Source organism: Pedobacter sp. MC2016-24 (genome assembly GCF_015223055.1).
Taxonomy (GTDB): Bacteria; Bacteroidota; Bacteroidia; order Sphingobacteriales; family Sphingobacteriaceae; genus Pedobacter.
The window spans coordinates 288,357-403,699 of the sequence record NZ_JADFBX010000003.1 but is presented as its reverse complement, the minus strand read 5'-3'; the positions used below and the strand labels follow the sequence as shown (position 1 = coordinate 403,699).

Annotated in this window: 88 protein-coding genes (2 of these 88 cut by a window edge); 22 read left to right on the top strand and 66 right to left on the bottom strand. The window is 41.6% G+C overall.

Annotated features, from left to right (window positions below; translation table 11 throughout):
* The 12 genes from IM797_RS10100 to rsmA all read right to left on the bottom strand — a co-directional run.
* Positions 1–60, bottom strand: partial view of an ABC transporter permease gene (locus IM797_RS10100; protein WP_194126990.1) — the beginning only. Its footprint begins 2,310 nt before the window's first position; only the first 60 of its 2,370 coding nucleotides appear in the window; its start codon is at positions 58–60; its stop codon lies off the left edge, out of view.
* A gap of 138 nt (positions 61–198) precedes the next feature.
* Positions 199–528 (bottom strand): Dabb family protein, encoded by a 330-nt coding sequence (locus IM797_RS10095; protein ID WP_194126989.1) that lies wholly within the window; start codon positions 526–528, stop codon positions 199–201.
* Positions 529–609: 81 nt separating this feature from the next.
* A complete protein-coding gene (locus tag IM797_RS10090) occupies positions 610–1,002 on the bottom strand; it encodes an HIT family protein (protein ID WP_194126988.1) in 393 nt (130 codons plus the stop codon).
* 11 nt (positions 1,003–1,013) lie between these two features.
* Positions 1,014–1,487, bottom strand: coding sequence for a transcription elongation factor GreA (gene greA, locus IM797_RS10085; RefSeq protein WP_194126987.1), 474 nt, complete (start codon positions 1,485–1,487; stop codon positions 1,014–1,016).
* A gap of 136 nt (positions 1,488–1,623) precedes the next feature.
* A complete protein-coding gene (locus tag IM797_RS10080) occupies positions 1,624–2,523 on the bottom strand; it encodes an SMP-30/gluconolactonase/LRE family protein (protein WP_194126986.1) in 900 nt (299 codons plus the stop codon).
* 11 nt (positions 2,524–2,534) lie between these two features.
* On the bottom strand, positions 2,535–4,298 hold the full coding sequence (locus tag IM797_RS10075) for a cellulase family glycosylhydrolase (protein ID WP_194126985.1): 1,764 nt from the start codon (positions 4,296–4,298) through the stop codon (positions 2,535–2,537).
* Between the two features lie 14 nt (positions 4,299–4,312).
* The gene (locus tag IM797_RS10070; protein WP_194126984.1) at positions 4,313–5,728 is read right to left on the bottom strand and encodes a glycoside hydrolase family 30 beta sandwich domain-containing protein; all 1,416 of its coding nucleotides are present in this window, start codon (positions 5,726–5,728) and stop codon (positions 4,313–4,315) included.
* 7 nt (positions 5,729–5,735) lie between these two features.
* Entirely contained in the window at positions 5,736–6,905 is a 1,170-nt protein-coding gene (locus tag IM797_RS10065) for a glycoside hydrolase family 88 protein (RefSeq protein WP_194126983.1), read from the bottom strand.
* 134 nt (positions 6,906–7,039) lie between these two features.
* A complete protein-coding gene (locus IM797_RS10060) occupies positions 7,040–8,917 on the bottom strand; it encodes a RagB/SusD family nutrient uptake outer membrane protein (protein ID WP_194126982.1) in 1,878 nt (625 codons plus the stop codon).
* 14 nt (positions 8,918–8,931) lie between these two features.
* On the bottom strand, positions 8,932–12,009 hold the full coding sequence (locus tag IM797_RS10055) for a SusC/RagA family TonB-linked outer membrane protein (protein ID WP_194126981.1): 3,078 nt from the start codon (positions 12,007–12,009) through the stop codon (positions 8,932–8,934).
* Between the two features lie 394 nt (positions 12,010–12,403).
* Positions 12,404–13,333 (bottom strand): 2-hydroxyacid dehydrogenase, encoded by a 930-nt coding sequence (locus IM797_RS10050; RefSeq protein WP_194126980.1) that lies wholly within the window; start codon positions 13,331–13,333, stop codon positions 12,404–12,406.
* Position 13,334: 1 nt separating this feature from the next.
* Positions 13,335–14,117 (bottom strand): 16S rRNA (adenine(1518)-N(6)/adenine(1519)-N(6))-dimethyltransferase RsmA, encoded by a 783-nt coding sequence (rsmA, locus tag IM797_RS10045; protein WP_194126979.1) that lies wholly within the window; start codon positions 14,115–14,117, stop codon positions 13,335–13,337.
* 108 nt (positions 14,118–14,225) lie between these two features.
* On the opposite strand from rsmA, the gene pdxA reads away from it, so the two are divergent.
* The 12 genes from pdxA to IM797_RS09985 all read left to right on the top strand — a co-directional run bounded on the left by pdxA (position 14,226) and on the right by IM797_RS09985 (position 25,523).
* Positions 14,226–15,305, top strand: coding sequence for a 4-hydroxythreonine-4-phosphate dehydrogenase PdxA (pdxA, locus tag IM797_RS10040; protein WP_194126978.1), 1,080 nt, complete (start codon positions 14,226–14,228; stop codon positions 15,303–15,305).
* A 72-nt stretch (positions 15,306–15,377) separates the two neighbouring features.
* Complete coding sequence (locus IM797_RS10035; RefSeq protein WP_194126977.1) at positions 15,378–15,911, top strand: DUF177 domain-containing protein; 534 nt, start codon at positions 15,378–15,380, stop codon at positions 15,909–15,911.
* A gap of 18 nt (positions 15,912–15,929) precedes the next feature.
* Positions 15,930–16,121, top strand: coding sequence for a 50S ribosomal protein L32 (rpmF, locus tag IM797_RS10030; protein WP_048903635.1), 192 nt, complete (start codon positions 15,930–15,932; stop codon positions 16,119–16,121).
* A gap of 98 nt (positions 16,122–16,219) precedes the next feature.
* Positions 16,220–17,158: a phosphate acyltransferase PlsX gene (gene plsX, locus IM797_RS10025; protein ID WP_194126976.1), complete on the top strand. Its 939-nt coding sequence runs from the start codon at positions 16,220–16,222 to the stop codon at positions 17,156–17,158.
* A gap of 11 nt (positions 17,159–17,169) precedes the next feature.
* Complete coding sequence (locus IM797_RS10020) at positions 17,170–18,159, top strand: beta-ketoacyl-ACP synthase III (protein WP_194126975.1); 990 nt, start codon at positions 17,170–17,172, stop codon at positions 18,157–18,159.
* A gap of 69 nt (positions 18,160–18,228) precedes the next feature.
* The gene (gene accB / locus IM797_RS10015; RefSeq protein WP_194126974.1) at positions 18,229–18,705 is read left to right on the top strand and encodes an acetyl-CoA carboxylase biotin carboxyl carrier protein; all 477 of its coding nucleotides are present in this window, start codon (positions 18,229–18,231) and stop codon (positions 18,703–18,705) included.
* Positions 18,706–18,788: 83 nt separating this feature from the next.
* Positions 18,789–20,129 carry an acetyl-CoA carboxylase biotin carboxylase subunit gene (accC, locus tag IM797_RS10010; RefSeq protein WP_194126973.1) on the top strand — a complete coding sequence of 447 codons (1,341 nt, stop codon included), beginning with the start codon at positions 18,789–18,791 and terminating at the stop codon, positions 20,127–20,129.
* Between the two features lie 103 nt (positions 20,130–20,232).
* Positions 20,233–21,123, top strand: a complete 891-nt coding sequence (gene tatC / locus IM797_RS10005; protein ID WP_194126972.1) for a twin-arginine translocase subunit TatC — start codon at positions 20,233–20,235, stop codon at positions 21,121–21,123.
* A 24-nt stretch (positions 21,124–21,147) separates the two neighbouring features.
* The gene (rpiB, locus tag IM797_RS10000; RefSeq protein WP_194126971.1) at positions 21,148–21,588 is read left to right on the top strand and encodes a ribose 5-phosphate isomerase B; all 441 of its coding nucleotides are present in this window, start codon (positions 21,148–21,150) and stop codon (positions 21,586–21,588) included.
* A complete protein-coding gene (locus IM797_RS09995) occupies positions 21,588–23,180 on the top strand; it encodes a M28 family peptidase (protein ID WP_194126970.1) in 1,593 nt (530 codons plus the stop codon). The genes rpiB and IM797_RS09995 overlap by 1 nt, the downstream gene beginning before the upstream one ends.
* A 117-nt stretch (positions 23,181–23,297) precedes the next feature.
* Complete coding sequence (locus IM797_RS09990) at positions 23,298–24,680, top strand: LutB/LldF family L-lactate oxidation iron-sulfur protein (RefSeq protein ID WP_194126969.1); 1,383 nt, start codon at positions 23,298–23,300, stop codon at positions 24,678–24,680.
* A gap of 27 nt (positions 24,681–24,707) precedes the next feature.
* On the top strand, positions 24,708–25,523 hold the full coding sequence (locus IM797_RS09985) for a hypothetical protein (RefSeq protein ID WP_194126968.1): 816 nt from the start codon (positions 24,708–24,710) through the stop codon (positions 25,521–25,523).
* Here the strand turns inward: IM797_RS09985 and IM797_RS09980 are convergent.
* The 20 genes from IM797_RS09980 to IM797_RS09885 form a co-directional block, all read right to left on the bottom strand.
* Entirely contained in the window at positions 25,472–26,086 is a 615-nt protein-coding gene (locus IM797_RS09980; RefSeq protein WP_370583074.1) for a SprT-like domain-containing protein, read from the bottom strand. The genes IM797_RS09985 and IM797_RS09980 overlap by 52 nt on opposite strands.
* A gap of 19 nt (positions 26,087–26,105) precedes the next feature.
* Positions 26,106–28,223, bottom strand: coding sequence for a ferrous iron transport protein B (feoB, locus tag IM797_RS09975; RefSeq protein WP_194126967.1), 2,118 nt, complete (start codon positions 28,221–28,223; stop codon positions 26,106–26,108).
* 4 nt (positions 28,224–28,227) lie between these two features.
* The gene (locus tag IM797_RS09970) at positions 28,228–28,443 is read right to left on the bottom strand and encodes a FeoA family protein (protein WP_194126966.1); all 216 of its coding nucleotides are present in this window, start codon (positions 28,441–28,443) and stop codon (positions 28,228–28,230) included.
* A gap of 290 nt (positions 28,444–28,733) precedes the next feature.
* Positions 28,734–29,141 carry a VanZ family protein gene (locus IM797_RS09965; protein WP_194126965.1) on the bottom strand — a complete coding sequence of 136 codons (408 nt, stop codon included), beginning with the start codon at positions 29,139–29,141 and terminating at the stop codon, positions 28,734–28,736.
* 3 nt (positions 29,142–29,144) lie between these two features.
* Entirely contained in the window at positions 29,145–29,525 is a 381-nt protein-coding gene (gene gcvH / locus IM797_RS09960) for a glycine cleavage system protein GcvH (RefSeq protein ID WP_194126964.1), read from the bottom strand.
* Between the two features lie 93 nt (positions 29,526–29,618).
* Positions 29,619–36,821, bottom strand: coding sequence for a cell surface protein SprA (gene sprA, locus IM797_RS09955; RefSeq protein ID WP_194126963.1), 7,203 nt, complete (start codon positions 36,819–36,821; stop codon positions 29,619–29,621).
* 9 nt (positions 36,822–36,830) lie between these two features.
* Positions 36,831–37,415 (bottom strand): Holliday junction branch migration protein RuvA, encoded by a 585-nt coding sequence (gene ruvA, locus IM797_RS09950; RefSeq protein ID WP_194126962.1) that lies wholly within the window; start codon positions 37,413–37,415, stop codon positions 36,831–36,833.
* Positions 37,416–37,421: 6 nt separating this feature from the next.
* Positions 37,422–39,731 carry an NADP-dependent malic enzyme gene (locus IM797_RS09945; RefSeq protein ID WP_194126961.1) on the bottom strand — a complete coding sequence of 770 codons (2,310 nt, stop codon included), beginning with the start codon at positions 39,729–39,731 and terminating at the stop codon, positions 37,422–37,424.
* A 99-nt stretch (positions 39,732–39,830) separates the two neighbouring features.
* Positions 39,831–41,054 carry a lytic transglycosylase domain-containing protein gene (locus IM797_RS09940; RefSeq protein ID WP_194126960.1) on the bottom strand — a complete coding sequence of 408 codons (1,224 nt, stop codon included), beginning with the start codon at positions 41,052–41,054 and terminating at the stop codon, positions 39,831–39,833.
* Positions 41,055–41,102: 48 nt separating this feature from the next.
* Positions 41,103–42,542, bottom strand: a complete 1,440-nt coding sequence (gene gatA, locus IM797_RS09935; RefSeq protein ID WP_194126959.1) for an Asp-tRNA(Asn)/Glu-tRNA(Gln) amidotransferase subunit GatA — start codon at positions 42,540–42,542, stop codon at positions 41,103–41,105.
* Between the two features lie 42 nt (positions 42,543–42,584).
* The gene (tatA, locus tag IM797_RS09930) at positions 42,585–42,785 is read right to left on the bottom strand and encodes a twin-arginine translocase TatA/TatE family subunit (RefSeq protein ID WP_194126958.1); all 201 of its coding nucleotides are present in this window, start codon (positions 42,783–42,785) and stop codon (positions 42,585–42,587) included.
* 6 nt (positions 42,786–42,791) lie between these two features.
* Positions 42,792–43,175: a twin-arginine translocase TatA/TatE family subunit gene (locus tag IM797_RS28600; RefSeq protein ID WP_194126957.1), complete on the bottom strand. Its 384-nt coding sequence runs from the start codon at positions 43,173–43,175 to the stop codon at positions 42,792–42,794.
* Between the two features lie 52 nt (positions 43,176–43,227).
* Entirely contained in the window at positions 43,228–44,550 is a 1,323-nt protein-coding gene (locus tag IM797_RS09920) for a murein hydrolase activator EnvC (RefSeq protein ID WP_194126956.1), read from the bottom strand.
* A gap of 22 nt (positions 44,551–44,572) precedes the next feature.
* On the bottom strand, positions 44,573–45,358 hold the full coding sequence (locus tag IM797_RS09915; RefSeq protein WP_194126955.1) for a DUF4292 domain-containing protein: 786 nt from the start codon (positions 45,356–45,358) through the stop codon (positions 44,573–44,575).
* Positions 45,336–46,709: a lipopolysaccharide assembly protein LapB gene (locus IM797_RS09910; protein ID WP_194126954.1), complete on the bottom strand. Its 1,374-nt coding sequence runs from the start codon at positions 46,707–46,709 to the stop codon at positions 45,336–45,338. Before IM797_RS09910 ends, IM797_RS09915 begins: the two co-directional genes overlap by 23 nt.
* A gap of 7 nt (positions 46,710–46,716) precedes the next feature.
* A complete protein-coding gene (gene dut, locus IM797_RS09905) occupies positions 46,717–47,148 on the bottom strand; it encodes a dUTP diphosphatase (protein ID WP_194126953.1) in 432 nt (143 codons plus the stop codon).
* A gap of 40 nt (positions 47,149–47,188) precedes the next feature.
* Entirely contained in the window at positions 47,189–48,688 is a 1,500-nt protein-coding gene (locus IM797_RS09900; RefSeq protein WP_194126952.1) for an oligosaccharide flippase family protein, read from the bottom strand.
* Positions 48,689–48,961, bottom strand: coding sequence for an acylphosphatase (locus IM797_RS09895; RefSeq protein ID WP_194127142.1), 273 nt, complete (start codon positions 48,959–48,961; stop codon positions 48,689–48,691). It abuts the gene before it with no gap.
* Between the two features lie 29 nt (positions 48,962–48,990).
* The gene (locus IM797_RS09890; RefSeq protein ID WP_194126951.1) at positions 48,991–49,941 is read right to left on the bottom strand and encodes a nitronate monooxygenase family protein; all 951 of its coding nucleotides are present in this window, start codon (positions 49,939–49,941) and stop codon (positions 48,991–48,993) included.
* Between the two features lie 3 nt (positions 49,942–49,944).
* Positions 49,945–51,123, bottom strand: coding sequence for an amidohydrolase family protein (locus IM797_RS09885; RefSeq protein WP_194126950.1), 1,179 nt, complete (start codon positions 51,121–51,123; stop codon positions 49,945–49,947).
* Between the two features lie 33 nt (positions 51,124–51,156).
* Between IM797_RS09885 and IM797_RS09880 the strand changes: the two genes are divergently transcribed.
* Complete coding sequence (locus tag IM797_RS09880; RefSeq protein WP_228098786.1) at positions 51,157–51,885, top strand: YafY family protein; 729 nt, start codon at positions 51,157–51,159, stop codon at positions 51,883–51,885.
* A gap of 4 nt (positions 51,886–51,889) precedes the next feature.
* Here IM797_RS09880 and IM797_RS09875 read toward each other — a convergent pair whose 3' ends face one another.
* The gene (locus IM797_RS09875) at positions 51,890–54,961 is read right to left on the bottom strand and encodes an AsmA-like C-terminal region-containing protein (protein WP_194126949.1); all 3,072 of its coding nucleotides are present in this window, start codon (positions 54,959–54,961) and stop codon (positions 51,890–51,892) included.
* A 116-nt stretch (positions 54,962–55,077) separates the two neighbouring features.
* Here IM797_RS09875 and IM797_RS09870 point away from each other — a divergent pair, with 116 nt between their 5' ends.
* The 4 genes from IM797_RS09870 to IM797_RS09855 all read left to right on the top strand — a co-directional run bounded on the left by IM797_RS09870 (position 55,078) and on the right by IM797_RS09855 (position 58,611).
* The gene (locus IM797_RS09870) at positions 55,078–55,575 is read left to right on the top strand and encodes a DinB family protein (RefSeq protein ID WP_194126948.1); all 498 of its coding nucleotides are present in this window, start codon (positions 55,078–55,080) and stop codon (positions 55,573–55,575) included.
* 89 nt (positions 55,576–55,664) lie between these two features.
* A complete protein-coding gene (gene rluF, locus IM797_RS09865) occupies positions 55,665–56,741 on the top strand; it encodes a 23S rRNA pseudouridine(2604) synthase RluF (RefSeq protein ID WP_194126947.1) in 1,077 nt (358 codons plus the stop codon).
* 77 nt (positions 56,742–56,818) lie between these two features.
* Positions 56,819–57,868, top strand: a complete 1,050-nt coding sequence (rlmN, locus tag IM797_RS09860; protein WP_194126946.1) for a 23S rRNA (adenine(2503)-C(2))-methyltransferase RlmN — start codon at positions 56,819–56,821, stop codon at positions 57,866–57,868.
* Positions 57,869–57,912: 44 nt separating this feature from the next.
* Complete coding sequence (locus tag IM797_RS09855; protein ID WP_194126945.1) at positions 57,913–58,611, top strand: ComF family protein; 699 nt, start codon at positions 57,913–57,915, stop codon at positions 58,609–58,611.
* Positions 58,612–58,826: 215 nt separating this feature from the next.
* Here IM797_RS09855 and glyA read toward each other — a convergent pair whose 3' ends face one another.
* The gene (gene glyA, locus IM797_RS09850; RefSeq protein WP_194126944.1) at positions 58,827–60,098 is read right to left on the bottom strand and encodes a serine hydroxymethyltransferase; all 1,272 of its coding nucleotides are present in this window, start codon (positions 60,096–60,098) and stop codon (positions 58,827–58,829) included.
* A gap of 92 nt (positions 60,099–60,190) precedes the next feature.
* Here glyA and dxs point away from each other — a divergent pair, with 92 nt between their 5' ends.
* Positions 60,191–62,119 (top strand): 1-deoxy-D-xylulose-5-phosphate synthase, encoded by a 1,929-nt coding sequence (dxs, locus tag IM797_RS09845; protein ID WP_194126943.1) that lies wholly within the window; start codon positions 60,191–60,193, stop codon positions 62,117–62,119.
* 338 nt (positions 62,120–62,457) lie between these two features.
* Positions 62,458–63,156, top strand: coding sequence for a BT1926 family outer membrane beta-barrel protein (locus tag IM797_RS09840; protein ID WP_194126942.1), 699 nt, complete (start codon positions 62,458–62,460; stop codon positions 63,154–63,156).
* A gap of 68 nt (positions 63,157–63,224) precedes the next feature.
* Here IM797_RS09840 and IM797_RS09835 read toward each other — a convergent pair whose 3' ends face one another.
* Positions 63,225–63,974 carry a DeoR/GlpR family DNA-binding transcription regulator gene (locus IM797_RS09835; protein ID WP_194126941.1) on the bottom strand — a complete coding sequence of 250 codons (750 nt, stop codon included), beginning with the start codon at positions 63,972–63,974 and terminating at the stop codon, positions 63,225–63,227.
* Between the two features lie 92 nt (positions 63,975–64,066).
* Here IM797_RS09835 and IM797_RS09830 point away from each other — a divergent pair, with 92 nt between their 5' ends.
* Positions 64,067–64,624: a 5'(3')-deoxyribonucleotidase gene (locus tag IM797_RS09830; protein ID WP_194126940.1), complete on the top strand. Its 558-nt coding sequence runs from the start codon at positions 64,067–64,069 to the stop codon at positions 64,622–64,624.
* On the opposite strand, the gene IM797_RS09825 is transcribed toward IM797_RS09830, so the two are convergent.
* The 9 genes from IM797_RS09825 to IM797_RS09785 form a co-directional block, all read right to left on the bottom strand.
* On the bottom strand, positions 64,597–65,628 hold the full coding sequence (locus tag IM797_RS09825) for a GntR family transcriptional regulator (RefSeq protein WP_194126939.1): 1,032 nt from the start codon (positions 65,626–65,628) through the stop codon (positions 64,597–64,599). The genes IM797_RS09830 and IM797_RS09825 overlap by 28 nt on opposite strands.
* A 66-nt stretch (positions 65,629–65,694) precedes the next feature.
* Complete coding sequence (locus IM797_RS09820; protein ID WP_194126938.1) at positions 65,695–67,047, bottom strand: FGGY-family carbohydrate kinase; 1,353 nt, start codon at positions 67,045–67,047, stop codon at positions 65,695–65,697.
* A gap of 23 nt (positions 67,048–67,070) precedes the next feature.
* Positions 67,071–68,345, bottom strand: coding sequence for a TIM barrel protein (locus tag IM797_RS09815; protein WP_194126937.1), 1,275 nt, complete (start codon positions 68,343–68,345; stop codon positions 67,071–67,073).
* Positions 68,346–68,356: 11 nt separating this feature from the next.
* The gene (locus IM797_RS09810; RefSeq protein WP_194126936.1) at positions 68,357–70,477 is read right to left on the bottom strand and encodes a bifunctional aldolase/short-chain dehydrogenase; all 2,121 of its coding nucleotides are present in this window, start codon (positions 70,475–70,477) and stop codon (positions 68,357–68,359) included.
* A gap of 33 nt (positions 70,478–70,510) precedes the next feature.
* Positions 70,511–71,590, bottom strand: coding sequence for an L-rhamnose/proton symporter RhaT (gene rhaT, locus IM797_RS09805; RefSeq protein WP_194126935.1), 1,080 nt, complete (start codon positions 71,588–71,590; stop codon positions 70,511–70,513).
* A gap of 255 nt (positions 71,591–71,845) precedes the next feature.
* Positions 71,846–73,480: a hypothetical protein gene (locus IM797_RS09800; RefSeq protein ID WP_194126934.1), complete on the bottom strand. Its 1,635-nt coding sequence runs from the start codon at positions 73,478–73,480 to the stop codon at positions 71,846–71,848.
* A 28-nt stretch (positions 73,481–73,508) separates the two neighbouring features.
* Positions 73,509–74,216, bottom strand: coding sequence for a hypothetical protein (locus IM797_RS09795; protein ID WP_194126933.1), 708 nt, complete (start codon positions 74,214–74,216; stop codon positions 73,509–73,511).
* Between the two features lie 186 nt (positions 74,217–74,402).
* Positions 74,403–75,890 carry an undecaprenyl-phosphate glucose phosphotransferase gene (locus tag IM797_RS09790; protein ID WP_228098785.1) on the bottom strand — a complete coding sequence of 496 codons (1,488 nt, stop codon included), beginning with the start codon at positions 75,888–75,890 and terminating at the stop codon, positions 74,403–74,405.
* A 237-nt stretch (positions 75,891–76,127) separates the two neighbouring features.
* Positions 76,128–77,531, bottom strand: a complete 1,404-nt coding sequence (locus IM797_RS09785) for an undecaprenyl-phosphate glucose phosphotransferase (RefSeq protein WP_194126932.1) — start codon at positions 77,529–77,531, stop codon at positions 76,128–76,130.
* A 404-nt stretch (positions 77,532–77,935) separates the two neighbouring features.
* Between IM797_RS09785 and IM797_RS09780 the strand changes: the two genes are divergently transcribed.
* Positions 77,936–78,697 (top strand): PAS domain S-box protein, encoded by a 762-nt coding sequence (locus tag IM797_RS09780; RefSeq protein ID WP_194126931.1) that lies wholly within the window; start codon positions 77,936–77,938, stop codon positions 78,695–78,697.
* 2 nt (positions 78,698–78,699) lie between these two features.
* Here the strand turns inward: IM797_RS09780 and IM797_RS09775 are convergent, their stop codons facing one another.
* From IM797_RS09775 to IM797_RS09675, 21 genes are all read right to left on the bottom strand, one after another.
* Entirely contained in the window at positions 78,700–80,040 is a 1,341-nt protein-coding gene (locus tag IM797_RS09775) for an undecaprenyl-phosphate glucose phosphotransferase (RefSeq protein ID WP_228098784.1), read from the bottom strand.
* A 585-nt stretch (positions 80,041–80,625) separates the two neighbouring features.
* The gene (locus IM797_RS09770; protein WP_194126929.1) at positions 80,626–82,584 is read right to left on the bottom strand and encodes an OmpA family protein; all 1,959 of its coding nucleotides are present in this window, start codon (positions 82,582–82,584) and stop codon (positions 80,626–80,628) included.
* An 11-nt stretch (positions 82,585–82,595) separates the two neighbouring features.
* Positions 82,596–83,594, bottom strand: coding sequence for a PorP/SprF family type IX secretion system membrane protein (locus IM797_RS09765; RefSeq protein WP_194126928.1), 999 nt, complete (start codon positions 83,592–83,594; stop codon positions 82,596–82,598).
* Entirely contained in the window at positions 83,591–84,994 is a 1,404-nt protein-coding gene (locus IM797_RS09760; protein ID WP_194126927.1) for a gliding motility-associated C-terminal domain-containing protein, read from the bottom strand. The genes IM797_RS09765 and IM797_RS09760 overlap by 4 nt, the downstream gene beginning before the upstream one ends.
* 342 nt (positions 84,995–85,336) lie before the next feature.
* The gene (locus IM797_RS09755) at positions 85,337–85,873 is read right to left on the bottom strand and encodes an SRPBCC family protein (RefSeq protein ID WP_194126926.1); all 537 of its coding nucleotides are present in this window, start codon (positions 85,871–85,873) and stop codon (positions 85,337–85,339) included.
* Between the two features lie 14 nt (positions 85,874–85,887).
* Positions 85,888–87,048: a TlpA disulfide reductase family protein gene (locus IM797_RS09750; RefSeq protein ID WP_194126925.1), complete on the bottom strand. Its 1,161-nt coding sequence runs from the start codon at positions 87,046–87,048 to the stop codon at positions 85,888–85,890.
* A gap of 24 nt (positions 87,049–87,072) precedes the next feature.
* On the bottom strand, positions 87,073–88,272 hold the full coding sequence (locus IM797_RS09745; protein ID WP_194126924.1) for a thioredoxin family protein: 1,200 nt from the start codon (positions 88,270–88,272) through the stop codon (positions 87,073–87,075).
* Positions 88,273–88,285: 13 nt separating this feature from the next.
* Positions 88,286–89,806 (bottom strand): RagB/SusD family nutrient uptake outer membrane protein, encoded by a 1,521-nt coding sequence (locus IM797_RS09740; protein WP_194126923.1) that lies wholly within the window; start codon positions 89,804–89,806, stop codon positions 88,286–88,288.
* An 11-nt stretch (positions 89,807–89,817) separates the two neighbouring features.
* Positions 89,818–93,198: a SusC/RagA family TonB-linked outer membrane protein gene (locus IM797_RS09735; RefSeq protein ID WP_194126922.1), complete on the bottom strand. Its 3,381-nt coding sequence runs from the start codon at positions 93,196–93,198 to the stop codon at positions 89,818–89,820.
* Between the two features lie 187 nt (positions 93,199–93,385).
* A complete protein-coding gene (locus tag IM797_RS09730; RefSeq protein WP_194126921.1) occupies positions 93,386–94,573 on the bottom strand; it encodes a FecR family protein in 1,188 nt (395 codons plus the stop codon).
* Between the two features lie 81 nt (positions 94,574–94,654).
* Positions 94,655–95,269 (bottom strand): RNA polymerase sigma factor, encoded by a 615-nt coding sequence (locus IM797_RS09725; RefSeq protein ID WP_194126920.1) that lies wholly within the window; start codon positions 95,267–95,269, stop codon positions 94,655–94,657.
* Positions 95,270–95,443: 174 nt separating this feature from the next.
* A complete protein-coding gene (locus tag IM797_RS09720) occupies positions 95,444–97,780 on the bottom strand; it encodes a DPP IV N-terminal domain-containing protein (protein WP_194126919.1) in 2,337 nt (778 codons plus the stop codon).
* Positions 97,773–98,894: a DUF255 domain-containing protein gene (locus IM797_RS09715; RefSeq protein ID WP_194126918.1), complete on the bottom strand. Its 1,122-nt coding sequence runs from the start codon at positions 98,892–98,894 to the stop codon at positions 97,773–97,775. The genes IM797_RS09720 and IM797_RS09715 overlap by 8 nt, the downstream gene beginning before the upstream one ends.
* Before the next feature lie 5 nt (positions 98,895–98,899).
* A complete protein-coding gene (locus tag IM797_RS09710; RefSeq protein ID WP_194126917.1) occupies positions 98,900–101,329 on the bottom strand; it encodes a zinc-dependent metalloprotease in 2,430 nt (809 codons plus the stop codon).
* A gap of 8 nt (positions 101,330–101,337) precedes the next feature.
* Positions 101,338–103,785, bottom strand: a complete 2,448-nt coding sequence (locus tag IM797_RS09705; RefSeq protein ID WP_194126916.1) for a zinc-dependent metalloprotease — start codon at positions 103,783–103,785, stop codon at positions 101,338–101,340.
* 78 nt (positions 103,786–103,863) lie between these two features.
* Entirely contained in the window at positions 103,864–104,805 is a 942-nt protein-coding gene (locus IM797_RS09700) for a putative zinc-binding metallopeptidase (RefSeq protein WP_194126915.1), read from the bottom strand.
* A gap of 28 nt (positions 104,806–104,833) precedes the next feature.
* On the bottom strand, positions 104,834–106,345 hold the full coding sequence (locus IM797_RS09695; protein ID WP_194126914.1) for a RagB/SusD family nutrient uptake outer membrane protein: 1,512 nt from the start codon (positions 106,343–106,345) through the stop codon (positions 104,834–104,836).
* Positions 106,346–106,353: 8 nt separating this feature from the next.
* On the bottom strand, positions 106,354–109,890 hold the full coding sequence (locus tag IM797_RS09690; protein ID WP_228098783.1) for a SusC/RagA family TonB-linked outer membrane protein: 3,537 nt from the start codon (positions 109,888–109,890) through the stop codon (positions 106,354–106,356).
* A gap of 229 nt (positions 109,891–110,119) precedes the next feature.
* On the bottom strand, positions 110,120–111,259 hold the full coding sequence (locus IM797_RS28675; RefSeq protein WP_194126912.1) for a FecR family protein: 1,140 nt from the start codon (positions 111,257–111,259) through the stop codon (positions 110,120–110,122).
* A gap of 69 nt (positions 111,260–111,328) precedes the next feature.
* Entirely contained in the window at positions 111,329–111,916 is a 588-nt protein-coding gene (locus IM797_RS09680) for an RNA polymerase sigma-70 factor (RefSeq protein WP_194126911.1), read from the bottom strand.
* Between the two features lie 73 nt (positions 111,917–111,989).
* The gene (locus IM797_RS09675; protein ID WP_194126910.1) at positions 111,990–113,033 is read right to left on the bottom strand and encodes an AraC family transcriptional regulator; all 1,044 of its coding nucleotides are present in this window, start codon (positions 113,031–113,033) and stop codon (positions 111,990–111,992) included.
* A 135-nt stretch (positions 113,034–113,168) separates the two neighbouring features.
* Between IM797_RS09675 and IM797_RS09670 the strand changes: the two genes are divergently transcribed.
* Positions 113,169–114,089 (top strand): hypothetical protein, encoded by a 921-nt coding sequence (locus IM797_RS09670; protein ID WP_194126909.1) that lies wholly within the window; start codon positions 113,169–113,171, stop codon positions 114,087–114,089.
* A 13-nt stretch (positions 114,090–114,102) separates the two neighbouring features.
* Here IM797_RS09670 and IM797_RS09665 read toward each other — a convergent pair whose 3' ends face one another.
* Positions 114,103–115,343: the 3' portion of a HAMP domain-containing sensor histidine kinase gene (locus IM797_RS09665; protein ID WP_194126908.1), read on the bottom strand. Its footprint extends 682 nt past the window's final position; only the last 1,241 of its 1,923 coding nucleotides appear in the window; its start codon lies off the right edge, out of view; its stop codon occupies positions 114,103–114,105.

Below are 115,343 nucleotides of genomic sequence, written 5' to 3'. Positions count from 1 at the left end.
GAAGGAGCTTTTATATCTGGTAAAATTCCTGTAAATCAGTAAAAGGTGATGTTTCAACATGATAAAATGGTTTCTATGTTGGTAATATCCATACCAATGCCAAGTGTGATAAAGCCGTCTGAAAGCGTTTAAAATATAAATCACACATTTGGCTGCTCGAAAACGAACAGACATTGTCCGTTTTTGAACAGCATCATTTTAAACGCTTTGGATATCGTAAACCAGTACTTTTTCCCAAAGGTGGCTACAGTTTTCAATGAAGGCCAGATGTAATGGATGGCTCTGGTATAAGCCCTGCCCTTCCAGATCATTAAAAAACATCAGCTCAGAAACATGCCAGCTGTGGTCAATTACAGGTCGCCTTTCCGTATCAGCAACAATGCCGACCTGCAGGTCTTGAACTGTTTCAATTTTTTTTAAAGTTTTAATACCCACGATAAGCTGGTCGCGATCTGTTGTGGACTCTGGATTTTTAAGCCAGAAAAACACATGATGAACGATTGGATATACTGGATTATTCTGACTCATGAAAGATTTTTTAATCAACCTAAGTTAAATAAAAAAACGGGATCCAAATGATTGGATCCCGCCGTATTTTATCAGCTAATTTTAAAGTTGTGCTTTAATTTTTGTTGCAGCCTCCGTCAGCTCTTCCTGACTAGGGCTTAGTTTTTCTTTACTAAAATTCATGTCATTTACGGCATTCATTGGAATGAGGTGAATGTGTACATGTGGTACTTCGAGGCCAATCACGGCAATACCTACTTTTTTACAAGGAAAAGCTTCTTTTAACCCTTTAGCTACAATTTTAGCAAAAAGGGTTAGTCCGAAATAACTTTCCTCATCCATATCAAAGATATAGTCGATTTCCTTTTTGGGAATCACCAGAACATGCCCCATGACCAATGGATTCACATCTAAAAATGCGAGAAAGTCATTTGTCTCTGCAACCACATGTGCAGGAATTTCTCCGCTTACAATTTTTGAAAAGATACTCGACATGGTTTTCGTTTTTATCTGCTGATATCCAATATTTCGAATTCTATTTTTCCGGCCGGAACTTCGATTTCTGTAGTATCACCTACCGATTTGCCCAATAAACCTTTTGCAATTGGTGATTTTACTGAGATTTTTCCGGTTTTAAGATCGGCCTCTGATTCTGCAACCAATTGATAAGACATGGTTGCTCCATTCTTAACATTCTTTATTTTCACAATGGATAGCGCCAGCACCTTAGTCGTATCCATTTTAGACTCATCAATTAACCTTGCAGTTGAAAGCGTGGTTTCCAATTTAGAGATTTTAGCCTCATGTAAACCCTGAGCTTCTTTAGCCGCATCGTACTCTGCGTTCTCCGAAAGATCGCCTTTATCCCTGGCCTCAGCTATTGCTTTAGAAATCAATTGCCTACCAGTAGTTTTCATATGCTGCAATTCTTCTTTTAGCCTATCTAAACCATCCTGGGTATAATATGTTACCTCTGTCATAGCGTTTTATTTTTTTATACTTCCTCTAAAAAACAAACAAGACTACATCGGCTTCTAAGCCTACATAGTCTTGCTTCAATTAAAACGAAGATAATAGGGTGTGAGGACAAAAGCAAATTTTAAGGATTATTTTACTTTACTCTACACCTTTCACATTCATTGGCAGGATATATACCGATTTACGTGCAGTGATGAATAAAATATCCTTTGTTTTACCTGCAAAGCAAACATTGCTGGGGCCTTCGGGAACCTTGATCTGTCCTTGTAAGATTCCTTCCGGACTGTATATCAAAACCGAACCTCCACCAGTTAGGTAAATGTTCCCTTTTGCATCCAGGGTCATCCCATCTGATCCCTTGTCAACGATTAGTTTTTTGTCTTCCAGAACACCATTTTTTCCAATGGCATACCGGTAAGTTTTTCCCGCGCCAATATCTGCTACATACAGGTATTTACCATCGGGCGTGCCTACAATGCCATTTGGTCTGACCATACCACTGGCTACCATAAGGGCCTGCCTGGCTCCTTTTGGCAAAAAATACACATCATTATGCTGCAAATCAGGCGAAGTTCTTTGCCAGTAATCACGTTGATAATAAGGGTCTGTAAAGTAAATATCTCCACTGGCATTTATCCAAAGATCATTCGGACCATTAAATTGCTTTCCCTCATAATCTTTAAGCAGAATTTTCACTTTAGCATTCGGACGAATGGACCAGATTTCTCCGCGTTCGTCTGCACAGACAACCAGGTTCCCTTTGCGGTCAAAATAACTCCCATTGGCACGACCTGATTTTTCCATAAATAAAGAAATCTTCCCATCGGTACCATACTTCCAGATTTTATCATTTGGCTGGTCTGTAAAAAACACATTACCTGCAGCATCAACAGAACATCCTTCCGTAAAACTAAAACCAGATGCGACCTGTTTGAGGCTATCCTGAATAAACAAGGGGCTTATGCCCGCAACCTGCGCGCCTGACAAGAAAGGGCTAAACCATAAAACAAGAAAAAAAGCAAGTCTGTATCCGTGCATAATCAAGGTTACTATTCTTTAACCAATTGAATCTGGCTAAAATTAAAACCACCAATATCAGCTAAAATCTTTAAAGTTTGCTTGCCCTGGTTAAACACAATTCCTTTTACTTCCAGAAATTGAAAGTTTTGTTCTCCACCGGTAGTGGGAATAGCCTGCGCTTTCGAGACGACCTGGCCATTGACAAGGATGCTAACCTGGCCAGTGCTTTCTGCAGCGGCAATTTTTAGTTTAATGGTGTAAGTCCCTTTTTTAAGTACGTTCACTGTGTATTGCAACCATTCACCAGCTTCTATATGGCCAACATAAAACTGGTCGCCATCCTTAAAAATATCTACCCCATCGTTTCTGTATACACGTCCGCGATTACCCGGAGTACCTTTTCCGGTTGAAACGTGATAATCCGCCGTATCTGTATCAAAATAAGCAATGCCATTACGGCCCAGATCATAGTCTACCGCATGAATCAGCGTATGCTGACCAACATCATGTTTTTTGAACGGTTTGGTTTGTACAGAAAAGGGTTGGCGGATCATCGCATCAATCACATCGCGATGCAGGATTGTATTTTCCAAACGCGCAGCAGCGGCCAATTCCATTAAGCCCTGATGTGCATCAGCTTCCTTTGGTTTGTCGCCGCCCTGATTCAGGTAATTAACTACCTGGTTATAGTTTGCGTTGGATTTGATCTCCATTGGATTATTGGACCCAATCTTCTTCAATGGCCACCAGGCCCATCCGATATTATTGGTTTCCAGTAAGCGAATGGCTTCTGTGAACCATACATTGGAATTTTCTCCGGTTTCACCTAACCAAACCGGTATGTTAAATTCTTTTCTCGCTTTCAACATATGCGCTATAGACTCCTGTGTATTGTAATTCCAATATTTATGGTAGCTCAGCACCATGTTATCATCCCATTGTGGAAGGATGCCATTGTAATTGTTTCCCCATCCGTTTCCTTCAATGATCACCATGTGTTTTTGGTCAACGGCCCTGATCGCTTTGGTAATCTCGGTCATCAGTTTTTTCAGCGGGGCGTTGACTTTTTCCTTTGTTCCGTTTTTATCATTTTTAGGATCTTCAAATCCCCAGTTGGGTTCATTAAGAATGTCATATCCCCCTATCCAGGGCTCATTTGCATACCGATCTGCTAGTTTTTTCCATAAAGCAATTGTTTTTTGCTGATTTTCAGGGCTGTCCCACAAAGATGGCTTTGAAGGATCGCGGTCTGAAATGTTCAGGTCATTACCCTGGCCACCCGGCGCAGCATGCAAGTCAAGGATCAGGTACATCTTGTTGGCCTTACACCAGGCCAGCAAAGCATCTGTCATAGCGAAACCTTTTTCCAACCAGGTATTTTGCCCTTTTACCGATTCCTTTTCTATCGGTAACGTATATAAATTATAGTGCATGGGCAGTCTAACCGAATTGAAGCCCCATGCTTTCATCGAATCGATGTCTACTTTACGGGTATGGTTGGCCAGCCAGGCCTCATAAAACTCCTGAGTTTTACGCTGGCCCACCAATTCTTCCAGCCTTTCTTTAATGCGGTATTGCTGCCCTTCTTTATTAACTTTGAGCATATAACCTTCTTGCAGCATCCAGCCGCCGAGTCCAATACCCCGCAATAGAACATTTTCACCTTTTTCATTTACAATTTTTGTGCCTTCGGCTTTTAAAAAACCTTGGGCTTTTAACCGGGACGTACTGGAAAAGAACAGGATCAAAGTGCAGCATAGGCTGAGGGTGTGGATATTTATTTTTTTAAACATAATCTGCTGGGACGTTATGGGATCAAAAATGTAGAAATGGAATGTGGTAAACTCGTTGTCTCTGCGGCTTTACCTCCCATCCACAAATAATACGGAATACTTTGGTTGCTTCGGTTCATCACGATCACGGCAAGTTTACCATCAGGATTAACAAAGGCAGTGGTAAGGAGCTTGTCGCGATTGGAAGAACTGGCTATTCTGGATGCGCCCGGACGAACGAATTTAGAGAAATGACCCAGGTAATAATAGGAATTGGTATAAATCAGGTTACCGGTTTTACTGTCTGCATGTAGCGGTGCAAAGCAGAAGTTGCCTACATGATTTGGTCCACCTTTATCGTCAAGTAACATGTTCCAATCTGTCCACGCAGTAACGCCACTGTTGAAATCATTAATTAAGGAATAACCATATCGCTCGCCGAGGTCCCACCTGGATAAACTATCCACGTTGAACTTTTCTACGCAACCTTCCGTTAGCATCAATTGCTTATCGGGAAAAGCTTCGTGCACGAGTTTAACATTGTTAAAAAGCATGTCGCTGCCTGTCCAGGTTTCATACCAGTGGTAACCGATGCCCCAAACATATTTTGCAGCTTCAGGATCTTTGAGGATGGTACTGGCGCGTTGATAGATCTGGTCGCGGTTGTGGTCCCATGCAATTAATTTTTTATCTGCCAATCCATTCTTTTGAAGCGTTGGACCTAAATGTTCTTTAATAAAATCTCTTTCTTCTTCGGCAGTAAAGATACAGGACTCCCATTTTTGGGTGGCCATCGGCTCATTTTGAACGGTAAGGCCCCATACTGGAATACCTAAGGACTCGTAGGTTTTTATAAATTTCACAAAATAATTTGCCCAGGCATCCCGATATTGAGGCAACAGCTGACCACCTTTCAACATGTCTTTATTGCTTTTCATAAATGCAGGTGGGCTCCATGGACTCACAAACAGCGGTAATTTACCCCCTGCGGCCTTAATTGCCTGTTTAATCAATGGAATTCTGAATTGCTGATCGTGTGCAACGCTGAAAGATTGAAGTGCGGCATCCCCCTCCTTGATATAAGTATAACTTCCGCTAGAAAAATCGCTGCTGTGAATGGTGGTACGGGCCAGACTATAGCCGATCCCTTTACCCTGATCATAATAAGCGTTTAGAAATTCCTGCTGACTTGCTTTATTCAGTTTGGCATAGGTTTCAGCAGTAGCGTCGGTTATGGTACCGCCAATACCCGTAACCGACTGAAATTTTTTATCGGGATCAACGAAAATACAAACCTGGGTTTCCAGGGGTTGCTTCATTTCTTTAAAACTTAATGTACCGGCTTTGGAAAGTCGCAGTTCTGATTTCGCTGCCGTAGTGTAAACCGTAGCGGTTTGTGCAAAAAGTGTGCTGCTGGTAAGTGTAGCTAGGAGTATAAAAATATTGCGCATGTTCTTGTTATTTTTTTTCACTTCTTAATAAAGATTCCAGGTAATAATAATCAGCATAGTTAATGGGCACATCAATTTCTGATTTTGCAGGTCTGTGACCTGTGCTGTGCTCCAGTATGAAGCCCTTGTTACTTCCGGGTTTTGAGGTGTATTTTTTATTTAAAGTATACAGCAGCTTGTCGGCCGTTTTACGGTAACCTTTTCCTGTTGAATAGCCATCAAGTTCGTACAATGCCGATGCCGTAATGGCTGCAGCCGAAGCGTCTCTGGATGTATTTGGTATAGCCGGGTCGTTGTAATCCCAATAAGGGACGCCATCTTCCGGTGTAGATTTGTTTGTTAAAATCAGATTGGCAATACCGTTGGCCTGTGCCAGATAGGTTTTATTGCCGGTTTCCCGGTAACACATGGTGTAGCCATACAAGGCCCATGCTTGTCCTCTTGCCCAGGCAGACGCATCACTATAGCCCTGCGCGGTAACTTTCTGGATCACTTTACCTGTCTGCACATCATAATCTACCACATGCCAGGAACTAAAATCGGGTCTGAAATGATTTTTAAGCGTTACATCAGCGTGGCTGATGGCAATTTTATAGAAACTGGAATCTCCTGTTAACTTCGTTGCTTCAAACAACAGTTCGAGATTCATCATGTTGTCGATAATTACCGGATATTTCCATTTGGCGCCATTATGATCCCAGGAGCGGATTACGCCGGCAACCGGATTAAATCTTTTGACCAGGGATTTTGCAGATTGAATGATTACATTTCGATAAGCAGTATCTCCGGTCAGTCGATAACCATTACCAAAACTGCAATACATCATAAAGCCAAGGTCATGCGTTCCGGTATTAAATTGCTCTTTTTTGACTTTCTCTGTATAGGTTCTGGCCAGTTCTTTCCATTTTTCGTTTTTGCTTTGTTCATATAAGAACCAAAGTTCACCAGCAAAAAAACCGCTGGTCCAGTCTCTGGAGTTTACCATCACCAGTTTTCCATTTTCAACGGTTCTTGGTGAGACTAAGTTTTTCTTCGCTGCCAGCGTATCTTTTTTGATTTCCTGGAGCAATACTTCAGTTTGTCTGCCAGCATCGGCAAATGCTTTAGGCACATTTATTTTTTGCGCCTTAGCCATGCCTACGCTAAGCAAGGCTGTTAAAAATAGGATTGATTTCATTTCAATTGGGTTTTTATTTGGCTATGCTTTTCCATTCCTGTCCTAACCGACTTCATACTGGTAAGCGCTTGCTAAATACGAACATTCTGGCTGTGTGTACCAGAATGTTCGTAAAGAATTGTGATTGAATGCGATTAATCTGGAATTTTATCCAGCGCCGGAACGTTACTTTCGTAACCAGTATATCCTTTATTCTGGTTAATGCGGCCATTTACGTTGAAGCGTTGTGCACTTGCAGGCACAGGCCATAAGACGTGGTAAGGAGCAATCCTGTAATTTACACCTTGCAGTGTAGGTACGTTGTTTCTGTAGAAATCATTTTTCTCGATGATTCTATCATAGAAGAAATTGTTTTCTGAGAAATTTGCCAGGGTGTAAGTTTTCCCGTTATAAGCCGCTTTACCGGTTTGTGCAAAAATATAAGCGATCCTGGTGAGTTCGGTTTTACGCGGTTCTTCCCAGTACAACTCCCTTGCACGCTCATCCAGAATTGTACCAATGGTAATTTTTGACGCATCGGTAAACAATCTGGCGTTTGCCCGCGCCCTTAAGGTATTGATATCCTGCATTGCCAAACCCAGGTCTCCTTTCCAATAATAAGCCTCTGCCCTTAGTAAAAGTGTTTCTGCAAACCTGAACACATACCAATCTGTATTGGTTCCACGTGGTGGATTCCAGTTTGGATCGTTGGCCAGTGCATTGGTTGAGTTGATGAACACTTTGTAATGTGGCCAGCCAAACCAATGTCTGATCGTATCCAGAGATCCGTTAGTGAACATCTGTTTGATGTTGCTGGCATCGTATTGAACCAAAGGCTTACCGTACAAATCCCGTTCTTCCGCTATTTTAGAAGACTTCAATGCAGGGTTGTTGTATACCAGATCAGTCATATCCATCCACATTCCTTTGGCATGACGGTAATCTGTATTGTCTGTCCAGATCTGTTTGGTGCTGTAAGAGGTTCCGCGGTACCTTCCGATCCCACGCCCGTACATCCGCGTTAATGGAATTTCGGCAGTGGCCGCATCTGTGATTGCAGTACCTCCATAAGGCGTTTTTAAGTTGGCAAAATGCCAGGCAGGCACGGTATTACGCATCAGCTGAGAACCTAAATTGGTATTGCCTTGCAGCGTTTCTCTATCGATCACCAGGAACAAAGCTTCTTTATTATTTGGCAGGGCTTTATTATCCATGCGGTGCAAATCCCAGACTACATTTTTAGTGAGGTCTCCGGCAGTACTTCCAAAACGAGCAGTCATCAGTCCATACGGGCTCCCGTTAATTACACTGCTTGCTGAAGCAATGGCATCATCAAATTTACCTAGAGCCAGATTAATTTTTGTCAACAGGTGATTAACTGCGCCCTTGGTGACTTCTCCTTTATTTACATTATCTGAAACTGAATTGCGTGCAAACTCCAGATCAGTTTTCATTTTTGCCAGAATGACCTCACGTTTTGTAGAGTAATAATCATCCTTTGGTGCATCTATATCTTTTAAATTTAAAGGTACGTCACCGAACTGGTGTACCAATCTATAATAATGATAAGCACGATAGAAATAAGCAGATCCAAGAATTGCATTCTTTTCAGCTTCATTTACATAGGTCGGCCTGTCGATATTGGTAATGACTGTATTTGCAAGCCTCACGCCACGAAACTCCTGTTCCCAGTACCATCCGATTTTATTAAAGTCATCGCTGTTTAGGTTGGCATCAGGCGTAATCCTGGATACCAGATCCTGTGCTGGTGTACTTTTATCTGTGGTTCCTTCTACAGCAACATCAGAAAAAATGGATTCAGTCAGCATCGGAGCAGAATCTCCAAAATATTCTTGTCTGACATTTGCTCCAAGACCATTCAGCGCAGCTTTTAATGCAGCCACACTACCTAGGGAAGTTTCTGGAGAATATTGTGAGAGCTGATCTGAATCAAGAAAACTTTTTTTACATCCCACCGATCCGATCAGTGCCAAAGACGCAAATACTATGATTTTTTTGTTAAATGTATTCATATGGGTTAAGATCATTATAATGAGATGTTAAGACCAAGTGTGTAAAATGTTGGCGTAGGGCCGTCATCCGGATCATTTTGAGGATCCCAGTATTTCCAGCTGGAAAATACTGCCGCATTATTGGCATTGACGTAGATTTTAGCATTTTTCACCCTTACCTTCTCTAAAATACTTTGAGGCAGGGTATAAGCCAGGGCCACATTATTTAGCCGTACAAATGAACTTTTACGAAAAACGGTAAAGCTGGTTCCACTGGTTCCTGAATTTAAACGGGCATAATCGTTGATTGGATTTGAAGGTGTCCAATAAGGCTGTATGTATGATGTCATCCGGGCAAAGCCTACACTTCCAGGCTGATTTTTTGCCTGATTGTATTGACGTTGCTGTCCCCAGTTTGAGATGAGCTGGAATGAAAAATCAAAGCTTTTGAACAGATTGAACTCATTTCTCATTGCCCAGATAAACCGAGGAGTCTTATAGCCCAGGTATTGTTTATCATTGTCATCGTACAAATAGTTTCCGTCTACATCTTCCAGTTTAAAATCACCCGCTTTAATCGCTGATTTTGAATATTTAGCAGCCTCAGTCATTTCATTTTCCTGCCAAACGCCAAGAATCTTATAATCCCAGATTACATCGATATCTTTTCCGATAAACCATCCGTTTGCAGGCTCATTGGAAGTTGAAGCCAGCCTGATGATCTTGTTTCTATTCAGAGAGAAGTTAAAACTGGTATTCCAGGTTACTTTGCCTTCTGTAATGTTGCGACTGTTCAGACTAATCTCCAGACCTTTATTGTTTACTTCGGCCAGGTTAGAATAATAATTTGAATAACCGGTAACGGTAGACAATGCTGGTCTAACCAGCAAATCAGTTGTTTTTTTGTTATACACATCAATTGATCCGTTGAGTCTGTTGTTTAGCACACCGAAATCAAGTCCTGCGTTTAGTGAGGCGGTTTCTTCCCATCTAAGATCAGGATTGCTTAAGCGGGTATTGATGCTGGCGGTATTTACCTCAGAAGCCGCTCCTGAACCATTTACGGTTTGGTATTTTCCAATGTTTAGCTGAGATAAAGCCGCGTAAGGATCAACGGTGCCGTTATCAGGATTACGGAGATCACGGTTACCATTGATACCGTAAGACAGTCTCAACTTTCCGTAGTTTAACCATTTCAATTGTTTAACAAATGACTCTTCAGTAAAAGTCCAGGCAAAAGCTGCTGCCGGAAAGGTTGCTCGTTTTGCATTGACCCCAAAAACAGAATAACCATCGCGACGGACAGATAAAGTCAGGGCATAACGTTGCATCAGGCTATAGTTTAACCTCGCCATCAAGGCATCACCGGTATAAACTTTATCTTCACTATTTACGGAAGCTTTACTTCCGCTGGCGATGTTGTGATATCCCAGAAGGTCATCAGGAACCATTCCCTGATTTGCAGCCTCGGTCCACCAGGTTTGGTATTTTTCGGCATTGGCCAATAAAGTCACATCAAAGCTATGGATATCTGCAAAAGTTTTGTTCCACTTTAACAAATTGTCAATCTGCCAGTTGTATCGGGTTTCATCTGCCCTGGTTACGATTCCACCTATGGTAGTCACATTTGGGTTTTTTGATGAACTATAGTTGAAGGTACGGTAAGAATCAAGTCCGGGACTAAAGTTCAGCTGGTAAGTGATTCCGAATGGCAATTTTGCTTTGGCATACAGACTGGCGAATAAGGTATTCTGCTTATCCATGCGATCATTGTAAGTCATGTTAAGAAATGGATTTCTTGCGTTCAATCCGTTGTCATCCGTCGGGATTCTACGTAAAGTACCATCTGCCTGATACATATCACCGTAAGGCGAAAGGTTGGTAAGTTCTGTCCAGACAGCAGGAATAGAACCTTCATCACGCGCAGCAAACTGCAGGTTCATACCTACGGTTAGGAATTTTGCTGCGGCTCCTTCCAGGTTAACTCTTGATCTGAAGGTGCTAAACTCTCCTCCTTTGATGACATTTTCATTTTTTTGGTACCCCACAGACATGTAATAACTGATTTCGTCTTTTTTGCCACTCATACTCAGGGTATGATCCTGACGGAGACCGGTTCTGAAAATCTCATCATACCAGTTTACAGTTTTACCGGCCAGGTAATTGGCTTTTTCATTGGCCGTAAGTCCAAGCCTGTTTAACCAGAGATCTACAGGATCGCCGGATTGCCCATTCAACCATTGTGTTATAGTTACGCCTTCAGGCAGGCTTCTCGGATCGTTGTACAGATATGGAGCGGTAACTCCACCACTTCTCAACACATCTCCACGCCAGTTGATGAATCCGGGCCCATCATAAGGTCTCATGTTCTGCGCAAGTGTTGCAAGACCAAAATTGGTATTGACACTTATGGTCGGCTTATCGCCTTTTCCTTTTTTAGTTGTAATTGCCACGACGCCCGTGGCTGCTTTTGCACCGAATACAGCAAGTGAACTTGCATCCTTCAGCACATCTACAGTTTCGATATCATTGGGATTGATATCTGAAAGTTGTCCGTTATAAATAATGCCATCCAATACAATCAATGGAGATGTACCTGCACTTAAAGTGGTTTTTCCACGTACCAATAAGTTTCCACCACCCTTTGCACTGGTATTCATACTTACAGAAAGGCCAGCGATATTCCCTTTAAGGATATCGGATACACTTTGGGGGTTTTCATTTTCCAGTTGTGTGGCTTTAACACTGGAAATGGCACCGGTAGCATCTTTTTTTGTACTTGTTCCGTAGCCAATTACGACCACCTCCGACAGGCCTTGTTCCGACTCTGCGAGGTTGATGTCAATTTGGTTGCGACCGTTTACGGAAACCTCCTGTGAGGTATATCCGATTGCCGAATAAATAAGAACGGCATTGGCAGGAACGCTGATGGCGTATTGGCCATCCGCCGACGTAGACGTTCCGGTTTTTGAGTTTTTAACTTTCACGGATGCACCAGGTATTGGTACGCCGAGTTTGTCTTTCACGATCCCCCTTATGTTTCTATCCTGGGCGAAGGACATTACATAAGTAGATAGAAAGATCATAATGAGCAGGGTAATTCTTCTTTTCATTTTTTTTATCTTGGTTAGAAATATAAATGGAGGGTAAAACTATCTCATAAAAACCAAACGAGCAAGATAAAAATAACATAAAACACTGTAAAACAAATAGATAGACTAAAGACCAATACGCTTCAACAACAAAGTTAAAAATGGCTTTTCGCTGATCAAGATGGGGTTAGCAGTGATTCTGCTTTTAGCTGTGATACGCTAAACAAACATGAAAAAAAATTAAAAAACAGGAACAATAAAGCTCATTTCGCCAATTATTCAGGCATTTTTTGAACTAAAACCGGATCAGGCTTAAACCTGAAAAGATGATATAGGTGGGAATTTTAGATAAAAAAAATCTTGTAGCGGTTATAAGGCTACAAGATCTGGTTGAAAAGCTTAGTTTATAAGTACTTTAACTAGGCAGTGCGGCTAATTTAGCAGCCAATACCTCAGATATTTTACGGTAAGATTCAAATGTCCAGCCACCAACATGTGGGGTAAGGATCAATTTACCAGACGACTTAAGTTCTGCATACCAATCCTGCGTAGCCAACGCAGGGAATTTTTCAGCTTCCAGTACGTCTAGTCCGGCTCCTATAATTTTATGATTCTGGATGGCATTGAGTACAGCCTGGGTATTTACCACCTCACCCCTTGCTGTATTGATAAAAAATATTGGTTTTCGGAAATGAAAGAGATATTCCTCATTGACCATTTGTCTGGTCTCTGAAGTTAACGGAATGTGGAGACTCAATACGTCACTATGTTTTACAATTTCTTCCATGCTCACTTCTTTGGCATAAGCATCTGAAAAACCTGTTTTATATTTATCATAAGCGATTACGTTAACTTCAAAGCCAGATAGCTTTTTAGCAAAACTTTTCCCCATAAAACCATAGCCAATGATCCCCACCGTTTTACCTTTAAGTTCATAGCCGCGGTTTCCTTCACGGTCCCAGATACCATTACGAATCTGAATATCCGCATTCCGAAAATTATTCATCAGACTGAGCAATAAACCAGTGGCATGTTCGCCAACAGCATCCATATTACCTTCGGGTGCATTAAGTAAAGCGATGTTACGTTCCCGGGCAAAATTTTCATCAATGTTATCGAGTCCGGCGCCGGCACGTGCGATGAATTTCAAGGCAGGTGCGGCTTCCATCAATTCCCGGTCAATTTTAAACTTTGTCCGCACCGCTATACCAATATACTGATCTATAACAGCCATGGTTTCAGCGCGGGTAATTAGCGGTTTATCATCCACTTCGTAACCCAGTTCAATCGCTTTATCCTTAAAAGCAGGGTGTAAATCGTCGACAATCAGAATTCTTCTGCTCATATTATTGAGTAAGTTGTGTTAAATGTTGTGTTAAAGCAATGAATTCGGCTACGCTAAGCTGTTCGGCACGTTTATCAAAAAAAGTATGATCGTCCATTTTGTCCTTAGGTACTACGCCCGACAAAGCATTTCGCAGTGTTTTTCTACGTTGGTTAAACCCGGCTTTTACTGTTCGCCAGAATAACTTTTCATCGCATGGCAAGGTTTCAACCGCATTCCGGCTTAACCTGATCACTCCGGAGTTTACTTTAGGTGGGGGGTTAAAAGTACCTGGTTTTACTGTAAACAAATACTCGATATCATAGTAGGCCTGGATCAACACACTAAGAATGCCATAATCTTTGGTACCGGACTTGGAAGCACATCGTTCTGCAACCTCCTTTTGAAACATGCCAACCATCTCCACCACGTTTTGCCTGTTTTCTAATATTTTGAAGAGGATCTGCGATGAAATGTTATAGGGAAAATTTCCAATGATGGCATATTTCTCTTTAAATATTTCTGAAAGGTTCAAGGCCAGAAAATCGCCGTTAATCAGCCGATTGCCTAACTGGGGATACTTTTCCTGCAAAAAATGATACGATTCCACATCAATATCGATCAGAAAGGTTTCCAGATCTTCACGTTCCAGTAAAAGATCTGATAAAATCCCCATACCCGGTCCGACCTCCAGCACTTGTTTATACTGGTCGGTATGTACCAAACCATTTACAATTTTGGCCGCAATCTTTTTATCTGTTAAAAAGTGCTGCCCTAAATGTTTTTTTGCCCTCACCAAACTCATATGATCTCTTTATAAGGCCGCAAAATATTAAAGATTTATGAGTATCAGACTAAGATTATGATGAATTAAGGTGAAAAACTGTAATTTGCGCTAAATTTCTAATTGGGTATGAGTAATAAAATTAAAATCGGAATCAGCATAGGAGACACAAATGGAATTGGTCTGGAAGTCATTCTTAAGACTTTGGCACACAACAGTATTTTTGAATACTGTACACCAATTGTATATGGCCATACTAAAGTAGCTTCTTATCATCGTAAAGCATTAGGCCTGGGCGATTTCGCTTTTAATGTGATTAACGATACCAATTCGGCAAATCCGAAGAAAGCGAACCTGATCAATTGCTGGGAAGAAGACGTTAAAATAGAACTGGGAGTTTCGAATGAAACCGGTGGAAAATACGCCTTGCTTTCTTTGGAAAAAGCAACCGATGCCTTGTTAAAAGGGGAAATTGATGCATTGGTAACTGCACCGATCAACAAACATAACATACAGTCTGACACCTTTAAGTTTCCCGGGCATACCGAATACTTGCAGGAGCGCAGCAGCAGTTCGGATGTATTAATGTTCATGATCAGCGAGGACATCCGCGTTGGCGTGGTGACCGGACATATTCCGGTAAAGGAAATCTCGCAGAGCATCACTAAAGAAAAGATCGTTAAAAAACTCTTGCTGATGAATGAGAGTTTGAAAAAGGATTTCTGGAAGGAAAAACCGAAAATTGCGGTATTGGGTTTAAATCCGCATGCGGGTGATAACGGGTTGCTTGGCAAAGAAGAAGAGGAGATCATTATTCCGGCCATACAGGAAGCCTTTGATAAGGGTGTGATCTGTTTTGGCCCCTACCCTGCCGATGGCTTTTTTGGCAAAGGCACGCACAAACAATTTGATGCTGTACTGGCGATGTATCACGACCAGGGTTTGATTCCTTTTAAAACCATTGCATTTGGAACCGGGGTAAATTACTCTGCAGGTCTAAAAATTGTAAGAACCTCACCGGATCATGGGACGGGATATGATATTGCAGGTAAAAACCTGGCAGACCCATCATCTTTTATCGAAGCTGTTTTTGCGGCCATACACATTGTGAAGAACAGAAGAGAGCAGGAAGAACTGTTGAGGAGCCAATTGAAAGGTGGTGGAAAAATCACTGAAACACAATTTGACATCAAAGACGATGCGTCTTAAAAAGAGGTAATTAAATAAATTTGCAGTCAATAAAAATAATCCCTACATTTGCGGGCTAAAATTTTGTTACAATTGAAACCACTAAAACAATTTTCGATCCCTTTTACCGGCTTAAAAATTGGCAAACATTTGTTTGACTTTGAGATTGATAACAGCTTTTTTGACGCTTTTGAGTATTCTTTAGTAAAAAAAGGAAATTTAACTGCGGAGGTTGAGCTAGATAAACAAGAAACAATGCTAATTTTGCATTTCCGTATCAAAGGAAACATTGTATTAGATTGTGACAAATGTTTGGCTGAATTTGAGGCTCCAATTGAAATACAGGAAAGACAAATTGTAAAATTTGCCGAAGATGAATTAGAGAGCGATGATCTGGAGATCATGGTAATCAACAAAAAAGAAAGTGAGATCGATGTATCGGAACTGATTTATGAATTCATTACTGTAGCGGTACCTTATATTAAAATATGTGAGGAAAACGGCAACGGACAGAAATGTGATCAGGAGATGATTGCAAGACTGGAAAGACTGGCTGTAGGATCACAACAAGAAGAAGAAAAACAAGATGCAGACCCAAGGTGGGCAGCATTAAAAAAATTAAAATAATAATTAAATAAATTAGCAATGGCACATCCAAAACGCAAGATTTCTAAGAGCAGAAGAGATAAGAGAAGAACTCACTATAAAGCAGAAGCTCCTTCTTTAGCTACTTGTCAGACAACAGGTGCAATACATACTCCTCACCGTGCTTACAACGTTGATGGTAACCTGTACTACAACGGTAAATTGGTTATTGAAAACACCTCAATAGGTTAATTTTCTTGAAAAATAGTTTGTGTTTTAAGTTGGCGAACGTTTAACTTAGGAACTTAGAAAAACGGCAATTTTGCCTGAAACACAAACTGATTTTTACTATGAAAATAGGTCTCGATATAATGGGCGGAGACTATGCTCCTAAAGCTAATGTTTTAGGAGCAATAGCAGCCCATCAATTGTTATCTCCAAAGGAGCACATAGTGCTTATAGGGGATACGCAGCAGATTAAGCCTTTACTCTCTGAAAACGGATTCAATCCGGATCACTTTGAATATGTTCATACCGAAGAAGTGATTGGTATGGGCGAACATGCCACTAAGGCTATTGTTCAAAAACCAAACTCAAGTATTTCTGTAGGATTCAAAATGCTCAAAGATGGGCAGCTGGATTCATTTGCAAGCGCTGGAAACTCTGGTGCAATGCTTGTTGGTGCCGTATTTAGTGTTAAAACTATCCCGGGCATTATCAGGCCTTGTATTACGACTTTTCTTCCAAAACTTAGCGGAGGCCTTGGCCTGATGCTGGACGTTGGTGCAAATGCAGATTGCAAGCCAGATGTATTGCTTCAGTTTGGTGTATTGGGCAGTCTTTATGCAGAATATGTCATGCAGATTGACAATCCGAAAGTAGCCTTAATGAACATTGGAGAAGAAGATGAAAAAGGGAACATGCTCAGTATGGCTACATTCCCCTTGATGAAGGATACCCAGTTGTTTAACTTTGTGGGAAATGTGGAAGGAAGGGATTTGTTTAATGACAAAGCGGATGTGATTGTTACAGACGGCTTTACCGGAAATGTAATGCTTAAACTTGCAGAATCATTTTATGTTCTGACCCTGAAAAGGAAAATGAAAGATGAGTTTTTTGACCGCTTTAACTATGAAAACTATGGTGGAAGTCCCGTTCTTGGTGTAAACGCACCAGTCGTGATTGGCCATGGCATCTCTAGTCCTACGGCAGTAAAGAATATGATTCTTCAGTCCAGAGACATGATTACAACTGGCTTGGTTGCGAAAATACAAGCTGCTTTTAAATAATTAAAGATAAAATGAGTAAAATTCACGCTGCGATTACAGCTGTTCATGGTTACGTTCCAGATTACGTGCTTACCAACAAGGAGCTGGAATCAATTGTCGATACTACGGACGAATGGATTACGTCCAGAACAGGAATCAAGGAGCGAAGAATATTAAAAGGTGAAGGTTTAGGAACTTCGGACATGGCAGTACATGCGGTGAACGGCCTGCTTAAAAAACGTGGTATCGGGGCTGCAGAAATTGACCTGATCATTTTCTGCACCACTACGCCAGACCTTCCTTTTCCGGCATCAGCAAATATATTAGCCGATAAGATCGGTGCAAAAAATGCCTGGGGTTACGATCTTCAGGCAGCATGTTCGGGATTTATTTTCGGACTATCTACAGGTTCACAATTCATTGAATCTGGAAAACACAAAAAAGTTTTAGTAGTTGGCGGAGATAAGATGTCTTCTATCATTAATTATGAAGACCGTACAACCTGCATCATCTTTGGCGATGGTTGCGGTGCGGTGCTTTTAGAGCCTAATGAAGAAGGTCTTGGCATTATGGATTCTGTACTGAAAAGTGACGGAGCAGGCAGGCAATATCTGCATCAAAAAGCAGGTGGTTCGGCCAGACCTGCAAGTCATGAAACGGTAGACAATAACGAGCACGTGGTGTATCAGGAAGGTCAGGCAGTGTTCAAATTTGCAGTAACCAATATGGCAGAAGTTGCCGCCCAAATCATGGATCGCAATAACCTGACTTCTGATGACGTGACCTGGTTGGTTCCGCATCAGGCCAATAAGCGCATTATCGACGCAACAGCATCACGTATGGGTGTCGGTTCTGAGAAAGTTATGATCAACATACAGCGTTATGGCAATACGACGAATGGTACAATTCCGTTATGTTTGTGGGAATGGGAAAGTAAATTGAAAAAAGGCGACAACATTATTCTTGCTGCTTTTGGAGGTGGATTTACCTGGGGTTCTGTTTACATCAAGTGGGCGTACTAATTTTATAAAATAAATAATCTTAACTTAGATAGTTCTAAAGAAGTACTATTTTTCTAAATAACCTAAAAAATGGATATTAAACAAATTCAGGAACTTATTAAATTTGTTTCTCGTTCGGGCGTAAATGAAGTTGCTATTGAGCAGGAAAACTTCAAAATAACAATCAAAACCAATCAGGCCCCTACAATTGTTCAGGCAACTGTACCTGCGGTTCAGGTTGCGGCACCAGTAGCTACAGCTGCTGCACCACTTCCGGTTGCTCCGACAGAAACTCAGGCTGCTGCAGCCGTAGAAGATACTTCAAAATACATTACTGTTAAGTCTCCGATGATCGGTACTTTCTACCGCTCTTCGAGCCCGGATAAACCTTCATTTGTAAACGTAGGTGATGAAGTATCTGTGGGTAAAGTAGTTTGTATCATTGAGGCGATGAAACTTTTCAATGAAATTGAAAGTGAAGTTTCAGGTAAGATTGTAAAAGTCCTTGTAGACAATGCATCACCAGTAGAGTACGACCAACCTTTATTCTTAGTAGAACCGATTTAATCCGTCGTGCTGGCTCATACCAGCATCTTCATATTCAATACAGGCCCTGAAATACATTCAGGGTGACGAAAAGGAAAAAATATATGTTTAAAAAAATACTAATTGCCAACAGAGGCGAGATTGCGTTGCGCATTATTCGTACCTGTAAAGAAATGGGCATCAAAACCGTAGCTGTTTATTCTACTGCTGATCGCGAGAGTTTACATGTGCGTTTTGCGGATGAAGCCGTTTGTATTGGACCTCCTCCAAGTAAGGATTCTTACCTGAGCATTCCAAACATTATTTCGGCTGCCGAACTGACCAATGCCGACGCCATACACCCGGGATACGGATTCTTATCTGAAAATGCTAAGTTTTCATCTGTATGCCGCGATTATGGAATTAAATTTATTGGTGCAACTCCTGAGCAGATCAATTCCATGGGTGATAAAGCCTCAGCTAAAGAAACCATGAAAAAGGCAGGCGTTCCGACGATACCAGGTTCAGAAGGTTTGTTGGAAAGCGTAAAAGAAGGAATTACCATAGCCAATGAAATGGGTTATCCGGTAATTCTGAAAGCTACTGCCGGTGGTGGTGGCCGTGGAATGCGTGTGGTATGGAAAGATGAGGATTTTGAAAATGCCTGGGATAGCGCAAGACAAGAATCAGGTGCTGCCTTTGGTAATGACGGATTGTACCTTGAAAAATACATTGAAGACCCACGTCACATCGAGATCCAGATTATTGGTGATCAGTACGGTAAAGCTTGTCACCTTTCAGAACGTGATTGTTCGATCCAGCGCAGACACCAGAAACTGGTGGAGGAAGCGCCATCTCCGTTCATGACTCCTGAATTGCGGGAAAGAATGGGTGAGGCTGCGATCAAAGGTGCAATTGCTGTACAATATGAAGGCGCAGGAACAATTGAATTTTTGGTTGACAAACACCGCAACTTCTATTTCATGGAAATGAATACCAGGATCCAGGTAGAGCATCCGGTAACCGAAGAGGTAATCAATTATGATTTGATCAAAGAACAAATTAAAGTTGCTTCAGGCGTTCCGATTTCCGGAAAGAACTATTTGCCGGATATGCACGCGATTGAGTGCAGGATCAATGCTGAAGATCCTTTCAACAACTTCAGACCTTGTCCTGGAAAGATCACTAACTTCCACTCTCCGGGTGGACATGGTGTCCGTGTTGACACACACGTTTATGCCGGTTATCAGATTCCTTCCAATTACGATTCCATGATTGCAAAACTAATTTGCGTGGCACAAACCCGCGAAGAAGCCATCAGTACTATGGAGCGTGCATTGAGCGAGTTTGTGATAGAAGGTGTAAAAACTACGATACCTTTTCACTTAAAACTAATGAAAGATCCTAACTTTAGGGCTGGTAATTTTACAACTAAGTTTATGGAAACTTTTGAGTTCTCTGAGTAGTGAAAAAAAATTATATACTGGTGAAAAAACTATTTCATAGATTTTAAACGTAAATACCATTCTGACAAAATAGAATGGTATTTTTGTTTTACAAATAACATACATGAGTGAGCCTACAAAACGCGACCTGATCGGCGCGATAAAAGAAAAAGGAAAAAGCCTGGAAGCAGAAATGTCTTTCTTTGACCATATTGATGTATTGAGAAAACATTTATTGCGGGCATTACTGGTCATCGTATTGTTTACAATTGGTGCTTTCTGGTTCTCGGACTTTATTTTCAATGAGTTGATAATGGGACCTAAAAATCCCAACTTCTGGACCTATAGGATGATGTGTAAAATGGCCGCAGCATTTCCAAACCTGATCGGCTCAGATTTTTGTATCACGCATATCGATGCCAAAATTATCAATACAGAAATGGCAGGACAGTTTACGCTCCAGATCAATTCATGTATTATGGTTGGTGTTGTGCTTGGGATCCCCTATTTATTGTTTGAACTTTGGTTATTTATTAAACCGGCTTTACATGACAATGAGCGCAAGTCAGCAAGTAGTTTTGTAACTTTTGCCTCTGTACTGTTCTTTCTCGGGATTTTATTTGGCTACTATATCGTTTGTCCTTTGTCGGTTAACTTCCTGACTGGATTTACTGTGAGTAAGGAAATTGAGAATACATTTACCATATCGTCCTACCTATCGTCGATATCTACGTTAACTATAGGCTCGGGTATCATTTTTCAGCTGCCTGTAATCATCTACATTTTATCTAAATTCGGCATCATGACCCCAGCGTTTATGCGCGCGAGCAGAAGATATGCAGTAGTATGTATTTTGGTTATTGCAGCAATAGTAACGCCAACGCCGGATATTATTACGATGCTTGTTGTTGCTTTGCCGCTCTTTATTTTGTATGAAGTAAGTATCTTTATCTCTGCAAATATTGAACGCAAAAGAAACAAAGAACTTTATGGCGTAGCCAAAATAAAAAAATAACATTTAAACAATAAGATCGCAAAGATGTCAACGCAAACAAAACCAACCATTGCACTAGGTGCCGACCACGCCGGATTTGAATACAAAGAAATGCTGAAAGCGTTTTTAACTGACTACGAGGTTAAAGATTTCGGAACATATGCACCAGATTCTGTTGACTATCCGGATTTTGCACATCCCGTTGCTGATGCGGTAGAAAGCGGAGCTTATCAATTTGGAATATTGGTTTGTGGAAGTGCCAATGGCGTAGCCATTACAGCGAATAAACATCAGCAAATCAGAGCAGCCATTTGCTGGTTAACTGAAATTGCATCACTTGCAAGACAACACAACAATGCCAACATCATTTGTATACCAGCCAGGTTTGTATCTCAAGATCTGGCCAAAGAAATGGTAAGCACCTTTTTGACCACAGCTTTTGAAGGTGGAAGACACGGAACCCGCGTAAATAAAATATCCTGCTAATGAGAAAGCAACTGCTATATACAAGCCTGGTCTTGTTTTTAGGATGCACTGCTGCAGCCCAGAACAAAGATGCCATTAAATTTAGCCAGAGCATCAACAAAGATAATGCTTACAAACATTTGTCTGTATTGGCTTCTGATGCTTATGAAGGCAGGGAAACTGGTAAAAAAGGTGGCTGGATGGCAGCAGATTACATCAGGGATTTTTTTAAAAGTCTGGGATTGAAAGGCCCAGTGAATGGGGAGTACTTTCAACCGATAGACATGGCCAGCTATACCTTATCACAAATTTTAACAGTTGATGGGCAACCGGAAGAAGCTTTAAAAGATTATTATGTCATGCCTTATCAGGTATCGGCGGATGGCTTTGCTTTTAATGCAGGCAAAATTTTGTTTGTAGGTTATGGCTTGACCAGAGATGGTTATAATGATTATGAAGGACTGGATGTTACAGGGAAGGTTGTGATGCTGATCAAGGATGGAGATCCTTCTGGAACGCCTACAGGCCGCAATGCGGCCTCAGCCCTGAATGCGAAGTTAAAATACCTCAATGACCATAGAGCTGCCGCTGTATTGGTCATAGATACGGAGGTAGATCATATTCCTGACCAGCTTAAAGCCTATCTGCAAAAGGAGGAAGTGATGATGAAAACGAAGGAAAACCTGGAGCGTTTAAGTACGACCAAAGGTATTCCAGTAATCAACATCAGCACTACCCTGGCCAATAAATTATTAAAGGCAGCCAATACCAATTTAGAGGCTGTTAAAAAGAAAATAACTGAAAGCGGCAAACCTGCTTCTCAGGAACTGGGCATTACGGTGACCGCGAGCGCGAAAAAATCAGCAGAAAAAGTCCGGGCAGAAAACGTTCTGGGATATCTGGAAGGTTCTGATCCCAAATTGAAAAACGAACTGTTGGTTTTGACTGCGCACTATGATCATATCGGAATTACTCCGGAGGCAAAAGGTGAAGACAAGATCAACAATGGTGCGGATGACGATGGCTCGGGAACAACAGGTATACTGATGCTTGCCGAAGCATTTTCAAAGGCAAAAAAAGCAGGGAAAGGTCCTAAAAGAAGTATTCTTTTTATGACCGTAACCGGTGAGGAGAAAGGTTTGCTGGGCTCGGAATGGTATTCGGAACATCCGGTTTTTCCTTTGGAAAAAACCATCACCAATCTGAACATTGATATGATTGGTCGTGGCGATAAGGCCCATGCAGACGATAACAATTTCGTATACATCATTGGCTCGGACATGTTAAGTACGGATCTGGACCGCATAGGTAAAAAGGCCAACAAAGATTATGTTGGACTTAAACTGGATGAGCAATACAATAACCGTACAGATCCCAATCGTTTTTACTACCGTTCAGATCATTACAATTTTGCCAAACATGGCATACCCGTCATCTTCTATTTCAATGGCGTACATGATGATTACCATCAACCCGGAGATGAGGTTAGTAAAATTGATTTCCCAATGTTAGCTAAAAGAGCTAAGTTGGTTTATTTTACGGCATGGGAACTTGCAAACGGAGCTAAAAGACCCGTAGTTGATAAAAACGAAGACGGCACAAAGAAAAATTAATCACATATCCTATCGTGAAAAGACTATATTACCAGGGTAATATGGTCTTTTTTGTTTAAAACCTATATTTAAAAGTCGCTGCGTCATGCTTAAGCTTATTTATTTTTATATTTGGAAATGATGAAGGTATCTGAAGAATTTTTAGTTAAAGCAGATGAGAAGGCCTTTGATTTAGGGCATCGCAAAACAATTAATCACAATATCGGTAAATATAATACTGCAGTTGAGCGCGGGCTGTCTAGATTTGAAAATCTGGAGAACTCTAAAAAGAAGGCTCATGTGATTAAATGGAGAGTGATGGAGAACCTGGATAAATTTTTACCAGAGTTCGAATCTAATTTTCAGCGCCGTGGAGGAAAGGTAATCTGGGCCAATGATGCAGAAGAGGCTCAGAAAGAAATTCTAAATATCATCCATAAAAACGGGGGCAAGACAGTCATCAAATCCAAATCTATGACTACAGAAGAGATTCATTTGAATGATTTTCTGGAAAAACACGATATAGAATCTTTGGAAAGTGATTTGGGGGAATACATTGTCCAGTTACTGGGACAAGCGCCCTATCACATTGTAACTCCTGCAATGCACCTGAGTAAGGAGGAAATTGCCAAATTATTTCATGAAAAATTTGGTACTCCGCTGGACTATAGTCCGGAGCAACTCGTTCAAAAAGCAAGAGAACTTTTGCGGGAAAAATATCTGAGCGCGGATATTGGAATCACAGGTGGCAATTTTTTAATTGCCGACACCGGTAGCATTGCGCTGACAGAGAACGAAGGTAATGCAAGGCTTTGTACCACCTTTCCCAAAATTCATATTGCCATCGTTGGCATTGAAAAAGTTATCCCTTCCATGGCAGATCTGGACCTTTTCTGGCCCTTATTGTCCAGCCATGGAACAGGTCAGAACCTGACGGTCTACAATACCATATTGAGTGGCCCGAGAAGTGCAGAAGAAACAGATGGCCCCGAGGAAATGTATGTCATTTTACTGGACAACGGCCGGACTAATTTACTGGCACAAAAGGAACAAAGGCAGGGCTTATACTGTATTCGCTGCGGGGCTTGCTTAAACGCCTGCCCTATTTATAAAAATATTGGTGGCCATACTTACAATACAACGTATAGCGGACCAATCGGATCGATCATTACACCGCATTTAAAGGGAATGAAAGATTTTAAACACCTCAGCTATGCCTCTAGTCTCTGCGGGAAATGTTCTGAGGTATGTCCGGTTAAAATAGACATCCACAAAATGTTATTGCTCAACAGAAGAGATGCAGCTGCCACACATGAAAATACGAAAACCGAAGATATTGGGTGGAAGATATGGAAAGTGGGCATGCTTAAGCGCTCAAGGATGGACAGCGTGGGGGGTAAAATCAAAAACTTCTTCTTAAAATTCCTGTTCAAAAAAATCTGGGGAAAATACCGTACAATGCCAGAAGTAGCACCTAAATCCTTTGCTAAATTATGGGAAGAAAAAAAGAAGGCACGATAATGGTCTGTTAAAGTTTAAAGCGCAAATATGAAAGCATTACTATGGTCAGCAATGGGTCTTCTTTTTTTCAGCGGCTGCAATCCCGGCCCCAAACATCCGCAAGCCGATTTGGTGAAACATAATGATGTGATGAACATGTCAGCGCAGGAAATCTTAAACTATGCGGATTCCATTGACGCCAGTCTGCCTGCTTTGACAAAAGAAAGTAGCCTGGTCTTTAAGATTACGCCAGACGAATCTTTATTTGTTGATCAATATCGAAATAACGGCCAGCAGCCGGTATGCTACGTAGAACATACCAGTAGCGCAGGAATAAGTGAAATAACATCAACATATTACCTAAAAAATGACAGTCTATTGCTGGTTCGCAGGCGACAAACACGGCTCAAAAGCGGATTGACACAATTCAGTGATCAGCGTAGTTTTTTAAGAAACAATATCGTATTTAAAACTGAAGAAAAATCAGGGCCCGACTCTTCCGGCCTGGCAAGACAAAGTTTTTCCGAAAGGAAAAACCCTCAGGATAAGACCCTAAATCCTTATGCAGAAAAGATTGTGATGTTCAAAGATGCATTGGCCGGCGTCAACAAATTTGAACTGGTATTTGATAAACTTGTTCAATTACCAGATGCCAGACATCTGCTTTTAAAAGGAAAAATACCGAACGGATATAGTGCAAGTATACTGGTAGAAGAACCCGATTTATTAATCGACAGTTTACAAAATGATCCCAGACATTTTAATGCCAGAAAACTCAATTTCAATTGGGAGATAAAAGATCATGAGGCCGTTTACGTACCTGTTGCTGATAATTTGACCTCCGCTAAGGGATTAAACAAATAGATATTGCCATTATCCAGGCAAATGCACCGGTAACGTTTTCTTAATCGTTCCCCTTTTCTAAAACGTCTTCCATCTTTGATGCTGAATATCGCATCCATCGGAATCTCTTCTAACCGGGATACATCCAGGGGCTGGTCATACTTTTTCAGGGCTCTGGATAGTTTAAGATCGGTACAACTGGCAGCAGAAGGATTGTTCAGATAGCTGACCACTGCATGTTTGACATCAGCAGGAAAAATCTCCTGATTTAAAAACGGCGCCATCATTCTTTTAAAATTATGCTTCCATTCTTCTCCGTGAGGCTTAACCTTATTTTGATAATCGTTCCAGGTTAACAAATGTGCAAATTCATGAACTGTAGTTACCAGAAACTGATACACATTTAAGTTATTGTTCACAGATATTTTGTGTCCTTCACCACGGTAAGGATGCCTGTAATCACCAAGTTTTGTTGTCCTGCCTTTTGAAATTTTAAATTCACATTGAAAATAATCAATCCATCTGGCAATAATCGGAACCGCATCAACCGGCATATATTGTGCTAAAATACGCTCTTTTTCCACCAGTACCAATATAGGTAAATTACTTTAAAAGTTGGTAGGCGATTAAGCTGGCTACGTAGGCCAGTCCTGTCATATACACCAATTGAATGACTGGCCATTTCCAGGACTTGGTCTCCCGGTAAACGACTGCTACTGTACTCATACATTGCATCGCAAATGCATAAAATAGCATCAAAGAGAAGGCTGTGGCAAATGTAAATACAGGAAGCCCGGTATCAGGATTTCTGGCAGCTCTCATTTTCTCTCTAATCGTTGCTTCAGCCTCGTCACCACCATCTACACTATAAATGGTTGCCATTGTTCCTACAAAGGCCTCTCTGGCCGCAAAAGAAGTAATCAGGGCGATGCCGATCTTCCAGTCAAACCCGAGTGGTCGTATTGCCGGTTCAATCACGTGACCAAGAATACCCGCATATGAATTTTCCAGACGCTCTGCAGCATGGTCCCTTTCCAGGGTACTGATCTGAACGCTATCCTTACTTGCCTCAATGGCGGCATACTTTTTATCAATAGCTTCAAATCGGTCAGACGGGCCATAAGTTGCCAATACCCATAAAATGATTGAAATGGCAATGATCACCTTTCCTGCTTCGATGACGAAGGTTTTTGATTTCTCGTACATCGTATAAAGCACATTGCTCCAGCGCGGCATTCTATATACCGGAAGCTCCATGATGAAGTATGATTTCTCTTTGGCTTTGATCAGAAAGTTCATCACAAAAGCAACCGTAATTGCAGCAAAAATACTGATGAGGTACATGCCCATTAAAGTCAGTCCCTGCAAATTGATAAAGCCCCAGACCATTTTTTCAGGAACAACCAAACCAATAAGTAAGGTATAAACCGGCAGACGTGCAGAGCAACTCACCAGGGGTGCAACCATGATGGTAATGATCCGGTCTTTCCAGCTTTCAATATTTCTGGCACTCATGATTGAGGGAACAGCGCAGGCCAGACTACCAATCATTGGTACAACCGATTTTCCGCTTAGTCCAAATTTGCGCATGATCTTATCCATCATAAAGGTTACTCTTGCCATGTAACCAGTATCTTCCAGGATAGAAATGAAAGCAAACAAGATGGCAATCTGAGGAATAAAAATCACGACCCCACCCAGACCTGCAACCACACCATCTAACAACAGATTGGTCAGAATGCCATCTGGTAAATGTTCGTGACCATATGCGGTAATCCACAGGAAACTCTTTTCAATAAGTTCCATCGGATAAGCCGACCAGGAGAAGATCGAATTAAAAATAAAGAAAAGTATACCGATAAAGATGATAAAGCCCCAAAACTTATTGGTTAGCACCGCATCAATCCTATCATTAAAAACGAACTTCCTGGCAGCACCGGTATCTTTAATTACACCAGTTAATACTGTACTTAAATATCTATAGCGGGCTATGGTTTCCGCAGCCTGTAATTTAGAAGATTCAAAACCCTGATTCGATTTAATTTCTGCAAAGGCCTTCTTATCTTCAGCAGAGAAAACTTCCAGTGTTTCGTACTGATGTAATACCTGGAGTGCAAAATAATTGTTTGCTGTATTCAAGCGGGTTTTAGCGAGGTCAATAGCCTCTGGAGCCAAGGCGTGTACATCAGCACCTGCAACCTGCGTTGCAATTGAAGTCGTATTGTTGATGGCTTCTTTAAGTTCAGTTAAACCCGAATTGCTCCGGGCAGATATGGCTACAATCTGAATACCAAGACGCTGGGAAAGCTTATTGACGTCGATTTCAATGCCTTCCTTTTTGGCCATATCGGTCATATTCAGTGCAAGTACCACAGGTAATCCCAGATCTGCAACTTGGGAATACAACAATAAGTTACGCCTTAAATTTGTGGCGTCAACCACCAAAACAACGGCATCAGGAAAACTCGGGTTGTTTCGGTCTGCAAGTACCTGAAAAACGATACTTTCATCCCTGCTTTTCGGATATAAGCTATAAGTTCCAGGTAAATCTATCACTTCAGCCTGTTTGTCTGCTGACAACTTACAATAACCAACTTTCTTATCTACTGTAATCCCCGGAAAATTTCCAATTTTTTGATTTAACCCGGTAAGAAGATTGAACAGGGTTGACTTTCCGGTATTGGGATTACCAACTAATGCAATTTTAATATTTTTTCCCAAACCACTATTGAATTATAATAATAGAAGCTTCGCTTTTTCTTAAGCAAAGCTGGTAGCCAGCTACGCGAATAGCTATTGGATCACCCAGTGGGGCAAAGCGCTCCACCTCTACGATTTCACCTGGAAGACAACCCATCTCCATTAATTTTACAGACATATCTAAATCGGTAAATGCGACTATAGTTCCTTGTTCTCCCGGCTTTAACTGTGATAATTTCATCTGTATAATCAATTTGATGTTGTTAGTCTTTCCATAGCAATTGATGCTTTATGTTAGGCTACGCCCGCAATTTAGCCTTAATTTATAATAATTCCAAATAAAGTAAAAGACGCGGTAGGATTCGCAGATCGTTACCGTTGCGGATAACTGTTATAACTTACTTTGGGACACTTACATCCCGGTTTAAAGATGCTGCAACCAGTAGAGATCCCGATAAGTAATATTAATGTTAACTTAATTGCTATAGTTTTCATCCGTTTGTAATTTGCTTTTTACAGGTAATTAAGCTGTCAGGATTTGACGGCCTCGTTATAATTAGATTTATGCAACAATACGTAACTAAATACTGCCATCAATACGCCAATCATATCGCAACCAAAATCCCACCATTCGCCGGAACGGTAAGTAAAAACGGTTGTTTGCAAAATCTCAATTCCCCCACCAATAGTGGCAGTGATCAGGATAATTTTAAATATGGTTAAAGACCTGAAACTGTAATTGTGCTGATGCCTGATTTTGCCATAAAATAACAGCACGGTCAACACAAAGAAAAAACCCAGGTGGACCAGTTTGTCAAAGCCTTCAAAAAAAATGCCTGTACCACCGGTATCAGGCATTTTTATATTGCAAAGCACTAAAATCATAATCGTCCAGACGATTGCCCAGATCTGATATTTTAATCCTTTAAAAAAATTCATTAATTAAGCTCCCACCAATGCTTTATAAGCATCAGCTGTTAATAAGTTTTCTACATCAGCAACATCAGCAAGGGCAACTTTTACCATCCAGCCCTGACCATAAGGATCAGAGTTTACCAATTCAGGACTGTCATTCAATGCAGCGTTTACTTCCAATACAGTTCCTGTAACCGGCATAAACAAATCAGACACGGTTTTAACAGCTTCCACTGTGCCAAAAACATCATCTTTACTCACTTCATCACCTACTGTATTGATGTCGATATAAACGATATCACCCAACTCACGTTGTGCAAAATCAGTTATACCTACCAAAGCTTCGTTACCTTCTACTTTAACCCATTCGTGGTCTTTTGTGTATTTCAATTCTGATGGAAAATTCATTTTTTTATTTTTATTTGTTAGTTATTATCTAAAAAAGGTACAGCTTTCCTGAACCGATTCAAAGATAATTAAATCTCTGCATTTAAAACAACGCTAATTCAATGTAACCCTCAAACTAAATCCAAAATTACTAAAGGAGGTATTGAAGGTTTGTGAAGTGTAGGGCTTGGTAATGTTCGAATCATAAAACAACCTAACGTTGAATCTTTGGTTGAGGATATAATCCACGCTTGGTCTAAAGGTGATGTTCTTTGCTCCTGATGACACTTCCGCATCTAAGATGTCAGCCCGATAGATCACCGTCTTATTATCCCGGATGGCAATATCCAGTTTAAAGTCCATGTTGTTATCCGTCTTAACACCTTTCAGCAAACCAAAAGGAAACCTGAATTTGGTTGTACGGTATCCTAAACCAAATACCATGTTATTTTCAGACATCTGCGCAAGCTGACTGTTCGCCAAACTTAAACCAAGCAAACGTGTTCTTCCCATTTCAAAATTAACGGTCATGTTGTTTTTCAGCCTGGTATCTACACCAATCAGTGGTGCAAACTGTTCTGCTATGGTAACCTGTGCATATTGGTACTTTGGCAAGAAATTGCTGTTTTCATCTTTACTGATTACAGCGCCATTTGCTTCCTGATAACGAAGCAAAGAATTGAATCCATTGATGCTATATACAGAACGATAAGAATGTCTTAAATCTATGGAACTAAAGCGCTCTTCCAGGAAGGCAATCCGGGTTAAGCCGCGGTAGTTGATCCTCCAGTTGGGCAAAGGAATCTTAGGCATAGAATTTAAGCTGGAAGAGCTGGCATCTTTGCCGGTATAAGCCGCAAGGAAAGCAGAAACAATTACATCCTGTGCATTCTTGTCATAACCATTGGCGTATCCCGAAGGTAGCGTACCGGATGAATTCGGGTTCTCAGCACCCAGGCGTTGAGAAATCACCTGCCGGTTATCCATAAACTTGTTGAACAAAGTGGAGACGGTACTACCGGTCTTGTCAGAAAAAGCAGTTCCGAGAGAGATAAAAGATACACTATAGTCACCTGTAGTAAAGGGACTCAGATTTTGAAAATCCTGGAGTGACCTGTCATACCTGAAATTGGTAGAATAGTTGAGCGTGCGGTTCTTGTTTGCTGTTAAAGTAATGCTCAGGTCCCTGATCGGTTCAACCAGTCCGGTAATGCTAATGTCTTCACGCAGGGTGTTGATGTAAAGCTGCGACTGCAGGGTATCTCTTGTAATCCAGCCATGGTTAAGCGCCATTTCCCTGATGTCGCGCTGGCTACCAAATACAAAGCCCAGACCAGGTGCTCCGGTGATATTGTCAATTCCAAAATAACTGGTTTTAGGTAAATAACCCGGTAAAAATATCCCTTGCGTTTTGGTATATGCGGCATTTAAATTCTTCACGCTGGTGAGTAGCCCAACCAGGAAGCCTGTTCCAGATTCCTTATCTCCGGCACCTTTATTGGCTCTTCTTACAAAGCCAAACTTATTGTACAGTCCGGCCAGATTGAGGGTCGGATTCAACTGTATCGTTCTTGAATTCTGAATGGTATTACCCAAGTCGATCAAAGGATCCCTTAAGGTAGAAAGCGGTTCAGTCTGCCAGTTAAAATTAGTTCCGTAACGGGTAGCTACAGTTACCCAATCCATGCCAGGAATTTTGTTAATTGGCAGGTTATAGCTGATGTTCATGTTGTGCGTATAGTCAGTCGTACGACCTAAACGCTTCATGTTTTGCCACAATGTATCCCTTTTCAGGCCTTCAATTTTGCCATCTGGTTCGTCAATAATGGAGTAATTGGTGGCATCAAAATCTAGGGTCAGCGATTTGGTCAAATTCCAGGATATACCATATACACGGGTAACCAGGAAATTCTTATTGAAAGTTGCCCTGATCGGGATGCTATTATTTGGATCATTATTTCTCAAATTATTTTCTGAATAATAACGGTCCACATCTATCCTGAAATTGATGGAGCTCGGCAATAAGCTAAAGTTTACATCTTTCAATAAGGCCAACGTATTCGATTTAATAATTTTCCTGAACGGTTCGATACTTTTTGAAGGACCTCCAGAATAATTATAAGCTAAGGATGCCCGGTAGGTTTGCTGTACATTATTTTCAATGATAAAATCACGATGTGCAAGCTTGGTATAAGCATAGCTGGCGTTAAAGTTCTCTACATCCCATACCTGAGGTTTTTTATCCGGATTGGTCCGTTCTTTACGTACATTGGTAAAGTTGATGCTACTTCTGGTGGTATAGTCCTGGGCATATTCCAGTATGGCTTTCTTTTCTGACTTCGAAGCTACATCCAATGCATTTTTCAATTCAATATCCGGAGTTTTCGGGTCGTACTGAGGCGTACTTACCTGTGAAGAATAACTCACAAACATGGGTATTTTTACCCCCGTCTTCTGAGGAAGGAATTTACCCAGCTCCATGCTGGAGGAGATGTCAAAAAATACATTATCCGCACGGTTTCGTTCACTCACCCGTTTCTCCAAAGACCCAAAACCAACGGTAGATTTACTTCCGGAAATGTTTACATCCGCAAAATCAGCCAGTTTCGCGCTCATCCGCGCCGTTGCAGCCCAACCGCCCCTTTCATCAAACTCAGTCAACCTCAACTCATTAAACCAAACCTGAGCGGATTTATCCAATCCATCATCCCCAGTACCGACAGCATTGTTCTTAGCCGGGTTAATTACCCCCAGCATGTAAACCCTAACTTTACTCATATCTGGCTGCCCCTTTACAATAATGGTTTTACCATTGATAATATAAGGGAATGGTTTACTGATGTTCCATGGTAAGCCATCCACATCAAGGGCTTTATTACGGGCAAGTTTAGCCTGTTGGAAAAGCGTCAGGTCAATATCCAGTTTATTCTGATCCGGCCATATGGCGTAAGGATCACTTGTTCCGGGACGTGTTACTTTAAGGGGTTGCGAATATTGATAATAGTTATCCTGATTATCGGTGCCGATTCTTAAAAATGCATTCAGATCGTTATCGTTCAACGGTAAATTCCCTAGTGCTTCCAGGTGAACAAACATTTCCAGACGTTTATAAGAGCGGAAATCACTCATGGCAGTCTTAAAAGTTGCCCTTCCATAACCATCTCTCAGGTTTTTAACTGTCAGTGCCAGTGCCTGCTCATTTTGTCTGGTGTCTCCGCGATAATTGCTAAAGTCACGTTCTCTTTCAATACCAGGAGGAACTACATAAGGAATTGGTGTACGTTTACCGTTCTCTTCAATGTTCACTGTAGAAACTTCGATTGTAGAATTGTCTGCCCCCACATTTTGGAGTGCCGGATCAAGAATAACCTGTGAAGCCTCGTTATTGGAATTGTACTGTCTCCATTCTCCTCTGACCAATTGAATCTTTCCAAACCTCAATACGGTAGTATCTGCGAAATTGGTCATGAACATCCGGATGAAACGGATAGACTTGAAATCCTGAATCCCGCCCACTTTATCCTGATACTGATCTAATGGAATCCTGATCTGATACCAGGTTACCGGTGCCTTTTGTCCGTTCGCCAATGCAACGGTTGAAGTCACTTTATCGGTTACAAATTTCTGACCAACCACTAAGTCGCCCGGACGGATAGATACTTTATATTGAAAATACTCGTCACTCTGGGTCATGTTGTTATCCCGGTTGATATCTTCTCCATCTGGCAAAGAAGTAGAGGCTGAGTTGTCCACACCAAAATCTTCTATGGATTGCTGTGCAGTTTTAGAGTTACCCTCCGTACCGTTAAAACGCTCGTAACGCTTCAATATTCCTGCGTTTTCCTGATCTAAAACACGTCCTCTGAAATAAACATAATCATCCGAAGACGGGTCATTGTCTATGGAAGCGGCAGCATCGGGATTGAGCTGAGATTTGATTTGATTGATCAATGAGCCAAACTTAGCTTTTTCATCCACATTAGATAGCCCATCCAAACCAACATCCTGTGATCTTCTTGCCGCTGGGTCATTGTCAAATGCCTGTACTACCGGTTGCAGTTTCGGCACCCTTCCCCAATTGGTTTCATCATATTTGCTTGGGTCGCCATTGGCTGGCAAACCATTTTCTAAAGACTTACGTCCGTCTTTTAAAATATCTTCTGAGATGTTACCGATGTTAAAATAAAGATCTCCACCTGCAGCATTGGTTTTATAAATGAAAGGGTCCATCACCCAAAGCTCTATATATTCAATATTCAAAGCCTCAAAGTCATTGGTTTCTATTCTTCTAAACAAACCACCCCACCTGGTTTTCGGATTTCTCAAAGTACCATCCGGATTAAATCCTGTAGTAGCGAAATTATAAGGACCACGAATTGTCGGATAAAATGCAACGTCCAGTGTTGGCAAAGTTAATGCCTGTCCTGTACTCGTTTCTTTGAACGGAAAAACCTCCTGCTCAATAATCTGCCTCACATAATGATTGGACTGCTCATTCCGGTTGTTGATCAGACTTGATGGAATGATGCCGCTGGTCCGATTATAAAATACAGGGTCAATGTTATAAAAAGCAATACGCGCCCGATTATAACCATAGGCGAGGTTGTCTACCAATTGCGATTCCGGGAAAAGCTGTGGTGTACCCGATAACTGCCAGGCTACCGCACTTTTTAAATCGATCACGGAACGCGAAGCCTCAAAATCATCCAGATAACTGGTGCCGCGATTTTGTCCACCAAAATTAAGTGCACTTGGATGCCCAGGAATCAATTGGGCAAACTCTCCCGAAAAGGTAAAACTCGAAGGTGCTTTGGTAGATATAAACGGAATTTTGTCCACCATTTTAGTCAGGAACCTTGAAGGCGAGCTGTAGTTCAAATCCATTCCCCACATGGTGTTCGAGATCGGTTCCTCACCCACATTTACTTTGGCGGTCAGGGGTTTCTCGGTCAGGTTCATTAAAGTACCACCTATATTCAATTTGTTGTTCACCTTATAATCCAAACGGGTTCCAAACAAGGACCGTTGCTGTAAACCAAACAACTCATTATTTTCTGTCGTAATACGTATTGGTTGTCCAGAACTCAACAAAGCCGGATTGATGATCCGGACTCTTCCGCCCTGGTAATCTACGGTAAAGTCTGCGCCCTCCTGTAATGGAATGGTCCCCGCAAATACCCGGACCGAACCTTCGGGAACATTGATGGAATTCAAGCTGAACTCTGATGAGATTTCAGATTGATAAGATCCTTTGATGATGTACCGGTTTTGTTTACTGAACAATTGCTGCGCGATTACCTTGGTGGAATCGTATAAAGCCGTAAAGGTATATTTGTCAATTAAGGCTTGCTCTGTAGGCAAAAACTGAGCGGCCAGATCCGTTCCAAAAGGTTCTATCAACGGAAATATGATACGTCCGTTCAGTGGATCTATGGTAATGTACCCTGTCATGGTATTGACCGAGAAATTAATCTGGTTGCTTCCCGTAGCGCCTGATCCGGAACCATTGTTTCCAAAAATCTGCGTTTGTGAAGTACTATTGCTATTGCTTGCTACGAAAGGTTTATTTTCAGCCTGAAAGTCAAATACTCCATCAGGCTTACGCTCCTGCTGTTGGTTCAAACGATCCAGACCAGTAACCTGGATCCATTGTTTCCCATTTAAGGGGACGCGATCTGCATCCAGTTTTTCACCCTCCTGAATCAATGGTTTTTCTACCCCAGTCTGTTCATCAATCCTAAAAATATCCAATCTGAAATTCTGCCGACTGATCTGGTACCCACCAATGGCATAAATGTTTTTCATCATCAAGTCCCAGGTAGGCAGGTTGATTTTGGTAGTTTCATTTTTTAGCAATTTGGTATAAAGTACTTTTGGTGTAGCCTGGTCAAATGTCACATCTGTGGAGAATTCACCAACCTGGTATTCTACTCCATTAAAAGTGTAGCGGTATGCCACACTTAAAACCTCATCGCTATTTAAAGCATTATTTAAAGAGATGTAACCCAATTGCGGATGAAAGGTGTATTCCCTTTCGGTCAATTTACGGGCATAGGTTAATTTGGCATAATTGTCTGTACCGCCATTAGCCGCAAAAAAGCCAATCACGCTGTTGGAATTGGTTAGCCTGGCATCTGCGGGCAAACGCTGCAGCAAATTATTGGAATTGGTTGGAAATGTCGTATTTAAAAAGCCGGAAGGCAGGGTTGACTGGCCTCCTATGAGCGAGTTGTTGTATGGCTTATTCTCCCCCAAATCAATCAGCCCCAGTACGTCCCTGGAATCCTGTGTATTTCCATTTTTGTTGGTAATCCAAACTTCAATTTTGGTAATTAAAATACTCGTAGTTAAAGTTGGCGGATTTTGCAGGGTTTTGTTATAGTTGTCCCTAAAATACTGGGCCAGGAAATAGTGTTTATTGGCCTCATAGTTGTCGGCACTAATCCGATATTCATTTTGCTGTGCGCCATTATTGATCTGAATCTGGCGCGACTGCGATTTTTGCTGGGTAAAAACAGTACTTACATTCAGTTTACCAAATTTCAATTGTGTTTTGACTCCAAACAGGGCCTGCGTGCCGTTTATCAATGTGGTATTGAGGGGTAAACTTACATTACCTGCCTCTATTTTTTGAATAATGTCATCTTCTCCCCCGGTATAGTCCAGCTTCACCTGATTTTCAAAATCGAATTGCGCTTCCGTATTGTAATTCATGTTGATTTTCAACTTGGTACCGATGTTACCAACCACATCCATCTGGATACGTTGATTGAAATCAAAATTGCCCTGTACACGCTGACGCTGATTAAACAGCGGATTTTCATTCTTATTGATCCGGCCAAGAAAAGTCAATTCAGCCTCACCCCTGGGTTGGATGTCAATGGTTGTCCCACCGAAAATTCTTTCAAACGATTTGCTGTTTACCTTTAAAGTCGGGATGACACCTGTTTTACGTACGTCGTTGATCTCCTGGTCTGACAATTCCCGCCAATTTCCCCGTTTGATTTCACTATTTACCAAACGCTGGTATTCCTCTACTGTAAGGTATTGGGGTGGTGCGTATAATCGGTCTCCGATCAATTGCCGAATGATGTATCGTTTGTTCACCGCATCATATTCAACCTCCCTTTTTACATTGTCAGGAAGTGGATAAAATGGGTTTGAGAGCGATCTTAATCCAAGTCTTTGTTTTTCTTTGAGACCGAAAGAGTTTTGTAGAGTATCTGCAACTTTCTTTTTGGGAGCAACCTGCGAAAAAGCTTGTTGTCCACCGAAAGAAATGAGGAGAAGTAAGAATAGCGCTAATAAGTTTTTCAATGGTAGAATTTATAAGTTCTTCAATGCTGTTTTTATCATTTGTTCAACAGACAGATCTTGTCCCCCAATTTTCACCGCATTGTCTATTGCCTTTTCCGAAGCTGCCTTGGCAAAGCCTAACATCATCAATGCTGACAATGCTTCTTCTTTTACTGTATTGTTTAAAGGTGCAGAAATTAATGATCCCGAACCTTCTTTTTTTAATTTATCTTGCAGCTCAAGCACCAATCGCTGCGCGGATTTGGCACCTATCCCCTTAATCCGCTGTATCAAAGGTAAATCTGCATTTACGATTGCCGTTTGAATTTCTGTTGGGGTAATCGATGAGAGCATCATTCGGCCCGTATTGGGTCCAATTCCTGATACGGAGATCAAATGTAAAAAGAGCCTGCGCTCACCCTCATCAGCAAAGCCGTAAAGGGTGTGCGCATCCTCTTTAATGTGCAGCCAGGTATAGATTTTACACCTTTCGGTATCTTTCAGGCTGCTGTAGGTATTCAATGAAATATGAATGTGGTAACCAATGCCACCTGCCTCCACAACAATGTAGGTTGGACATTTAAAACTGAGCTTACCATCAATGTATTCAAACATATTTACTTATTTCTTTATCTTTTTTAATAATCCAGCCTTTTCGTTCAATTTCTGGGCCTTGCCCTGAACGTCTAATACAGCTAAAGTAACCATATTTACAATTTCTCTAACTGAACTTCCAAGTTGAACAATATGAACAGGCTTGTTGAGTCCAAGCAAAATCGGTCCCACAGCTTCTGCACCACCCAGTTCCTGCAATAATTTGTAAGCAATATTACCCGATTCCAGATTTGGGAAAATCAAGGTATTTGCCGGACCATCTACCAATCGACTGAAAGGAAAATTATCATTCAGCAAACTACTATTGATCGCAAAATTACCCTGCATCTCTCCATCAACCACGATCTCTGGATGTTGTTCGTGCAAAATCTTAACTGCTTTTCTAACTTTTTCAGGAACAATTCCCTCATTCGAACCAAAGTTAGAATACGACAACAAGGCAATCCGGGGCTGGATGTTAAACTTACGTACGGCACGTTCCAATAACAAGGTGATGTCAACCAGTTCCTCCACACTTGGGTCTACGTTTACAGTAGTATCACCAAAAAATACAGGTCCTTTCTGCGTCATCATCATATACATACCTGCAACGCGGTTCACCCCCTCCTGAGTACCAATCACCTGTAAAGCAGGTTTAATGGTTGAGGCGTAATTTTTAGTCAGACCAGAAATCATGGCATCGGCAGCCCCAAATTCAACCATAGAAGCACCAAAATAATTCCTGTCGCGCATAAACTTAGTTGCTTCCAATAAAGTTACGCCCCTGCGTTGTCTTTTTTCATAAAGCGACTGCGAATATTTAGCCATCAGCTCAGGTTCCTGGAATGGGTCAATAATGGTAACACCTTCCAGTTCGAGCGCATTTTCGTCAATAATTTTATTGATGATGTCTTTGTTTCCTAATAAAATAGGAATAGCTATATTTTCGTCTTTAACGATCTGCGCCGCTTTTAAGATCTTATAATTGTCAGCTTCTGCAAACACCACACGTTTAGGATCAGACTTCGCCTTGTTGGTAATGGCCCGCATAATGGCATCGTCCTGCCCCAATCTGCGTGTCAGCTCCTCTTCATAAGCAGCCCAGTCTGCAATTACTTTACGGGCAACTCCTGATTCAATGGCTGCTTTAGCAACGGCCATAGACACATTGGTAATTAATCTTGGATCCATTGGTTTCGGAATGATGTATTCCTTACCAAATTTGATGTTGTTTTCATTATAGGCCATATTAACGGCTTCCGGAACAGATTTTTTCGCCAGTTCAGCAATAGCCCTCACAGCAGCTATTTTCATCGGCTCATTGATTCCTGTTGCACGCACATCCAATGCACCCCTAAAAATATAAGGGAAACCCAAAACATTATTTACCTGATTTGGATAATCGGAACGGCCGGTGGCCATAATGATATCTTTACGCGATTTAATTGCCAGTTCATAAGCGATCTCCGGATTCGGATTGGCCATTGCAAATACAATCGGATTTTTAGCCATTGATTTTAGCATATCTTCGGTTACACAGTCTGCAGAAGAAAGTCCGATAAATACATCAGAATCTTTCATCGCTTCTTCCAGCGTATCCAACTTTCTTGAAGTTGCAAATTCGGCTTTAATGTCGTCCAGGTTTTCACGGGTATCCCGGATCACACCAGTACGGTCGCACATGACAATATTTTCTTTTTTCGCTCCTAAAGAAACATACAAACGGGTACAAGAAATTGCAGCAGCGCCAGCGCCATTCACTACAATCTTAATCTTGTCCATTTTCTTTTTTTGTAACTCGCAGGCGTTTAATAACGCAGCTGCAGAAATGATCGCAGTACCATGCTGGTCATCGTGCATTACCGGAATATTCATTTCTTCTTTCAAGCGACGCTCAATTTCGAAACATTCCGGTGCTTTGATGTCTTCCAGATTTACTCCGCCAAAAGTAGGTTCCAATGATTTCACAATTTTGACAAAATCATCTACATTGGTTACATCAAGCTCAAGGTCAAACACATCAATATCTGCAAAGATTTTAAATAGGAGACCTTTTCCTTCCATAACCGGTTTACCGGCTTCAGGGCCTATATTTCCCAAACCTAAAACGGCTGTTCCGTTACTAATTACTGCAACCAGGTTTCCTTTGGCAGTATATTTATAAACATCTTCTTTATTCTCAGCTATTTTTAAACAAGGCTCAGCTACACCTGGTGAATAAGCAAGGGTCAAATCTCTTTGAGAATTTGTTGGTTTGGTCGGTACAACTTGTATTTTACCCGGCCGTCCCTGCGAATGGTAATCTAGCGCGTCTTGTTTTCTATTAATCTTACTCATAAAATGGTCATCTGTAAAACGCCAAAGTTACAATTCTTTTATCAGCCTAAAAATAAAAATAAGGAGGGTAAGCTTGCAGCTCAATAAGTAAGACAGCTGTTAACCGCTTGTGCTTCCCGAGCTATGTCTGGTTGAGGTATTGTTGTTGTAAATTTTAAGTTTCTGTCCAGGTACAATTGTTGAGTTTTTCAGTTTATTCCAGACTTTTAAATCCTGCACTTCCACATGGTATTTATCTGCAATGGTACTTAAATTCTGTCCTGGAATTACTTTGTGGTACATAAATGCCGGCCTCGATTCTACCGAAGGCTTTCTCTTGATCCTGCGGTCTTCATTGGAAGCCAGAACGATATTTTTATTGACATCCATTACAGATTCGTTCAGCACCGCATATAATTTAGAAAAATCAGCCAAACTCACTTTAGGCAAAATGACTCTTTTTGGGGAAAGCTCTGTGCCATTTATAATTTTCCTTTTGTAGGATGGATTGAGCTCACACAGCGCAGACTCTTCCATATTTAAGGCTTCGGCTAAGGAGGCAATGGTTACAAAATGGTTAACATGAATGGTATCTGTATTTTTAACCAATTCAGATTTCTGCACTTTAATCTGGTGATTTCCGGAATAATTCATCACATAAACCGCCGCAATGAATGCAGGTACATAATTCCTTGTTTCTAGTGGCAGGAACCTTCTGATTTCCCAAAAATCCCTGGAATCCGCTTTTGCAATGGCCCTGTTTACGTTGCCAACGCCACAATTGTATGCGGCAATCGCAAGCAACCAATCACCTAGCTCCTGGTAAGCATCTTTAAAGTACGCAGCTGCAGCATAACTGGCCTGGATCGGATCTTTACGCTGATCCTCAAAATTGTCCATATTTAAGCCATAACCTTTAGCTGTAGTAAACATAAACTGCCAAAGTCCGGTAGCCCCAACACGCGAAACGGCGTGTGGATTCATAGAGGATTCTATAATGGGCAAATATTTGATCTCTTCAGGAATATTTAAGCTTTTTAAAGCTTTTTCAAAAATTGGAAAGTAGTAATTAGAAATTCCAAGCATCTTACCCATCATATCCTTACGTTCTGTATAGATATCAATGTATTTCTGAACGTGTTCATTGTAACTTAAGGGAACTGTTTTAGTGATCGAATCCAGTCGGGATTTGTACACATAATTGTAATTGTGGAACTCTGGTGTTTCCGGCAAAACCGGAACATAGGTCGTATCCATGATGGAAAGCACCCGCTGTTGCGCAGAGACTGATGAGCAAACTAAAGTAAAAATACAGAAGAATACGAAATGTACGTTTAATTTCATAGGCATTTGTTTCTTGGTCCGCATGGCGATACATGCGAATGGTTTAGTTTAGTTGGCCAGAACTTGATTCCTGGTTAAAAATGCTTTTGCCACTACAAGTAACTCTTGCTCGGCAAAATGTCTGGCCATTATTTGTACACTTAACGGTAAACCTAAAGTATTATTGCCCAGTGGGATTGCTATTGCAGGAATTCCGGTTAAAGAAGCCAGGACTGTAAATATATCTGCCATATACATCACCAAAGGGTCGTCCAGGTTTTCACCAGTTTTAAAAGCCGGTGTTGGCGTAACCGGACTAATCACCAGATCATAATCGTTCAACATCTCTTCCATTTTTTCACGGATGAGTCTTCTTACCTGTTGTGCTTTTTGATAATAGGCATCGTAATAGCCTGCACTTAAAACAAAAGTCCCGATTAGAATCCGTTTTTTGACTTCCGCGCCAAAACCTTCGGACCGGGATGTCTTATACAATTCATCCAAGCTCACAGCATCTAGATTCCGGTGTCCATAATGCACACCATCATAACGGGATAAGTTTGATGATGCCTCTGCGGTGGTCAGCACATAATATGCCGGCACCAGGTAGTCCAACAAATCAAAAGAAACATATTCTACCGTATGGCCATCCGCTTTAAAATCCTCAATAGCCTGTAAAATACCCTTTTTAATGTCGGTATCCAAAGCATGACTGTCTAAAGTTTCTTTAAGTACAGCAATTCGTTTTTTGCCATTTGCTGCCAAACCAGCACTATATTTTAAAACGGGTTGCTTAGACACGGTACTGTCGTGATCGTCAGCTCCGGCTAAAACTTCCAGTAAAATTGCCGCATCCTCAACAGAAGAAGTAATGGTACCAACCTGGTCAAAAGAGGAAGCATAAGCAATCACTCCATACCTTGAGATTCTACCATAGGTAGGTTTAAGTCCTATACAACCACAAAAAGCTGCCGGTTGCCGCACAGAACCACCGGTATCTGTACCAAGAGCAGACAAGCATAAGTCGGCCTGAACAGCAACAGCAGAGCCTCCGGATGAACCGCCGGAAACACGTTCATGATCTGCCGCATTCTTGACGCTTCCATAATAAGAAGTCTCATTAGAGCCTCCCATAGCAAACTCATCGCAATTCAGGCGACCAATGATGATGGCATCTGCTTCGATTAACCTTTCCACCACTGTGGCAGAATAAGGTGCCACAAAACCTTCCAGCATTTTGGAAGATGCGGTGACCTCATGGTCTTTATAGCAAATGTTATCTTTGATACCAATGATCATACCGGCAAGTTTGCCAGCAGTACCATTTGCAATTTTCTGCTGTACAATTTCAGCTTGCTGGGCCGCAGAATGAAAAAACACCTCATTAAAAGCATTGAGGTGTTCATGTATTTCTATTTGCTTAAAATAATAAGCCAGCAATTCCGGTAAACTAAGCTTTTTTTGCTCAATAAGAACCTGTATCTCTGTTAAGGAGCTATACTTCTTCAAATTCAAGAATACATTAAAGATTTAAAAATCGGGTTAGAAAACCTATAAAGGTTTATTGGTACGGCTTTCTATAGATTCAGAGCCATCAGTACCTTCTTTACCTTCCTTAAATTCCTTAATACCTTTTCCTAATCCACGCATCAATTCAGGGATTTTTTTACCACCAAAAAGCAGTAGCACAACTGCTAGGATGATTAGGATTTCCGGAGCCCCTAGAAAGGCCAATATGGTTGTATTAAACATGATATTTTAATTAAGTTTCGTTTTATCCGTTTCTATTCTGCTGTTATCGTCAACCTGATGGTCAACAGTTACAGTTTCTTTATTTAAATTGATTGGTTCATGATGTCCTGTAATTTCAGCAGCAGCAGCTGGTTCATCTGTAGGATGATGTCTGCTGTTGTCATTTACGATATCATTAATGTCATCTACAATACCTACGGAATTTATGTTCCTATGGATTTCTCTTTTTACACCTTCTGATGCATCCTTAAATTCACGAATTCCTTTTCCAAGGCCTCTGGCCAATTCGGGCATTTTTTTACCTCCAAATAACAAAAGTACAGCACCAAGAATCAGCATCATCTCTGATCCGCCTATATTTAAGAATTCAACTAATGTTCCAGTATACATTTTAATGGTGTTTTTATCTGCTAATACAAATATACATTTTTAAATTAATAGTTTATTTTGCAATCCAGGCCTCAGGATTCTGCGCGGCAGTCCCCCGATAAATCTGGAACTGCAATTGAGGCACATCACCTTCCGTAGCCACAGATCCAATATTCTGTTTTGTACTCACCTCATCTCCTGCACTAACACTCACAGATCTCAGATTTTGGTACACTGTAAAAAACTGTCCATGCTTAATCAGCACATAATATCGGCCCAGTGCATTTCCGACTTTGGTTACTTTCCCATTAAATACAGCCCTAACCCCTGCGCCTTCTGCAGTCTGAATACTTACCCCGGCATTGTCATAATTGGCTTGCCCCAGTTTATGTTTACCAAAATGCTCGGTAATGGTACCTGACGTCACAGGCCATGGCAATGAACCCCGGTTACTTTCAAAAGCTGCAGATAACTTTGCAGCTTCGGGAGTTGCGGCCAGATATCCTGAACTATTCGCTTTCGGCACTGCAGCTGCAACCGGAGCTGGTGCTGCTGGTGCCGGTCTGTTTTCAGCTTTGGCCTTCGCTGCAGCAATTGCAGCAGCTTTTGCGGCGGCAGCAGCGGCAGCCCTGGCTGCGGCACGGGCCGCTTCCTCAGCTCTTTTACGCTCCAACTCAATCTCTCTGGCAATGGCAGTCCGGATACTCCGGTCTAACTGAGCCTGTTGTTTCTTTCGGGTGGCAATATCCTGACGAAATTTGCTTTCCTGCTTGCTAAACTTATTGAGCACAGCCGATTGCTCTGTCTTATTTTTACCCAATTTATCTTTCTCGTTCTCCTGTTCCTGTAACAGGCTACTTTTCTCTTTCAGATTTTTATCCAGGATAACAATCTTATGGTTAATGTCTTTTTGCGTACCTTGAATATAGCCAGCCTGCTTTTTCCGATACTGCCCAAACTGCTGCAAGTATTTAATTCGCTTATAGGCCTGATTAAAATCTTTAGCTGCAAAAACAAACATCATCTTTTCATAAGCATTTTTATTCCGTTGCGCAAATCTGATCATGGCAGCATATTCCTTTTTCAATTGCGACAGCTGGCCTTTAAGGGTAATTACGGTATTTGTATTCTCATGGATTTGATTGTCGAGATTTTTAATCTCAGAATTGATGACGCCGATTTTATCCTGCATCAATTTAATTTTTGTATTCAGGGCATTGATCTGATTTAACGTCAGTTTTTTGCTATTGGCTGTCCTGTTTAGATTTTTTTGCAACAATTCAATTTCCCGTTGGATGGCTTCTTTCTTCCTCTTCAACTCTGCACTGCTTTGCGCGAAAGTTAGGGAAGCGAACAGGACAAAAAATAAGAGTAGTAGAAATTTGCGTAACTTCATTTGGTCAAAAGTATAAAAAAAATCAGTTTATTACTTCATACTTCTTAGGAACACTAAACGGAAATTCCAATGGAACATTGCGCTCTATCTTTGAAAAATCCAAATTAACGTTTATTTTTTTTGTTCCCGACATCGAACTGATCTTCATACTTGAGGGAGACAATTCCTCCAATACTTTTTGATAGTCGTCATAAACGACCTTCAATGCCTGTCCAGAATTCACATCATTTAAATTGGTCTCTGCGACCTTTAATAAAGTATTGAACAGCATCTGGTAATTGAGTTGTTCTTGCCTGCCTTTCAATACCCAGACCCCGTTTTGCTGGTCAAGGTCAGACTTTAATGTCATGAACTTTTCCACCGTATTTCCAGACAGTATGGCCTGCAACAGTTTAAAATCCACTTGATTGCTTGTAAAGGTATGGATGTACCGGAAAGGCTTCTGTAAATATACACTCTGAAAGTTATTCCTCACTTTGATGCTGTCGGGCGTAATCAGCACACGTGCCACCTCGCCAATGATTGAGGTTACACTTACCCAGATTACTTTGTCCTTTTCCATACGAATCGTCATCCCTACATTGTTCGCACTACCGTTTACATCAAGATTTGCCTTACCTTTTAAAGCCAGGGTACGAAAAGAAAGATCATTTCCTGCCAGCAATTTTAAATTATCGGCTTTTTTATCGGCGACAACCTCGGTTTTAACCACAGGAGGTGCTACCACCACCATTTTTCTTGTCTTACATGCCGCAGTTAAAGAAACCATCCCAACAAACCATAAGCTATTCCATATATTTCTTTTCATTGATCTTCTGTATTAATTTTTTAGATTGATTGCCACCTGCCTGCGCCTTTTTCCACTGCACCAATCCGGCACTATGATCTCCCTTTAAATATAAGATATCTCCATAAAGCTCGAGATAAATCCCATTTTCAGCATCCAGCTGCAGGCAATTTTGAATTTGCTTCAAAGCCTCATCATCCTGATGATTCCGATGCAAAGCCAATGCCATATAATAAAACAAAATGGCCTGATTGGGATAAACAGACAAGGCCGCATCAGCTGTTTTGATGGCATCTCCAAATTTAGCCTGTCTGATCTGGATAATCACAACCCGCTCCCAGACACCGTAAATCTGATCAGTCACTTTCAGCACCTGCTCGAATTGCGTTAAAGCAGCAGTTAAATCATCCTGTTCATATAAAGCATCGCCATATAAGGCTATCAATTTAAGTTCACCGGGATGCAGCTTCACAGCAGTTCTCGCTAGGACCATGGCATCATCAAGGCGTTCTTTCTTATCTGCTCCGGAAAGCAGCATCATTACAATTTTTATTTGCTGATCGGCTGGCATTTCCGGATCTTCAAAGGCACTTTTCAAAGACGTAATCGCTTCGGGATAACGTTGCAAAGCCTTGTACGCATCCGCCATCGCCAGATCTATCTGATAATTTTGAGGCTCCATCAAGCGGGCCTTCCGGAGTACAGACAAAGCAGGTTCAAACTGTTTTTTTTGCATCAATGCGCCAGCAAGCTCCACGTGACTCCGTACATCCCCGATTTCCTCCTTAACAATCTTATCCACAGCTTGTTTATCTATTGCTGCGCCGGTACCGAGACTAATTCTTTGCCTGGCCTGAGTAAGCGCCACAGAGCTGCCAAACTTCTTTCCAATGGCATCATAACCTTTTAAAGCTTCGGCCGTTTTTCCCGAAAGCAACAGGGCATTGCTATGGTCAAAATAATAAGCATCATTGTCCGGATCAAGCCGGATCAATTGATCCAGTGCTTTAGTCAGCGATTCCATATCGCCCTTACGCTTGTAAAGCTCCGCCAGCATTTTCCAGTACCATACATTCTCAGCATCCAGAACCACAGCACGCTGGATTGCCGTTTCAGCTTCCTTCAGTTTATTCTGCCGATAGTTTAACGTGGCTATTTCATAAAATACAGCAGCGTTGTTTGGATCTAAAGCAATGATCTTATTGAAACTCTCGGTTGCTTTGCCATAGTTTTCATTGAGCTTATCTCTCAGACCTTCAAAAAAAAGCGTTTTTATGGCATTACTATCCACCTTGGCTAAAACAGCAGGCTGCTGGGCAACCGCCGACAAGCCAGTACAAAGCAATACACTTAAAAAAGCTTTTCTAATCATTATGGGCCTATTTACCGGTGTGTCCGTATCCGCCTTCTCCCCTTGCCGTATCGCTTAACGCATCTACAGCCTGCCAGGAAATGGTTTCATGTTTTGCAATTACCATTTGCGCAATCCGGTCACCATTGTTAATAACAAAATCAGTGTCAGATAAGTTTACCAATAATACTTTCAATTCTCCCCTGTAATCTGCATCAATCGTTCCGGGCGCATTTACAATGCTAATCCCATGTTTATAAGCCAGACCACTACGCGGGCGGATTTGCGCCTCATAACCTATAGGCAATTCAATAGATAAGCCTGTAGGCACCAGCAAACGTTGTAAAGGTTTAATGACGATTTCACTTTCTGTAAAAGCCCTCAAATCCATTCCCGCAGCATGTGCGGTTTCGTATTGTGGCAAATCATGTCCGGATTTATTGATGATATTGATCTTCATATCTAGTATTTATCATTTAACGGCCAAAAGCCGGATGTATTTATTTTTTAAACAATATGGTCTTCAGCTGATCTTTTTCAAAATAGTAAATCCCCGCGATAAAAACGATCAGCATGGCATTTCCAATATATATATTTCGGTTAAAGCCCCAGAAAGAAAGTATGACGAGCAGTACCGACACCATCAAATAGGCCAATATCCGTTTAAGATCGTATGGTATCGGATAATGTTTCTGACCAAGCACATAGGAAATCACCATCATGACAAAATAAGCCAGCATCGAAACCCAGGCCGATCCCATGTAACTGTATTTAGGGATCAGTACAAAATTCAATACGATTGTAATTATGGCACCAATGATGGAAATGTATAAACCAAAACGGGTCTGGTCAGATAAACGGTACCAGATTGATAAATTCATATAAATTCCCAGACAAACGTAGCCAAATAATAAGTAAGGTACTGCCGGCAATCCAACCCAGTATTCAGCAACATGTGCTTTGTCCCTGCTGATAAAGTATTTCAGAATTTCGATATTGGCAATCAGCGCAACAAACAATACAGCCAGTGCAATCACAAAATAATGCAATATAATGGCATATGTTTTCTTTGCATTGGCGTTTTTAGCATAGCTGAAAAAGAAGGGTTCCGCACCAAGCCGGAAAGCAGTTACAAAAATGCTCATGAAAACGGCTATTTTACATACTGCACCGTATATGCCAACCTGCTTATCTGCAATATTTTTGGGCAAGAGCTCACTCAGCACAATTTTATCCAGGTTTTCATTGACAATAAAAGATAAGTTTGCCACCAGGATCGGCCAGGAGTAGGAAAACATTTTTGCAAACAGCACTTTATCAAAGCGGAGCTGTAGTTTTAAAAACTCTGGAATTAACATCAAAAGCGTAACCAGACTGGCAATCAGATTAGAGACAAAAACATAACCGATCCACTTCTCGCGGTACCAGGAAACCAGCCAACCAGCCATTGCCCAATCGTGCTTAATAATTGCCGGAATCAGGTAAATAAAGACCAGATTAAAGCCTACGAAGCTTCCTATATTCAAAAATTTTACAACGCTGTATTTAAATGCCCTGTCCTCTGCCCTGAGTTTGGCAAAGGGAATTACGCAGATGGCATCCAGAAATAAGATGCCAATAAACAGCTGTACGTAAAGCCGATAATCGGCCAGCTGTTTCGGATCAGCAGATAAATAAGCTGAAATCGGATTGATAAATACAAATCCGCTGATTAGAAAGAGTGTCGAAATAAAGGCAATACATAAAAAAGAATTGTTGTAGACCTCTTGTTTCTGATCTTCATGTTTATTCAGATATCTGAAATAAGTACTTTCCATACCAAAAGCCAGAATGGCATTGATCATGGAAGAGTAAGCATACATTTTAGTAAAAATACCATATGTTGCCGAAGCATAAGCGCGGGTAAAAAGTGGTGTTAAAATAAAATTGAACAACCTTGAAAATACGGTACTGATACCATAGATTGCCGTCTGACCTAAAAACTTTTTTAAAACCGACATCTACCGCTTAATAATTTCAAAATTCTGATAGTTTTTCAGTTCCCCCGGGGTAACCTCTACATGTTCAACTTTGGCACGGTCGGTTCCCTCATTGCACCAGTCTGTAAAAACTTCCAGTAAAGTATCATCGCCTTCAGCCTCGATATACACAGAACCATCCGCCTCGTTTCTGATCATCCCCCTAACCCCCATCTGGTCAGCCACTACTTTTGTTACCGCCCTGAAAGACACCCCCTGCACTTTCCCTGAAATCTTGATATCTATATGTTTTATTTCCATGTATCTTTTACTATTTAAATTGTTTATTTAAAATTCATTGCGCAAATGCGCTGCTGTTCGGTCAAAAAAGATTGCCAAATATTTTCTAAAATTATCGCTGCAGGCTTAAGCTCCTTTAGCATTGCCGATACCTGTCCAATTTCCAACTCCCCTTCTTCCATATCCCCCTCAAACATCCCAATTTTTGCACGTGCCCTTCCCAACAGCTGACTTAAAGTATCTGCATCGGCGCCGGCTGCCTCAGCCTGGGCAACAGCATCTGCAAACTCGTTTTTCAATAAACGTACAGGTACAAGTTTTTTTAAACTCAGCCGGGTATCACCCTCTGCTGCCTTTAAGATGCGTGTTTTAAAGTTGGCATGTGCCGATGATTCTTCGGCAATTGCAAATGCCGATCCAACCTGTACCGCCTCAGCACCCAGTACCATTGCAGCAAGCATTGCCCTTCCACTTCCTATTCCCCCGGCTGCAATTACAGGGATTTTTACCACATCTTTAACCATCGGAATCAAGCACATGGTGGTTGTCTCCTCCCGTCCATTGTGCCCACCAGCCTCAAAACCTTCAGCAACAATAGCGTCAGCACCGCAAGCTTCTGCTTTAAGCGCAAACTTGGTATTGGCCACTACATGAACCACCACAATGCCTTTATCTTTCAGAAAGGAAGTCCAGGTAGCCGGGTTACCCGCTGATGTAAAAACGATTTTTACCCCTTCTTCTACAATGATTTGCATAATTTCTTCCACATTAGGATAAAGAAGCGGCACATTTACGGCAAAAGATTTTGACGTTGTAGCCTTACATTTTTGTATATGCATACGCAATACATCCGGATACATAGAACCTGCCCCAATAATGCCAAGCCCGCCTGCATTAGAGACCGCAGCAGCCAGCTTCCAGCCACTGCACCACACCATGCCGGCTTGAATAATCGGATAGCGTATTCCTAATAGATCAGTAATTCTATTCCTCATAGTTTAAAATAAACGTTTAATCCAATCACCCAATACAATGGCACCATCTTTTTCGGTAAAATCGATCAAATTAACGCCTGGTCGTTTACCCTTTTCAAAAGCTCCAAATTGTGCCTCCAGACCTAAAAATTCAGCCCCGTTCCAGGTAGCCCAACGTAAAAGCTCCTCTGTTGGGATTTGGAAATGTGCTTGTAAAGTCTTCATCTCAGCAAAAATGCTCAGTTGATCATTGCTCGCTAAACTATCTGTTCCTAAAGTAATTTTCAACCCTGCATCTTTCAGCAGGTTTACATCCGGCAGTTTATTCTCTATATATAAATTCGCATTGGGACAAAGACACCAATATAAATTTGGATGATTTTCTTTGGCAAACAAAACATCTGTTAAAGCGGTAAAAGTATTGTGTACCAACAAAGTTTTACGCTCCACAGGTAACCAAGGGAGGAAAGTTTGTAGAGAGGTATTTCCTGAAGGCTGAAAAAAACCAATGTCTAATCCTAGAAAGGCATATAAACCTAAAAACGCACCGCTTTTAGTTTCAAAAAAAGCATTTTCATCTGCGGTTTCCTGATTGTGTATGCTTAGCAATTCCATTTCAGCACCTCCATGCAGTCTCAGTTCCTCAAATAACGGCTTCGAAACAGAATAAGGTGCATGCGGTACAATCGACGTAGCTAAAGGTCTAAAAGCTTCTTTCAACTCCAATGCGCGCTGCATGGCCTCTCCGGCAGTAGTTGGATTAAAACCCATCACTTCCAAAAAGGTATGGTAATGAATCAGACTGCCCCGTTTCGTCATTTTTGAAACCAGCTGATTGGAAATATCAGCGACTGCCACAATGCCGTTTTCAAACATTTCCTTATCAGCACTCAACATTGCAACATCGATTTCATATTCATCAGCACTGCGCTGTTTAATCACCGTTTGTACAAATTCAGGTAATCCCGTATATTTTGGAATGCGACCTTTCATGTGCGACAATTCCAAATGGCAATGGGTATTGATTAAACCTGGCACCAGTAGACCTTCATGGTGTTTGATCTGTTCAATTCCAGCGGAATTTGCCTGTTCAGGAGTTAAAACATCCACGATAGTACCTTCAGCATCCATAGCAAGTACACCATTTTGAATTGGAGTTCCGGCAACCGGATAAATGTACGAAGCTGAAATATAAGAAACCATGATGCAAAGAAAAGGAAAATTTCGCTAGTCCAAATGAATATATTTGTATCCATCAAAACCACAAACAAAGTAATGAATCGTATAGACAGACTTTTTGGAATTTTACTATTACTTCAAACGAGAAAGTATACGAATGCCGACCGGATTGCAGATCAATATCAAATCAGCATCCGTACCGTTTACCGCGACATCCGGGCGCTCTGTGAACAAGGCATCCCGATTAGCTTTGAACCAGCCAAAGGCTATTTTATCGTACAGGGCTACTTTTTACCACCCATATCGTTCAACTCGGACGAAGCCAATGCCTTATTAATTATGGAGAAACTGGTGGCAGGTTTTACAGACCAATCGATCACCACCCATTACAACACCGCCTTAAACAAGGTTAAAGCAGTACTTAAACACAATCAAAAGGAAAAACTGGAATTCCTGGACAACAACATCAAACTTCAGTTGCCTGAATCTATTAAAAATGAATTCGAGTATTTATCTGTTTTACAACAGACCATTTCTGCCCAGCATATAATCGAAATTGCCTATAGCAACTACAATCAGGAAAATAGCAATCGCCAGGTTGAACCCATTGGTTTGGTATTTTATGCTTTCAACTGGCATCTGATTGCCTGGTGCCACCTTCGTCTGGAGTACCGCGATTTCAGGGTATCCAGAATTGTCAAAGTCAGAAATCTCGAAATCCCTTTCAAAAAAACACCACATCTATCTTTAAACGACTACATGAAATCACTTCCTGTAAATTACTAGGCAGTTACTCCGGCATTTCCTCCAGCTTACCTTCTTTATTTCTCTTCAGCGCAACCTTAGGATTTTCCTGCGTCCCTGTAATGCTCAAGGGAATGCCAATAATACCAAATGGCGGCAAACCTAGTCGCCCGCTCATATTCAGTCGCCCATCAAAACTCACCTGTCCTTCAAACCTTGGCCTGAAACCGGCAATACGCATTTTAAATCGCTCAATATAAATGATGTTATTGTTGATTTTACTTTTAATATTTACCTGAGATACATCCGGATTGCTTAAGCTATCCCGTCTGGTAGCCTTGCTTACCGAATTTATCAATTTAAAACCCATCAAACTCACCTTTTTTACAGAAAGCACGCCCTCTCCTTTCAAAGAAGGATAAACCGGAGCCATATCCTGGTTCAACTTGCCTGACAACTGATAGTCAATTCCCACCACACCCTTCACTTTTGAGGCTGAAGTAGCCAGCTCTCTGAACATTTTCAGATTACGATAAGCTTTTGCAATATCGAATTCCTTTGCCTGGATGTGGTAATCAAATACAGCCGACTTAGCCGAGGTACTTTTGTAATTTCCAGACATACTTACCGGGGCATCAACCAGGTTAAAGGCCATGTCATTTAATGACAAGGTACCACTGTTCAGTTTCAACTCTCCTTTGGCATTTTTAATTTGCATGCCATTATAGTATACTATACCTGCCTTTGCCTGAACTGAAACGTTCAAATTATCAGGAATGATGATGACACCACTGGCCACGGTTGTTTTAGCAGCTGTTCCCCGATCATTAAAGGCCATTAGCTCATCTGCAAAAATACGTTCACTGTTCAGATTAAATGTACCTGTCAACATTGCCCCATCGGCCAGAACATAATTGATCACATTGCCTAAATAACCATGCATGTTAAAGGTCGACCGCCCATAACTTCCTTTAAACTGCTCAAACTTCATTTTGTCCTGGTTAAAAGAAAAAATTCCATTTTTAATCAGGAACGACTTTGGAAACAGGTCGGAATTAAGCGTCAAATTATTAACCAGCACCATACCTCTGTTTTTCAATTTGCCATAATGACCTGCAAGCGCATCACTTTGTAAACCTTTCAATGAAACATCTGTACTAATCGATCCCTTCAATCCATATCCTTTAACCGCAAACAGTTGGTACATTTTTCCCAGGTCAATTTTCCCTTTCGAAGTGATATCATAAGCGATATTATCAAAATTGCGAACATTGGCCTTTAACATAAAAGGTTGTCCGGCCATTTGAAAAGAGATCGGCTTAATGTTCAACTGCGTTCCTTTCAAAGTACCGTCTCTATTCAGCAATCGGCCGTCAATCGTAATCTGTTCCAGCGCCTGGTCAAAATGCGCGGTTTTAATCCAGCCGTTACGCAATAAAATATGGGCTTCAGTAATCGGAAAAAGTTTCTTTGTCCGATGATATCCGCCTTTACTCTTCAGATCCAGGTCCAGTTTACCTTTCAATTCTAAATCTTTAAGCGGATAAAAATCTTTAATTTCCGCAAAATCAACCATGGCCTTCAACTGAACGTCCAACGGCATGTGCTCCGAAGTTCTGACTTTTGCATAACCCCGGATATAATTTGAAAGCGCCTGGATGTTCAAGTCACTGATTTCAAACCAGGTTTTTCGATAATCCCCATCCGGGTTCTCTCCTTTAATCTTGAAATTAATCTGATCTATTGCTGCTGGCAAAGTCGGATATTTAAAATATCCTTTACTTAAAGCAGCATTAAGTTTAAACACTGGAATCGTCGCAATCAACGTATCTACTTGTCTCAAACCACTCCGCACTATTTTCTTAGTGTATTTTCCTTCTGCCGTCAAATTTGCCACAAGACGCCCGGCCAGCTGATCCATTTCAAAAACACCGGCCCATTTCTTCAAATCGATATCTGCCCTGCTTCTGACATAAACTTCTGGTTCTTTCAATCCCCTGAAGTTAACCACAGCAGCGACATAGTCTTTACCCATATTGAAATATAGACTGTCCATATTGATATATAAACTATCCATATTCAGCGAAGGCAATTTCGTCTGCAAGTTCAGGTACAATTTACGAATTGGCTCAGGTGCATTTGGATTGGAAATTTCTCCATCCCGAATTTTCAGGTTAAAAGACAAAGTCGGCATGATCTGCTGTCCGGCCAGGTATTTACCAATTAATGAGGCTTTGATTTCTGCGTAACCTTTCATATTGGTTTTTTCCATGCGTTCAGCAATTGCAGGCGGTAGAGCCGTAAAAATGTTATGGAGATCGGTTTCTTTGGCCTTGGTTCTAAAATTGATGTCGTAACCATCCTGAATAAACGAGAAACGACCGATAAACTGAATCGGCAGTGAATTGATTTTCAAGTCATTTTCATTGAACATCAAATCCAGTGAATTGGTGTTGATCCTGGTCACCAAACGCGCATCTACTTTTTTATGCAGCAAGTAAGGCGCTCCATTGTAAAACACATCTAAAGATCCGATCTCAGCGTTACTCTTCAAATCAAAAATCGCCTTAGTAAAATCGCCTTTTCCCGAATAATTCAGGTCAGCAGCTTGAACCAGCATCGGTACAGAAAGGTCCTGGTAAGTGAGTCTGCTCTTGTTGATAAATATACCTGCAATTTGAATGGCTTTATTGCTGCTGTCTTTAGGTGCTGTTGTTTTGCCGCCCTCCTGATAAACATTGTAATTGGCATTTCCTTTTGCGTCTACTTTTACGTTGATCACACTCTGATCCAGAAACACCTGGTCAATTTTGATCTGATCCGAAAAAACGGTACTTAAATCCACCCGGAAGGACAATGCTTTACTATATAATAAGGTATCCTGCGCAAACGGTGCGGCACCCTTCAGTAAAAAATCATTTAAGCTTAAGGTTAGCGATGGGAAATGCTTAAAAAAAGACAGGCTCGTATCTTTAAACTGAACTTCACCTTTAATATGTTGATTGATCCAGTACTTCGCCTCTTTAGCAATCGTACCAGGTAATAAGTAAGGAATAACCAATAACAACAAAATCGGAACTGCGATTACAGCTCCTGAAATTTTAAGAACTTTCTTCAAAAGAATAACGTTTTAATAAATGTGCGCAAAGATAATTTTTTTAAGCACAACTACACTGCCATAGGGTTGTCAGTGCCTCTGCTTTTATTTGTGTTACAAAACAAAAAACGAAAGCGATGAACAGAATTAACATGTATTTGGAAGAGTTAGAAAGCGAATCCAAAACTACCCGCAAAATGCTTGAACGTGTACCTGCCGAAAAATTTGATTGGCAACCTCACCCAAAAAGCATGAAATTGAAAGCGCTGTCAACCCACATTGCAGAGCTACCAACCTGGATCACCATGGCTATGAAAACAGATGAGCTTGACTTTGCCAGCAACCCTTATACACCTGTTGAGGTCAGCACCAACCAGGACGTGATGGATCTGTTCGAAAAATCACTTGAAGACGGTAAATCCGAACTCATCGCAGAAAATGAAGTGCTGCTGGATAAACCCTGGAAATTAAGAAACGGCGAACAGATTTACAGCAACGATCCAAAATCAGGTGTGATCAGAATGGCACTCAGTCAGATAATCCACCATAGGGCACAGCTGGGTGTATATTTAAGACTCCTTGATATCCCGATTCCGGGCAGTTATGGGCCAAGTGCAGATGACCAAAGCTTTTAATTTCAGACAGCTTTAAAATATTTTGATAGCATATGTGATTATAAATTGATTCCTTTGTAAAAAGAAATCAATTTATAATTCCAATACACATGTCTGATTCTACTACCCGATTAAATAAATACATTAGTGAAAGCGGTTTATGCTCAAGAAGAGCAGCCGACAGATATATTGAGCAAGGCAATGTATTTATCAATGGTCGCAAGGCTAAAGTAGGTGACAAAGTTCTTTTTGGAGATATCATTACCGTTAACGGGCAAACTATCGAGCCTAAAGAAGTTGAAAACTCGATATTGATTGCTTATAATAAACCCGTAGGCATCACCAGTACTACCGAAGCGGGTGTTAAAAGCAATATGGTTGATCATGTTAACCATAGCGAAAGGGTATTCCCTATTGGCCGTTTAGATAAAGATTCTCAAGGACTTATCTTCCTCACCAATAACGGTGATCTGGTAAATAAAATCCTGCGTGCAGGAAACAACCACGAGAAAGAATATGTGGTTACAGTAAACAAACCCATCACAGCAAACTTCCTGGCCGGCATGGCCAAGGGTGTTCCGGTATTGGGCGTGATGACTAAAAAATGCAAGGTCACACAAGAAAGCACTTTTGTATTTAAGATCATCCTGATCCAGGGCCTCAACCGTCAAATCAGAAGGATGTGCGAGTATTTCGGATTTGAAGTAACCAAACTGGAACGTGTGCGGATCATGAACATCAGTGTCAAAGGTATTCCTGTTGGTGAATGGCGGGAGTTAACGCCTCAGGAGCAGACAGACATCTTCAACATGGTTGCCAAGTCAAGTTCAGAAGCCGACCATACCCCTAAAAGAGTTGCTAAAAAGTCGAAAGCCAAAGCTGAAGAAGAGGATTTAATGCAGAATGTAACACCAGGAAGACCAGCTGGGCGTAGCCATGCAACTAAATCTGCGGGAAAAAGACCAGGCAAAAAAGCACCTGCGTCTATGACCAGGGCTGAGCGTCCGGCCGGAGGTAAAGGAAAATCATCGCCAAAACCTGCAGGTGCAGCCAGCAACGGCAGATCTTCAGCTTCAAGTAGCAGTACCGACTGGAACAAAAGTAATGGTCCAAGTAAAAGACCAACCAGACCTTCTAAAGGAAGATCGGGAGCACCTGCTGCCAAAACCAGAAGTCCGAAAAGATAAACAGCTATTTGTCAAACATTTCTGTAATTGTAGCCTCAGCATCCAAGGTTTCAAAATTTTAGTAACTTTGTAACCAAATGCCTGCTACAAAAAAAATAGATATCCGTTCGTTAGACTTAGGTCAGCTGCAACAACACTTTATAACCATGCAAGAACCCGCTTACAGAGCTAAGCAGGTATATCAATGGCTTTGGGAAAAGTCTGCCCGGTCTTTTGCCGAAATGAGCAACCTTTCCAAAGACTTGCGCAATAAACTGGATGAAAATTATGCTATTAACGTAGTTGAAGTCAACAATTCACAGTTCAGCAATGACCATACAATCAAAAATGCGTTCAGATTGTACGATGGAAATATTGTAGAAGGTGTTTTAATTCCTATGGACGACCGCATGACGGCCTGTGTCAGCTCACAGGTAGGCTGTAGTTTAACCTGCAAGTTTTGTGCAACGGGTTATATGGACCGCAAACGGAATCTCAATGCTGATGAAATCTACGACCAGGTGGTACTGATTGATCAGCAGGCGAAAAAGAATTACAATGTACCCCTAACCAATATTGTGTACATGGGTATGGGCGAGCCCCTGCTAAACTATGCCAATGTGATGAAATCGATTGAACGCATCACCGCGCCAGACGGACTGAACATGTCTTATAAACGCATCACGGTTTCTACAGCAGGGATATCCAAAATGATCAAAAAACTGGCAGATGATGGCGCTAAGTTTAACCTGGCACTGTCACTACACGCAGCAAATGATCAAAAGCGGAATGAGATCATGCCAATTAATGAGCACAACTCACTCAAAGCACTGTCAGAAGCCTTGCGCTATTACTTTTCCAAAACCAAGAACCCGGTAACCTATGAATACATCGTTTTCAACAATTTTAACGATGAAATTCAGGATGCCATGGAACTGGCTAAATTTTGCAAGCACATTCCTTGTAAGGTTAACCTGATCGAATATAATCCGATCCAGTTTGCTGACTTCATCAATGCCGATGGCGATAAAATAGATGCTTTCTCCAATTACCTGAAAAGTCAGGGCATCAATACGAATATCCGCCGTAGTCGCGGTAAAGACATTGATGCGGCCTGTGGACAGCTGGCTGTAAAAGAACAAAACTAAGGTACAGATTACCATTCTTTACGAAGAACACCGTAGATTGGCAGATGAATCTGTTCTATCAACTTGTTACGGACCTGACTGGCCTGCTATTTCCTAACCTATGCTGTGGATGCGGACAGCCCCTGTTTAAAGGCGAAACGCAAATCTGCAGCTCCTGTTTATTCCAGCTCCCCTATACCGATCATCACGAACATGCAGCAAACAAAGCAGCCAAACAATTGTGGGGCCGCCTCCCTTGCCTTGCGGTCATGTCAATGTGTTATTTCAAAAAAGGCAGCAGGGTTCAAAATCTGATTCACCATTTGAAATACAAGGGCCGGCAAGAGCTGGGTGTTAAACTGGGCGGACTCCTGGCAGAAAAAATTAAGCTAAATCCGGATTATGCCCAGGCCGATCTCATCATCCCTGTACCCTTACATCCCGCACGGGCAAGAACCAGGGGTTACAATCAAAGTCTCTGTATCGCCAATGGCATCTCAGCCATGTTGAACATACCCGTGCAACCGAAACTACTTTTAAGATCAGTAAACACCAGCAGTCAGACCCGAAAAGGACGTTTTACCCGCTTCGAAAATATGCAAACGGTATTTTTCCTCTCCAATCCTTCAACCATTCAGGGCAAACACATTTTGCTTGTGGATGACGTCATGACTACCGGCGCTACACTAGAAGCCTGTGGTATTGAGCTATTTAAATGTGGTATTCATAAATTAAGTATTGCTACCATCGCATTTGCAGAATGACACAGAAATGTCGGCTTTCATTTTTTTTTAAAAAAGATTTTGCAGTTATAAAAATTATGCTTTCCTTTGTCCTTGAGAGCGTTAATTTAAGGGTCGATAGTTTCATTCACATGAGGTATCGGCCCTTTATCTTTTACAAGAACCTGCACAACAAGTCCACAAAAAAGGGCAATCATTACTGATCACCCTTTCCTAATATTATTCCATTTATCCGCTTATTTATACAAAGGGAAACGGCTTACCAAAGCAATTACTTTCTCTTTTACTGCTTTCAAATTGGCTTCATCTTCCGCATTGGTAATTACCTGATCAATCAGATCAACAATTTCCTGCATTTCAGTTTCTTTGAAACCTCTGGTGGTAATCGCTGCAGTACCTACCCGGATACCTGAAGTTACAAAAGGTGATTTGTCATCAAAAGGAACCATATTTTTATTTACAGTGATGTCTGCTTTTTCCAAAGCTTGCTCAGCTACTTTACCTGTGATGTTCTTATTGCGCAGGTCAATCAGCATCAAGTGGTTGTCTGTACCACCAGAAATGATACCATAACCTTTGGCAACAAAAGCTTTAGCCATTGCCTGTGCATTGGCCTGTACTTGTTTCACATACTCCAGGTACTCATCGCTCAACGCTTCACCAAAAGCAATAGCTTTCGCTGCAATGATGTGCTCTAAAGGTCCGCCCTGCGTCCCTGGAAATACAGCCATATCCAATACAGATGACATCATTCGGGTTTCACCTTTAGGTGTTTTCAAACCAAAAGGATTTTCAAAATCTTTACCCATCATGATCATACCACCACGTGGTCCGCGTAAAGTTTTGTGAGTAGTGGTCGTTACAATATGACAGTGTGGAAGTGGGTTTTCTAAAAGTCCGCGGGCGATTAAACCTGCAGGGTGAGAGATATCTGCCATCACCAAAGCGCCAACTTTATCAGCAACGCTACGTACAAAAGCATAATCCCACTCTCTTGAATAGGCAGAAGCACCAACGATGATCAATTTCGGACGTTCCGCCAAAGCGATTTCCTCTAATTTTGCATAATCAATTCTGCCGTCTTCTTTAGTTACTCCGTAAAATAACGGATGATACAATTTTCCTGAAAAGTTAACTGGAGACCCATGAGTTAAGTGACCACCATGAGACAAATCGAAACCTAAAATTTTATCTCCTGGCTGAATTACGGCCAACATCACTGCTGCATTAGCCTGTGCTCCTGAATGCGGTTGTACATTTACCCATGCTGCACCAAAAAGTTTTTTTGCACGCTCAATTGCAATGCTCTCCACCTCATCTACTACCTGGCAACCACCATAATACCTTTTGCCCGGAAGGCCTTCAGCATATTTATTAGTTAAACAAGAACCCGCAGCTTCCATTACCTGCTTACTTACAAAGTTCTCAGAAGCTATCAGTTCCAGACCATTTTCCTGACGGTCCAATTCCCTGTCAATCAAATCAAAAATTAAAGTATCTCTAGTCATTTATCGAAGTATATTTTTGTAAAATTAACGATTTTCCTTCTTAGTTTGGTAACAAAATACCTTACTTTGTACTTGTATTCTATAAAACCTTCATGGAAGATATCAACGGTCCACTATTACCCAACATAAACTATCCTTCTGATTTAAAGAAGTATAAGGAAGAAGATCTCGAACAAATCGCTCAGGAACTACGCCAGTACATTATTGATACAGTAAGTGTTAACGGTGGCCATTTCGCTGCCAGTCTGGGGGTTGTAGAGCTCACCGTAGCCCTGCATTACGTATTAAATACGCCATACGACAAACTGGTTTGGGATGTAGGTCACCAAGCCTACGGACACAAAATATTAACGGGAAGAAAATCCGTTTTTCACACCAATCGTGTCATTCATGGCATTAGCGGTTTCCCAAAAATCAGTGAAAGCGAATACGATACTTTTGGTGTAGGTCACTCTTCCACTTCCATTTCTGCGGCATTGGGTATGGCTGTTGCCTCTCAATATAAAGGAGAAACCGATCGGCAGCATGTAGCTGTAATTGGTGATGGTGCAATGACTGCGGGACTGGCCTTTGAAGGCTTAAACCATGCAGGTATTGAAAACTCCAACCTATTGGTGATCCTGAACGACAACTGTATGTCAATCGATCCCAATGTAGGCGCGCTGAAAGAATACCTGACCAGCATCACCATTTCCAAATCTTATAACCGTTTCCGGGAAGATATCTCACAAGTACTGATCAAGCTTTCCGAACTTGGGCCAAATGCCCACAAATTCGTGAAGAAGATCGAAAAAAGCATCAAGGGTACCCTTCTTAAGCAGAGTAATCTTTTTGAGGCCCTTAATTTCAGGTATTTTGGTCCGGTTGACGGGCATGACGTACAGCGACTGGCCCAGGTCATCCGCGAACTAAAAGATATCCCTGGCCCTAAATTGCTGCATTGTGTTACTTTGAAAGGTAAAGGCTTTGCCCTTGCAGAAAAAGATCAGACCAAATGGCATGCACCTGGCCTATTTGATAAAATTACCGGTGAAATCAAAAAATCGGTCTCCGATAAGCCTCAGCCACCAAAATACCAGGACGTTTTCGGACATACCTTGGTTGAATTGGCCGAAGCCAATAAAAATATTGTGGGGATCACCCCTGCAATGCCTTCCGGCTCATCCATGAACATCATGATGAAGGCCATGCCTAACCGTGCCTTTGACGTGGGTATTGCTGAACAGCATGCCGTTACTTTCTCTGCAGGTTTAGCTACACAAGGTTTGGTCCCCTTTTGCAACATCTATTCCAGCTTTATGCAACGGGCCTACGATCAGGTTATTCATGACGTGGCCATACAAAATTTAAATGTCGTGTTCTGTTTAGACCGTGCAGGTCTGGCAGGTGCCGATGGCGCAACCCATCACGGTGCATATGACCTCGCCTACATGCGTTGCATCCCACAGATGACAGTAGCAGCACCCATGAACGAAGAAGAATTGCGTAACCTGATGTATACTGCTCAGCAGGAAAATATGGGTCCGTTCTCTATCCGTTACCCAAGAGGAAGTGGCGTGATGCCAGACTGGAAAAGACCGTTTAAAGCATTAGAAATAGGAAAAGGCAGAAAAATATGTGATGGAGAGGATGTTGCCATCCTGACCATTGGCCACGTAGGTAATTTTGCTGTCGAAGCTTGTAAAGAATTAAATAGTGAAGGTATCCATCCGGCACACTATGACATGCGCTTTGTAAAACCGCTAGATGAAACATTGCTTCACGATGTATTCAAACGCTATAACCACGTCATCACCGTTGAAGATGGCTGTATACAAGGCGGTATGGGCAGTGCCATCCTGGAGTTCATGGCAGATCATGAATACAATTCAACCGTCATTCGTCTGGGTATTCCGGATGAGTTCATTGAACATGGCGAGCAACCAGAACTCTGGGCGTATTGTGGTTATGACACAAATGCGATCATTACTACAGTAAAAAAAATTGCAGTCAGTAGAACGACTAAGACGATCGCGTCTTAGTTGAATTCACTGCTTAAAAAAGAACCTATTGTCCCTGGACATTAGGTTCTTTTTTTTGCTCTACCTCCAGCCGTTCGAGTTTCAACAGTTTAAGAAAATACAAAAAACACAAGCAGGTGTTGCAACACCATTTCCTCTATTGTTCCAAAAGATCAAAACCTGCATTTCAAGTCAAAAAATCAAGTTTTTTTGAAAAAAAGATAGCCAAACAGAGACTCAGGCAGTTAACTAAGCCTAACTCTGTAATGACATTATTTTGACAGAACTCATGCTATTAAACCTACTTTTGCACGCTTAAATTATTAACGTAACAGTTAGTTAACATTAAAAACACATTTATGAAAAGAGCACTATTAATTTTAAGTATCGCAGTATTAGGCGTTACAGCAAAAGCACAAGACTTCAAACCTACTCAAGGTGACGTTACTACTGAGTTTGGTTTAACCGGCGGCATCAACAACACAAACTTCAACTTGAACGAGGGCGCTGGTATGTTGCGTTTCCGTTATTTCCAAAAAGAAAACTTAGCTTACCGTTTAGGTTTCAATGTTGGAAGCAATAACGTAACTAAAAATGCTTACGGAACCGACAACAAAGAAGGTTCAGCAAAAAGCAGAGCAACAGATTTCTTAGTAAACTTAGGTGTTGAAAAACACTTCACTGGTACTGAGCGTTTATCTCCATATGTAGGTGGTGATATTCTTTTCGGAGCTGGTACAAGAAAAGTTTCTTTCGAAAATGCAACTGGCCCTGCTAACGCACCATTATATGCAGACAACACAAGCAGCGAATCTAAAGGTCCTGGTTATGTTTCTTTCGGTTTACGTGGTGTAATCGGTGCTGATTACTATATCGCTAAACGTTTATTTTTAGGTGTTGAAGCTGGTTTCGGTTTCGCTTACGAAAAAGAAGGTAAAAAAACCAACACAACGACTGTAAACGGAACTACAACTACCGTAAAAGTTAAATCTGCAGGTAACAACTTTGAGATCAACCCAAGCATCATCACTGGTGTACGTGTAGGTTTCGCGTTCTAATCTGAGAAAATCTATAAAGAAGCTGGACAGCAAACCCAAGCAAGGGATGAGCTGCCCAGCTTTTTTTATTATACAATTTCTATCCCTGCCTGGCTGTAAGGCAGCAGCTCAGGATGTGCAGGATCTATATCTGTAATGATGGTATCGATGGCATTGGAGCTGCAAATCTTATAATGCTCAGCAGTACCTATTTTCTCCAGGGTAGATAAGGCAATCACCTTTTTCGAATGTTCTACCATGGTCCTTTTCACCTGCGAGTCTTCATAATCAATTCCGGTCAGCCCCAGATCAATGTCGATGCTGCAAATTCCCAGAAAACAAATATCGGCACGAATAGCACTTAAAGCACGAATGGCATCATAACCACTGGTCGAAAAGCCTGTTTTGTTTAAACGTCCCCCAATAAAAATCACTTCAACGGTTGCATGGTCTTCCAATACGGCAGCAACCGGAAAACTATTGGTTATCGCCGTAATCTTACAATCTTTGGGCAAGTGCGTAGCCACGGCCAGAGCAGAAGTTCCCGAGTCAAACAGCACCACCTGTCCGTCTTTGATAAAGCGCAAAGCCTTCTCTGCAATGATCTGTTTGTGGCTCACATCATAATGTTCCCGGTCCCTGAAATGCAGCGGAATCGGTGAATGCGAAATTGCACCACCCCGCACAGCTTTCACCAATCCCTGGTCAGAAAGCTCTTTAATATCCCGGCGTATGGTATCTTCAGATACATTTAATAAAGTGCTTAAATCACTCAGAAGTACCTTTTGATCCTTACTGATGTGGGTAATAATGAGTTGCTGTCTTTCTGCTTTAATCATTTCTTAATTGCAATATTATGCAAATATAACATTTAAATTTGCAATATTATGCAATTAATAACTACATTTGCTGCAACATAATACAAAACACAATGAAGAAAACAATAGGAATAGATATGGACGGGGTTTTAGCAGACACCGAAGCCCTTTGGTTAACATGGTACGAACGCGACTATGGTGTTAAATTTGACAAATCGATTTTCACAGGTGTAAGAGAGGCTGATGCCTTTCCTGATAAATCGGCAGTACTTAAATATGTATTTACGCCGGGATTTTTCCGGAACCTGCCGGTCATGGAAGGTGCAGTAGCAGCTGTAAAGCAATTGTCTGAAGATTTTGAAATTTACATCGTCTCGGCAGCTATGGAATTTCCTTTATCCTTATTTGAAAAACGTGAATGGCTTGCGGAGCATTTCCCTTTCATCGATTGGAGAAACATTATTTTCTGTGGAGATAAAAGTATCATCGCGACCGACTACCTGATTGATGACCATTGCAAAAATCTGGATTACTGTAAAGGGATGCCCATCATGTTTAGTGCAGGCCACAATGCTAGTTTTAACCACCATACCCGCGTTAACAACTGGAAAGAAGTGCTGGACCTGATGGAAGATCAGAAAACTTACAGTGAAGCCCTGAGCGTTAAGTAAAAAGGAACTTCCTGGTGTGCCTTGGAGTTCTCGAGAATCAACCTGGCGGCCATTTCACCCATCTGTCTGAAATCGGTAGATACAGTGGTTATGCCGTTCAGTATGATCTTTTTCAAAGGTGTTTCATTGTAAGAGATGACACCAACCTGCCGGCCAATCTTGAGCTTGGTATTCACCAGCCGCTCAATCAAAATCACCAGGTCATCTTCCATCAGACTGATAAAGACCTCACCCTCACCAATCGGTTCATTGCTAATTTCGTTCACCACTTTAGATGTAAAGGCATACTGCTGACAAAACCGGTAAAACCCCTTTAAAATCTCTATTGGATAATAACTCCTTTTAGGCATAATGATTTTAATGGTATGGTATTTACTCAGCTGCTCCTTTGCCTGCTCCAAAGCGCCATAAATATCGGCATCAAAATTTTCATAAACTGCCGCATACTCTCCATTTACCTCAGGAATCAGTTTATCGAGTAGAATCAGTTTGTCTTTAGGAATCAGATTGAGTACCTCATGGGCATTTTCACATTCATCGATAAAATGTGGAATGATCACATAATGTGAATACTCTTCTTTTTTATTAAAAAGCAGTTTTTTAAACAAGTTAAAATCATTGTTGTAGATGTAGAAATCTACGGCCACATGATCACCCAGTGCTTTAATGAAAGCATCATAAATGATCTTCTTGTGCGCACTCAATTTGTTAAATAACAAAAATATCTTGAGTTTCTGCCTAAACTCTGTACTTACAATGTAATAGCCTTTGCCCGGCACCGATGCCACTACCCCAATTCTTTTCAAATAGCGATAACCTTTTTCGGCTGTATCCCTGGAAATCTCCAGTTCATAGCTCAACTCATTAATAGAAGGCAATAAATATCCCTTCTCCAGCTTTCCAAACTCTATTGCATTTAAAATAGAATTGGTGAGTTGCAGATATTTGGGCGTTGCCGAAAAAGCATCAACGTGAATGAAATTAAAAAATTGCTCAGGTTTCATGGTTAGTACTAAATTCAGAATCACAAGGGTATTTAGCATACCATTGCAGCAGCAAGATAATACTAATTAATATAAAACGGTTCCCCCTGCATAATATTTTAACGCAATGATGTCATTTGGAAGCGGCTTGGTATTCCAGGAATCGTGAATGGCCAGTGCCGCGCCTACCGCTGTAGCCTGGGCCATATGGGCTGCAAACACTTCTACATCCGGAAAAACAGCAGCCAGCAAATTCATAAAAATGGCATTCTTGCTAAAACCACCGTCTACAAAGATCCGGCGAACCTCGGTACCCTGCAGTACCCTTTGTGTCGATACATACTGCTGATCAATCAAATCTTTGATCAACTGGTGATAAGCCATCACATCTGTTGGGTAATCGTTCAGATCACGCACTGCAAAATCGGCTACCTTAGCTTTATCCTTTAACTTCGCCATTACTGTCGGACTGTAAGGAACCGCACGGTAAGTGATTACATCGGTACCATAATGGGCAGCAATACGTTTCACCTGCTGCTCATGCTGGTAACCTGCAAACAATCGCGATGCCTTCACCGGTTTACCTTCATACTGCAGATAACACAAGCAATCCGCTTCCAGATCTTCAGTTGTCAAAGGCGATGAATTAAAAGGATTTAAACTGATGCACCAGGTACCGGTCGACAACAAGATGAAAGGTTCGGAAAAATTAACCAGGTAGGGAATCAGGGCAGCAGAGCTGTCGTGGAAACCCACACCAACTGCATAGTTGTTACCCGGAAATGCGGCCGGCATCACATGCTGTGAAGAAACAATCGGCGCCAGCTTTTCAGCAATGCCTTCTTTTTCCACCCATTCATGGTACTGGTTGTTAGTGAAATCCCAAAGATTCGTGTGACAACCAATGCTGGTGATGTCAGAATAAGCTTCACCTGAAATCAGGTAGCTTAAATATTGCGGCAAATGAAGAGCATATTTGATCGATTCAAACAGTTCCGGTTTCTCATACTTGAGACGGTACAACTGCATGCCCGAATTCAGACTGCCCAATACCGGCGAGGCCGTACGGTTAGAAAATTCTTCCTCACCACCATAGGTATTGTAAAATTGCTCCTTTAATTCCTGAGGATACTCCTTCAGGTAATTGTATAAAGGTGCCAATGGTTTCCCATTGGCATCTATATATACAAAGCTAGCCCCGTAGGTTGCAAAGTTTATCGATTTAATTTCAAATGAAGGATCTTTAAAAACCTCCCGTAAAGAGTCAAAAATAGACAGCCTTAAGCTCTCCAGATTCTCGCAAGGATCGCCGTCCTCGTCCACTGTTTCTGTAAACCGCGCCGATCGTTCAAATACAATCTTGTAATCTTCATCAAATAGAAACAACTTCTTGTTGGTCTTACCAACATCAAACACAGCGATTACGGGAATTCCCTTCATATCAAATTATATATCTTTAAAAATTACAGTCCTGTTGCAACAGTTTTCAACCCGCGGGTTTTAATTAAATTCTCTCTTACTTTCAATTGTCTGAACAATTCAAGCGGTGCCAAAGCGGCGCCGGCACGCAAACGTGCTTCTGCTACCAATGGGCGAACATCCGTACGGAAAGCATTTTGCAAAATCTCCTGTGCACGTGCCACGTCACTGGAAGCCTGAGCTTCCTGAAGCGCTTTACGGTCAACAGATAAAGCTTGTGCATAAGCCATCATGATGCCTTCTACCGATTGTAACAAATCTTCCAATGGATCTTTCACATTATGCGAAGCATCAATCATCCAACCCAAGTCACTGGCATGGTTCATACCACGTGCATCCATACCTTCCACCAGTTCATTAAAGATCAGGAACAACTGATATGGCTTCATACTTCCGGCCGTTAAATCATCATCACCATATTTAGAATCATTGAAGTGGAAACCACCCAATTTCTCTTCCATCAGCAACAAAGAAACAATTTGTTCAATGTTCGCATTTGGCAAATGGTGACCTAAGTCTACCAAAGTATAGGCTTTCGGACCCAATTTATTGGCATACAATAAAGACTGTCCCCAATCTCCAACCGTAGTTGAATAGAAGTTTGGCTCAAAAGCCTTGTATTCTACAAACACTTTCCAATCTGCAGGCAAAGCCTGATAAATCTCCTGTAAGCTTTCCAAAGTGTTCTGGAATGCTTTCCTGAAGTTTAACTGTCCGGGGAAACAAGAACCATCTGCTAACCAAATGGTCAGTTCTTTAGAACCCAGTTCTACACCCTGACGGATCACTTCAATGTTGTGCTCAATTGCTTGTTTACGAACACCCTTATCTACGTTCTGCAAAGAACCGAACTTATAGCTTTCCGAAGAACCAGCCTGGTCCTGGAAAGTATTTGAGTTCATCGCATCAAAACGCAGACCGTGCTGCGCAACCAAAGCTTTAATGGCCGGCACATTGTCTGCAGTATCCCAGGGAATGTGCAATGAAATGGCACCACTTGCTGCATTTAATTTATGCAACAGGCCGATATCTTCAATTTTTTCTTCAATATTTCTAGGCTCACCTCCGGCCGGAAAACGGCCAAAACGAGTCCCGCCTGTACCCAGGGCCCAGCTTGGAATCCCAATCTGGAAATCAATCAGTTTCTCAATTATGGCATCAGCATTTGCAATTTCGCCGGCAATAAAGTCAAGCTTGCGCTTATGGCTGCCCAACAGGTCACTGTTGTGCTCATCTAACTGGTGTTTTTCTATGATCATATTCGAGTAGTTTAACGGACAAAGGCAGTTGCTACGCCACCATCCACATTTAATACATTTCCGGTTGATTTGCTCAGCAATCCGCCTACAAAGGCAAAACAAGCATTGGCAATATCATCCGGTAAAATTATTTCATTCAGCAAGGTACGCTTTGCATAATATGCAGGCAACTCAGCCACAGTAATTCCGTAAGCTTTCGCACGACCTTCAGCCCATCCTCCAGCCCAGATATTGCTATCGCTGATCACGGCATCCGGATTTACCACATTCACACGGATACCATCGGCACCCAGTTCAGCAGCATTTAAACGGCTCAGGTGCAATTGTGCAGCTTTGGCAGAACCATAACCCGCATTGTTCGGACCGCTCACCAGGGCATTTTTACTCACAATGTTCAATACATCACCACCCTTATCTTGTTTTTGCATCACTGCAGCAGCTGCCTGGGTAACCAGGAACTGACCTTTTACCAATACATCATACAATAAGTCCCAATCCTGTTCAGTATGATCAGCAATGGTTTTAGAGATCGACAAACCTGCATTGTTCACTACAATGTCTACACCACCAAAAGCAAGTGCAGCCGTATTGAATGCCGATTCGATATCTGCAGCACTGGTTACGTTCAATATCGCCGTAGCATAACTGTCCTTACCATATTTGCTGTTAAACTCATCACCAGCACTCTGCAAACGCTCCGCATTCATGTCATTCAGGATCACTACAGCACCTTCTTCCACAAATTTACGGGCAATAGCCTTGCCAATACCACCAGCACTGCCGGTTACTAAAGCTATCTTTCCAGAAAGTGGCTTTGGTTTAGGCATACGCTGTAATTTAGCTTCTTCCAATAACCAGTACTCAATGTTAAATGCTTCCTGTCTCGGTAAAGAAGTATAAGATGAAATCGCTTCAGCGCCTTTCATTACATTGATGGCATTGGTATAAAACTCAGCAGCTACCCTGGCTGTCTGTTTATCTTTAGAGAAAGAAAACATACCAATTCCTGGATATAGAATAATCACCGGATTTGCATCGCGCATGGCCGGGCTATTGTCGTGTTTACATGAGTTGTAATATTCAGCATACATTTTACGGTAAGCCTCAAACTCAGGTGCTAATTTTTCTTTTAAGGCTTTAACATCCGATAAATCTTCATTCACGTCTAATTTCAACACCAATGGTGAAATTTTGGTACGTAAAAAGTGATCCGGGCAGCTGGTACCCAATGGAGCCAAACGGTCCAGATCATTGGAGTTGATAAACTCGAGTACGCGGCTGTCATCGGTAAAATGTCCTACCATGTGACGCTCGCTGGAGCAGAAACCACGCAATACCGGTGCAATGGCAGCCGCTTGTTTCTCACGTTGTGCTTTCTCTGCACTTTGAATTTTCTGTCCGGCAAATACAGGACCTTTTTTGCCATAATTGGCTTCCAGGTATTCTGCACATTTCTCAATCACTTCCAAAGTATTGATATAACTTTCAAACGCGGTATCACCCCAGGTAAATAAACCATGTGATCCCAGCATGATGCCGCGGATTCCAGGATTTTCATCCAGGCACTGACGCAACATCAAACCCAGTTCAAAACCTGGTTTTTGCCATTTTACCCAGCCAATGGTGCCGTTAAACAGTTCTTTGGTAATTTGCTCACCATCTGCTGCTGCTGCAATGGCAATTGCCGCATCAGGGTGCAAGTGATCAATGTGTTTGAAAGGCAAAAAGCCATGCAAAGGTGTATCGATTGAAGGAGCTTTAGAGTTCAGGTCATAAATACAGTGGTTAAACAATTCCACCATTTCATCCTCATGATCCAGCCCTCTGTAAATATTTTTCAGATCGCGTAAGCGATCTACATATAAAGCGGCCAGACCACTTTTCTTTAAAGTACCCAAGTCACCACCAGATCCTTTAACCCACATGATTTCAGATTCCTTACCGGTCAATGGGTCTTTCGCCATCGCCTTGCATGAAGTATTTCCTCCACCATAATTGGTTAAACGTAAATCCGCTCCTAAAAGGTTTGAACGGTAGATTAACAATGCAACCTCATCGCCAGCCATTTCAGCCGCCTTTGCATCGTCCCACAAATAGCTTACATGTTTAAATTCAGTTGCTTTAGTAGTCATAATTAGTATTCATTGGTTCTTTTAAATTTTTATTTATTTCAAGGAGTTACCGTATCCCACAATCAAAATTGACAAAATGAGGATGGCCACTCCGGATATTACAGTTGCAAAAGTTTTTTTCTTTACGCCAGTCCATTCTTTAAAGAACAGTCCCCAGCCGTTGGCCACCAAAATGATGCAGGCCATGTGCAAAATCCAGCCGCTGGCACCATTACCCAATTTACTTTCCCCCATTCCATAAAAGAAGAATTGTAAAAACCAGGTGGTACCTGCCAGTGCAGAGAAAATATAGTTTTTTGTTAATGGTGCTTTTTTATTGGTGTAATCCCCAAAAGTTTTGTTGCGTTTATTTAGCAGCATGCACCAGAAGAAATTGGTGGTCAGTCCGCCCCACAAAATCACCACGTAAGTCACGTTATTCTGGAACAAAAATTCGCCCTGTCCCGGATTCAAAGCTTTCCAGGCTTCGTTGGCATGATTGGCCATATCTTTACCTGCATCAATACCGAAGGCGAAACAGGCGCTTAACACACCCGAAACGATCGATACGATCAGACCAATACCGATTTTATAATCTTTGTTAGACGGATCTCCTTTACCAGAAGCCACAAGGTCTTTTTCTTTCATGCTACCGGCCAAACCACAAACCACAATACCGATCACACAGACCAATAAACCCAGCAATACCATTTGTCCCCATTGTGCACCAGCCATGTCCGACAAACTGTCTTTACCTGGTGTTGGATTAAAATTGTAATATAAAGAAGGAACCAGAGCGCCAAAAACAGAACACAGGCCCAATATGATGGTACTTCCTAAGGAAATCCCCAGATAGCGTACGCCAAGTCCGTAAGTTAAACCACCAATCCCCCAGAGCAGGCCAAAGAAATAAGTCAGCAACAAAATTTTACCATTGGTTTGGGCAATGATGTCCATAAACCCGGGAATGGTTAACCATGCAGCCAATGGTGGCACAATCAGCCAGGAGAATAAACCTCCAACAATCCAATAGCTTTCCCAGGCCCAATCCTTAACCTTCTTAAAAGGTATGTAAAAACTCCCGGAGGCGAAGCCGCCGATAAAATGAAAAATAACACCGAATAAAATTTGCATCGTTTAGGTTTTTAAAATTTGGTTTGCCTAAAGTAAGAGTATGCCTGTAGAAAAGCGTCATGTACTGTCATGCATAAATTGATATTTCCGCAAAAGCAAAGAACATCTATCATGATTATTACAGTAGCTGGCACTTGATATGTACCCCGGCTTCAGATCGCAGCACAACAAGTAAAAATCAGGCGCATGAAAAAACCCGGTCATGAAATCATGACCGGGTTTCCGTATTTTATTTTTGCTTTTTAAGCTCGCAGATTAGTTCAAACTTTTACAAGCTTCAATTAATAATGCTCTGTTAGAAGCGGTATTTGTACCTAAGTTTAAGCCTTCACCAACCGTAGTAGACATATCCAGATCTGTGATTGTTCTGTTATTTACACGTTTGGTTTCATTTTTCCAGGTTACCCTGAAATCATAAGTACTTCCAACTTTCAACAATGAAGTTTTGATCAAACCCTGATTGGCAGTTCCCAATAAAACGTAAGCACTTTCAGCAGCACCTGCAGTTTTGTAGAACATGTCAAAATTAGGTGGAGTTACAGGTCCTTTGTTAGGACATACTACATTTAACACCAGGGTTACGTTCTGTATAGCAGGGCCACCAGGTTGTCCAACTGTGATGCTAAGGTTACCGCCTGCGCAAGGATCAGCGATTGATCCTGAAGCCAATACAGTGCTTGTAGTTACGTCAATAATTCTATATCTAACCGGTATTGGAGGTAAACCGCGGAATTTATCTGCTAATCCGTCTTTTAATAAAACCTCCGAGGTTGCAAGCACCTTACCGTCGTTGTTTGAAATCTCCACATTTACCGTGCGTGTAGCTCCACCAGTTAACCAAGGTGCGATAAACGTAACGTTTGGTTCTGTACAACTTGCTGTAGAAACCACATCACCAACAATAAATACAGTTAAGTGATCCGTTGTAAAAGAAGCTGCAAGTTTATTGCTGGCATCCAGCGCTACGTTAGCCAGACCTTCATATTTAAACTGACCTGTGCTCACCTGGTAACTGTAAACGGCAAGTTTATCACCAGCCTTTAAAAGCTGACCCGAAGATTGTGGCTTATACGTTGGATCCAATTGAACGCCAATGTTAATCGGGGTTGTAAAGTTTTTCACTTCCACACCACCTACAAACATCTGGATGTCTGTAAAACCTGCAGGCAAGAATACCGCAGAACCAGTTGTACCACCTGGCGTAGTGATGTTTGGTGCACTTAATTTTCCGCCTGGGAATAAAGCCAATGCTGCAGGATCAGTCGGATCAAAGTTAACCGCTTGTGCGCTCAGGTTACCACCAGATAAAATGGTACCATCAGCACCTTTAAACTGTACACCTGCAGGAACTGTGATTGAAGTCGTTTCTGTAACCGTACCTGTAACTGGTGTACTGATCGTGGTTGACGTTGTCGTTTTTCCATCAGTACCTAAACCAACCTCTGCTACTACAACAGAACTTGCAGGAGAAGGCGTTGTTGCTCTCAATAAAGTCACTTTAATGATCTGGCTAAACTGATCTTGCTCGATGCTCACCGGAAGGTTTTTATCCAGGAAACCGGTTGCTTTAATCACAACGTTAAAGTTCAGCTTTGTTGATCCTTTCGGCACCCCACTTGGCGCAACACCAATGGTTGCCACACCTGCAGGCGCATAAATCTTTTTAGAGCCTGAAAAGTCGTAGATCGAACCAGCGTCCGTGCCTGTAGCCGTAACGGTGATGTCATTTGGGATCGCAGTTCCGTCGGAAGTCGATAAAATAAAGGTTGCTTTATACTTGATGATGTCTGCATCCACAAGGATGTTCAGATTGTCAGCCGGGTTCTTGCAGCTATTGAACACAAAGCCCAGTGCAAGTACAAAACTGAATAATTTAAAAAAGGTTCTCATTGGGATACAATTAGAGGTAAGTAGATAATTAGTTTAAGCTGTAATTGAAGTTAATCTGCAATACCGGTAAAAATCGGTAACCAGACATGTTCTTTCTCAGCTGCTCTTCGTTTTGATTACTTTTGGTCAGCAATTTCGTTCCAGTTAGGGTTACATCAGGTTTACCCATATAATAAGCACCTAAAGCAAAGCCTAAATTGAATTTATGTTTTGGGAATGCATTTTCAAAACCGAAACCTGCATACGGCGCAACTTTGTTCCATTTTACAGATCCGTACAATTCACCTAAATCTTCACTGGTTACCGGAATCTCTCCATAATAGCTAGTTCCGTTATAAGTAATGATGGCATCACCTTTAGCTTGCCAGAAATACGCAGCACCGGCAGTCAGGATCAGCTTGCTTGCAAAGTTTTGTTTATCCAAAAATGGATGCCAGTCAGCCATCAGGTGGGCATTTGAAAATTCAGCTTTCAGGTTAATGTCGGTTGAATTTGCTTTAATGCTATATACACCATCCGTTTTCAATGGCAGGATACTAAATCCAGCGCGGAAATTAAACTTAGCCAAAGGCGAATATTTAAACTCTAAACCCAATCCCTGTGTTGCAGCATGCGCACTGATATAGTAAATGCTGCGTTTTGTACTGTCAACAGCAGTAGAATCTGTTTGTGCATTTACCCGCACTCCAACCAGCATCAGCACGGCACATATCAAAATAGTAAATCTTCTTTTCATAGTTAATCTTATAATCGTTATATTGTTGTTAAAGGGATGTTTATTTAGTCATTATTTGCAATTATCATCAAAAACACATTGATTTTCAGTTAAAACACTCTAAATTTCGGCACTAAGTTAGTGATTAACATCGATTTAAATAAAAAAATCGCTTTATTTTATTCAATTTTAAAAATTCACTTCAAATTAATACGCGTTTTTATGCCCTGCGAAAACTTGCCACACAGTTAAGAAAGCAATTTTAAGATCCAAAAACATCGACCAATTCTCTAAATACCAAATATCTGCTTCCACACGGGCCTCCATAGTTCCTTCTTCTTTGGTTTCACCCCTATGCCCGCTTACCTGCGCCCAACCGGTTATTCCCGGCAGCACCAGGTGGCGTACCATGAACTGATCAATAATCGCAGAATACTCATGGGTGTGCTGCAGCATGTGGGGCCGGGGCCCCACCACTGACATATCCCCCATTAGTACATTAAAAAACTGTGGCAATTCATCAATACTGGTTTTTCGCATAAAGGCACCCAAACGGGTAATTCTACTGTCGTTCTTGGTAGCTTGTGTTTTATCAGAATCCTGATTTACCCGCATACTTCTGAATTTCAAACAATAGAAAGGCTCATTATCTTTACCAGAGCGCAATTGCTTAAAAAATATTGGGCCTTTTGACTCCAGTTTGATCAGCAATGCGATCAGCGGGACCAACCAACTCATTACAAATCCAATCACAAATAAAGAGAAGGCTACATCAAATACCCGCTTAAAGAGTTGGTTACTTTTACTTTCCAAAGGTTCTGCACGCGGACTGATGATCGGAAAGTGCGCCAACATTTTCACATTCACATTTTTCTTGAAATAATCCTTAACATCCGGCACTAGTTTGAAGCGAACCATTTCCTGATCTGCTTCCCGCATCAGTCGGTTGATTTTATTGATGGCCCGATCGGGCAGTGCACAATACACTTCCTTGATGTTAAACTTTTTAACATAAGCAATACAGTCACTTACATTACCCAGTACTGGAATTCCATCTCCACGTAAATGCGGTTTGTCGTCAAAAAAACCAACAACACGATAGCCCAAAAACGGGCGGTTTTCAAAAATATTATGTAATTCTACACCAACTGGACCAGCACCTACAATTACGATATCTGTGTAATTGATCAAACTGGCGCGTCTGGAGCGGCGCAACAATAGAAAAATGATTTTAGCCATCAGAAACGACGGTGCAAAAATCAGCATCATGTAGGCAATCAGTTTACTGGAAACGCCAAAACCTGTTGTTAAAAATAGGATCAGGATAATAGAAACCGTAAATAGAAGCAAAGAAGACAGACTTTGTTTAATTGTTGGAATCGCATCCTTAGCAAACATATCCTGATACAAGCGCGTCAGCTGAGTCACATTAAACCAGATCAGATTGATCAGCAAAATATGAATCATATTCACATTTGTCCTGTCCAGCGTAGTTACTGGCCAATGCACCAGAAGGTAAGCGATATAACCAGAAAAATTGACAATGAACAGGTCGATTAAAGCACCGATGATCTTATAATAGGTACCATATTTTTCTGTCATCGAGGTTGACTGGTTGTAATATTCCGCATCATATTTATTCCGTGGAGATAAAATCTCTTTAGTAACAGTCCGAATATAGGATAATGATATCAAAACAGAGTTAATTTATTTCCTTAATCTCAAACACTGAAATTAATGCTACAAATTTGAGAAAAATTAATGTCAAAAAAATACCTACTATGAGGTATTTTAAATAATTCGACATTAACTATCAGCAACATATAAGAAATAAACGGCCTATATACTAAAAAAAAGCACTTACTTCATACCTAATCATGTTAAATTTGAATACAAATATGTTAAACCAGGATTAATTTACTTACACAGCCATCAAAAGGCATTGGTATCTCCTTTAAACATATTGATAATCGTCATGAAAATGATTTTCACGTCCAGCATCCCCGTCCAGTTTTCCAGATACCAGACATCATGTTTCACGCGCTCCTCCATTGCCCCATCTTCTTTGGTTTCCCCCCGACAACCATTAACCTGTGCCCAGCCAGTAATGCCCGGTTTCATAAAATGCCTGACCATAAACTGGTCGATGACCGCCTTATAAGCCTCCGTGTGACTCAGCATATGCGGCCTTGGCCCTACCACAGACATGCTACCTAAAAACACATTTAAAAACTGAGGCATTTCATCCAGACTGGTTTTTCTCAGGAAAGCGCCGATAGCGGTAATTCGATCATCCCCTCTTACAGCCTGCTTCCGTTCACTATCTGTATTCAACCGCATACTTCTAAATTTAAAACACCAAAAAGGCTCATCATTACGTCCGCTCCTCAGTTGCCGGAACAACACCGGACCTTTGCTCTCCAATTTAATCAATAAAGCGATTACAGGAAATAACCAGGTCAGCACAAAAACAATCACCAGACTGCTAAACACCAAATCAAAGGCCCGCTTTTTGAAACGATTAGACATCAGTTCCATCGGCTCTTCCCTCAAGGTAATGATAGGAAATTCCCCGCCCATGTAGCTGATCTGATAAGGTGCAGCCAGAGCTCCTGCAATGTCAGGAACAAATTTAAGCCGCAGACAATACTTATCTGCCTCATGGATCAGGGTATGCATTTTGGCCATCCGATCAGGCGGAACCGCTACATATAAATCTTCTACACCTTCAGTTGCAGCAAGCTGCATTTCTACCAAAGCCAGTTCATCCAGGTGAAACTCATCGTCGTTAAACAAACCATCTTTATTGTTGTCACGTATAAAACCATAAAAGTCAATATTCCGCTGCCCCTTTAAATAATCTGCAAGCCTGGCTCCCGTTGCATTGCCACCCATTACAGCCACTCTTTTACTCGCATTAAATTTATGAATCAGCAAGAACTGAATGGCAGTCCCAATAAACCTGCTTAAAATGAAGGCAAAAGACAATAAGGCGTACAAAATCAACATGGATATGCCTAAAGACTTTAAATCATGCTGTAAAAAAAGATAAGCCACAAAAAGCAAAGCATGCATAACTACAGTCCTCCAGGTACAGCGATAAATCTGCTCTAAACGCCCATACTCATGCGCGGCATATAAACCAAAATACAATGCAGCAAATAACCAGACTAAATTGCAAACCACCAGATCACGGCGCAAAAAATCAATTCCAGCAGATACGGATGTAAATTCAAGACCATAAAGCCAAAGAAAATAAACCAGATTAAGTGTTAGTATATCTGCAATTGGCAATACATAACGCAAAATATACAAATAACGGGTCTGCAAAATCATTTAACGAAATATTATTTTGCGTGTTGGAACTTATATTGTTTTTTCAAGCAGCGATAACAAATGAAATGCTGTAATGGCAGCCACACGAAAACTGTTTTGGCCAAATACCCTCTAGGAATGCGATCAAGACCGACAGCACCACAATAACGGCAATGCAGGTGATTATAAACCTGCGACTTAGGTTCTGAATTTGAAACGAATGAAGTCATGAACAAAAATTTAGCTAAATAAAATATTTATCCAGGTAGAAAATATTATGCAACAAAGTTAACTAATAATACAAAAACAAAACTGCCATTTTCAATAACCAAACTGACATAAAAATACCCAATAGCAGGTAATTTGCGCATTTCATCCAATTTTTTGTATAAGGCAAATCAATAATTGACTACATTTACAATTCAATGTTTCCAGAAAAGAAAGAAGACCCTACGGACAAACCCAATTCAGAAAAGGTATTCGACCTTGAATACTTTTTCGAACTCTCGCCCGATCTGATTTGCATCGCTGGCTATGACGGATACTTCAGAAAAATCAATCCTGCGGTCTCCAAAACCTTAGGTTATACCAATGAAGAACTCATGTCCAGGCCAATCAATTCTTTTGTGCACCCCGAGGATCAGGGCATGACCAACAATAGCCGCAACAATGTGCGCTCAGGGAAGCACCTGATCAATTTCGAAAACAGGTACATGACAAAAAACGGGGAAACCGTATGGCTATCCTGGACCTCTATTCCCATTGAAAGAGACAAAACTATATTTGCGATTGCCAAAAACATCAGCGCAAAGAAAAAACCGGCAGAAAAGCCCCTGCATACAGAAAATCACGAACAAATTGCCTCAACGTCTGACAAAGTCTGGCTGCAGGAATTCGAAAACCTGATCCGAAAAAACGCGGGAAAATCAGATCTCAATATTCAGAACATCAGTGATGAGCTTGCCATCAGCGAAAGACAACTCCATCGCCGGATTAAAAGCCTGCTTAACTTAACTCCTAACGCTTTCATCCGGCAAATCAGGCTGCAGATTGCAAAAGAAGCTATTGAATCCGGAAAATACCGAACCATCAGCGAAGTTGCTTATGCCTCAGGCTTCGAAACCCCATCGTATTTCAGAAAACTATTCAAGCAAATCAACGGCTACGACATTAACGACATGCTCTAAGCTTAATAAGCATTATCTTCACCGCGAAAGACATTGATGATGGTCATAAAAATGATCTTCACATCCAGCATGCCGGTCCAGTTTTCGAGGTACCAGATGTCATACTCCACCCTTCTTTCCATTGCCCCATCAGCCTTTGTCTCTCCACGCAAACCGTTAACCTGCGCCCAGCCAGTTATACCCGGTTTCATGAAATGACGCACCATAAACTGGCTGATGATGGCTTTATATTGCTCGGTATGACTAAGCATATGTGGCCTTGGCCCAACCACAGTCATACTACCATAAAATACATTAAAAAACTGCGGCAATTCATCCATACTCGTTTTCCGTAAAAACCGACCAATCCGAGTAATCCGGTCATCGTCCTTTGTTGCCTGCTTTTTACCACTTTCGCTGTTCATCCGCATACTTCTGAATTTGAGGCACCAAAAAGGTTCGTCGTTACGTCCGCTGCGCAATTGCTTAAAAAACACAGGGCCTTTACTTTCCATTTTTATCAGTATAGCAATAATCGGCAATAGCCAGCTCAACAAAAAAACAATCACCAAACTGCTAAACACCAAATCAAAGGCACGCTTTTTAAATCGGTTACTCATGATCTCCAATGGCTCGTGACGCAAGGTAATAATTGGAAACTCGCCCCCCATATAGCTGATGGTATAAGGTGCCGCCAGGGAACCTGCAATGTCCGGAATAAATTTGAGGCGCAAACATTGCCTGTCTGCTTCCCTAACCAGTGTATGAATTTTAGACATGCGCTCAGGAGGTACAGAAACATATAAATCCTGAACACCAGCAGCCGCAGCACGCTCCATCTCAGAAATGGCAAGATCAGAAAGCAAGCCCGTTTCGTCGCTAAAAAGACTGTCCTTATTGGCATTTGCTATAAATCCATAAAAATCAACATTGCGTTGCTTACCAAGGTACTCCGCCAACCGGCTCCCAGTTTGATTTGCGCCCATTACAGCAACTTTTTTAGTCACATTAAATTTATTGATGAGTAAAAACTGGATGGCTGTCCCAATAAATCGATTCAGCACAAAACAACCCGCCAATAAAATATAAAATACAAGCAGAAAAGTACGGGAAAACTCTACATCTTTCTGAAACAATAAATAAACAGAGAATAAAATAAAATGCGAAAGCACACTGCGCCAGGTTCCTCTATAAATGCGTTCCAGACGCCTTGCACCATATTCAGAGTACAATCCAAAAAACAGTGCATTAAACACCCAGATCAAATTGCAAACCACAACATAGTGTTGCAACAACTCATAAGAAACAAACTTTCCAAAATAATTCGTAATATAATATGCCGAAAAATACACCAGATTCAGCATTAGAACATCTGTAATCGGCAAAATATATCGCAAGAGGTATAAATAACGTGTCTGCATATACAAATAAAACTAGGAACTAAACAAATATACCCAATAATGAACGTAACAGACAATAAAATAGTACAATTAATAAAAAAATAACCAAATCAGTTAAATAATCATTAACATATTATAAATAAAAACCACACTACTCTTTTTAAAGCATCGAAAACGAGATAAGAGAGTAAAAAAAGCCCCAACATTTTATTTTAACAATAACTTATTCTAAAAAACAAATATTTTATTGCACCTTTATAGCATCATCCCCAATATGAGAATTACTTGTAAAAGCAGACATTTAACTACCGTGAAAAATGTGAAACCTTATTAACAATATTAAAGTAAATCAAACGTTGGAAAAATCAGAGAATACCTGGATTAAAACCGTAACAAGTTATAGCAGATGCCCAAAATGTAAAAACGGAGTCCTGAATACCAGGGTAGCCAGAAGCTTTGTAGTTAAATACATTTTAAGGTCAAACGTAAGACGTTACAAATGCGATTCCTGCGGAAAGAAAACCTATGTAAAGATCGAAAATCTCCACATCAATTCGCCTTCAACACCTTAAATTCTGTCCTACGGTTTAGCTTTCGACCTTCTTTATGATCCTTTCCATCAGGTAAGGTATTCGCTGCAATGGGCATGCTCTCACCATAACCTTTTGCCAGTATCCGGTCTGCAGCAATTCCCTTAGACAAAATATAGTCTACACAAGACTGTGCCCTCTGCTGTGATAATTTTTGGTTATACCAGTCAGGACCCATGGAATCGGTATGTGCACTCAGTTCTATTCTGATTTTAGGATTAATTTCCAGAACATTCACCAATTCATCCAGTACCACAAACGATGCAGGCTTTAGTACCGCTTTATTGAAATCATACAATATGTTTTCAATCACAATCGGCTTATCTACCACAAACATTTTCAGACAAATTTCGGGATTCAGCAAGGTATCGGTCTTAAATACGGCCAGGGCGGGCAAAACCATTACTTTAGCAAAATATCCAGACTTCTCCAGGCGCAATTCATAAGCACGGTTCAGCAGTATTTTAAAATCATAACGGCCGGTGCCTGAACTCAACACCAGGTCAGCTTTGCGGCTTGTCAGATCTTTTAAACTAACCTCTACCCCTGCCAATGGATTTTGCGTATCACAATCGAGCACCACACCGGTTAATGTAGCCGAAGCAATCACGCGCTCAGGTTTTGTATAATGCAGTCTGAATACATGCAGGCAGCAGTCTGACTCCCGGTCAGAACTTACATATGCCACACCTTCCGCCTCTTCATCCGGACAATAATGTAAATCGTCCTTGGTAGAACTGTAAGGATAACCCAGGTTACGCGGTACACTCCAATGCTCCTGTCCAATCCAGAAACTTTCAAACAAATCAAAGCCCCCCATTCCGGTAAAACCTTTAGAGCTATACACCAGGCGCTGCTCTTTTGGATCATAGAAAGGAGCCTGCTCATCCGCTTTGGTATTTACCGTAGCGCCCAGATTTACCGCATTCATGGGTAAACCTTCGATATTCAACTCTGCCTTCCATATATCCGTACCGCCAAAGCCTCCCTGTCGGTCAGACACGAAATATAAAGTTTTCCCATCAGGTGTTACAAAAGGCTGCATAGCTACAAAGCCATCGGCATTCACAAAACTATTCAAGCGCTGTGGTTCCAGCCAACGCCCATCCACGCAACGGCTCAGGTAAACACCAGCGTACAACTTACCGGCCTGCCGATACCAACGCGTTAAATACATCCTTGCACCTGTAGCCTCTAAACTTGCCGCACCAAAATTCACCGGATTTTTCGGATCCGCTTTAAAAGAAAGCGCAGTCCTTTTCGATAAGGAATCGGCACCACTCAGATAAATCTGATTTAAATGTCCATTATTCGCTTCCGCTAGCGTAGCAGTAAACCAATATTTGCCATTGTTCCGGCTCAGCGCAAAATCATTTTCATCCTTACTAAAACCACCAGCCATCCGGGCTATGGTTACGGGTTGCTTCTGCGCCATTTGGGCCTGCGCGTAACGGGCGGTCTCCAATGCCTTCAAACCTAAACTCAAATTTTCTCCATTGTTTTTATTGCCGCTCACAAATAGCTGTAGCTGGTTAACCGCATCGGTCAATTGATTATTGGCCCTAAGGCAGTCACCATACCACATGCGGGCCAATGGATAAGCCTGTTCATGCTGTTCCATCACTTTACGGTACCATTTTGCCGCAAAAACATAATTCTGTTCCAGACGATAACTTTCCGCCATCCGATAAGTTACATCAGCAATTCCATCTTTAGCTTTATGCCTTTTTGCTGAAAAATAAGGCACTTTACCGATCGGTGTAGCCGTTTCATCACCAAGCGCTTTATCATAATAATAAGCGGCAGTCACATAATCCTTATGTGCAAAAGCCTCATCGGCACGCTTCACAAATATTTTATTTTGTGCCAGCCCCAGCTGAGCAATGCATACCAACAAAATCAGTATATAGTTCTTCATAACATGTTTCATTAAAGACGTGGACATACCTGGCTCCTGCCTGATAAACGGCGTTTAAATACATAACTCAAAGACACCTCATAGCCGCCGCGAACATTGGCTGATTTCTGTAAGGAGGAGGTGGTATAATCGTAACTTACACCGATCACCAGACTTTTCACGTTCAAACCCAAGCTACCTACAGCCGCATCTTTAAGCCGATATAGACCGCCCAAAGTCAAACTGCAATCCGTATCCAGACTAAACTCCACATTTAAACCGGCAGCTTTCAACTGCGAATTTTGTTGTCTCATGTAGATCACGTGTGGTGTCAAATCCATGAAATCACCCGCAAATAAACGCAAACCACCATGAAAGGTATAGCGCATCGGAATTTTACTATCCATTCCGCCATTGGCAAAAGGATCCTTTGCAGCAGCCAAATGTCCTGCACTAAATCCAGCAAATACATTGACTTTTCCAGCAGGAGTTCCATCATAATAAAATACGCCCGCATTGGCATCAAATGCCGCAGCAGATGTGCTTGTAAAGTTCTCTCCACTAGCCATCCCCGGATCGTAACCCAGCGTCGGATTGTACTGATCGTCCATTTGCAGTTTATTTACATCAATCCCGCGGTAAATTAAACCCGCCTGCACACCAAAACTCAGTTTATGGTAGCCATTGGCTGAGACCGGAACCTGGTAAGCAAAAGAGCCGTAACCAGACAAGTAATTGTAACCTGCAGCACCTGCTTTCTGATCCAGGATATTGAAACCCAGGGCCATCTTATCCGAAGTTCTGAAATCCCCGGAAATAGCTACGGTTTTAAAACCGTTATCCAGACCAGTCCACTGGTCTTTATAATTGGCTGTCAGCCTTGCATTACCATCCACCACACCAGTCAATGCCGGGTTTAGCCATAATGGATAAGCATAATATTGTGAAAAATGTGGATCGACCTGTGCATTTACTCTAATGGCACAAAACATCAATAGCATGGCCAATACCGTTAAGATAAACTCTTTCATTTGATTAGCGTTATGGTTCCTTTTTTATTCAATTCCCGTCCGTTTTCCATAATGGCCTTCAGGTAATATACATATACACCTACCGGCTGCCGACTGCCTTTGTAATTCCCGTCCCAGCCCACCGATACGCTGTTGGAATAAAAAATTTGCTCCCCCCACTGACTGTAAATGTAAAAGCTCAGGCTTTTTATCGTTTCGCTACGTACATACAGGACATCATTTTTACCATCCCCATTAGGGGTAAAAGCATTGGGTACATAGATATCGTCATATTCACTTGGCGTTTGTGCATTCAACTTCGTAGAATTGCTTTCCTGGCAAGCAAGTACACCGATGGCTTTCACCTGAACTGCAACCGACTGTTTACCTTTCATCCCGGTCACGGTATGACTTAAGCCCAATTTTCCCGAACTCGGATCAATAAAAGTCAAACCATTGTCCATACTAATCTGGTAAGCGGTAGCCCCCGCAACTCCGTTCCATCTAAAAGTCATGCTGCTCGCGCTCATTACCTCCGCAGTTACCGTTATGTTCGTCAAGCGTGGCATAACCTCTACTTCTACCTGTTGCATGGTCGTACTGGTACAGGTACCATTGCCACTCTCTGCATAATACGTTTTGCTTTGGTTCAGCACATCAGTCAAATAGGTTTCCCCTGTAAACAGCAAATTAGTCTTAGCCGACGAATCGTACCATTTATAAACCAATCCCGGCAGGGGATTTTTAATCTTCAGAGCTGCAGCAGTACCTGCACAGATACTCAATTTGGTATCCGTCACCTCTGGGGATGTTGGGAGCGCAGAAACTGTCATCGTCACCACATTACTTGTCGATGTGAGCCCACAGCCTCCGCTGATGGCAATTCTACGAAAATGAACCGTGCTGCTCAGTGACCCAGGTGTATAGTCTTTGGCATTTGCACCATTGATGTTGCTAAAGCTAATGTTGTCGACTGAACTTTGCCACTGGTAAATAAATGTAGAATTGCCACTGGAGGGAATCGAACCATTGATGGTTGTCGGATTAGCCGTCCCGCAAAAAATGGCAATTGCAGGTGCGGTAATGATGTTATTTAGAATTGGCAGAATGGGCTGCACGGTCACCATATAATAAGAGTCGTAAACTGGCAAGGCCAAAACGGTCATCCGCCGCCTCAGGTTATAAACCACATCCACATTACTTGCGTTTAAAAGAGAAGATGCCAGATAATCCGTAGTATTGTTTGTTCCCGGCGCAGTTACCCATACCCCATTCTGCAACATTTCCCAGGTGTAATTACCCGGAGCAATGATTAGCGGATCTCCCAGAATCAGGATACTGGCACCAGAACAGATCGTAATGGGTCGTGGTGTATTGTCATTATAATTTGCAGACAATGTAGCCGGCAAAAAAATGGCCAACAGGAAGGGTAAAACAAGGCCGCGAACTAGACGCGACCCAGGAGAGCGAAAACGAATCAAAAACATATGAGTAAAAAAGGGTTAAAACCTAAAATCTGTTCAATACCGGGATGATAATTGCAAATTTCATATAGCTGTTATTAAAATAATATCTAATTACGACTTTGCAAAAACCGCAAAGAGAAACAAGCTTGCTTTACGATGTAAATCTCCCTAAAAGAAACCAAACAGAACTGACTTTTAGCGTTACAAAACTGACAAAATAAAAAAGTCTGAATCATTCATCATGATTCAGACTTTTTTATTTTGTCAGCTTGAATTCAGGCTGACATTCCTACCCACTTAATTTAACTTTGCAGCCGGAATTACTTTCTTCGTCATTTGATCCAAACCTGAAGCATAGCTGTCAAATTCAGCCATCAATTGCGCAACAAGAGCTTTTTTTGCTTCGGTATCACCTTTCACCAAGCCTCTCCAGGTTACATTTGTTTTGTTGTCTTTAGCTTTGATAAATATCGCATATTGTGCAGATTTGATGCCCTTAGGTAAATTACTGTCCGCAAAATCTATGGCAATCAGTTTATTGTGCGCTTCCTGTTGCGTAATGTTTTCCAAGCGGCTTCCACCATTTGCAAAAGCAATCTTTCTGGATACAGGCATATTGGCATCTACAACCATTATCTCGGTTACATAACCGTTCGAGGCTTTTTTTAGCAAATCGATATTGGTAAAAATTTCCCATACCTGGTCTGCTTCCATATTGATGTCTACGCTCTTATCCAGATCCCAGCTCACCTTTTGGGCAGCCCCCATTTGCGCATATGTTTTAACTGTTGAGAAAGAAATCAAGAGCATAAGTGATAATATAATCTTCTTCATCTGTACCGTATTTATTATTTACCAAATATTTTCTTCATCGCTTTATCCAAAGATTCTCCGCGAACATTTTTCTCTACAATCTTTCCTTCCTTATCTACCACAACCAGGTAAGGAATACCGCTAAATAAATAAGCAGCCATTACGGGTTTAGATTCTACAGCATTGATCTGTGGCCAAGCCATGCGCTCTTCAGCCATCGCCTTTTTCCAGTCTGTCGGTTTTGCATCCACAGAAACAGATAAAATTTCCAGTCCCTGATCTTTGTATTTTTTATAAACTTCTTTCAAATGCGGGATTTCCTGGCGACAAGGACCGCACCATGAAGCCCAGAAATCAATGATCAGGTATTTACCTTTGAAATCTTTAGGACCCCATTTTTTACCGTTTACATCAGGGAAAGCAAAATCAGGTGTTTTCTGTCCGTCAGCAATTTTTTCAGCCTGGGCAATACCATCCAGAATTTCCTTTTTTCTATTCTTAGCCTGATCCAGGTTCGGGAATTTCTTGGTCAGGTTATCCAGGGTAGACATGATCAATTCCCGATCTCTTTTAGGATTCAGTGAATTTAAGGCATACAAAACCGTCGGCTGATCTTTGTACTTGTTCACCAAATACTTGATGCGAAAATCACGGTCTTTGCTAATTCGGTCATACCCATCTTTCATGTAGTTGATCCACAGCGTATCTTTCGAGAGTCCGGCTTTCCATTGTTCCTGTCCTACAGCAATCATTTGCTGATAATCCAGGTAAGACACCAAATTCACATCGTTGATCACATCATTCTCAGCCGATGTATTCTCCATATAAATATATGGTGGATTTTTGATCTTCATCTTAGCAGTATCAATTCCCCTCACATTCACATGGATGTTGTCTTTATTTGCCCAAAAATCAATGCGGTCAAAATAATACACCCGAACCTGGTAAAAGTCAGGCTTATCGGCCGGTACTTTAAATGAAAAATTGTTATTTGCGTCTACTTTAGTACTGTCTATGGCTTTGAAAGCGCGTTTAAAACCTTCGCCTTCATACTTACCAAGATAAATCGGGTATTTGTTTTCGGTATCCGGAAACTTTACGTTACCGGTAAACGTTACTGTTTTTCCTTTTTGTGCAAAACTGCTACATACCATAAGTAAGGCAGCAATTGTGAATAATAAACTTCGTTTGATCATTTTGTTTTGTGAATTAATTGGTTGTTAGTTGTTCATCATTGGAGGCGTCATCTGTCCTTTTTGGGCGGCCTCTTTTCTTAAATCTGTTGCTTTATTGGCCATTACTTCCGCTTCGGCTGTTTTACCCTGTTTTTTAAAGGTTCTTTTTCTCAGATCTGCCAGCTGGATATTTGCAAACAGGTTTGGATTGTTCCGCTCTACCTGGTCCGCCCATCTTAAAACATTTTTATAATACACGGCCGGAGCTGCTGTAACCACATCATTGGCTGCGGCAATTACAAAGCTGGCTTTATTTTTAAAATCGTCATCTCCCCAAACGGCATCCACTTTAGCTATAAATTTGTCCCATTTCCCTGCCGCAGCAAATTCCGTCAAATCCAGTTGCGCCAGCAAAGCTTTCGAATATTCAGTACCTTGACTTTGCAATCTTCTAATGGCGGCGGCTTTTTCTGAAGCCTGCTTTACATTTGCATTTTTCTCATAAGCTCTTTTAATCGAGTACCCAGCAGACAGGAATGTACTCTGGAAATACCGATTTACTTTTTCGGCCCCGTATTTCTTTTCCAAACTTGCTTTATTGGCATATAGCTCAGCAAAAGCCTTAGAAGCTGGGTTATTCAGGTATTTTAAAGCCAACTCCCAGTTGCGGGCTTCCAGCAAAGCTGACTCAGGAAGTCCATCAAAATACACCTTAGCTACTGTACCCATTTTATCCGCTTCATAAGCTTTATCAAGTGCTTCCATATAGGCTACAGCAGTAGCTTCAGAATGGTCGCCTTTGTCAAACTTACGGGCCAGGCCAAAAGCTGTACTTTCAGGCTTCAGTGCTTTGCTGGCTTCCGTTATAAACTCCGGTGCCGACATGCTGCCCACAATCTTGTGTACCACTTCACCATCACCATTGATAAACAAATAGGTCGGATAAGCAGCCACTGCATATTTATCTTTTAAAGCAGGCCCTTCCCCTTTTTCCATATCATACTTTACGTTTAAGAAAGTATTGTTGAACAGATCAGCCACACTGTCGCGGGTAAATACATCCTTAGCCATCATTTTGCAAGGTCCGCACCAGGAGGTATAAGCATCAAAAAAGATGAGTTTATTTTCTTTCTTCGCGTTAGCCAATTGCGTTTTCCAATCTGCGTCCTTAAACGAGATTTCTCTGTTTTGCGCTGCAGCAGCAAGGCTACTGAGACAGGCTATTCCTATGAGTAATTTTTTCATTTCTGTCCTATGATTATGGATTTGGTTCCAGGTTTGGGTTCATTTGAATTTCTACTGGCGGCAATGGATAAATCACACGTGGATCCTCGGGTTGAATGGTCAATGGCGCAGTAAAAAAATAATCGATATAATTCCTTGTCATCGGCAAGCCATTGCGGAAATAGTCATAAGAAGAGTGCCCTTCCCAGGCGAGTTCCAATCGGCGCTCATTCAATACCGCCTGAAAAACAGATAAACCTGCAGTCGCCAAAGTAGCGGTAGTCCAGGCAGGTGCATTGGCCCTAACCCTAACCACATTCAAGGCTGTCAATGCATCGCCATTGTTCCCGGCTTTAGCCAAAGCCTCAGCTTTATTCAAATACATTTCCGCTAAACGGAGGTAGGTTGTCCCGCTTCTGCTTTTTGCACTGTAATCAAATCCACCCAAAGGAAAAATCTGCTGATAATTGTATTTGTTTACCGAATACCTGGTTTTATCAGTCGTGGTAATTCTTTTGTCATTCTCAAGTGTCACAAAGTTCATCCTTAAATCTGCAGGGTTCTGTTTCAGGATGGCCATGTAATCGGGTGATGCTGCATATTCGCCCTGATAAAGGCTTCCAAATACATCCCTTGCCGATAAAAACTCATTCACAAAGTTTCCATTGGCATCGTCATGCCTGAAACTGAATATAAACTCCTTATTGGTCTTACTATCTGACGCAAAAGCACTGGCATAAGCTGTTCCTGAAATCAGGGTATACTTATTCGAACCGATGACCTTATCGGCATACTCCACTGCTTTGGTATTGTTTGCGGCTTGTGGAATTGCAGGAGTACCCCCCATATACAGGTAAACACGCGATAATAATGCCCAGGCGGCTTCTTTTGAGGCATAATTATTTGGATTACCGGTTCTGGGCTGGTTCATTAAAGCCGCAGCTTTCTCCAAATCTGAAACAACCTGTGCGTATACCTCTTTCACGGTATTTCGTTTTGGCTGATAATCTTTATTTACTAAGGAATTTAAAGAAAGCGGAACAGCCAGATTGTCGCCATTATTCTGATAATAAGGACGACCATAAACCCTGACAAGGTTAAAATAAGCCAGGCCACGCAAAAAGTAGTTTTCCCCTTTTACCTGGTCATGCGCCGCGTCTTCACCATCTTTTACGGCGTCAATGATCTTATTGGCACCAAAAATCAGGCGGTAAGACATGCGCCAGAAACTAGTCGTCGCACCCTGACTTGGCGAATTGTTAAAAATATAAGCATCGTTCCTGGTTTGTGGATAAGCCTGAACGACAGAAAAGAGGTTGTTACCTTTCATTTCGCTCATGTTAAACCAACTTACATCATACTGCGTATCGCCAGCTGAACCTACCAATAACGTATAATTACCATTAGTTGCTGTTAATAGCCCATCAATGGTGGTCAACAGTTCGGTATCCGCTTTATCGTTAAATGGACGAATGTTCTCATCGATCGCTTTTTTGCAGCCAAATAAAACCATTGCTGCAAAACCTATATATATAGATAATATGTATTTCTTCATTGTCTGTAGGATTAAAAAGTTAACTGTAAACCCAAAAGATATTTACGACTGGCACCATAACCGGCACCTACTCCAAAGTTATTTGAGTCGCCCGCCAAGCCACCTTCCGGATCCACCCCGTAAAAGCCTTTTTTTGTAAAAATGAACAGGTTGTCGCCGCTCAGGTAAATGTTGGCTCTTTTTAATTTAATCGCACTGATGAGTTGTGTTGGTAATGAATAACCCAAACGTACGTTACGTACCCTGATGTGGCTGCCATCTTCCCAATATCTCGAAGTTTGTCCCGTATTGGCGCCATCCGTACGGTTGCGATAAATCATCGGCTCCGTAGCCGGATCTCCTGGTTTTTCCCAAATTACCTGTCCAGCGTTCGGTTTAATCTGATTGCCTTTCAACAGGTCATTCCCTTCAGAGGAGAAATAACCAGATCTGGAATTGTTATATACAATATAATCCGCCGCGAAGTTCAACAATATTGACAGCTCCACACCTTTGTAGCCAAAAGTATTCTGCAAACCACCGTAATACTTAGGCGTCGTATTTCCAATCAGTTGAAACTGCCTGTTGGCATCGTCCCCCGTCAATCCTTTAGAAACATCATCGTAGGTATTGACCACTTTACGGCTAATGACATTGGTTACCGGATCTCGTTCCAGACGTTCAAATTCAGGCAAACCGGATTGAGCATCCACGCCAAGCCATTTGTAGGCATGCACGCTGCTGATGTCATCACCTTCATATATATAGCCTGCATAGCCGAAAAGAACCCTGCCGCCATACACCTTCTCTACCTTATTTTTATTAAAGGTTAAGTTTAAGCCTGTCTCCCAGGTAAATGCACCAACCAGGTTTTTGCTGTTCAGCACAATTTCTACCCCGTGGTTTAAAATGGCACCTATGTTTTGGTATTGACTAGGCACACCCAATAAAGCAGATGTGGCAACCTTTTGCAATAAGTCGGTCGTGCGTTTCCGGTAAAAATCAGCCGATACCGATACACGTTTAAACAAGCCCAGGTCTATACCGAGGTTGGATACATGTGCGCGTTCCCAGGTAATCTGACGATTTCCCAGCTGGTTGATGATGGCCGAAGGATCGCCGCTATATTGGTAAGCGAAATTGTAAAAACTCTCAGTCAGAAAATCTTCCCCTGCAATTTTTCCACTGGTACCATAACTGGCCCTGATTTTCAAATTGCTCAGGTAGGCGTTATCTTTTAAAAACTGCTCATTACTGGCCAGCCAGGCACCACTAAAGGAATAGAAATGTCCGGCCCTGTTGTCGATACCAAAATTGGTCGAGTAGTCCATCCGGTAGGATGCATTTGCAAAATAACGCTCATCATAATTGTAATTGCCTTCGGTAAATAACGAGTAAGAACCCCTTACATATTTTTCACCGGCAAAGGACTTCCCTGAATAGGTATTCCATACTTCCGAAGCAGCCGAAGGCACCTTAATTCCTGTTGGCAAATTCCTGACTGCAATTGCATTGTATTCACTACCTCCTTTATTGTATTCAAAACCGCCCAGGCCACCTAGCGTATGTAAACCAAATTGTTTACGTGCGGTAATCAGGTTAGAGGTTAAAAAAGAATAAGCATTGGTTTTCCGCTGCGCCAAACTACCTTTATTGCTTAATCCACTTAGAGACAGGCGATCTTTATAATCATTGGTTGTAAGGAAAGTCGTGTTGTACGAATTGTTAGACGAAAGGGTCAACCAATCGAACACTTTATATTTCGCAGAAAACACACCCAAAACCTGTTGTGTATTGGTAATTGTGGAGTTGTAGGGTGCATCGTAAAGCGGGTTTTGTGTCACATTATTCAACACGTCTGTTCCCATTATCTTTTTAGGCGATCCATCTTCATTGTTTGGTGTATACCATGGCAATAAATTTGGCGTTCCAGTAATCTGACTCGCATTTCCTTTATCAAAAATTGCACTCAAATTGGCATTAAAGCTCAGTTTGGAGGTGATATTCTGATCCAGGTTCAGCTTAAAGCTATTTCTTTTCAGGTCATTCCCTCTCAGGGGGCCTTGCTCATCATAATTGTTGGCACCAAAATAATAGCGTGTTCTTTCGTTTCCGCCAGATAAAGACATGTCCAACGTTTTGGTTAAACCGTTGCGGTACAATTCGTCGTTCCAATCGGTATTGGTTCCCAAAACGGATGCCGGAGGTAAGTATTTAGCCAGATAAGCGTCCTGGGTTAAGTTCTCTGTCTTAATTGCATAAGAGTTCAGGAGCATTTTACGTTGATAATCGTACAACTCCTGGCTGTTCATAAACTTAATTTTACCCATATACCTTTGGCTTACACCAAAACTACTGTTCACGTTCAGTTGCGACTGCCCGGCAATACCACGTTTGGTGGTAATCACCAATACGCCCTGACTTGCCCTTGAACCATATATGGCTGTAGAGGCCGCATCTTTCAACAAGGTTACCGTTTCGATATCTGTTGAGGACACGATATCGCTTGGATACATCACATCCGAGTAAATGATTCCATCTACCACAATCAGCGGGTTCAGGTTATTCGTTACCCGTACATTAGCTCCGTCAATAGGCAAAGTACCCTGTCCACGTACCACAAATGTTGCTTTTTTGTTCGGATCGCCCGAAGGTTCAGTAATATACATACCTGCAATTTTACCTTTCAACTGCGAGATCAGGTTGTTCGAGGTTACTCCTTCCAATTCACGTGCACTAAAAGTTTGTAAAGAACCAGTAATCTCGCTGGCTTTTTTAACGGTATAACCTACCACTACAGCTTCTTGCAATTGGGCAATAGCAGGATTCAAAATCACATTAATCTGCGTATCGTCATCTTCAGTAATTACCTTTTCAATGCGCCTACTTTCATATCCCACAGAACTAAATACCAAACGGTAAGTACCAGCAGTTAAATTCAATACAAAATTTCCACCCGCGTCAGTGATGGCCATTAGATTGGTACCATCCACCTTGACTGAGACACCCGGGATTGGGGACTTTCCATCTGTTACCTTCCCTTTAACTGGTTTTCTGGCTTCAGGATTATCCTTAACTTCCAATATCCCAGCCTTCGGTTTGATGATAACCGTTCTGTCAACAATTACAAAGGTTAAAGGTTGATTGCTTAAAGTTTCCTGCAGTGCCCGGTCAACAGTTACGTTTTTCAGGCTCAGGCTAATTTTGGATGGGTTGTTCCGTAGCAAATCAATTTTGTAAAAAAAAGAATAGCCACTTTGCTTTTCTATGTTTTTGATCACACGTTCAATGCTGGCATTTTTTTCCGTCAAAGTGATGCTCTGGCTAAATGCGACTGCGTTTGCCTGGAAACTGAGGATGAGTAAGCATATAATTAATTTCATGACCCTTAATGTGTCTAAAATTTTATTCATATTTTTGTTTGGTTTAGTCGTAGTTATCCCTTTCCCTTTAATTAAAGAGATTTGGTTCTTCACTGCGATTTGGTTGATAATTTAATGTGGTTCTATCCGAATTCATTTTTTATTTACCTGGAACATTTTTATCCGGAAGTGGTCGAAACACTTTCGGATTTTTTTTGCCCCGGTAAAATCTCTCTGGTTATGATTTTACAATAAGCTTTCTCCCTTCTATTTTAAAGTTAATACCATTGGTTTCAAATATTTTCAGCAGCTGTGTAAGGCTTAAATTTTTAGAAATTTTAAAATGGAACAGGTCGTTTGCAGGTTTTCCTTCAAAAACGATATCTATGTTATACCAGCGGGCCAGCTGACGTGTAATGCTGGGCAAATCAGCTTCATTAAACTGGAAAAAGCCATTTTTCCAGGCCACAGCTTCTTCTGTATCCACCTCGGCAACTTTGATATTGTTGCTGGCATTGTCCAAAACAGACTGCTGCCCAGGCTTTAGCACTTCGTTTTTAGTACTGGCCTGCAATGACGATACGCGAACAGATCCTTCCAACAACGTTGTCCGGACAGCCTCTTCATCAGGATAAGCATTGATGTTGAAATGTGTGCCGAGCACCTCAATTTCCTGATTCACACCATTCACTGTGCTTTTTACACGAAAAGGCTTGTCTTTATGGTGTGTAACTTCAAAATACGCCTCCCCTGTCAGCTCAACCCTGCGTTCCGTTCCCGTAAAAATAGCTGGATATTTTAAGGATGATGCCGCATTTAGCCAAACTTTAGTCCCATCAGGCAAATTGATCTGGTACTGCCCACCTTTTGGTGTGCTAATCGTGTTGATTACCGGATCATTCGTTTTTCCACTTTGTGCAGACTGGCTGATATCATACACCAGTTGCCCGTCTGCAGTCTTCGTAATTACGATACCTGCCTGTTGCGCAATTTCTCCGTTTGCGGTTTCATCCAGGTTAATCACAGTTCCGTTGGCCAAGGTCAACACAGCTTTATTGCTACCCGGAGCAATGGTTTCCTGGGCAAGTTCAGTTACAGGTTTATCCGCACCTGATGTAGTATAAAAATAAATACCAACACTCAATACCAGTACCGCAGCGGCAGATGCCACATAAGGCAGCCAGCTTAACCGCTTTACCATTGGTTTGGGATGATCAGCTAAGATCCCGTTTAAAATACGGCCGGCTTGTTCCTGCTCATAATTTTGATATACATCCAGTTGATTCCAGGTCTGATCCAGCAATTCATTCAGGGATTCGCCCGCTGCAGACTCATCACGGAGCAAAGAAAAAAATTCTTCCCGCTCAGCTTCCGTGCAGTTGTCGTCAATATATTGTTGATATAAATATTCAATTCTGGTATTCATTGGGCTCAAACGCTATCTCTCTTTCTTATATAGACCCTTGAAAAGAAAGGTCGGAGTAACGACAATGAAAAAATATTTGAATTATTTTTTTTCGCCCAATAAAGTCAGCACAATCACCAGTGTGGCAATGTCGGTATGATTGGCAATATAATTGCGTAAAAAGCGAAGCGCATGCTGCATATGCGTTTTAACTGTTAATTTTGAAAGATTTAAGCGCGCTGCCGCTTCTTCATATTTCAAACCTTCCTGCTGGCACAATTGATACACCAGTTTTTGTTGCGGGGGTAACTTATCGATGGCCTGATTTAAAATCTGTGCCGATTCTTTAAAAATGATGTATTCTTCTGTTTCGTTATGGCTGTCGTCATAATTCTCGGCCATTGTTTTACTCGTTTTTATTTCCAGGGCCATCCGTCGCAACAGCTTTAGCGTATGGTTCCTGGTAGTGACGCGCAGGTAAGCATCTAAATTTTCGATTTCCGTCAGCTGGGATTCCAGATTCCAGATTTTCACAAATACTTCCTGTACAATCTCTTCGGCAAGGGTATCCGATTTGACCAACTTTAGGGCATAGGCATAAACTTTGGGGCTATAGGCATGAAATAACCGACTAAATGCTTTTGCATTTCCATTAGAAACCAGCAACAGCAATTCTTTTTCGTCAGTAAGGTTTCCTTTGCGATTGATTTGTATCATTTGATCTCCCAGACCTATTTAGTCCGGATTCATTCCCCTAATGTAAATTTAGGAATAACAAAGCTCAATGTTAAATAATTATGTTGAAATTATAAATTAAAGTTCGGTAAAGCGGTCAACAATAATAAAAAAAGCCACCCGAAGGTGGCTTAAATGAGAACATACTAAAGAGTATTACGGCAATAAATACGTCGCAAAATATTTCCTTAGTCGTTTTTGAAAATACGTTTTATACGGTTCTTCATAAGTATGGCTTTGTCCGGGTAAAACCAGTAAATCAAAGTCTTTATCTGCCTTGATGAGCGCATCAGCCATTCTATAAGTATTTGCCGGATTCACATTCTGGTCAGACTCGCCAGTAACGAGTAACAAATGCCCCTTCAGGCTTTTGGCCAGGCTCTGGTTCAAAGCTACAGGCCGATCAAATCCCTGGTAGGTTTCGCCCCAGGTGCGGTTATAGATCCTATTGTCGTGGTTCCCTGAGGAAGAAACCGCAACCTTATAAAAATCAGGGTAAGTGCATATGGCAGCGGTAGACATCATCCCTCCACCAGAGTGGCCAAAGATCCCGACCTTATTTAAATCTATAAAATTGAATCTCGCAGCAAGTTGTTCTAACCCGTATTTATCATCTTCCAGGGCATAATCGCGCAGATTTCCATGCCCATATTTATAATACTGTGCATTGCGGTAAGGTGAGCTTCCACGGTGCCCCATTACCACCACAATAAAGCCCGTTTGGGCCAGTGATGTGTTGTTGTAACGATCAAAAACCGTAAATTCTGTCCAGACCGTTTCCGTAAACGGGCCTGGATATACCTGCGAAATGATCGGGTATTTTTTATTGGGGTCAAAGTTAAAAGGCTTCCACATCAAACCATAAAGCTCAGTTATCCCATCCTTAGCTTTTACAGTAAACATCTCCGGCTTTTTCCAGCCATAAGCATATAACTGACTAAAATCAGGTTTCAACACTTCCTCAATATATTTACCCTCCGCATTACGTACAATGGTTGTAGGCTCCAGGTCTATCCTGGAGTAATAGTCTACAAAATACTTTTGATTTGGCGATATAAAAACGGCATGTGTGGCGTCTTCAGGGGTTAAAAGCTGTGGATTTCCACCATCAAAGCCAACTTTGTATAAAAAAGCATAATTAGGATTACGCCCTTTTTCTTTACCGTAACCATAAAAATAGATCAACCGCTTAACAGAATCTGTTGCCACAATTTTACCTGCGGTCCAGTCGCCCTTAGTAACGGTGTTTAACAACTTTCCATTGCGGTCATAATGATAGTAATGCCCCCATCCGCTGCGGTCACTCCACCAGAGAATGTCTCTAACGCCATTGTTTAGGCTTACATTGAAGAGGTCGGTATTGATGAAAGGCTTGCTCACCTCATTGATCACTACGCTCAATACGCCTGTATTTAAGTCTACTGCACAAAGTTCTATCTCATCGCGACTCCTTTTTTTGCGCAGGATGAATACTTCCTCATTGCTCGTTTGGTTGCGCAGTACCTCCACTTCCTGATCTGGCCAGCGATCGATATTTACCTTTTTTAAAGTATGCGCCGCCGCATTACCGACGTAAAAATCATATTGTGCAACATCTTTGTCGCCGGGAAGTTCATATTTATAACTCGTGGCATTGGGCCTGTTGAAATTACCAGCCGAACTAACCACGGTCAACGTTTTCACTTTCCGGGTATCTTTGCGTAATACATAAAACAGCTTTGAATTTGGCGTCCAAACAGCATCTGTTGCGCTATTTCCACTGGCAAACTCATCCAAATTATTAATTGAAAAAGAATGGTATTCTGCACCGTCATTAGTTAATAAGTGCTCAGTAGTATCTCCTGAAATGCTTTTGATGTACAGGTTATGCTGCCTGGCATACAGCAACCATTTTTTATCCGGGGAGGTATTCCCCATGTAGTATACGGTTTTTTTCTGGACGGCCTTTTTCCCCTGCTTTACCAGCGTTTTTGTAGTGTAGTTGTAATCGTATCTTTCGCCGTTATACGCTACCTGTACCGTTTGCTCATCATCTGAAAAACTGGGATCATATGTGACCGACGTGCGGCTGGGCTGGCCTTTTGTTAGTACCTGCAATTTACGGGAAATGGCAACCTTATCAAACAGTTCGATTTTTTGCTTCTTATCCGGATCAACAAGGTAATAGTTGTTTTTGTTTAATTCGAAACTGGTTAAAGACTTTGGAGTGGAGCTTACTAAAGCTACAGTAACGACATCATAACCTTCCGCATTTTGTTCAGCCAGCGCCTTAACTCGCCCATTTTCGTTCAATTGTTTCGCACTGGAAGCCGGGCCGTTTGCCCTAAACCAGAACTTATTACTTTTCTTCAGAAAGAATGGGACGATCTGCGTAGATCCAACCAGTTTTTGCAGGTTGGGGGCATCAAACCTTTCAGCAGCTTTATAGTCTGCCAGTTGACCAAGGGTGGCAAGTGGCAGAAGTAAATATAAAAAAAAGAGGAACTTATTCATTTATTGCAGGTTTTGAAACGGCCAATCTTTTCACATAGTCCTCTAAATGCTTAATTAGAAATTGATTTGTAGAGGTTTTGGATACCTTCTCAGAGATCTCCTTTATGTAAGGATAGCTGCGATCTTTAGTTGCACAAAAGTTGGTGTAATCGAATACCACCTTTTTATTTTTCTCGGTAAACTTGTCTACATGATCTGCAAGAAGTTTACCTGCCTCCTTAACATCTTGTTCACCTGCAGCTATAGCGATGTCTATCAGTGCCAGCAACTGTATCTTGTCTGGAAATTTGCTTCTATTGACCTCTATCTTATAGCCTTCAAATTCTTCTTTTTGGTAAGGGTGACCTTTAAAATAGTAGCCAGCCAGACAATCACTTGCAAGACTTTTGAAGGTACCATAGATTTTATCTTCTACAATATCCTTTCCGTTCGAAGCAACAAATTCTTTATAATGGGTAAGCAGGTAATTAAAATTGACACTTCCAATTGCCGACATGTACCTGGAATCGTAGCTTTCACCAAATAAGAACCAATTTTCCTGAAGCAACCTTTCCTGGGGCTTCAGGAGGGTAAAATATTCTTTGGCAATGGCTGTGCCGGTCTTTGCTTCCTTTTGCTTAAACTTCTGCTTGATGAGTGTCCTTAGCAGCGCGTGGTCACGATCGCCAGCCGCATAACGCGCTTCTCTTGTCACTTCTTCATTCTTTGGATTGATGCCCAGACGGATTTTAGCCATAAATTCGGCCGCAGACATGCCCCCAACGAATTTGTAAATCTGCTTTCCATTCTCGTCAAACAACAGGTAGGTCGGAAATGCACCTACCTCATAGGTTTTTATTGCCCCAGGACCCTCTCCTTTTTCCATATCCATTTTTACGTTGATAAACTGACTATTGAAAAAGTCGGCCACACTGTCTTGCGTAAAAACCAGTTTATCCATTCCTTTACAAGGCCCGCACCATACCGTATAACAATCCGTAAAAATCATTTTATGCTGTTCCTTGGCCAGCTTAAAAGCTTCCTGTAAAGATGCGGTGGTAAAATTGATACTTCTATTTTGTGCATAAACGGCTGTCGCCATCATGAACATCATCAATATGCTAAATCTTTTCATCAGTTCTAGTTCGTTTTCTGGTTCATATTCCGTTGAATTTTTTCTCTCATTACTTTGTAATGCTCACGTGCCGAAGCATCCTGATGTTGCGCTCCCAGCATTCCAATCTGCTCCATCGTTCTTATAAAGTAAAGATGAAGTACTTCGTTGGAATCAGTCAACCCACCCGTGATGTTATTTTTCGCTACTGCTGTAGCAAGATCATATACAAAATTGGTTTGCATCAGCATCCGATAATCATCCACAGGCACTGTGGTACTAAAATCTTTAAAGATGTAATGATCTATGTCGTTGAAAAGGTCGGTTACGGTATAAGCTTCCTTGCCCAATGCATATTCAGCCTGGATCAGGTTGTTCAGTACTTCAGGCGTAATAAATTTCTTCAGGGCATCCTGTGTACTTCTACCCATCTTTGCAGATTCAGATTCTGAATTCAGTTGATTTAGCCTTTTACTTTGCATCCAGGAAGGGGCACCATTAAAAAACCACTGATTTAACAAGGCCATCGCCTTTTGCTGATCTTTTTTTGGTGTATACACTACGCCAATGTCGTTATAACCCTTAAGCAACGGACGCATGGACAATCCGCCAATATATCCCACTACATGATCTGTGTATAATTGGTAGCTGATTTGAAAAGCTTTAGAAAGCGCCTTAAAATTTGACCAATCTTCATCTTTATCGTCCATTGCTGCAGTGAGCTTCTCCATTTGCGGGTAGTAAAGCTGAATGTTTTTCATACCCAGCTCAGAAGCTGCCAACAAGTCAGACGACAAATCTCCTTTGCTGGTCAAAGGGTCGCTTTTATTTTCTTCCAGATACAGCAGTTCGGCATTTGATAATTTGAGCGATGCCAGCATTTTCTTTTCGGCAGCAGAATTTGCGAATACGCGGTATGCCCAGCCAATTGCCATTTTATCATATGCACCAACACGAGGCATCAGGTCAGAAATGTCCACCTGATCTTCCGGCTGTACGACATAATTAAATTGCAGGTCATCTGTAATTGATGATGTGAAACCATGGTCTTTTAACCAGGCCCCAGACCTGAGTTGTTTAGGTGTATAGGCCGCACTGCCTCGAAAATTAGGCACCATACCAAGAAGTTCAGCCAGGCCTTGTGCCACCTTCCATTCCATCATTTCTCCCCTCACTGCAGGATTATATAAGTTTTTCATAACCCGTGGATCTTTAAAACCACATTTGGCAAAATAAGAAGGCAGCAAATCGTCAGAGACGATTGCATCAATATTCATTTTTGCAGCAAGAATCTCCCCGGTACGCGGGTCTGTAACGGCATTGGTTACCACTCCTTTGAGTGCATTCCCCCATTTGATGAGAATCTTACCCGAGGACAACCAGCTATCGCTTTCATCTGTAGCCACAACCAGAACATCCTTAAATCCTGCGGCACTAAAAGCACTGTTCCATTGCTGTACAGCTTTTTTGATATATGGCACAAACAGTGCAGGGGTTGCAGGATCAATAAGTACCTTAATTTGCTTTTCCGGAACTACCAGTTCACCTGCAAAATAACGCCTCTGATCAGCGGCTTTTACACCAATGTTCCATTTTGTAATTACTTTTACATTTCTTACGCCATAAATATTTTTGCCGAAATCGTTGTAATTGACCGTTCCAAAACCTATTCTGGAATCTGCTTCCCGAACCTTCATTTGCGCAGCAGGCAAACGCTGGATGACCAGATCCAGCACAAAAGCAACGGCTTTGTCTACCGCTTTGCTGCCATTGTAACTTTGTCCTGGCGTAGTTTGAGTACGTAATACGCTGAATACGACCCCATTTTGCGAAGCCCTTACTTTTTGCACACCGGAACGCGCTGCATCAGAGTTGTTAAGACTAACTACTTCTTTAAAAGAAAACAGCTCACCACTTTCCAGCAAATGCCTGGTGATGTTGAGGATGTAACTACCTTTTGTTTTGCCAAGAGCCTCTATCGGCATGACAAAACTAACAGGAACAAGATTAGATTTTTGAACCAGCGCTTCAATACCCTGGTTAAAATCGGGCGAAGCCGCTTCTTTATAAACCGCTTTAGTTACATTGATGTTATTACCCGTACCTTTACTTAAACGGATCACCCCGGAAGATTGGGCGATGTTACTTCCATATCCGCGGGCAATATCACCAATGATTAAAAGGTCTGAATTTAAAGCAGATTCCGGTACTTCCAGGAAGTATTTTGAGCCATCCTGGTAAACAGGAAACTCCCCCGCTGTAACTGTCATATTTTTTTTAAAAAACTTATCGAAGGCCATGGGTTCCGTTTTCGGTGCTTCGCCTTCTGTAGCTGGCGCAGGTGCCACGGTTTTCTCCTGAGAAGCTGTTGAAGATTTACTGGTCACCTGTGCCTGTATGCCTGCAGCGCTGAATAATAAAGTGGCACTGAACAGGGTAGAATATATATATTTCATGGTTATAGTTATTTAGTTAGATAAGCATCGTTCCTTCCAGTATTCCAAACTTTAATCATGTTTGCGATGGCAGTAAGGTGGCTTTTAGAAATAAAGTCGGTTTGAAGTGCTGCAGCAGCTTCAGCTTGTGTTGATGTCATTCTTAGCAATTCGGTCATTTTTAAATCGACGTTATTGGGAAAAGTACCAGGGTTATCTACATGCCTCAGTACTGAATTTAGAAAAGTCCGTTGCAGCATCCTGTTGTAGCGCGATATGGGCTTACCACTTTCAATGTCTTTGAAAATAACCCGGTGCAAGTCCGTCAGGAACTCAGCAGCTGTATAATCCTTGCCGCCTGCAATGTCTTCTACTCTCGATAATGCAGAATACTTAGACAATAATCTGCCGAGCAGATCACCATAACTCGCTTCTACGTCTGTATCAAAATTAAATCTGGTTTTTGCCATGATATCCTCAGGGTAAAGCCATTTTGGTTCCGTAAACATATATTGGGTTAAGTAGTCCATGGCTTCTTTTTGCTGTGCCCTGCTTACCGGAACGAAGTTGCTTTTGTTTTCTGCCCGCAAGGCATTGTCCGTAAAAACGCCGCCAATATTTTTCACTACATGTTGCAGATACTGGTAATACCTGCCCTGCACGGCGCGGTACATTGACCTTAAGCTCAGGTAAGCATTGTCGTCACCTTCGCCCCATTTGTTCAGGTTCGCCATAATTATCTTCAGGTTTTCCACACCGAGTGCATTGGCTTTCATATTGTTATCTCCAATATCTTCACTCTGGACCCTGGGGTCGTAGAAGTCTCCCTCTTCAAAATAAAAGAACCGTGGGTCCTTTCTCTTCTCGGAAACCCATGAAGTCAGCTCATCTGCTGCAGTTTGCGCATCTTTCTCCGGCATAAACCTATAACCCCATTCAATGGCATAATCGTCATACACACCTACCACAGGGAGCAGGTCTGCAGGTGTCATCTTATCTCCTGGCTGGGCCGCATAATTAAAACGCATATAATCCATCACAGATGGTCCAAAGCTATTTTTACGTACAAAATCCCTGTTACGAATACTGTCTACAGCATACGATGAGCTGCCAGCAAAGTTGTGTCTTAAACCCAGGGTATGTCCAACTTCATGAGTAATCACATTCCTGATGAGTGTACCCATGAGAGACTTATCCATGGGAACCTTACGCGCACCCGGATCTGTAACAGCACACATAGAAAAATACCAGCGTTGCAAGAGTTCCTGAATGTTGTGAAACACGGCAATGTGTGAGGTCAGAATTTCGCCTGAACGGGGGTCTACAATTTGAGGCCCATAAGCATTGGCCATTTCAGACGGTTTGTAGGAGATGTAAGAATATCTCGCGTCTTCCATTGTATAATCCGGATCTTCAGCAGCCGTTGGCGCCAGTTTCCCCGTGATGGCATTCTTGAAGCCTATTTTCTCAAAACTTTTGCGCCAGGCATTGACCCCGTCAATCATATAAGGGATCAGGTAAGCAGGCGTATTGCGATCAATGTAAAATACAATGGGCTTTGCCGGTTCAACCAGTTCTCCGTTCTTAAATTTTTGAAGATCTTCTGGCCTGGGTTCTATACGCCACCGGTTCGCCACCGTTAAAAACTCATTCTTTTCCGGGTTCCTATCGTAGTTTTTTAAACCTGTTAAAAAGTATCCAATCCTTTTATCTGCATAGCGCTTTGCCATGGGCACTTCTGGCAACAAAAACCAGGAAGATCCAACTTCCCACATGGTTGGGTTTGTTTCTTCTTTTTTTGCGGGCATTCCTGTTGCATTAGGTGGGCCTTGTGCCGCCGGAGCAGCCTCGCCATAACTCTTAATGGAACGAAAAATTACATTATTTTCAAATGCACTTACACCAAGAACCTTTGATTTCTGCGGTTCAAAAGCACCCAGTTTCAATTCAACGGCAGCCCCTTTTAACGAAAACAAATCATTGTCTCCAGCAAACAAACTGGTAATGTCAATCACTGAACTTGCATTTCCTGTAGCTACAATATCAAAGGCAAGCAGGCTAGGCACTAATTTCGCTTTAAGTGCATTAAAATACATACTCATGGTATCGGTTTCCATGGCAAACTCAGGTGCAATAAGGTTCATCTTTCCGTTGATGCCTTTATTAAAGCGGATCACCCGGTCATTAACCGCATCTCCGGCAAAACCGAAACGCATGGCTGGATTTCTTTTGCGCTGCGCAGAGCCGCTAATGATGGTAATGCTGGTGAGGATGTCACGGCCCAGTAACTGATCCGGAATTTCGATGAAATATTTATCATCTTGTACAATGACGTTAAACATGCCTTTATACTGTTTTGCGGCAGGTTTAGTGAAGGTAGCTATCGTAGGTACCTTCACTTCTGTTTGCGCATTTGCACAAAAGAATGCTGATACCGTCAGCCCCAGGCTGAGGAACAAAATTTTAATAGGTTTCATATTTGTGTTTAATGATAGATCAGGAGTGTATGTGCCTAAAACAGGCACAACACTCCAAATGCAATTCATGTTGGTGTATTATAATCCTCTTGATGCGTTACCAATTTTCTGCAAGTCCACCTGATACGTATTGATGAAATAGTTTCTAACCATATTGTAGCGCTTTTTGATGAGTCCGTTGGTATCTTTCATGGGGTTTAAAATCCCAACTGCACTGGTATTGGTATTGGTGACTGCACGGTTCAGATCCGCTTCAGACCAGGTCACCATAGCCAGGATGTAGGCGGTCCAATCTGCCGTTACATTACTCGAATAATACAGACTGATGATCCCTTTTCCATAAGCAATGGCCTGTGTGGTATTACTTACGGTATAATCTGCACTATTGGTAAATTCTGCTGTCGGCTTAATCAGGCCACGTTCATTGATGCTTTGAAAAAATACCAGGTTCAGCCTGGCTAAAAAAGCTACCTTGTCCGCAGCTGTCATGCTCGCAATGGTTGCATCTCCATAATTAACAGCGATGTTATCATAACTATAATAAGCAGGGATCTTCTTCACCCCCTTGGTTGCTGTATAAACAGGGGTAAAAACATAGTTGGTATAAATAGAATCTACCTGGCTGCACAGTAAAAATTTAACAGGTAAAAACTTTTTTAAAAACGCAGTCGGATACAGGCTAAATAAGCTTTTATCTAATAATTCCAACTGTGACGTAATGTAATCTTTATTTGAAGGAGACACTTCTGCACCAGTACTCCATGTACCACCAGTACCGGCAACTGGTTTTTTAATTCCAGTTGGTGTCCAGTAGGCGTCTTTTTCACTAAACTGGTATAAAACATAACTACCATATTTCTGGTAATAACCAACAATAGTTTGGTCATACGCAGCGTTACCTTGTGGCAATTGATAAGTATCATCAATACCAGATGCGGTTAAAATACTGTCAGATTTTTTGCAGGAACTGAAGCCTAAAGCAAGAAAAATGACGGTTGATATAAATATATACGCTTTCATAACATTAAATTGTTAAATAATCATTCAGTTATCTTGGGTTTTGAATCAGACTGGTATTTGCCAGTACTGCATTGTAAGGTATAGGCAGTGCATACAGCGGGCTGTTTGCAGGTAATGTAAAGGTGGTCGTCACATTATCAGAACCTGTATACACATGGGTAACGCCCAGGCCCCATCTTTTTAAATCGATAAATCGATGACCATCTTCCAATGCCAGCTCCCTTCTGCGTTCTTCCTGGCAAAACTTGTAGAGTCCGGCTCCATCCGTAATGTTAACCGCAACATAAGCTGTATTTCGTGTGTCGTAACGACTTAACCTCAAAGCATTCAGGTCTGCCAGTGCAGCTGTTCTATCGGCAACATTCCCCGTATTCAAAAACTGGCGGGCATAAGCCTCAGCACGGTTCAAATAAAGTTCCGCAACCCTGAAACCTTTAGTACCGTAGGTTGTGTTGATGGTATTTTTTCCGGTACGGTACAGGAATTTCGCTCCGTTAGCCGTGAAAGCCTGAAAATAGTATTGATAGCGCAAATCTCCATAATTACTGGTCCCAGTTCCCTGGTTATATTGCGTTAGCAAACTTGTAGAAGCGGTAAAAGGAGGTAAGGAACGGCTATCCACATTTACAGCTAAAAGACTGGGATGGACACTCGTAGAAGCAATCCAGATCACTTCCGGACTGGATGAATTGTAAATGCCATTCGCAGTAATGCCTCCGCTAGAGGTAATGAAAGTGGTCAAAGCAGTCAGTGTCGACCGTCTTTCCAATGCCCTGGTGGCATATTGAATTGCTTTTGCCCAATCGGTATCCAATCCCCTGTATAAGTAAAACCGCGATAAAAGTGCATTAGCGGCATCACGGCCTACCCTGAATACCGTACTAGGCGTGTAATTATTTCCCAACAGGTCTTCGGCCTGGATCAGGTCTTTTTCAATCTGATCATACACTTCCTTCAGCGTATTTCTGGCAATTCCCCCATCTTTTACCTGGCTGCCCAGAATCAGGGGAACCCCTAAACTTTTTTCAGGATCTACACCAGGAGCATTGTATAGCTGTGCATAAGTCGTCACCAATTTCAGGTAATAATAAGAACGCAATAAAAGACATTGCCCAAGGATCGCATTTTTGTCTACATCTGTCCCTTTCACCTGGTCCAGGTAGTCAATAATGACGTTACAGCCCTTAATTTTCAGATATAGCTTGCTGTATACATTCGAACCATCAGCTACAGGATTGTTCTGATCAAACATGGTCGGATCAAAAGTAAACATCGGAGTAGCCGCCTGCAGGGTATTTAGATAATCAGGAATCGGCGCCCCATTAACCGGCACCAATGGATTGTTCTGAACATCATCGGTCAAGGCATCAAATGTTTCCATATAGGCATTATAAGGATAAGCCTCACTATACATCAAAGCGGTCAAATCATCTGTAGAGCCCGGGCGCATTTCGTCCTGACTGTACTCTGCAAGAAATTTTTTGCAGGAGCCCAATACTGTAGTCGTCAATATCAGTGCATATAAAAAATACTTTTTCATCTGCTTAATTATAAACTTAGGTTTAAATTGAATGTATAAGTTCTTGTTCTTGGCTGGCCTCCGGTAGCCACTTCAGGGTCAATCCCTCTAAAGTCCCCACTATTAATCGCAAATGGATTGCTTACACCAGCACCAATAAACACGTTTTTACATTTGAGGCGCTTTACGATATATTCAGGTAAAGCATAACTCATGTTGACGTTATTACAGCGCAAACTGGAAGCACTCACTACACGATCGGTGCTGTAATTGTATAACATGTATAAACTTTTATACGTTTGGTCAGCATTTGGTAGGGCCACACTCGGCAAACTTCCATTAGGTAAGGCTGGTACGGTTCCATTCGGATTAGCCGGAGTCCAGCGATCCAGAATTAAACGCGAAAGATTTTCATATTCCGTAGGTAAGCCACTGGTATTGGATGCATAATTGTATAAGGGTGCCAGGAATTTCTTGCCACCCACCTGCAAATTAAATGAGCTGCTCAGGCTCAACATTTTATACCTGAAGCTTAAGCCCAGCCCGGAAGTAAAATCCGGATCAAGTTTCCCCATATACTGCATAAATGATGTCGGATCTTTTACATCTGCTCCCGGCGCAACGCCAAGGTCAAACATCGGCTCTCCATTTGTAGCATTGATACCTGTAAATTTAAAGGCATAAAATCCAGAAACAGGTTTTCCTGCTACATTGAGCGTACCAGAAGCTGCAGTTCGCCAGCTCACCACCTGTGGTCCTGTTTTAACCACAATATTTTTGTTTTTTGAAGTATTCAGGCTTACCGACCAGGTAAAATTCTTGGTTCTTACCGGAACAAAGTTCGCGCTCACTTCATAACCAGTGTTGTTCATCGATCCGCCATTCACTAACATTGAACTCACCCCATACTCCAGGGGAACCGATAAATTGGTAATTAACTCCCTGCCACGTTTGGTATAATACTCTACCGAACCCTGCACCTTATTGCCAAATAAACTCCAGTCTAAGCCAAGGTTCAGGCTGGCATTTTCTTCCCAGCGCAGGTCGCCATAAGGTAGCGAACCGATCGCCAGCAATACATCGCCGGTCATGGTATCTGTTGTATTCGCTGGTGCACCAACAGGTGTTTTAATGATCAGGTCCGGACTCACATTTGCTGCAATATTCCGCTGGTATCCGAAAGATCCGCGCAAGCTCAAACCATTCATCCAGCCGCTGGTGTTAAACCATTTTTCATTGGCCACGTTCCATCTTAAACCTCCAGCCCAAACCGGGTTAAATTTCTCATTGGTAAACTGGCCAAACCGGTTTGAGCGGTCATTTCTTACACTAAAGTTCAATACGTAGCGATTGTCATAAGCGTAACTTGAAGTCAGATACAGACCCAGTGTATTCGTTCTGCGATCTGTAATTGTAGGGCTCAAACTTAGCAATGGATTTATTGTTTTTGCTGTGGTATAGGTTAACGGTAGCGCGGCAAAAGATTTACCCCGGTCCCGCAGATAACCATAAGCAGTTGACTGGAATCCCTCATAATGTGTGCTGTTCATTTCCTGACCAAACATCACAGCCACCGTATGTTTCATTCCAAAAGTTTTATTGTACGACACGCTATTCCTCCAACTCCAATTGGCATTGGTGTTGGTCGATTCGTTGTATTCGCCACCAACAGGCACCCTTGAATTGATGTATGCGGGATCAGTAGGTTTAATTCCCACTTCAGCAAATCTGATTGCCCTGGACATATATTCTGTCCTGTCGGTTGCATAAGTCACACCATTGGTAGCCGAACTGTTGTAATTAAATAGCGTCTGAAAGCGAAGATCTTTAGAAAACTGATAATTCACATCTATACTTCCATTTGTAGAAATGGTATTGTTGGTATTACCAGTCTCATCACGTTCATTGATGATGTTGAACAGATACCCCGAACTGGTTTTATAAAAATTCAATTCGCCATTACCCTGATATGCTGGTATTACCCGGTTAATCTTAGTGGCATAGTCATATGGATTGACCTGGTAAAAACCGTTGGTGGTGTTTTTTGCAGCCGATAAGCGGATGCCTACATTCAAATTCTTAAACAATTGCGAGCTCATGGATAAACTTCCATTCATCGCACGTGTATCGTTACCTATCGCTGTGCCATTGGTTGCGTTGTAGCCAAATGATGAATAATACCTGGTGTTTGTATTTCCTCCGGAAATGCCCAGGTTATGGCCCATACTAAAGGGTGCGCGAAACAAAATCTTAAACCAATCGGTATTGGCAGTCTCCATCGCCGCAACCCTGGCATTAAATTCCGCTTCGTTAATCGTTTTCAGGTATAAATACTCATTTAATGCACCGGCATAACCGATGCTATTGTTTACAAAAGGAGCTGTCAGTCCTCTTTGAAAGATCTCTCTCGAAACCTCCACACGTTCTTTCGAATTCATCAGGTACAACTTATTGTAGTTTACCTTTTCAGTAGTACTCAGATTTGTGGAATAATTAATGGCCGGCGGTCCCACCTGGCCCTTCTTTGTCGTGATTACAATGACACCATTTGCCGCCCTAATGCCATAAATAGCTGTAGCGGAAGCGTCTTTAAGCACAGTAATATCTTCAATATCATTTGGATTTAACCATCGAATGGAATTTCCAACAAAATTCCTGATGTAATCAAAATTATCCGAATTGATATCTCCTGCTGTATTTAACGCCTGGGCTTTAAATGGTAAAGGATCTTCCTGAATAATTCCGTCAACTACCCATATAGGCTCTTGTGTACCGATTAAAGTAGAAGTTCCCCTTACCCTTACATTCTGTTTTGTACCAACCAGCCCGCTGGTATTGGTAACCACCACACCGGCCAGTTTACCTTGTAAAGCCTGCTCTATGGTATTTACACCATTCAGGTATAGATCTTTAGCCTGGATAGAAGCGGTCGACCCAACTACATTACTTTTTTTCAGCACCTGATATCCAGTGATCACCATTTCTTCGATCTCCTTCACAGCTTCCTGTAAAGTTACATCCAACACCGATTCGCCTTTACAACTCAGCTCCCTGCTGGCCAAGCCGATATAGGTAAAAATCAGGGTAGCTGGCCCCTGATCCGGAACATCGATCCGGTACCGGCCTTCTTTATCTGTGGTGGTTCTGATGTTCAACTCCTTAGACAGCACATTTACTCCTGGTATCGGTTTTTTGTTTTGATCACGTACCGTACCTGTTACCAGTCGGTAGGCCATTTTTACCGGCAAAGTGACATCTGAACCGGATTCCTCTGTTTTTCGCTTTACAATAATCGTCTTATTTTTAAGCGTATACTTTAATGGCTGCCCATTAAAACACAAAGCAAGTACATCCGGCAGGGAAACTTGTTTTACATTTATGCTAACGGTTTTAGCGTCATTAATTTGCGAAGAAGTGTAAATGAAATCATAGCCTGTTTGTATCCTGATTTCTTTAAAAATATCAATCAGACTGGCGTTCGATTTGGAGATCGTGACCGCCTGGCCAAAGCTTGTTGCTTTTACCTGGAAAACAAATACGGCGAGCAGAATAAATGTCAGTTTCATTATTCGAACTATTGGACTTAAGGAATACGCGTATAGCCTAGCCCTTGAGAATATGGAATATTTCATATATTTGAGAAGCATGTCCAATGCTGTAAAGCATTGGCATGTAAGTTTGGGTTAGTGGTTTAGTTGATTCAAGCAATTTTATCTATAGTTTGGCCCATGACTTCCGGCCGGGGGTGCTTCGACTCACTCCCGGTTTCTGTTTTAAGGGCCATCATGTGTAGCATTATGGCATAATGATCACCCTCCTTCCTTCAATCTTAAATTTAACATATCCGGTTTCCTCCAGCGATGCCAGCACCTCGGCAATTGGTTTCGATCTTGAGATTGTACCTCCAAATTTCTCCCTGGTAATGGCCCCTTTAAACACAATATCTACATCATACCAGCGACTTATCGCCCGCATTACGTTTTCAATATTCTCATCGTTAAACTGGAAATTCCCATCCTTCCAGGCCACCACATCACTTACATTGACACTGGAAACCTCAATCCCGGCACCATTACTAAAAGCTTGCTGCCCTGGAACAATAATTTTACGCTCAGCTCCAGCACTCACTTTTATGCTTCCCTCCAGCAAGGTTGTACGTACACCAGGTTCATCCTCATAGTTTTTCACATTAAAATGTGTTCCCAACACCTCAATCTCCTGTTTATTGGTGACCACAACAAAAGCCTGCCGCTTTTCGTGCCCACCTTGTTTGACGTAAGCTTTTGAAATTTCGAAATAAGCTTCCCCCTTCACTTCTACCCTCCTGTCCCGCTGCCCATCAAAATTTGAAGGAAAGGTCAAACTACTTGCAGCATTTAACCACACCTTAGATCCATCGGGTAAACTAATCTGATAAGTGCCGCCCATTGGAGTAGTCACCGTCATGGCTGTAGCATGTCCCAAATGCTCATCAGCCCCATTCAGTTCCGTACCATCACTATAGGTAAGTTTAGTGGCATCTATGACTACACCATTTTTCTGGTCACTAAGTGTAATCAGCTTGCCATCAGACAGCTTTAAGACCGCTGTATTTTTACCCGGACTGATTACCTGGTCCGCCTCAAACAAGCGGTTATATACCAGCAAGCCTCCCAACATCAGCAGTAATACCGCAGCAATACTATACCACTTAGACCATGAAATCATTTTCAGTGGTTTTTGCTCATCACGATCAATCCGATGCATGACTTTAGTGTATAATCTTGCTGCAAGCTGGTCCTGGCTTTCGGCCGTAGGATGCGCTACAAAAAGCTCTTCATCATTAAAAGAAGCATACCATTGTTCATAATATGCTTTTTCTTCAGTCGTGATTGTCCCTTTTTGCCATTTATCAGCAAGTTCAGGAATTGAATATATAGGATTTTGATGTTTCACTGTGATGACATTTACTATATAGTCACAACTAAAGCACCTAACCCTATATTCGTATTAAAAAAAATGAAATTATTTTTTTAACAGATACAAAATTAGCGGAATGCTTATTTCCAGCTTATTTTTCAAGGTGTTTATCGCTCTTGTAATATGTGCTTCTACATTTTTTTCAGAAACACCCAGCTCTCTGGCAATCTCGGCATTGCTTTTATACGATTCCCTGCTCATTTTAAAAATAATCCGGCACTTCTCCGGTAATTTATCAATATAATGATCCAATTGTTGTTTCAATTCTTTCTCAGAAAACCAAAGCTGGGTACTGTCAACACCATCATCCAGCATACCAGCACCTATATGCGATGAAATTTCGGCAGCCTTCCTGTATTGGCGTGTCTGCCGGTTGATGATCTGGTATTTCACAGCTGCACTCAAATACGTATTCAGACTATGTTGTATGGCTAAACCTTCTCTTCTTTTCCATAAGCTGAAAAAAACATCCTGAACAACTTCTTCAGCCTCAAGGTTATCGTCCAGCCGGTGAGTGGCTACGACATAAATCTTGTCCCAGAAACGTTTGTAAATTTCAGTAAATGCAGCATGGTCATGTGCCCTTAAAAGAACCACAAGTTCCTGTTCAGAAAGTGAGCCATAGCCAGTCATGATATCTTTGCCCTATAAAAAGATTTATAATACAAGAATAACCAATTATTGACAAAAAAGAGAAAAGGTAAAATTATAATTTAGCAAGATATTCACTTGGCGACAGGTGTTTAAAAGTTTTGAATGCCCGGTTAAAGGTAACTGTTGAATTAAAGCCAGAATTGATGGCGATTTCCTGTAAAGCGCAATTACTTTCTGATTTCATCAACTGGCAGGCATGCTCCACCCTTAATGAATTGATGTAGTTGTGATATCCTTGTTTCATCCGTACGTTCAGCACCTGGCTCAGGTAGTGTTTCGGAATTTTCAATAACATAGCCAACTCTTGCAGTGAAAGTTCATTTTTAAGGTACACGCGATCTTTCTCCATCAATTCGATTATTCTTTGCTCATAATGCAGTAAATCCTCGGCTGATAATGTCGACTTCTTATATTGTGGCAAATCCAACTCCTGTTCTTCAACATCCGGACGGTCATTACGCTTCTGATACAACGCTCCATAAGTGTAGATGAGTAAACTGGACAAGAACATGATGCCATAAACCATAGCACTTAAGCCATCCCCGCTTGGCTCCAGTCTTTTTCCATACAAATTAAAAAACAATAAAATCATCACCCTCCAGGTGAGTAAGATCAGCACGCAAATGGTAAAAATTTTAAAAGACCTGTGAACTTTGCGGCCATGATTTTTAACCGCAATTAACACGGTATAAAACAACGTAGATACTACGGAGGCACTTTTGAACACGAACAGATGGCTGCGGTCAAAATCAGCCTCCAACCAATCGCAGATCAGTAAAACTATGAATACAGCCAATAACAAGACGGGTAAGGCCATATGGAGCAAAATTGTTTTTTGGGGTATGCGATTCCGGTCGTAGGCGATAATCATAAAATAAACCAGGGGACCGTAAAATGCAAGAAAGGGAGCAAGTTGATTAAAGTAGACGATGTCAGGAAAGAATAGTCTATACCCTATAATACATGTTGAATTTACAGCAATCAGGCAACTTGTCCACCAAACAAGCCCATTGGTCAATACAGCAGGCTTTAAGCCAGCCAATTTAAAGCAATTGTAGATGGAGATTAAAAGCGTGAGGGTTAATAGAATAATCATAGTGAAGTGTAACAGCAAATTTAAAAAAAATGATGACATAGCGATCCAGGCAATATTTCTATAAACCCGAACAGATGTTTGTAAATTGTCTTATATTGAACGCATCTTAACCAGCACAAAAAAGATTTCTACAGTATGGCCATATCAAACGCTTTAGAATTAGTCATTCATAAAACATGGTCGAAATATAAATCTTACGTTCATAGCGTCATGTACGATTACACCGCGGGAAAGATCAATATTGAACATTGGCGAAACGAGCTTTTCATCGTCATCATGACCTATGCGCTGCCATTGAGTCTTTTTGCGCTATTACCAAGTATGCTCATTGAATACCTGGAAGGACATTTTTTAATTCTACTTTTTGAGGCATTCGCTTTACTCACCATTGCCGTAATCGTGTTAAACAAAAAAATTAGCCTGCATTACCGTAGGTTACTGGTATCCACAATCACACTTATATTTTCTATCATTATTATTGTCATTCTGGGTTCATTCACCGTAGGCTTTATCTATCTGTTTTCATTGAGCATCTTTATCTCTACACAATTTCCCGGAAAAAGTGCCTTCTACGGATGTGGGGCATCACTTATCGTTTGCCTTGCGCTGACCATCATCTTAACCTTTCATCTTTTTTCGATTCCCATTCACAGCCATGTAACTGCCAGTCGCTGGATTATTTACTCCGTAAATTTCTTATTTATAGATGCCGTAGTCGTATATATCATATACAGGCTAACCAATGATGTAGAAAAAAAACTGATTAGAGAATCTTTTCTGTATCAGGAATTAAAAAAACAAATTTCATTAAAAAATGAACATTTAAGCTCCGTTGAAAAACAAAACATCAAGCTAAAAGAAATCGCCCACATGCAATCTCATGTCATCCGAGTACCCTTAGCCAATATTATGGGATTGTCAAATTTGATCATTCAAAGCAATATTTCAGAAGAAGATCAGGAATTACTGGTCTATTTCGATAAATCCATCAAACAATTAGACACCGTAATTCAAGAGATTGTCAGTCAAACCTCTAACCAGGAAAAATTAAAGTAATAAATGCTAAATTCTATTTCGGAAAACTAAAACTAAATGTTGCCCCTTCATTAACTACACTTTTCAGCCAGATCTTACCCCCGTTTGCCTTTACAAATTTCCTGCTCAGACTCAAACCAATACCAGTTCCTTTTTCTCCTTCGGTACCAAAAGTGACCTGGAGTTGATTGGAACGAAAGCTCAATTGCTGTGCCTCACTAATTCCAACGCCTTCATCTTTTACCGAAAAAGCCATTTTACCAATAGTATGCATTTCATAGGCCAGCACCGTGATTTTTCCCTTCGGAAAACTGAATTTGATGGCGTTAGAAATCAAATTGCGAATGATGAAGTCAAAATGATCCACATCGCCTTTAATCGAAATACCAGCAGGAACCTGGTTGTCAACAATCAAACCTTTATCCATGATCTGGGAATGCAACAACTCTACATTTTTCAAAATAACGGGTCTGGGATCAAAATGTACGCTCTTTACGGTAATGCCCTTAAGTTGTGCCCTTCCCCAGGACAACAAAGACTGGAGTATTTCACCGGCACGCTCTCCCTGTTTTTTCATCAAACCAACCATTTCAGATTGCTCGCTGCTTAAATTCTCCGTTTCCATCAAAGCAAGCATTTGGGTGATGCCACCAATCGGCGTACGCAGATCGTGTCCAATGATAGAGAAAAGCTGATCTTTAATGTAATTTGATTCCGCAAGTTTTTTGTTGAGCTGCCTGGTTTTATACAAGTACATCCAGAGTATGGCCAATAAAGCCAAAACCGTAATGCCAATAATCGTCCAGCTGTTCCGTTCAATTATTTTTCGCTGATGAAGCACTTTACGTTGCTGAAACAACAGCTCCTGTTGCTCAAGCTCATAATTTACTTTAACTACCTGATCTCTGTTTAAACGCCTTTCCTTAACCTGCTCATCCAGCAAAACCCGGTGCTGATCTAAGGCTTGTAAAGCACTTTCAAATTGATTTCTCCGCCTGTAAATTTCGCTCATGCTGTTGTAAATGTCAGCCAGCAGTTTCTTTTCTCCCATCCGTCTGGCAATCACCAAAGCCATATTCAAATGATCCATACTCTGCTGCGGCTGTGCCAGGCCAAAGCTACGGGCAATCCCCATCAAAGCTTCTGCTTCCTGTACAGGCAATTGCGCTTTTTTTGCGCTATCCAGCGCCTCAAAATAATACCTTAAGGCCTCATTTTTTTTCCCGATAGAATCCTGAATCGCTGCTGCAATGAGTAAAAAGTGTAGTTGCTGTA

Excerpts from the sequence above, each read along its gene's own strand:
- IM797_RS10095 (WP_194126989.1), bottom strand. The coding sequence starts at position 528 with ATGAGTCAGAATAATCCAGTATATCCAATCGTTCATCATGTGTTTTTC.
- IM797_RS10090 (WP_194126988.1), bottom strand. The coding sequence starts at position 1,002 with ATGTCGAGTATCTTTTCAAAAATTGTAAGCGGAGAAATTCCTGCACAT.
- greA (WP_194126987.1), bottom strand. The coding sequence starts at position 1,487 with ATGACAGAGGTAACATATTATACCCAGGATGGTTTAGATAGGCTAAAA.
- IM797_RS10080 (WP_194126986.1), bottom strand. The coding sequence starts at position 2,523 with ATGCACGGATACAGACTTGCTTTTTTTCTTGTTTTATGGTTTAGCCCT.
- IM797_RS10075 (WP_194126985.1), bottom strand. The coding sequence starts at position 4,298 with ATGTTTAAAAAAATAAATATCCACACCCTCAGCCTATGCTGCACTTTG.
- IM797_RS10070 (WP_194126984.1), bottom strand. The coding sequence starts at position 5,728 with ATGCGCAATATTTTTATACTCCTAGCTACACTTACCAGCAGCACACTT.
- IM797_RS10065 (WP_194126983.1), bottom strand. The coding sequence starts at position 6,905 with ATGAAATCAATCCTATTTTTAACAGCCTTGCTTAGCGTAGGCATGGCT.
- IM797_RS10060 (WP_194126982.1), bottom strand. The coding sequence starts at position 8,917 with ATGAATACATTTAACAAAAAAATCATAGTATTTGCGTCTTTGGCACTG.
- IM797_RS10055 (WP_194126981.1), bottom strand. The coding sequence starts at position 12,009 with ATGAAAAGAAGAATTACCCTGCTCATTATGATCTTTCTATCTACTTAT.
- IM797_RS10050 (WP_194126980.1), bottom strand. The coding sequence starts at position 13,333 with ATGAGCAGAAGAATTCTGATTGTCGACGATTTACACCCTGCTTTTAAG.
- rsmA (WP_194126979.1), bottom strand. The coding sequence starts at position 14,117 with ATGAGTTTGGTGAGGGCAAAAAAACATTTAGGGCAGCACTTTTTAACA.
- pdxA (WP_194126978.1), top strand. The coding sequence starts at position 14,226 with ATGAGTAATAAAATTAAAATCGGAATCAGCATAGGAGACACAAATGGA.
- rpmF (WP_048903635.1), top strand. The coding sequence starts at position 15,930 with ATGGCACATCCAAAACGCAAGATTTCTAAGAGCAGAAGAGATAAGAGA.
- plsX (WP_194126976.1), top strand. The coding sequence starts at position 16,220 with ATGAAAATAGGTCTCGATATAATGGGCGGAGACTATGCTCCTAAAGCT.
- IM797_RS10020 (WP_194126975.1), top strand. The coding sequence starts at position 17,170 with ATGAGTAAAATTCACGCTGCGATTACAGCTGTTCATGGTTACGTTCCA.
- accB (WP_194126974.1), top strand. The coding sequence starts at position 18,229 with ATGGATATTAAACAAATTCAGGAACTTATTAAATTTGTTTCTCGTTCG.
- accC (WP_194126973.1), top strand. The coding sequence starts at position 18,789 with ATGTTTAAAAAAATACTAATTGCCAACAGAGGCGAGATTGCGTTGCGC.
- tatC (WP_194126972.1), top strand. The coding sequence starts at position 20,233 with ATGAGTGAGCCTACAAAACGCGACCTGATCGGCGCGATAAAAGAAAAA.
- rpiB (WP_194126971.1), top strand. The coding sequence starts at position 21,148 with ATGTCAACGCAAACAAAACCAACCATTGCACTAGGTGCCGACCACGCC.
- IM797_RS09995 (WP_194126970.1), top strand. The coding sequence starts at position 21,588 with ATGAGAAAGCAACTGCTATATACAAGCCTGGTCTTGTTTTTAGGATGC.
- IM797_RS09990 (WP_194126969.1), top strand. The coding sequence starts at position 23,298 with ATGATGAAGGTATCTGAAGAATTTTTAGTTAAAGCAGATGAGAAGGCC.
- IM797_RS09985 (WP_194126968.1), top strand. The coding sequence starts at position 24,708 with ATGAAAGCATTACTATGGTCAGCAATGGGTCTTCTTTTTTTCAGCGGC.
- IM797_RS09970 (WP_194126966.1), bottom strand. The coding sequence starts at position 28,443 with ATGAAATTATCACAGTTAAAGCCGGGAGAACAAGGAACTATAGTCGCA.
- IM797_RS09965 (WP_194126965.1), bottom strand. The coding sequence starts at position 29,141 with ATGAATTTTTTTAAAGGATTAAAATATCAGATCTGGGCAATCGTCTGG.
- gcvH (WP_194126964.1), bottom strand. The coding sequence starts at position 29,525 with ATGAATTTTCCATCAGAATTGAAATACACAAAAGACCACGAATGGGTT.
- ruvA (WP_194126962.1), bottom strand. The coding sequence starts at position 37,415 with ATGTTTGAATACATTGATGGTAAGCTCAGTTTTAAATGTCCAACCTAC.
- IM797_RS09945 (WP_194126961.1), bottom strand. The coding sequence starts at position 39,731 with ATGAGTAAGATTAATAGAAAACAAGACGCGCTAGATTACCATTCGCAG.
- IM797_RS09940 (WP_194126960.1), bottom strand. The coding sequence starts at position 41,054 with ATGAAATTAAACGTACATTTCGTATTCTTCTGTATTTTTACTTTAGTT.
- tatA (WP_194126958.1), bottom strand. The coding sequence starts at position 42,785 with ATGTTTAATACAACCATATTGGCCTTTCTAGGGGCTCCGGAAATCCTA.
- IM797_RS28600 (WP_194126957.1), bottom strand. The coding sequence starts at position 43,175 with ATGTATACTGGAACATTAGTTGAATTCTTAAATATAGGCGGATCAGAG.
- IM797_RS09920 (WP_194126956.1), bottom strand. The coding sequence starts at position 44,550 with ATGAAGTTACGCAAATTTCTACTACTCTTATTTTTTGTCCTGTTCGCT.
- IM797_RS09915 (WP_194126955.1), bottom strand. The coding sequence starts at position 45,358 with ATGAAAAGAAATATATGGAATAGCTTATGGTTTGTTGGGATGGTTTCT.
- IM797_RS09910 (WP_194126954.1), bottom strand. The coding sequence starts at position 46,709 with ATGATTAGAAAAGCTTTTTTAAGTGTATTGCTTTGTACTGGCTTGTCG.
- dut (WP_194126953.1), bottom strand. The coding sequence starts at position 47,148 with ATGAAGATCAATATCATCAATAAATCCGGACATGATTTGCCACAATAC.
- IM797_RS09900 (WP_194126952.1), bottom strand. The coding sequence starts at position 48,688 with ATGTCGGTTTTAAAAAAGTTTTTAGGTCAGACGGCAATCTATGGTATC.
- IM797_RS09890 (WP_194126951.1), bottom strand. The coding sequence starts at position 49,941 with ATGAGGAATAGAATTACTGATCTATTAGGAATACGCTATCCGATTATT.
- IM797_RS09885 (WP_194126950.1), bottom strand. The coding sequence starts at position 51,123 with ATGGTTTCTTATATTTCAGCTTCGTACATTTATCCGGTTGCCGGAACT.
- IM797_RS09880 (WP_228098786.1), top strand. The coding sequence starts at position 51,157 with ATGAATATATTTGTATCCATCAAAACCACAAACAAAGTAATGAATCGT.
- IM797_RS09870 (WP_194126948.1), top strand. The coding sequence starts at position 55,078 with ATGAACAGAATTAACATGTATTTGGAAGAGTTAGAAAGCGAATCCAAA.
- rluF (WP_194126947.1), top strand. The coding sequence starts at position 55,665 with ATGTCTGATTCTACTACCCGATTAAATAAATACATTAGTGAAAGCGGT.
- rlmN (WP_194126946.1), top strand. The coding sequence starts at position 56,819 with ATGCCTGCTACAAAAAAAATAGATATCCGTTCGTTAGACTTAGGTCAG.
- IM797_RS09855 (WP_194126945.1), top strand. The coding sequence starts at position 57,913 with ATGAATCTGTTCTATCAACTTGTTACGGACCTGACTGGCCTGCTATTT.
- glyA (WP_194126944.1), bottom strand. The coding sequence starts at position 60,098 with ATGACTAGAGATACTTTAATTTTTGATTTGATTGACAGGGAATTGGAC.
- dxs (WP_194126943.1), top strand. The coding sequence starts at position 60,191 with ATGGAAGATATCAACGGTCCACTATTACCCAACATAAACTATCCTTCT.
- IM797_RS09840 (WP_194126942.1), top strand. The coding sequence starts at position 62,458 with ATGAAAAGAGCACTATTAATTTTAAGTATCGCAGTATTAGGCGTTACA.
- IM797_RS09835 (WP_194126941.1), bottom strand. The coding sequence starts at position 63,974 with ATGATTAAAGCAGAAAGACAGCAACTCATTATTACCCACATCAGTAAG.
- IM797_RS09830 (WP_194126940.1), top strand. The coding sequence starts at position 64,067 with ATGAAGAAAACAATAGGAATAGATATGGACGGGGTTTTAGCAGACACC.
- IM797_RS09825 (WP_194126939.1), bottom strand. The coding sequence starts at position 65,628 with ATGAAACCTGAGCAATTTTTTAATTTCATTCACGTTGATGCTTTTTCG.
- IM797_RS09820 (WP_194126938.1), bottom strand. The coding sequence starts at position 67,047 with ATGAAGGGAATTCCCGTAATCGCTGTGTTTGATGTTGGTAAGACCAAC.
- IM797_RS09815 (WP_194126937.1), bottom strand. The coding sequence starts at position 68,345 with ATGATCATAGAAAAACACCAGTTAGATGAGCACAACAGTGACCTGTTG.
- IM797_RS09810 (WP_194126936.1), bottom strand. The coding sequence starts at position 70,477 with ATGACTACTAAAGCAACTGAATTTAAACATGTAAGCTATTTGTGGGAC.
- rhaT (WP_194126935.1), bottom strand. The coding sequence starts at position 71,590 with ATGCAAATTTTATTCGGTGTTATTTTTCATTTTATCGGCGGCTTCGCC.
- IM797_RS09800 (WP_194126934.1), bottom strand. The coding sequence starts at position 73,480 with ATGAGAACCTTTTTTAAATTATTCAGTTTTGTACTTGCACTGGGCTTT.
- IM797_RS09795 (WP_194126933.1), bottom strand. The coding sequence starts at position 74,216 with ATGAAAAGAAGATTTACTATTTTGATATGTGCCGTGCTGATGCTGGTT.
- IM797_RS09785 (WP_194126932.1), bottom strand. The coding sequence starts at position 77,531 with ATGATTTTGCAGACCCGTTATTTGTATATTTTGCGTTATGTATTGCCA.
- IM797_RS09780 (WP_194126931.1), top strand. The coding sequence starts at position 77,936 with ATGTTTCCAGAAAAGAAAGAAGACCCTACGGACAAACCCAATTCAGAA.
- IM797_RS09775 (WP_228098784.1), bottom strand. The coding sequence starts at position 80,040 with ATGCTGAATCTGGTGTATTTTTCGGCATATTATATTACGAATTATTTT.
- IM797_RS09770 (WP_194126929.1), bottom strand. The coding sequence starts at position 82,584 with ATGAAGAACTATATACTGATTTTGTTGGTATGCATTGCTCAGCTGGGG.
- IM797_RS09765 (WP_194126928.1), bottom strand. The coding sequence starts at position 83,594 with ATGAAAGAGTTTATCTTAACGGTATTGGCCATGCTATTGATGTTTTGT.
- IM797_RS09755 (WP_194126926.1), bottom strand. The coding sequence starts at position 85,873 with ATGAAGAAGATTATATTATCACTTATGCTCTTGATTTCTTTCTCAACA.
- IM797_RS09750 (WP_194126925.1), bottom strand. The coding sequence starts at position 87,048 with ATGATCAAACGAAGTTTATTATTCACAATTGCTGCCTTACTTATGGTA.
- IM797_RS09745 (WP_194126924.1), bottom strand. The coding sequence starts at position 88,272 with ATGAAAAAATTACTCATAGGAATAGCCTGTCTCAGTAGCCTTGCTGCT.
- IM797_RS09740 (WP_194126923.1), bottom strand. The coding sequence starts at position 89,806 with ATGAAGAAATACATATTATCTATATATATAGGTTTTGCAGCAATGGTT.
- IM797_RS09735 (WP_194126922.1), bottom strand. The coding sequence starts at position 93,198 with ATGAATAAAATTTTAGACACATTAAGGGTCATGAAATTAATTATATGC.
- IM797_RS09730 (WP_194126921.1), bottom strand. The coding sequence starts at position 94,573 with ATGAATACCAGAATTGAATATTTATATCAACAATATATTGACGACAAC.
- IM797_RS09725 (WP_194126920.1), bottom strand. The coding sequence starts at position 95,269 with ATGATACAAATCAATCGCAAAGGAAACCTTACTGACGAAAAAGAATTG.
- IM797_RS09720 (WP_194126919.1), bottom strand. The coding sequence starts at position 97,780 with ATGAATAAGTTCCTCTTTTTTTTATATTTACTTCTGCCACTTGCCACC.
- IM797_RS09715 (WP_194126918.1), bottom strand. The coding sequence starts at position 98,894 with ATGAAAAGATTTAGCATATTGATGATGTTCATGATGGCGACAGCCGTT.
- IM797_RS09710 (WP_194126917.1), bottom strand. The coding sequence starts at position 101,329 with ATGAAATATATATATTCTACCCTGTTCAGTGCCACTTTATTATTCAGC.
- IM797_RS09705 (WP_194126916.1), bottom strand. The coding sequence starts at position 103,785 with ATGAAACCTATTAAAATTTTGTTCCTCAGCCTGGGGCTGACGGTATCA.
- IM797_RS09700 (WP_194126915.1), bottom strand. The coding sequence starts at position 104,805 with ATGAAAGCGTATATATTTATATCAACCGTCATTTTTCTTGCTTTAGGC.
- IM797_RS09695 (WP_194126914.1), bottom strand. The coding sequence starts at position 106,345 with ATGAAAAAGTATTTTTTATATGCACTGATATTGACGACTACAGTATTG.
- IM797_RS09690 (WP_228098783.1), bottom strand. The coding sequence starts at position 109,890 with ATGAAACTGACATTTATTCTGCTCGCCGTATTTGTTTTCCAGGTAAAA.
- IM797_RS09680 (WP_194126911.1), bottom strand. The coding sequence starts at position 111,916 with ATGACTGGCTATGGCTCACTTTCTGAACAGGAACTTGTGGTTCTTTTA.
- IM797_RS09675 (WP_194126910.1), bottom strand. The coding sequence starts at position 113,033 with ATGATTATTCTATTAACCCTCACGCTTTTAATCTCCATCTACAATTGC.
- IM797_RS09670 (WP_194126909.1), top strand. The coding sequence starts at position 113,169 with ATGGCCATATCAAACGCTTTAGAATTAGTCATTCATAAAACATGGTCG.